Raw genomic sequence first — 115343 nt, forward strand, 5'->3', positions numbered from 1 at the left:
AAAATCATTCCTACTTATTTCAACATTAGTTGCATCTTCAACTTTTGCACAAGATTCTGGAAAGAAGCTAACTCTTGATCAGTTAAGAGCACGTGTTTTCAAAAAAGAATATCAAAGCACAACGACAAAAACTGATGTACTTCACTCACGTTTTTCAAGCTGGGGTGTAAAGAACTCTTTTGATAAAGGTTCTATTAATCTTCCAGGTGCACTGAAGAAGCTACAAGCAAAACAAGATGTTGTTGTTGCTGTTATCGATACAGGAATTGATCCAACTCACCCATTCCTTAAAGACAACTTATATGTACCAAAAGGACAAGCAGGTCTTTCAAACTTTGGATTAGATTTTTCTAAAGGTGCAAAGAATGTAAAGACTCCATATGATAAGAACCGTCACGGAACTCACGTTTCAGGTATTATCAAGTCTGTTTTTCCAAACGTTAAGATTCTTCCTCTTAAGTATTACAACAGAAATGCTTCTGGGAAAGACAACTTAAATTCAACGATCAAGGCCCTTCGTTATGCTGTTGATCTTGGTGTTGATATTATTAACTACTCAGGTGGTGGACCAGAGCCAGATTTAGAAGAATTAGAAATTCTTAAAAAGGCCGAAAGAAAAGGTATTATCGTAGTAGCTGCTGCTGGTAACGAGCAAGAGAATATTGATAATTCAAAGTCTGCTTACTACCCAGCAAGTTATAAGCTTTCAAATATTATTACTGTAACTGCACATAACCAATCAATGCAAATCCTTAACTCTTCTAACTGGGGTGTTGAGACTGTTGATGTATCGGCTCCAGGTTATAAGATCAACTCTGCTATTCCAACTCAGAGAAATGGTCTTCTAACAGGAACATCTCAAGCGACTGCATTTGTTTCAGGTGTTGCAGCAATGCTTAAAGCTGGCTACCCAGGACTTACTGCTAAGCAAATTAAGAAGATCATCTCAATCACTGCTAAGAAAGAGATTACTTTTAATGGAAAGGTTAAGTCTTCAGGACGTCTAGATGCGACAGCTGCAATTGATTTAGCAACAAAGCTTAATGATAAAACAAACGGTCAGCTTGCAAAAACAAGAGCAAGTAGAAGAGATGTTGCAAACACTCCAAAAGTAATTATCAGAAAATAATTTTCAAATACTAGATGGCCCTAAAATAGGACGTAAGCGCAAGGGTCATACTAATCAAAAATACCGCCACAAGCATTCCATAAAGCACATAAGAAACCTTAAAAACTCCCATCATTTTATAATTAAAGAAGTTCTCGTATTGCTCCTTAGTACTTTGGTCTTTAGACTCTCCTATTGCGGCCTTAATTCGCTCGTACAAAGAGAATTCTTCAATACCTCTTTGAGCGTATGGATGCCAAATCTCTTGCTCACTAACTCCAGAGTTCATCATCTCAATGACAATATCTGCGAGTTCTTGAAGATAAAGAGGGCGCAGTTCATCTGATTTTGATGCTTCACTGTAGAAATAGTCTAAGAGATTATTATAGCGACGACGTACTTTTACTAAAAACTTCTTGAACTTCACATCACCTTTAAAGATTTGTGGGTTCTCCATTTCTAGAGGACTAAGAGTTTGCCAGTACTTTTCACGAAAAGTGTAAAAGCTCTTCTCCCCTAAAGGTGAGCCAAGGGGATTAAAAGATAAATCATAATCACACATTTGGCAGCGATCATTTTTAATATTATCGCTATTGCACTTAGGGCAAGTTATAAGATGCACTTCCTGTGCAAGTACTTCGTCCTTGAAGAGATGTTGATGTTTTTGTACGTCGTTTAGAAATTCTGTATCCATAAGAATATTGTAATTTCATAAGGTTAGTATTGGCAAATGTTAAATCATATATAACAATAGAGTATGATTGGAATTCTTAAGCACAAATTTGCTCTGCCCGTACTGCATGTTCTTGCAGGAATTATTTATGCTTTAAACTTTCCCTTTATTGGTGAATTCACAATTTTTCCAACCATATTCATTAGTGCGGCCATCATCTTCTATGGCCTAGATAAAGAAAGACGCTTCAAATTCAATCTCCTCAATATCTTCTTATTTTGTTGGGGTTATAATTTAGCAGGCTACTATTGGTTAATGTTCACTTTAAATGAATTTGGTGGACTATTTTTTCCATTTAACTTTCTAGTATGGCAGCTCTTCTCTTTAGTGATTGCACCACAATTCTATCTCTTCTTAATCATCTTCTACTTTTTAAGAGATCGTATTAAGCTGGAAAGTTTAATCGGTGGCATCTTCTACTGCCTAGTATTTGTGATACTTGAGATATTTACACCACAGCAATTCCCTGCTCTCTTTGGCCATCCTTGGCTTAAGATTTCACCTTATTTAAAACCAGCAAAGTATTTAGGTCAGCCTTTTTATAGCTTTCTGACTCTTTATATCGGACACCTTATTTTTAGTTTTTCAAAAAAGAGGCGTCTTCCATCCTTTGCGGCCGTGGCCATCCTTGTTCTCTTATCGGCCAATTTTCTTATGGGGCCGATTAAAAATGAGCTCAACAATGAACTTAATATTCGTGTTGTTCAAGGAAATATAGGAAATGATCTAAAACTTAAGTCGGAGCAAGGAGTTCGTCTTGCCGCTTCAGAGGTCGTTAATATCTATAAGTCGATGAGTCTAAATGACGGCATTGATAAAATGGACTTAGTCATTTGGCCTGAGACTTCATATCCAAGATTTGTTTTTACAAAACTAAATAAGAAAGTGAATGCTGAACTAAGTGAGCTCTTTATAAATTCAAATTCAAAGTACTTTATTGGGACTTATGATCTAGCATCTACAAAGCCAGATGTTTTAGAAAATACATACAATGCTACAATCTTGGCATCAAAAGATGGCGATATTGAGCAAGCCTACCACAAACAGGTTCTTATTCCATTTGGTGAAGGTCTTCCATTTGGCCCATTAAATAAGTATGTGGCCCCATACCTCACTAATGTTTCACTTTTTGCTAAAGGTAAATCTTTTACAAATTTTAAAGTGAAAGATAAGGGATTCATTTCCCTAATCTGCTATGAAGTACTCTTTCCTCGTTATGTCTCAAAGTATTTAAACGCAGTAAAAGAGCGCGGAGAAAAAGTCGACTTCATTGTTAATGTAACCAATGATTCATGGTATGGGCCTTACTCAGAACAGGAACAACACCTATTTCTTGCAAAGTGGCGTGCGGTGGAATTTGGACTTCCAATCATTCGCGCAACGAATACTGGAATCTCATCAGTAATTCTCCAGGACGGAAGTGAGTTAATTCGCACTAAGAATTTCGAACAAACTAATATGGACTTTAAATTCTAAAAACCTTCTTTTAAAAGATCGTGCATGCGGATGAAGCCTTCAAATTTACCATCAGTAATAACTGGTAGAACGTAAATTTTATTTTGCTCCATAAGTTTTAAAGCATCCATCGCAAGCTCATTAGAAGTGATATACTTTGGCTCTTTTGTCATGATTTCAGAAAGTGGTTTTTCAAGAGCATTCTCTTCTTTTGCAATAGATCGGCGAATATCACCTTCAACAAGTATTCCACTGAATTTGTTATTATCCATTACTGCAAGAGCACCTAGAGGCTTATTAGTCATCTCTAGAACAGCATCTTTTAATAGCTTTTCTGAAGTTAGAATAGGACTTTCTTTCAATGGCCACATGAGATCGCGAACTTTCATCGTTAATGACTTACCTAGTTTTCCACCAGGGTGATTAATTGCAAAGCCTTCCTTTGAAAGCCCTACAAATTTCTCATAGGCAACTGCAATAGCATCTCCCATAGCAAGAGCAACTGTTGAAGAAGTGGTTGGAGCAAGGTCATTTATACAAGCTTCCCTTTCAACAGAGCAATCAAATGCAATTCCACATTCCTTTGCAATTGCTTTTGATAGGTCTCCAACAAGAGCAATTCTATGGTCTTTGTGAATGCGAAGAAAAGGCATAAGCTTCATGATCTCACTAGTTGTTCCCGACTTTGATAAGAAAATAATGGCATCATTCTCACTTGTTCTTCCAAGATCCCCGTGAAGGGCCTCAGTTGGGTGAAGGAAAATTGAACGCAGCCCCAGAGAGCTAAATGTTGAAGAAAGCTTTTCACCAATTAGGCCAGACTTCCCAACACCACAAAGAACCATTTGGCCCCCTTTAGCGTGAAGGAACTCAAAAACATTTGTTAACTTGTTGCACATTTGCTCATCTAATAAGCCGATAACTCGGTTTATTGAGTCTGCTTCAAGTTTCAATACTTCCTTCATTTGACTAAAATGGTCCATTATAACCTCATTGTGTACCAAATTTTCATTCTCGATCGAGTGTATGACTATGTTATTATAAATATATGAAAATGTTAAAATTAATCGTCATCTTTACCCTACTTTTTAGTTGTAGTTCATATGAACAATTTGAACAATTAGTTGAAGAATCAGAAATGCCAGCTAAGACCTATAAGGCCAATTTCAATCAGACTTGGCAGGCCGTCTTAGAAATTATGCAACAATATGATATTTCAGTAAAAAACCAAGAAGCTGGGACAATTAAGACACGTTGGATAAATAACACGAGTCAGGTTAATTTCTCGGATGCATTTGGATCAAAAGAGATGGTTAAGGCCGCTCAATTTAAACTCGTTATCAATGTCATTAAAGGATATCGAGGAAAGAGTGAGGTTTCTAAAGTCTCAATCTATCGTCGCCAAATGATTGAAAAAGACTTTCTTCAAGGTTGGAGGGTTGTAAGATCTGATGGAATCCTTGAAAAGACGATTCTCTACCGAATTGATCGTATTCTAAAAAGAGAGAAGATGATCAAAGGTATCGAAGAACAAAAGGCCCGCGAGGCGGAGAAAGAGTTATTCTAATGAATAACGCTTTCTTCCTCTAAATTTTGATTTACGAGAACAATATCCTCTTCAACTTCAATCGTATCATCCATATAAGAATCTCTTCTTCTTAGAATCTTACGGCTAAAGAAAACCATAAAGTCTCTCTGCACTAGAAGCATACACGGTAAAACGACAAGAGTTAGAACCGTCGCAAAGAGTAGACCCCATCCCATACTCATGGCCAGACTCTTAGTGAAGCCAGCATCTCCACCAATTGCATAGGCCATTGGGAAAACACCACCTAGAGTTGTAATACTAGTTAGAATAATAGGTCTTAGACGGCTTGCTGCCCCATCAATAATCTCAGGGCGGTGAAAGCTAAACCAGTCCTTACGATTCTCATTTATCGTTACCACAAGAAGAAGACTATCGTTTACAACAACACCGGCCATACCGATAATTCCAATAATGGCCATTAAGCTAATATCTAATCCCTGTAGGTAGAATGCCCAGATAACACCAATTACACCAAATGGAATTGCAGTACAGATTAGGATCGGTTGCATAATACTTCTAAGAACAATTGCTAAAATGAAGAAGATACCAAGTAGTGCAAAAGCAAACTTTTTGGCCATGGATGCCTTATTCTTACGAGACTGCTCATCAGCATCCTGAGCGTTAAATGTTAAATCAGGATATTTCTTTGAAAGCTCATCTGTAACAAGTTTTACTTTGTTAATTAAGACTTCTTTTTTAATCACTTCTTTGTCAAAAGGAAGATCAACAACAACTCTTCTCATAAGATTTGAGTGCTTAATCACTGACTGCCTCTTCTCCTTCTTCCAAGATCCAAGCTGAGAAGCTCTAATGATATTTCCATTAGAAAGAACAACCGGTAGTTTTCCAAGGTCTTCAAAATTCAATTCATCACCGTCTTTTACATATGTGTAGAATTTAATCTTACGATTACCTACTGCATATTCATAGACCTCATTCTTATTAATGAATTGCACTAGTTGATTTGAAACCTGAGCTAGAGTTAGGCCCCTTGATTGGATTTCATTCTTCTTTGGTGTAAATATCCATGCATCTTTAAATAGAGAGTCGTCTAGATCGACTGACTTTATCCCCTCAATTTTTAGATCTTCAATTGTCTTCTTTGTATCAGCAGTTACTTTCTCCACGTTAAATGGAGTTTGTGAACGAATTGTTACCTCAACTAGGTTTTCACGACTTTCATCATTTCCACCCTTAGCTATCTTCACTTCTAATCGGCTAAAGACACCTGTCTTTTGAAGCTTATCAAGCTTATCTTTTAAATAGGCTTCGACATCCTTCTTATTAGCTTCCACATTATCATCTAGCTGAGAAAAAGATAAACGGTAGCTAAAGTATTGCGGGCCAACTTGTTTTTTACCATTTGTATAATTCTGACCTACTGTAATTTGATAATTCTTATATTTATCCTTATCAATACCTTCCATGATCTTCTCGACTGGAGCTAGTTGCTTATAAGTATCCTTAAGCCCCTTCGTCTCTTTTAACTCTCCAATAAACTCAACAGACTCTGAAGAGATACTTAGGTTGAAGTTAAAGTTGATATTCTTACTAGCAAAAATCATCGAAGCGATCATGATAACCACAAATGAAGCCAGAACGATATAGCGCCACTTTAAAGAGAACTCTAGTAGCTTCACATATCCTCTTTTAAAGCGTTGAAAAACGCTAGACTCATGATGGATATTGGCCTTTGAAACAAAGTGATGTAAGTGATTTGGAAGAATAAAGAAACTTTCAAATAAACTTAAAAGAAGTGCTGCAAACACAACGACAGGAATGGCCAGTAAGATATTTGACATCGAATCTTTTCCTACAAGGATAGGAGTAAATGCGATGAGTGTCGTTGCAACTGTTCCACAAATAGGCTTCCAAGTAGAAAGTACTGCTCCAATAGCAGCATCTCGTGAAGAGGCGCCCTTTTCTAAGTTTTGCATATATTGTTCAGCAATAATAATTGCATCATCAACAATAATTCCGATAACAAGAAGTAGACCAACAACAGAAATTAGATCAATTGAAATTCCAAAAGTATCAAGAACTGTAAAAGTGAAGAAATACGCCAAAGGCATTCCTAAAGAAGTCATTAGAGACGTTTTTAATCCTAGGAATAAAAAGAGAGTGATAACAACGAGGATAATTCCTAAAAATGCATTTGATTGAAGAGCATTAATTTGTCTCTCAATAAATGCAGGGCCATCCTCTACACTAATGACATGTAGCCCTTCTGGAGCGTTTTCATTAATTTGAGCAACTTCTTTTTCTAATACATTCTTAAGTGTAATAGAGTCTGCTTCAGTATCTTTGAAGATATTAAAGCTGCTTGAACGCTTTCCATTTGTATAATACTCTCTCGTCTTCTTTGGTAGTCTGTACTCAAGAGAAGCAATATCTTTTAGCCTAAGGGTGTGGCTAGAATTATTTGATCGAATAATAATATTATTTAGGGCCTCTAGATCATATTCATTATTTTCGATCTCTACAGAATATGTGTCACTTCCCTTAGTAATTGAACCAAGTGGATAAATTCTAAAAGTATCATTGATCTTTCTATAGATATCAGCAGGAGAAAGACGATAACGAGCAAGCTTTTCTTCATTTAATTGGATATATAAATTCTTTTCAGCGTTGTAATTATCAACTCTTGAGACTCCATTTACTCTTTCAAGCTGCTCCTTAATTTTAAGCATCCATTTTTGGTGAGTATCATTTTGTTCATCAAAGTTTTCAATTGCATAATAATTAAACCAAGATTCAGTCTGTTTAAGGTGGCGTACAACAATATCTTCCGTCTCACTTGGAAGATCTCCACGTATATTTTCGATTGCATCTTTGATTCTTGATTCTAACTCTGAGATATCTTCGTAATCATCTTTTACATTAACGTTTATTCTCATGTAGCCTTGTTGTGAATTCGACCAAATCTTATCGATTCCAGCACTACCTTTAATGGCACGCTCAATTGGATAAGTGAGAAACTTTTCAACTTGTGATGGCCCTGCTCCAACAAGAGTTGCAGTAATTTGAATCCTCTTGGATGCCCAATTAGAAATAAGATCTCTTTTCATATGACTTAATGAAATAATTCCAAATAGAATCATCATGACACTTAAAAGATTTACTAAGAAGCTATTATCAACGAAGTATGATACGAGTTTTTTCACAAGCTACTGCCTTATTTAATAAAATAATAAACAGTAGCTTCTAACATTAAGTATGTGAATAAATTAGGTTTTTTGAATAAATGATCGAATTTACATGACCTAAGTACTTAAAAATACTTAGTAGGCCATGATATAAGTCACCCAAGACTCACAATTTTCTTCATCATTTGATTGGTAGAAGTTTCCGTCCCCTGTTCCGTCGTCGTCCTCACCTTCCCAGTAAGTTACAACGTTCTCGAAACCAGCATCCTTCATAATGTCTTTAATTTCACCAACTGACCAATGTCTCCAATTATAAGAGAAAGCTTCACGGTAAAGCTTATTATCGTGATGAGTTTTAAAATGAATATAATATTGTACTTCTTCTGTAAGAGGATTGTAGCTATCGCAATCCCAGAAGTAAGTATGGTCTTCGTGTTCAGTCTCTTCTTCTAGTTCTTGGCGACATTCTTCTCCACCGAAGATATCAACCATAAAGATACTCTCAGGACCCATATTCTTTTTTACTTGCTTAAAATAATTTAAAAGAACATTTCTTTCTTTAAAAATGAAATATGAGAAGTTAAATGCAACAGTAACATCTGCAGTAAAGTCATAATCATCAAGAACATTTCCACGAATATAGTGCATACGTGTTTTTTCTTCTTCAGTTAATCGAGAGTAATGATTTTCGATACCATAGGCCTGTGGTTCTTCATCAAGATCAATTCCCCAAGCTTGGCGATCCTTACCTTCTTTAACCCAGTCACAGGCCATTGCAGCTGTTCCACCAAAGTCTTCACGAAGTGTCTTTGGCTCACGACCAAAAACTTTCTTATATTCTTTGTTAATAAATTCAATATCAGCTTCATGATTTTGAACTGACTTTTCATACAATTCGTACTTTAAATTCGTTGGAATTTTACTCATTCTCTCTTCTCTTTTTTATTTTAAAAATTACTTGTAAGACTTTACTTCTTTAATGCCAGAATTGTAACTCATATTGATTGAATTTTTAACCTTAAATCTCAAATCATTTGTCACATAGACACTACGTGCCAGAGAAATAAAACCTTCACCAAAATCACCCTCTTTTTCTTTAATTCGGATATCATCTTCGATCACCCAAAGCTTTTCATTTATCTCTTTAAGCTCACTCATATACTTATCGAGACCTTCTAAGTTGAGCTCATTTAATCGTTTGGCCAATTGATCATATTCTTGTTGTGCTAGCTTCACACGCTCCGGATCTTCAATTCTTTCTGTTTTAATCTTTAGGATTGTCATCTTATCCACAAGCTCACCTAGCGATACTGGACATTCAATAATCATATTACACCTCGATATCAATATATTTAATTTCCACAATTGTGTATTCAAAATCTTCTTCAGGAGCCTGAACAATGACATCATCCCCTTCTTCTTTTCCAAGCATTGCTCTTGCAATTGGAGACTTCCAACTCACAAGTCCACGAGTTGTATCAACTTCATCGACTCCAACGATTGAATATTTTCGCTCACGACCCTGCTCATCCTCTAAGGTCACGCTCGCACCAAATTGTACTTTTTCAGCTTTTATTTCAGTTGGATCAACGACATTTGCCGCATTAATTCTCGTATTGAGAAAACGAAGTCTTCGATCAATCTCACGGAGTCTTTTTTTTCCATATTGATAATCTGCATTCTCAGATCGATCACCAAGTGAAGCGGCCCATTTTACAGTGGCCGTCACTTCAGGACGTTCTACCTTTGTTAAATGCTCATGCTCATCCTCAAGTTTCTTCAAACCTTTAGGTGTAATGTAATTATCTTTCTTAATTGCCATAGCGTCTAAGGATCTCCTCGACTCCATTTTCCACTAAGTTTAAAACTTCTTCGAAACCTCGTGCTCCACCATAGTACGGATCAGGAACCTCTTCATAAGAGGCATACTCTCCCGTGCAATAATCACAGAATAACTCAACTTTCTTCTTTTGCTCTTGATTTGGATTTAACTCTAAAATATTGCGATAATTTGACTTATCCATCGCAAGGATCAAATCAAATTTTTCAAAATCATCCTTATTAAATCCACGGGCAGTACTCGTAAGTAAATAACCGCGACGAAAAGCATGCTCTCGCATTCTTTTATCGGCTGCTTCTCCAGCGTGATAGGCACTTGTTCCTGCTGAATCCACTTCAATTACAGACTCAAGCCCCTGTTCTCGTACTTTATGAACAAGCACACCATCGGCAGCTGGTGATCGACAGATATTTCCAAGACAAACAAATAAGATTTTCATAATAGAATTATGATAGAATCATTGGTGAAAGTAAATCGAAGGATTTTTCATGACAGTACAAAAGATTAGAACAATGGGTGATCCAGTATTAAGAGAGATCACACAAGAATTCACAGAAGAAGAAATTTTAGCTCCTGAAACAAAAGAGCTCATTCAAGATATGCAAGATTCGATGAAAGCTGCTGGTGGAATTGGAATTGCGGCACCTCAAATTGGAGTTTCAAAAAGAGTTACAATTATTGATGTCCCGGAGGAGTCTCGCTATGAAGAGGCCCAAGCTAGTCAACGAATGATAATCTTTAATCCAAAAATTGAATTTTTAACTCAAGAAGAAGATGGATATTGGGAAGGTTGTCTATCTGTGCCAGGCCTAAGGGGTTTTGTAGAAAGACCAAATCATATTCGCGTATCTTTTCTTGATGAAAATGCCAAAGAAGTTGTGATTGAAGCACAAGGATTTTTGGCCACAGTATTTCAACATGAGATCGATCATTTATTTGGAAAACTCTACGTTGATCAAATCAAAGATATAAAACAATTAGTTTTTGAAGAAAATTTGTAAGTAAAAGGGCCCGAAACCGGGCCCTCTTTTTTTGATTGTTTAATTATTCAGAAACAATCGCTCTCATAACATCTAGTGTTTCTGGAGATACTGAATCTTCATAACGTGCCCAGATTGCTTTTGCTTCAGAAACTGAAGTTTCACGATCAATTTGAGTCACGACTTCTTCAAGAATTAGGTTCGCCTCTTCAACTTCAGAGTTGTAGATAGCGATTTGGTCAGCTGTCACACCTTTTAGTGTTCCATTAACTGGACCAAACTCTGCAAGTCCTTCATCATCAAGAACGATTAATCCAGCAAGTCCAATTTTAGCTGCCTTTACCCAATCTTTTGATTCACCTGAGAAGATTGCCTTAATTGAGTAACCTGCACTAACTTTCATTGCAACTAAACCAGTGTAAGCTAGGTAGCAGTTACCTGAAAGCATACCAACAGCAGCAGATGCATTAAAAGTTAGACCAGAAGCTAAAAGTAAACTTAGAATAATCTTTTTCATTTTTTCCTCCATGTTTTTTTGGTTGTAAATAACGATAGCTATTTCTGTAAAAAATCTAAACTTAATTAAAGGTAATTTGTTTTCTGCTGATTCAGTAAAATTCGTTGGCCATTTTTTAGAAGGTAAAAACTCGGTCTCTACTGCGCTTCTAAGACAAACAAGTATTTTTAAGTGTTTAGCATTGCTGGCTAAAGTTATTTTTCTTAATAACCGACAAGAAAGCAGGGTTATATAAAACTAAGAGAGATAAATATGAGTCAAAGTAAGAAGCAAAATATTATTGCACTAGTGGGTGTACTCAGTGTTAATGCATTTGTCGCCTATCAATTCTTATCAACGTCGCAATTTGATAGCGTCTATTCAAAAGAGAAAATTCATCAACCTCGAACACCAGCATCACAAAAGGCTCCCGGTGACTATAAAGAATATGAAGTACTCTATCCATTAGAAGACTATGTCATATACGATGACTTTAATGGAACCGTTGATTATAAGATGAGCGTAGACTTCTGGTCTGATAAAGGTGCTAAATACTTTACTGAAAATGGGAAAGAGGCCATTTCAGAAGGTTTAACAAAGGGCTTTGAGAGACTCATTAAAAAAGGAAATGATGAAGGAAAGACACTTAAAACAGAAGTTCTTCCTGAGCTGACAAAAGAGTTTTTAAATACATTTGTTTATACTATAAAAGTTGTAAAACTTATCGATTCAAACTTTGAATTTGATATTATGTTTACTCCTTATGAAAAAGACTCCGCTACTTATAAAGACGAATTACAAACAAACCAACTAGTAAATATTGACTCCACTGGAAGCCTTTATAAAGAATATAAGAAATATAATGCAAATTTTTCAAATGCTATTATTGAAACACCTATTCCAGTATCAAATGAAGATTATCAATACCTAGGCGGTGCAATTACCCTTGCAGCTGAAGTTATTGATACAGATTGGAAGATTTCACAACCAATCCCAAATCCTAAGAAGAATGGTGTAAAAGGATTTCTTCGTTTAAGAAAGTACTTTAGAGTTAATTCTCCAACAGATTTAAAAGTGGATTCATTCAAGTCGAAGTACCTAAATATTACGGAACAAGACTTCAACGCAAAAAATGATATGCCTCAAGTTGTCACAGTTGACACGATCTACGAATACAATTTGAAAAATATTATCCCAAAGAAAACGAAAACAATTATTCACTTTGGTGAGATTGTCTCTCTTGATAAGAAATACGATAGCTTCTTTAAGAGACTATTCACTTTCTTTAAAAAGAAGAACGATATTAAAACATCAGAATTTAATTTCAAAGGTGATTTCTCAAGTGGGCCTATTAAAACCAACTTCAAGGGACAGATCAAAAAGCTTGTTTACGATCATCAAGAGAAGAAATTCACAAGTAAGAGTCGTGTAACAGCAAACCCTCGTGATTTTGATCAACGAATGAAGCTACGTCATGCGATAAAAAAGACGTTCCTTGAAGATAATACAGAATTTATTATTAAGAATTTAAATTTAAGCAAATTTATCAATAACTAGGTTGTGAATATGAAAAAGATTCTAACGAGTACAATTCTTTCAGCTCTTGCGATGCAATCATTTGCTGGTCAATTCAATATTAAAGATCGCATTGAATCTCAAAAGCTAATGCTTGAAAGCTACGATTCTCTCTATGGACAAAGAGAATACTCTCATCCACCAAGCTTCTTTGATGCGCTCAAAGACCTCAAGGGGCTAAAAGAGAAATCCGCGGTAAAGTTCATGAAAAAAGCCGATGAGATTCTTCCAAATAAGATTGCGATGCCAGTTACTTACTGGGCAAAGGTTAATCCTAATGAGAAGAATCTAGCAGAAGTTATTCACTACTATATGGCCTACAAGCTCTTTATACTTAGAGATTATATTGATAATCCATTAACAAGTGAAAAAGATAAGGCCCAAGCAGCGAAGCTATTAGAGAAGATAACAAGAGATGGTATTACATCAAATTCTATTTCTAATTATTTTTCGACTTTAAAAATACACTCTTTAAAAATTGCCACATCAAAAGATGTCATTGAAGAACTTTCTAATAATGAAATTATCAATATTGACTTCAATGAATATTTTAAGGATATCAATACATACTCTCTTTCGGCCCTGGGATTTGTTCCTTCTAATAAAACTGAAATTGTTTCAGAAAATGATCGATCTCTAGAAAGAATTGACTGGCTAAATCAACGAGTTATCTTTGCTGGTGGAAAACTAGATTTTGATTCTGATTATATCAAGATGCCAACAGGAGAAGATCCAACAGGAAATATCATTTTTCAAGAAGATCCAATTTATATTAAGATTCGCGATATGATTGATAGTGCTGAGCATTCAGTATTTATCGATATTTTCTTATTTGGTGGAACGCTAGGTGCGACTCTTTCAGAGTATCTTCTTGACCAGACAAAAGAGAAGCTTAAGAAGAATCCTAATTTTAAAGTTGTTCTTCTCCACGACTATGCAACAAATTACAATATGCTCGATGAGATGATGCCTATATTTGAATATATAAAAAAGCGTATTGAAACAGAGGATGAGCTAAAAAATAATGTTTCACTTCTTCAGGCAAATATTCAACGTCACCCTCCAGGGATTCCTTTTGGGATTACGAAATTAATTCCAAAAACAAAGGAAGCGATTCAATACTTTGAGTCAGGTAGTACGTATTTTGAATCAAAAATTGACCACTCAAAAGTAATTGTGGTTGATGGAAATACTGAAAATGCACAAGCATACTTTGGTTCAAAGAACTGGACTGACCACAGTGGTGGTTATTACTACGATGATGCCATTTATGTCACAGGTGCAGCCGCCGGACTAGTTCAAGCATCATATTATCGAGATCTAGAAGCGGCCTTAACTGAAGACCCGAAGGAATTACTTGGCTTTTATTATAAAGAACAAGGCTTTGATAATCGCGCTTATCTTGCAAAAAAAGACCAGATTCTAAAGGATATGAGTATCACAAAAGACAAATACGAAGTGAAAGGAGACTCTGTTATTCGCCTAGCTGAAGCCGATGTCGATGGAACAATCAAAAATGTTCGAAATATCTTAATTGATATGATTTCAAAAGCAGAAAAGAATATCTTCATGGAGCAGCTATTTCTGTATGATTCATATGTTATCGATGCACTGATAAAGGCAAAAAGACAGAATCCACTACTTGATATCAAACTTGTAATTGACCACAATGGAAACTTTGGAATGAATGGGCTACCAAATACTCTCTTTGTTAAGAGGCTTGTTGATGCAGGTATTGAAGTTCGTGCTCGTAAAACTTATGGTATTACAGCAAATTTCCCAGATGGTACAACAAAAGAATATCACCAAGAAAACCATCGTAAGATCACTTCAGTCGACGGGATTACAGTTCTAGGTGGATCTTCAAATATTAATCCAGATACTCTTCAAGGATCTTTTAGAGAGTTTGGTGCTCAAATCTTTGATAAAGGTGAAGTACTAAGTTTTGAAAAGCGCTTTAAAAGAGATTGGAACGATTCAGAAAAGATGGAAATCTTTGATATAGAAAATTTTGAAGCTAATATCCAAGGTGTTGCTTTTGGTAAACGCTCTTCTGCGATTATCAATGCAGTTGGAAGTATGGTTTACAAATCAAAAGATGGAATTGAAAAGAGACACAAATAATCTTATCTAATCAAGTAGCTGCTTATCCACAACAGCTACTTGATTGTTTCTTATTAGCTTTATAAAGCTTATATCTTCTTGGTAATTCTACTAATAATAAAGATCTCAAAATCAACAAAGTAAAAACGACAGCAAGAGAAATCTCCCACCAACTTGATACTTCGTGGTCATGATGAGCAACTTTGAAGTCTAATGGCCAAGTGAAGGCTTGATATAGATAATCTGTTAGAAATGAAAATACTAATGCGACAACAGCAATTGCTACAACATTGATTACCACTCCTCTTTTTCCAATATACTTACCTATGACAAGAATATTTGAGATATTAGTTGCAGGTCCTACAAGTAGGAAAAGTAATGCCATTCCAGGACTCATTCCCTTCATCACAAGTGATGCGGCAATTGGAGTCGTTGCAGATGCACAAATATAAAGAGGAATACCAACTAATAGAATTGCACCTCTTCCGGCCCAACCGTGAAGTCCATCAAAGAAGTTTGCAGGAAGCGCGAAGTCGATAAAGGCTCCGGCCAAGATTCCAAATGCAAGCCAAACGGCCATATCATCAACAAGCTCAAAGTAACCAAATTTAAAAGAGTCCTTTAATTTCTTTGAAAAGCTCTCACTGGCCACTTCCTTCTTCTTACTTGCACAACAGCTCTTAACTTCAGGCTCTTCATTTTTAACGAATTTATCTGTTTTAAAGACAAGTTGAAGAACACCGGCCACCATTGCAGAAAAGAATGCGGCAACGGGCCTAATTATTGTCATTGGAAGATCCATCATTCCATAAGTCATGGCAATTGAATCGACACCTGATTCAGGAGTTGAAATAAGAAAGGCAGATGTCGCAGAATTTGATGCTCCCTGCTTCTTTAAAGTAGCAGCGGTAGGGATTACGGCACAACTACATAGAGGAAGCGGGATTCCTAGTACAGAGGCCTTAAAAGCTCCCCATATTCCTTTTCCACCCATGGCCTTCTTGATGCGATCAACAGAAATAAAGGCCTTAATGATTCCAGCGGCCAGAAGCCCAAACATAAGAAATGGCGCTGATACTAATATATAATTCCAAAGTGATGTTAAAAAACCCATAATTACCTTCTTTTATTGAGCATATCATAGCAGAGCAAACACTGTTCGTCCTGCGTAGTTGCGTAATTTTGGGCAGTTGATAGACAAATTTTATAGATGAGACGAAAAAAGATGAACAATTTTTTATTTTTTCTATTGACGAATGTGATCCAAATCCCTATATTAATTCTTACGAAATGCGGGGGCGTAGTTAAGTTGGTTATAACGTCTGCCTGTCACGCAGAAGGCCGAGGGTTCGAGTCCCTTCGCTCCCGCCATTTTCATTTCGTAACATTCAAGTTTTAAACTCTTCGGAGTCTAAGATATTAAAGCCGAGTTAACCCACTCGGCTTTTTTTTTGGAGGCGTCATTTGCCACGATGGCAAAATGACGACGAACAACGCATGACCGACCCGGAAGGGAGGTCAGGTGAACCAACCCTGCAATCTCACTTACATTTTTTGAATGACTATTTTCTTACAGGAAAAGCAGTATGCTAATTGAAGCCGTGCAACCCTGACGACCGAGCACGATGCGAGGGAGAGAGGGTTCCCCGCAAAATTTCCAATCTACATTTATAAGTACACATCACAACGGGAGCTTTCGGGTAACCAACTAAGCAACCCACGATACATTTTCAGAAAGCAACTAATAAACCTACATCGATAACATTTGATTCAAGTGAGGGACCTGCAATACTCCACTTTGAGAGTGAGCTAATTTTCCATTTTTAAAGAGAAGAGTTGTAGGTATTCCTCGAATACCAAACTTAACCGAAATCATTGGATTCTTTTCGGTATCAATTTTATAGAACTCCCCTGAGCGCCAATTGCTTTGAGCAAATTCAGAGAAAATTGGGCCATACATTTTACATGGGCCACACCAGTCAGCATAGGCATCCACAAAGACAGGTAGTTGTGCATGTTTGATAATCTTTTCTAGTTTTTCAAAGGAGATACTTGTAACCTTTGCACTGGTGTTTAAATCTTTTGAACACTTTCCACAAACGGCACCAGATGATTGAAGTTTATCATTATCAATTCGATTAATTGCACCACATGAATCACAAAGAATTATCTTTTTCATTTCATACTCCTTATTTTCATTATAACAAAGTCTGGATTAAAAATATTTGATTTAAGTCAAATATTTATTAAAAGAAGAATCGATAATACAAAGAACCGAAGGATCTAATTTGGGAATAAGTATTATAGTCGGACGTATTAGATAACCTTTTACTATTTATCATAATTCCAAAAAGAGATTGATCGAACTCATAACCAATATCACCACCAATTCCAATGGCCGTACCAATAGTGACATCATCTTTAAGATTGGAGTTTTTAAATTTCAGATCAGAGATATTTAAACCAATTGTCCCTTTCAATAGAAGATAGAAATTAGATAGTTGAAATTGTCTCGTATAACCATAAGAGAGTGCGTACTGAGTAGCGTCGACTCTTGTTACTTCCCCAAAACCACTAAATTTGGGTTGAAGCTCAGTAGGTATTAAACTTTCATTACTTTCAAATTTAACATCAGAGATATTAACTTCAATAATTGATGACTTTTGAGGAGAGCGGTTTTTCTCAGTATGGCCAAATAGAGTTGCTGGCCGAAAGGACTTATTAAAGAAATAAACTGCTGTCACACCATAATTTAAGCTCGAAATATTTGACCTTATACCGTCGTCTGAGCCTTCTATCTTATAGCCTTTGTAATCTTGATAGAATAGTTCATAGTAAACCCTTCCCCATGTCGAAGATAATTGGATATCTGTGGCATTTGATTCACCTTTTGACTTCGTTTTATCTTCTTCGCTAATTGGATTTTGTAAACTAACACCGATTGTGAAGTCTTTATGGGAAAGACGAATCGAAGAATACGAAAGACCTGTTGGTTGGTATTCGATAACTTCATCTGCAACTTCTAGAGTGTGATTAAGTGATGCAAAATCAAGTGAATACTCAACACTTTCAATGAGTTTTTTTGGAGGATGGATTTGATCCCCCCATATTGCCGTTATGATGGCCAAGGCAAAAACAATTCCAACCACTTCAATTCTTCCTTCTAATTATTGGCGTATTTTAAATAAGCAAAGAGATCAATCTTTTAATGTATCAAATTTTTCGTATTCAATTCTGTAAGTATTTGTCGTCACTTCTTTCATAATATCCACAAAGTACTTATCTTTTACGATATCCTCTCTACCATAGAGATGCTGATCATAAACAGTGGTTGAATATGTTCCGTCATGTCCTGTTACTGTTAGCATGAGTCCAACTAGCTTATGCTCTGAATTCTCGTAATCAAATAAAGGGCTTGTTTCACTAATGGGATGAATAATGAGCCAGCTTAATCGAAAGAAAGGACTATAATCACGCTTAAGATCTAAATTGTAGATACGCCTAACCTTCTCACCTTCAGATGTGACTTCATTAAAGAGAGCAGAAAGGTGAACCTTTGCTTCAACAATATCATTACCTCTTGTATTCCCAATTCTTAAACATACAGATCTAATTCCATCATGCTTTGTAATAAGAACATTCTTTGAGAAGCGAATTCGCGCTTTTGGGCGACTAAGTTTTGCAAAGACAATACCAGTCATAACTGCAACTGCAATTATTCCAATAAATGACTCTACTAAGACGAGGAAATTTGCAAGTGTACCAGTAGGACTTAAGGCCCCATAACCAATTGTGGACATGGTTTGAACACTGAAGTGAAAAGCCTTTTCAAAACTAGGTGTTTCTCCACCAATTGAGTTTGGGATAAGGGTAAAGAGCAGTCCAAAGAAAACGTTTCCGATAAAATAAAGAATAAAAACAATAAGAACCAGCTTCAACCAACTTGTGTTGAGAAGATGAAAATAAAAGTCTTTTCGCATACTTCCTAGCTTTAGTTTTCTTATTTTTATTTTTTACTCCTTTTTAAGCAGCGCTACCTTATTTAACTTAGACATGTGTCATTTAAGGATTATAACAGCTATATGCTCAATTTTAAAAAAACATAATATAAATATTCTCTATTAAGCAATGTCGCTTTGAGTAAATTGATTATTAATTACTCAGGTATTAAAGAATATGAAAAGCTTTGAGTTTGCACAATATTTATTTCAAATGATAGTATTTAGAGTACCACCAACGATGAGATCATTATGAAAATAATTGTTTTTAGTGCCCACAATTTTGAAAAAGAATACTTACTACATTATGCAAATGAGCACATTATTACTTTTATTAGTGGCCCACTAAATTCTGATACGGTCACTCTTGCAAAAGGTCATGACGTCGTTAGTGTATTTACAAATGATAAAGTGAATAAAGATGTAATCGATCAACTAAGTGATTTTGGAATTAAACTTATCGCTCTAAGATGTGCAGGTTTTAATAATGTTGATCTTAGTCACGCAAAATCAAAAGGAATTCCTGTAACGAGAGTTCCGGAATATTCACCACAGGCCATCGCCGAACATACAATGGCAATGATCTTAACTCTGAATAGAAAGACTCATAAAGCCTATAATCGAGTTAGGGAAAATAACTTTAATCTCGATGGCCTAGTTGGTTTTGACTTATATCAAAAAACTATTGGTGTTATTGGAACAGGAAAAATAGGAAAAGCATTTTCTAAGATTGCTCTAGGATTTGGCTGTAAGGTTTTAGCATTTGACTTGAGTAAAGACAGTGAATTAGAAGAACTGGGAGTTCGCTATGTTGAATTTGATGAACTTCTAGCTTCTTCAAAGATCATTTCACTTCATATTCCTCTAAACAATAATACATACCATCTTATCAATGACTCTAGTATCTCTAAGATGCAAAATGGTGTCGTATTCATTAATACAAGCCGAGGTGGATTGGTTGATACAAAAGCATTAATAAAGGCCTTAAAAGAAAAGAAGGTCTTGGCCGCAGGCCTAGATGTTTACGAAGAAGAAGAAAACCTATTCTTTGATGATCATTCAATGGATGTTTTACAAGATGATGATCTTGCAAGATTAATGACTTTTCCAAATACCCTTATTACGTCACATCAAGCTTTTCTAACTCACGAGGCCCTAACAAATATTGCTCAGACGACATTTGAAAGTATTAATTCAATTGAAAGTCAAAATTTTGAATACTCAATATAGGGCCTAAATTATTTCACTAAGAAGTATGCGCTCAAAATACTAATAAATATAGTGAGCCTAATAGCGACATCTCTCCAAACAGAGTAGCTTTTAAGTAAATCAGAAAACTCTTCTGGAATTGGCATCGGCTTAACCGCACTAATATTGGCGCCACCAGTATTGCCCTTTGGAACCCATCCAAGAAGATATCCAGGAAAACATGCAAATATTCTTAAAGCTTGACCAAATATTTCCTTATTATTACTCTGCTTAACCCCTATCTTAAACATCCACCAATGAGTTTCAAGGTGAGGAAGAAGTGATTGTTGTCCCAATATATGGGCCCTTTCTAAGTTTTTAAAAGATTGGTCGTAAAACCTCTTATTATAAAGATCTTTTGCTTTATTTATTTCAACAAAGTAGGCTTTTTTTAATGCTCTATTCATTATCTTCTCTTCTGTATTTGATTCACCAATATATTATTTACTATCAAAGGTATGGTCAAATGGCCTAAATCCACAGGCAACGTATGTTAAGTGTGTCACTTCCTCAAGAGCATCTCGCCCATAAAGTAACTCTTCTCTTTTTGATCTTTTTGCAAACTCGTGTGACACTTCATTGAAAGCATCAAGCATCTCTTTTAGAGTTTCTTTCTTTAGATAAAGTGTTCCTCGCCCGCCGTGAGAAGTTCTCTTCTTTGCTTTAAATTCACTTTGCGCATAATCAAAGAAAGCACGGTCGATACTAAAGGAAACCTTTTCTCCAAGTTGCGCCGAAATACTAATATCAGTTCCCTTAAATAAAGGCCTAACCCTATTACCTGATCCAAATTCAATTAAATCGACTTTATCAAGAGCTCTTAGAATTGAATGACAATCTTTTTCTGATAATTGAAATATCCTCATAAGCTTTTGCCACTCATAATTATTTGCCATTAACTCTGTAAAAAAATGATAATGTGTTGGATGCTTTAAGAATAAGTCTTCTTGCTTCTTATTTAAGACTAAATTTGAATCAGAAATATCTTTTGAAATAGCAACCAGATCAGAAAAACTCATCCCAAGTATATCGCAGATTTGATCTAATTTACTCATTGAACAATCTTTTGAAGCCATTAACTTCTTTAGTCCAGACTCAGACATATCAAGCTCAAGGGCAAGTTCTTTATAATTCATTCCACGACTTTTAATAACTTCTTTTAAAGCAATAAATATTTCATCTCTCATGGTTATCTCCTCTATCTGTTAAACCGATAAAAGTAAGATACACAATACCGAACCATTAAATAAGAAACAATACAAAAGTACCAATTTACGGTACCAAAACGATAAAAGCTTTACCAGACACAATATAAACCACTGGAATCACGTTGAGGCTATTTTGTAAATAAAGTCTTATTATTTTACGACGTGTTTTAGAATCTCAATCCCCTCATTTATCTTTTGCATAAATGAATCCCTACTCGATACAACATAGAAATTAGGATGAGCCGACCATACTTCTTTTAATTTACGGTCTAACTCGATAGCTTGATTATTCGTTTCATTGCGGTAAATATTATTTGAAGTAATATCACCACCAGAACATGCCCCTGTTTCAAAAAAGATAACAGCATCATATCGTTCTAATTCGTCATGAAAATTTGATTTAACTTTATCAAAGAACTCATCTCCGCCAGCAGGCCAATAAGCGAGCCCATCAAGAGTTCCCCGGTCACACAGAAGAATATGGTCTTTCTTTTGCTTTTCATAAATTGCCTCTAAGTTGACTTGATAATCGTAAATCATTTTTTGAATATCTTTAACAACTTCAGGACGTTTATCTCTTTCAACACCAGATTGAAAAATCGAAGAAGCAGCTTCTGGAACAATCGCAAGTTTTGCAGTGACTAACTCTCTTTTAAATAGATCTAGGGCCGTAGTTTTTCCACCACCTGGTCCGCCTGTAACGACAATTTTCAATTTAACTCTCCATGCTGAATTATTTAAACTCTACTAACCATTCTATCATAGCTTTATAGAGTATTTAGAAATTCCTCTAGTCGATCACATGCTTTTTTAAGTTGAGGACAATTCGCTTCAACAAAAGAATAATCTAGGCTATCTGAATCTTTAAGACTTGCTTCTTTATAAACATTCTCACCTTCATAATCTACGCTAGCGACTCTTACGGCCATCGCATCCTTAGGGAAGTAAAAATCACTACCAGGCAAAAGTGCAACATTATAGTTCTCAAAAATAAATTCTGATAATTCCACATCGTTGTGGATATTCTTACTTTTTAATTTCTCTTTAAAACTTCCAAAGTCTGGAAATAAGTAAAAAGCACCTTTTGGATGAGAACAAGATAGTCCCATATTTTTGAAACGATCATGAAGGTAGTTTCCACAAACTTCATGAACCCTAGTACAAGTTCTTATATAATTATCAATATCATTATCTATTGAATAAGCCTTTACAGCAGCATACTGAATTGGAGCTGATACGGCACTAAATGTTTCACTAATCATTGCACTTAAGCATTTAATTACACTTTCCATTCCCTCAGGTGCATATAAGAACCCTAGTCGATAGCCACCGGCAGCGTGAGATTTAGATAATCCGCTAGAGATTAGTGTTCCTTCAGGATATATTTGATGAAAGCTTGCAAACTTACTTCCTGAGAAATTAATTAATGAATAGATTTCATCAGCAATAACAATAACATTATGCTTACGACAAACTCTTGTTAACTCTTCAATCTCCTCTTTGTTATAAACGGCCCCAGTTGGATTACTAGGACTATTAAAGATCAGAATTTTTTGTTTTTCATCAATATGTCTCTGACATGCTTCTTCAAGTTCACTTGCCGTTAATTTATACGAATTATCGACACTCGTAATCACAGGGTCAATTTCTCGACCTTTGATATTTAATTGTGGACCATAGCTAACCCATGAAGGGGCAGGTACGATTACAGGACCTTCTAAAACATATAATGCTTGAAAGATTAGCTCCTTACTCCCTGGCCCTACTAAAATTCTATTTTCATCCAAGTTGTATTCAAATTTTTGGTTATAGTAATTTGCAATTGATTCACAAAGCTTAGGTAGACCTCTAGTTGGTAGATAATCTTTTTGATGTGAGTTATTAGCGAGTTCAGACTGTATTTTTTCATGGACGTGAAACGGTGATTGGCCAAATCCAAGATGACAAATATCAAGGCCATCTGCTTTGGCCTTTCTGGCACGCATATTAATTGCAAGAGTTGCGGATTCTTTTAATTTTAAGACATTTGGGTTTAGAATTGGCTGTGTTTTTCTTTTCATAATAAATTTTTAAATAAAATACAACGAGTGGCAATCAGAAACTTTTTCCGAAGATTATAAGAAAGGACATCCTTTTATTAATACCTTAGACGATGAAATATCAAAGAATATTTGATTTCTATCAAATTATTTCCGCATTATACGTAATATGATCTAAGTTAGAATTATATAAAGGTGGATTTCAATGAAAAGAATTATCATATTAACATTTGCTCTATTTCTCACAGCTTGCTCAAATTTTGACTCAGGCACAGCTCAGTTATCAAAAGAAGTTCGCGATAGCCAAGTCATTCAAAATACTGTCTATGTAGACAATCTTGCAATTGCAGCACAGCCAACAAAAGAAGACCTTAATAATGTAAAAAAAGAAGGATATGAAATAGTTGTAAACTTAAGAAACCCAAATGAGTTTAAAGACTACAATGAAGCAAAGTATGTTTCAGAATTAAACCTGAGATATTACAACGTTCCTTTCTTTAATAATAAGAAAGAAATCAATATGAGATCCTTAAAAATGGTTTCTAAGCTTATAAAGGATAATCCAAATAAGAAAATATATATTCACTGCTCAAGTGGAAATAGAGTTTCTGCATGGTACCTCACTCACCTACATTCAGAAGAAGGTCTAAGCCTTGATCAGGCAACAAAAATTGCACGAAGAACTGGATTAACAAAACCAGCACTTGAGAAAAGAATTCTAAAATCAATCAGTAAGAACTAATAAAATTCAGTATCATCAGTATTAAAGACTAATAAATATATTTAGAAGGGATGTTAGTTAAATAGCATTCCTTTATTTCTTGATAAAAATCATATCTTTTTTCTTAATGTAGTTCCTACAGTAGCCGAAAAGAGGTTTATGGGAATACTAAAATTTAGAAAGCAACACTCAAAGAAAGTTGAAAATGAGAAGGTTAAAACTCTTATTCAGGAACAAATTGTTCAAGAGAGAACCCTTCAAGAAAACCTTGAACGTGTAAACACATTAGAAGTTGAAAATGACTTTCTAAAGAGAAAGATAGCGCTTCTTGAAAATGAAAATTACAAATTAAAAGAAGGCCTAACTAATATTCAAGGGAATATGGGTGACTCTGTTGAAAATAGTTATCAAGCGCTAGAAAAGCTCAATGAGGTTGACTCTTCAATGGATGAAATCCGCCAAGACTCTAAAGAGATCTTAGATGATATTATGAGCCTAGAAAGTAATATGGAATATACTTCAAAGTCCTCAACTGATATTGAAGAAGGGGTAAATGCAATCCTAGAAGCGATTGAAGGAATTTCTACAATAGCTTTTCAATCAAAGATGCTCTCATTTAATGCTTCCGTTGAAGCGGCCAGAGCAGGAGAGGCAGGAAAAGGATTTGCTGTTGTTGCAGAGGAAGTCCAAAAACTTGCAACTTCTACGACAGACTTACTAAATCATATTAAAGAGAAAACTGATTACTTCACAACAATATCTAAAACACTTCAAGAGTCAGCACAAGAGTCCTTGAGAAAAACAAAAGATATTAATACTCGAATTGATAATTTCAATACTACTATTGCAGATACAACGGTGAAAAATAAAGATGCACTTAATGATATTAGTGCAACTAATGATGAGATCTTTATGAGCTTAGCAAAACTAGATCATGTCATTTGGAAAATTAATACTTATATTTCAATTATTGAAGAGAAGCCTACATTCGACTTTGTTGACCACCATAACTGTCGTCTTGGTAAGTGGTATTACCAAGGAGAAGGTCAAGAGAGCTTCTCACACTTGAATTGTTTTTCTCACATAGAAAGTGACCATGCCCACGTCCACAATGGCACAAAGCATATCTTCGACTATCTAAGTAATGTAAAAGAAAATATTGAGCATATTACAGATGGCATCAATGAGATGGAAAGAGCAAGTGAAGGTGTTTTTGATGGGCTTGATCGAATCTTAGATGAGAAGAAGCGAAGTGCTTAAACTCGACTATAATACAGTAGTATATTTAAGATGATTTCTATTTCTTAGCATGAGATAATCCAAAAAAGACGAAAAAGGATGCTTATGGATTATCGAATTGAGACAGATAGTAATGGTGAAATTAAAGTTCAAACTAATCACTACTGGGGTGCTCAAACCCAACGCTCACTTCAAAATTTCAAAATTGGCTCAGACCATTTCCCTCGAGAAATGATCCGTGCCTTAGGTATTCTTAAAAAAGGTGCGGCCCTGGCCAATCTAGAGCTTAAGAAGATATCTAAAGATAAGGTTGATCTAATCATTCAAGCCGCTGATGAAGTAATTGCTGGCAAATTAGATGAGCACTTCCCTCTTGTCGTTTGGCAAACAGGCTCTGGAACTCAAACAAATATGAACGCCAATGAAGTTATTTCAAACCGCGCAATTGAATTAGCAGGTGGAGAGATGGGAAGTAAATCACCTATCCATCCAAATGATGACGTTAATAAATCACAGTCTTCAAATGACACATTTCCAACAGCTATGCATATTGCAGCTGTTGAGCAAATTGAAGATAAGCTTATTCCTAGTCTCGAAAGACTTATTTCATCATTTGATGAGAAAACAAAAGACTTTCAAGATATTGTTAAGATTGGAAGAACTCACCTAATGGATGCAACTCCCCTAACTTTAGGTCAGGAGTTCTCTGGTTATACAGCACAACTTAAAAGTGCAAAGAAAGACATTTTATACACTCTAAATAACTTAAGAGAATTGGCCCTTGGTGGAACAGCTGTAGGAACAGGTCTAAACACTCACCCAGACTATGCAGACTTAGTCGCTAAAAAGATTTCAGAAATTTCTGGTAAGAAGTTTATTACGGCAGCTAATAAATTCGAATCACTAGCAGCACATGATGCAATTGTTGCAGGATCTGGTGCAATGAAAAGACTTGCGACAGCCCTGATGAAAATTGCTAATGATATACGTTGGCTTGCAAGTGGACCACGCTGTGGAATTGGAGAAATATCTATTCCTGCAAATGAGCCGGGCTCTTCAATTATGCCAGGTAAAGTGAACCCTACTCAATGCGAGGCCATAACGATGGTATGTGTCCAAGTACTAGGAAATGATGCGGCCATTGGCTTTGCTGGATCTCAAGGAAACTTTGAACTCAATGTCTATAAACCAGTCATGATTCATAATTTTCTTCATTCGCTAAATCTTCTTGCTGATTCAATGGAATCTTTTAACGATAACTGTGTTATTGGAATCGAGCCAAATAAAGAGAATATAGAAAAACATCTAAATAATTCTCTAATGCTCGTTACAGCACTCAATCAACATATTGGCTATGATAACGCAGCCAAAATAGCTAAGAATGCTCATCATAAAGGAATTACTTTAAAAGAGTCTGCAGTTGAGCTTGGTATTCTAACAGAAGAAGAGTTTCAGATGTATGTTGTGCCATCTAGGATGACACAACCTTAGAAAAGTTATTTTTTATTGTAGTAGTATATTGGTGATCCACCAGCTTCACGACATGTCTTATAATTTGTAAAAGTGTCTTTTACACTTAGAACAAGCTTTCCATCGTTGTACTCGTAATCAAAGATTGAGCCATTAGATTCTACACCAAAGTGTTGCTTTTTAAGTATTCCTTCCCATATTCCAAGGTTACAATCTACGTAAGACATTTCAAGTCCACCTTGGTACTGACCTGGCCCAACATATTTAAAATCTCCTGAATTGATTTGAGTACAGTTTAGAAGATATGGTGCCCACTTTGCACTCTTAGCAATTGCAGTCATTTCAGCTTTTTCTTCTTCAACTTTAAGAGTTACATTGTATCTCATGAATGCACCTCCAAGTTTTAGAGTCTCACCTGTCGTACATTCAATACGATCAAGAAGATAAGTCCCCTGTGGAATCATTGCAAAGCTAGATGCCGTAAGTAATAAGGCCAAAAGTGTTTTCATAAAAACTCCGAATTGTTAAAAATGTTTTATCTTATATTGAATACTTAATTTAAAATTTTGTCCTACTTCAGGAATATAAGAGCCATGTCTACGATATGACTTATCAGTTAAGTTATCAAGTCTTGTTGTTAGCGTCATCCCTTCAAGGGCACCTTTTCTAAATTCTTTCGAGGCAAAGATATTATGAAGTGTATAGCCTGCTGTCGCAGTTGTACGCTCAAGAGTATTTGGATTGACTCGATCTTGTCTCATTGCCATTACAGCATCGTATCCAACTTTAATTCCATATTGATCAAGATGATAATTAATACCAAATGAATATGTATTGGCCGGCATATTTGAAAGCCAAATCTCTCTGGACTCATCCCAACCGACATTTCTGGAGTAATTTGCACGAACCTCTAATTGGTCATATAGATAACCGATTTCCACTTCTTGCCCATACAATGAAACTCGATCACGATTTACAAATTGCGTTGTTCCGTTTTTACCGTCCACAATTGCGTAATCAGTGATCTCTTGATCAATATAATCTTTCGCAACAGATTTATAGCCACTCGCCTTAAAAGTGAGTAAATCATAATCTGAAAATAATTGTTTTTTAAATTCGACACCAAACTCTATTGTTTCAGATGTTTCAGGTTTTAGGTTTAAATTGGAAACAAAGTAATTATCAGAGATAAAGAAACCATCTCCTGGACGATGAAGCCCTGTAGCATAAACCTCTTGAACATCAGGACTATTAAAACCTTGAGAAAGACTACTAAAGAGATTCAATCCACCTACTTCATAATTAATTAAAACTTTTGATGATAGATTACTATCTTTAACATCACGATAATCAAATTTCTTAGACTCTAGCTCATAGTCACTGAAACGAATCCCAGGAGCAATTGTCACCCCACCAACTTTATAATTAACTTCTCCAAAGGCAGCTAGTTCTGTTATTTGTCCATCTGGATAATCTGAGACATTCTCATTTGAGCTCTTACCAGTCACATTATCAATCGTTGCATCAGAACCAATAAAGAAAGAAAGTTCATCATTGATTTTAAACTTCTTCTTTGCTCTTGCTCCAATCGTTTCGATATTTCTTTCTTCAGTGCGATTATCACTATCACGCTCTTGTTTATTGAATTGCTCAGAATAATAAACTAATCCATTTATATCAGTAGATATATAATTTAGAGTTGCAGCATGCCTTTTGATATTTGTCTTACCCTGTAGACTTGTAAGGGAGCTTGGTGGATCTAGAGTTGCATTTAGAGGCGAATCATCCTCTAGCTCATAGAGCTCACCAGATACTTTTAATCTCCTTGCCTTTCCTAAATCAAAAGAAAACTTAGACAAGAAATTTAAACTTTCAAACTCTGAATTTCTAAGCGTCGATCCATCACTTAATTTGATATCTTTTGCATCTTTTACATTGGCACTTAAGAGATAGTCTCCCTTATCAATAAGACCAAATGTCTTAATGGCCTGCCCATTTAAATTAGAGGCTTCTTCATAAGAGTACTTTAAAATACTTCCAGCTTTCTCCCCTCTGGCCAAATAGTCTCGCCCATCCTTTGTGACAAAAGACATTCCTCCACCAAGGCTAATCCCTTGAGAATAATCTGTATTCGACTTGAAGATATCTACTTTTTTAATACTGTCTGGATCAATAGCAAGATGTGAATAATTGTGGTTTGAAAAGAAGAAGGTTTGACTAACACCGTCCACATTAACAAATATCTTATTTGCTTCAAGCCCTCTAATTTGAGGAGTCTCACCTATTGAGCGCGGTCCACCTTTTGTTGTGGCACTTGCTGTTTTCTTTAAGACATCATCTAAACTTTGTGCAACCTCTTCTTCTAAATCATCTGAGCTTACTTCATCTTGTAAGCCTAGAGTTTTGGATTGAACTTCTTGGGCACTTTCAATTTCATCGGTAATATAAATCGACTCAAGACGATTTACGTCTTGTGCAAGAATAGGTGAATTTGTGAGAAGGCCTAATAAAACTATTGAAAACACAGGAGTGTATTGGCCGTCAAACTTTTTTATCATGGAAGCAAACTACCATAAATGAACCAATTTTTGGAATGGTTTTCAAGCACTTGCTAGATATTACAATATATTGATTTTACAATAATTCGTATTTAATTGGGATCGCAATTTTAAGAACTTCAGACTTCAAAAAGTCAGGCATCTCAGGCAGCTCGTTTAAGTCTTCTATGGTTTCAAGGGCCGACTTATCTAAGATGGCATGGCCGCTACCTTTTTTAATTCGAATATTTGAAAGATTCTTTGGGTATGAGACTTCAAAGTATATATCCACAACACCTTGTTTTTTAAGCATTTTTGCAATTTTAGGATAGCGCTTTCTTGCAAGAATTTCATCTCTGACTCTCTTTAGATATCTTGCCTTTTGCGTTTCTTGTCCACTGTTAACGACCTTTTTTGGATTAGGTGCATTTTCAAGACTATGCTCTTTTACAACCTTCCTTTTTTTAGAAACAACTTTCTTGGCCTTCTTTACAACTTTCTCTTCTACCTTTTGTTCAAGGCTATTCTTTATTTTAACTATACGCTTAACTTGAATTCTTTGAGATTGATTCTTTGAATAATGAAGATTTGCGCTATCTTCTTTACTTTGAGTAGAAGATGCAAAAAGCAGCAGGCCATGAAGACCTGCTGATATGATTGCTGTATATAAAAAAGTATTTTTGCGCATATGAACTATTATTATCACTAAAATAGTTAAGATTCTCAAATCCTTTATCTATAATGTAGATTTTTCATCACATTTTACGCTGATTTTTAACTTTGCATCTCTCTTAAAACCATTTGTAGGATTCCACCGTGTTCGTAGTAGTCTACTTCTGCTGCAGCATCAATTCTTAAAGTAACAGCAAACTCAACAACACTTCCATCTTCGCGTATCATCTCAACATTTAAGTCTTGTCCTGGCTTTACACCACCGTCGACACCGATGATATTAAAAGTTTCAAGACCTGTTATTTTATGGGACTCAATACTCTCTCCTTCTTTAAATTGAAGAGGAAGAACACCCATACAAACAAGGTTACTACGATGGATACGTTCATAACTCTCAGCTAAAACGGCCTTGATCCCTAGCAGATTAGTTCCTTTGGCCGCCCAGTCTCTTGAACTTCCAGAACCATATGCACTGCCGGCCACAACGATAAGAGGTACGTTTTCATTTTGATATTTAAGTGAAGCATCATAAATACTCATTTGCTTGCGACTAGGAAGATGAGTTGTCCAAGGCCCTTCTGTTCCAGGGGCCATTTGATTTTTAAGCCTAATATTTCCAAAAGTTCCGCGAACCATGACTTCATGATTTCCTCGACGAGAACCAAAACTATTAAAGTCCTTCTGCTTTACACCTTGTTCAATTAGGTATTGTCCTGCAGGTGAATCTTTTCCAATTGAGCCAGCTGGCGAAATATGATCCGTTGTAATCGAGTCTCCTAAAAGACACATGATCTTTGCTCCTTCAATATCTCTAAGAGGGGCAGGATCTTTTGGAAGGTCGACAAAGAAGCTAGGTTCACGCACATAAGTAGAATCTTTATCCCATTCAAAGAGATCACCTTTTGGAGAGGCCATACTCTTCCACTTATCATCCCCTGCAAAGATTCTGCCGTATTCATACTCATATTGCTCAGTTGATACAGAAGAAGAGATTAATTCATGTACTTCTTCAGGTGTTGGCCAAATATCTTTAAGAAAAATATCTTTTCCATTCTCATCTTGTCCAATTGCTTCTTTAGAAAGATCGCATAAGAAAGTACCAGATAAAGCGTATGCCACACAAAGAGGTGGAGAAGCTAAGTAGCTGGCCTTAATTTGACTATGGACTCGCCCTTCAAAATTTCGATTCCCTGATAAAACAGAAACAACGGCCAAATTATTCTCATTAATATCTTTAGATACCTCTTCTGGAAGAGGACCTGAGTTTCCAATACATGTCGTACAACCATAACCAACAAGATTAAAACCAAGTTGCTCTAAATATGGGAGAAGGCCTGACTTCTTCAAATAATTTGTCACAACTCGAGAACCTGGTGCAAGAGAAGTCTTAACCCAAGGCTTTGTCTTTAATCCTGCTTCAACTGCCTTTTTTGCGACAAGGCCTGCGGCCAACATGACAGACGGGTTAGAAGTATTTGTACAACTAGTGATTGCCGCAATTGCAACATCACCGTGCTTAATTGTCTTGCCTTCGTTTTTGTTAACTTTGAAATTATCATCAAATGATTTTCTAGCATCAGAAAGATTCACTCGCTGTTGAGGAAGCTTAGGGCCAGCAAGACTTGGAACAACTTTACTTAAATCGAGATCAAGGATTTCACTAAATTTTGGCTCCACATCACCATCTTCTCTAAATAGTCCCTGCTCTTTTGTGTATTTTTCAACAAGCTCAACCTTCTCTCCACGCCCAGTCATTCTAAGATATTCAAGTGTGACTTGATCCACTGGAAAAAGCGTTGCTGTAGCACCAAACTCTGGCGACATATTAGAAAGTGTAGCGCGATCGGCAATACTTAAACTAGATAGCCCATCACCAAAGAATTCAACAAACTTACCAACAACACCATGAGCTCTTAGTTTTTCAGTAAGAGTTAGAACAAGGTCTGTTGCTGTTGCTCCTGTTGGTAAGCTACCGATTGTTCTAACACCAATAACAATTGGCTTTGGTAAGAACATTGGCTGACCAAGCATTGCTGCTTCAGCTTCGATTCCACCAACACCCCAACCAAGAACACCAAGTCCATTAATCATTGGCGTGTGAGAGTCTGTACCAACAAGAGTGTCTGGTAGTGCCCATCCATTTTTCTTTTGAACAACATGACCAAGGTGCTCAAGGTTAACTTGGTGACAAATCCCCATTCCTGGAGGCACAACTCGAAAATCTTTGAAGGCCTGCTGGGCCCAATTTAAAAGGGCATAGCGTTCTGCATTTCTTTCATATTCTAATTCTAAGTTTTTTTCATATGAATCAGCATGGCCAAAGTTATCAACTTGTACTGAGTGATCAATTACAAGATCAACTCCAACATATGGATTCACGGCCTTTGGATCTCCTCCATTTCTAGCCATTGCACTTCTCATTGCAGCAAGGTCAACGACAGCTGGTACACCAGTGAAGTCTTGCATTAAAACTCTTGCAGGCATAAATGCTAACGAAGAATCCTTATCATTTGGCCATGTAGCAAGGGCCTCAACATCAGAGTCCTTAACATCTTTCCCATCAACTCTTCTTGCAATATTTTCTAAAAGAATTTTTACCGTATGCGGTAGTTTATTTAAATCAACATTGTGCTTCTCACATAGATCCTTAAGGCTAATATACTTAAGTTCTTCATCTGCAACTTTAAGTAACTTTGTTACTTCATTCATAAATCACTCCTAATCGTTTAGGTTAATAATTATTTTTCTAATTTCACATTCTCTTTCTTTTCGAATTATTTTAACATAGATAAAGATAATTTTTTTCTTAAGGAGACAAATATGAGCGATGAATTAGCACCACATAACGTAACTGTTGAGGAATTTAAGGGAAATAAGATTTTAAAGATCTACAAAGTTGATGAAGAAGGTAATGAACTTGAGAAATATGGTACTGTTGTTAGTTTTGGCCTAACAAAAGCTAAGTATATTCTTGAGAATATTGATCATATAAAGAAGTTTGTTGAAACCTATTCAAAAGATTAATTTTTCACTTGATTTAAGTTTTTAATCAATCGTTCTTTTCTCATGGCCACTTTCGTCTGATAAGTTTTAATAAAGTTTTTTGCTTGCTCGAAATTAGTGGCCTTCCCCACTTGAATAATTCCGGCCATCCCCATGACAAAATGAAATTTACAATTATAGATATGGATACCTTCTTTTTCAAACTTTACAGTAATTGACTTCCCTTTTTCAGCTTGCCACTTTCTTTCACCATCTGGAGAGAAAATAGATTGAGGCTGGTGAGCAAAACTCTCCATTGGCTTAAAAGTTACAGTATCGCCTTTGTTAATTTGTAAATAACTGGGTTCGAAGAACATTGTCTCCCTCCCCTTCACCTCGTATGCTTTAACGAGATAATTCTTCGAGTAAGTATTTAATTGGAAAAGTAATACTATTGTAAGAATGGATATTTTCATAAGAAGAGAAACCTGACCGAAAATATTCGGTCAGGATTTTTTTAGTTATTTATATTTTAGATCGAAACGGTCTGCTTGCATGACTTTTGTCCAAGCCTTTACGAAGTCTTTTACAAACTTTCGTTTACCATCGTTAGAAGCATAAACTTCTGCAACAGCTCTTAGCTCTGCATGAGAACCAAAGACTAAGTCAACAGGAGTTGCTGTGTATTTAAGTTCGTTTGTCTTACGATCACGACCTTCATAAATTCCAGGCATACTCGACTTAACCCACTTATTATCCATTGTTAGAAGATTTACAAAGAAATCATTTGATAATCTTCCTGGACGTTTCGTGAAAACTCCATGCTTTGAACCGTCAGCATTTGCATCGAGAACTCTCATCCCGCCGACTAGAACTGTCATCTCAGGAACAGTTAGACCAAGCATATTTGCTTTATCGATTAGCATATAGATTGGAGTTCTTCCTGACTCTTCAGTGTAGTAGTTACGGAAAGCATCTGCTTTTGGCTCAAGGAATTTAAAAGATGTAATATCAGTCTGTTCTTGAGTCGCATCCCCTCTTCCTGACTTGAAAGGAACTTTGACTTTTACACCAGCATCACGAGCTGCTTTTTCAATAGCTGCTGCACCACCAAGCACAATAGTGTCTGCCAGAGAAGCTCCATATCTTTTACTAATCTTTTCAAGCTTAGGAAGTGCTTTTTCAAGAAGTTTAGGATTATTTACTTCCCAACTTTTTTGAGGAGCAAGAGCAATTCGTGCACCATTTGCACCACCTCGCATATCTGTAGAGCGGAAAGTTGAAGCTGAGGCCCAAGCAACTTTTACAAGCTCAGATACACTTAATCCCGACTTTAGTGCAGCTTTCTTTATACTATTAGCTGTTGCACTTGAGATCTTCTTTCCTTTTGGAGTTGGATCTTGCCACTGAAATGACATCTTAGGAACTTCCTTACCAATATAGCGAGCCTTTGGCCCCATATCACGGTGAGTAAGTTTGAACCAAGCCTTTGCAAATGCAAACTCAAACTTCTTTGGATCATCTAAGAAGGCCTTTGAAATTTTTGCATAAGCTGGATCTTTCTTAAGTGCGATATCTGTAGTGAACATAATTGGAGCATGACGCTTACCTTTAATATGAGCATCAGGAACCATCTCCGCTGCGCCCTCATCTGTTGGAATCCACTGATGAGCACCTGCTGGTGATTTCGTCAGCTTCCACTCAAATGCCCATAAATTATCGAGATAACCTGTTGTCCACTGAGTTGGAGTTGCATTCCATGCACCTTCAAGACCCGAAGTAATTGTATCTTCAGAGTGTCCTTTTCCACATTTATTCTTCCAACCAATACCTTGGTTTTCAATTGGTGCTCCTGCTGGGTCTGGCCCTAAACAGTCTTGTGGTTTATGGGCACCGTGTGCCTTACCAAAAGTGTGTCCACCGGCGATAAGAGCAACTGTTTCTTCATCATCCATTCCCATTCTTCCAAATGTTTCACGGATATCCTTTGCCGCAAGTAGTGGATCAGGCTTACCATTTGGTCCTTCAGGGTTTACATAGATTAGACCCATTTGAACTGCTGCAAGTGGTTTTTCTAACTTGCGATCACCTTTATATCTCTTGTCTCCAGCAAGCCATTGAGTCTCTGGTCCCCAGTAAACAAGGTCAGCTTCCCAATCATCAGTACGTCCACCGGCGAATCCAATTGTTTTGAATCCCATATCTTCAAGTGAAACGTTACCTGCTAGAACCATTAAATCGGCCCATGAGATTTTATTTCCATATTTCTTTTTAATTGGCCAAAGCAGTCTTCTTGCCTTGTCTAGAGATACGTTATCTGGCCAGCTATTAAGTGGTTCAAAACGTTGTTGACCACCGCCGCCACCTCCGCGGCCATCGTGACTTCTGTATGTACCAACACTGTGCCATGCCATACGAATAAAGAAAGGCCCATAGTGACCGTAATCAGCTGGCCACCAATCTTGTGATGTCGTTAGTGTTTTTCTGATGTCTTTTTTTACTGCAGAAAGATCTAATTTCTTAAACTCTTTTGCATAGTTGAAGTTACTTCCTAAAGGACTAGACTCTGGTGAGTGTTGTCTCAGTGGAGAGAGATCGATTCGGTTTGGCCACCAAAATGAATTTGGTTTTGCTTCACCTTTTGCAAATTGCTGTTGCATCCCGTCCCCTGAGTTTGATGCACAACTCAGAAGTGCGAAAGTGGCAATCAGCAAAGGAAGTTTTCTTTTCATGCTTAAAGCTCCTTTGAAAAATAAAAAACCATAATTTCGTTGAAACTATTATTGCGAATGAGTCTTTTTAAATACATTCTATTTTGTCTATTTAATGATAGATTTTAACTATAAGAAAAGTTAAGTTATTCAATAGATATAAAGATCTTTAATAAATACAGTAACTTAGAACTAGTTCTAAATTACTGTATTTGATTTATTGAGGATTTATTTTCCGCTTTGGCTTTGTAATTTTGCAAGGTTTTTACTCACCTTGTCAGCATCTAGCATCGGATCGACATCGCGATCAAGTGCCACAATTTTTAAATTAGGATCAATAATAAAGGTCCATCTTTTTGACATATTAAAGACGGCCATCTTTGCACCAAACTTCTTCGTTACTTCCCCACTTTCATCAGAAAGTAAATCAAAAGTAAGGGCATGCTCTTCATGAAACTCTGCTTGATCCTTTACCGAATCAACGCTTATACCGTAGACTTCGGCTCCTAGCTTTCGAATAGATTTAATACTATCGCGAAAGGCACAAGCCTGTTTAGTACATCCAGGTGTTCCAGCTTTTGGATAAAAGTAAAGAACTGTCCACTTGCCTTTACGTGAGGCCATAGTAAAGTCTTTCCCTTTATGATTTTTAACTGTGAAGTCAGGAACTTTTTGACCTAGCTCAACATCCTTGGCCTGAGCGCTAAAGAACATAATTAAGGTTAGTAAAGGTATCTGAATAAATCTTTTCATTATAACTCCAGTGTATAAATAATAATTAAACTTTAACCTATAAAACTATATACGCAAAAATAATACAATTGGATCATATTTAAATTATTTCTAATATTCCTCTTCCTTCTTCACTCAAACTTGGCAAAACATAAGTTCTTCTTAAGATTTAAGAATGCTATAATCTTCTCTATGATAGGAAGCTTCACTGAAAGACAAATAGAATATCACTCGAAATTTGGAACAATCTATATTTGTGCTAATCCAAATGGAATTTCCTATATGGGCTGGGAAGACCAAGAACTCGACCCTCCACATCTAGATGATGATCAGCGAATTATCAAATATCTCCACGATGCAGAAGGCGAAATTGAAGAGTATCTTGCAGGTAGCCGCAAGAAATTCACGCTGCCAATAACTCTAACAAGAGGAACTTCTTTTCAAAAGAAAGTCTGGTCCGAGCTTCTAAATATTCCCTATGGTAAGACTACGACCTATTCAGATATTGCCCAAAAAGTCGGCTCACCTGATGCCGTCCAAGCTGTAGGAAGTGCTAACGGAAAAAATCCGCTATGCATCCTGATTCCTTGTCACCGCGTCATAAATAAGTCCGGTGAACTTTCAGGCTATGCTGGAGGAGCTCAAGTGAAAGAGGCCCTCCTCAATCTCGAGGGAGCTTTTGTATAGACGATGCTAGGCTCCAAATGTTAAATTATTTGTCATGACAAATGACAAGAATCAAAAGAAAAACATGCGTCCAAAACAGGACATTCCGACAATTTTATCTCGCGTTGAAAGACCTAAGAAGGCAGTCGTAACTGCAGGTATGCCATACGCAAACGGGCCAGTTCATATTGGTCACTTAGCAGGTGCACACGTTCCAGCTGATATTTATGCAAGGTGGACAAAACTTCTTATCGGTCAAGACAATGTTCTCTTTGTTTGCGGTACTGATGATCATGGATCAACAAGTGAAGTAGCAGCAAAGAAGCTAGGAAAAACAACACAAGAATTTATTGGTGAAGTTCATGCTAAGCAGTCCAAAACAATGGAGCGCTATTCTATTGGACTTGATACATATACAGGAACATCTCGTGAAGAAAATTACGAGGCCCATAAAGAACTATGCCAAGACTTTTTAAGAAAGATGCATGGTAATGGGATGCTTGATAAGAAGACAAGTGAGCAATGGTTTGATCCTGAATTAAATATGTTCCTTCCTGATCGCTATGTTCAAGGTGAATGTCCAAATAGTGAATGTTCAAATACAAAAGCATATAGTGACGAATGTGATGTTTGTGGGAAAAATTATGATCCACATGAATTAAAGAACCCTGTTTCAACAGTAAGTGATGCAACTCCTGTTCTTAAAGAAACTGATCACTGGTATTTAAATATGTGGAAAGTGACTGACCAACTTATAGAATGGTTAGATACAAAGCAAAAGACATGGAGAAAACCAGTTCTTCAAGAAGTATTTGGAACAGTTTATCCAAGTGTGATCTTTTCTAATAAATCAGAAGCAGATTACAAAGAAATTAAGGGAGATCTTCCAAAGCACAAGAGCCGTTACGCTCCAGGAAAGAAAGTTGTTGTTCAATTTGAAAACCTAGCTGACCTTGAAACAGGTAAGAAACAATTAACTGATAAAGGTATTGAGTGTGAACTTAATGATGCTTGGGCACATAGAGCGATTACTCGTGATGTTTCATGGGGAATCCCTGTTCCAACTGACCTTGATGAAGGGATGGAAGGAAAAACTCTCTACGTTTGGCCAGAGTCTTTAATTGCACCGATTTCTTTTACAAAAGTAGCTCTTAAGAAAAAAGGACTCGATCCGCAAACTTATAAGGATTTTTGGACAGACCCTGATGCCAATATTTATCAATTCCTTGGAACTGATAATGTTTTCTTCTACGTTCTCATGCAAGGTGCGATGTGGTTTGGTGCTCAAGAAGACCCAATGAGACAAGCGATTAAAGGGGAATTCCAACAAACAGATATCTTCTCTAATTTTCACCTACAAATTAATGGTGAAAAAATGAGTAAGTCGAAAGGAAACTTCTATACTGGTGATCAATTAATTGATGAGATGGGATACTCGGCAGACCAAGTTCGCTACTTCCTTTCAACTCTAAGTCTTTCAGAGAAAGCTTCTAACTTTGATTTTGAAGTTTTCAATGCCAAGAATGCATTCCTTGCAGGTCCAATGAATGCCTCTTTTGAAAAACCAATCTCAGCTTGTCACAAGCAATTTGGTGGCGTGGTTCCTAAGGGAGAGCTTATTGGTAAGACAGAAAAAGAGACTCTTAAGATCGTTCAACAATATACGAAGTTTATGGCAAAGGGAGAATATCCAAAGGCCCTTGGTGCACTAGAGAATTATGCTCGTATTATTAACGGATTATTTAATCAGTATAAACCTCACGATGATCGCTTTGATGAGAAAGAGCGTACTGATGCTCTTTATTCAAGCTTTTATATCCTAAGAAATATTCTTATTATGCTCTCACCATTTGCCCCTGAGACAATGGAGAAATTAAGAAAGTCCCTAAACCTTCCTGAAAGTGTTTATTCGATTGATGAGCTTAAAAATGCGTTCCCTGAAAATCATAAAATTGGGGAACAAGACGTATACTTTCCAGCAGTTGAAACTGAGTAAAGATAAAAGAAAAGGCCTCAAACGAGGCCTTTTTTTAATCAAGATCTTCTAGCTGACCTTTTATTTTATTCTTTAATTGATCAAAATTAATATCTTCAATTTCAACAATCATTCCTTCTTTTCTTCTTTGCGCTTCTACATCATCAAGATCATCTTCATCAGCAACTCCGATAACTTGTTCTAATGCAATAGACATATCTCTATGAACAAAAGGATCTAATTCATCAAGGCCTGCGGCCATTGCAGAACCAGCAGCTGTTCCAGTCGGCGCACCAAAGAAGAATCCTCCAGCAGCAGCGACACCTCCATCAAGACTAACACCTGTTCCAATATAGTAAGCAGCTGTTGCTTTTGCTCCGATAATTAACCCTAGATAAGCTGAAACAGCTAAAATAGCGACGTCAGCACCGGCAGCATAAAGAGCGTGGCGGCCATTCATATCGGCCATTTTCTTAATGTCACTTCTTGCAAAGGTACGATAATCAGAAAATAGATTTCGACATTTTAGCTCTTCCCTATTTCCATGACATTCTTCAAAGATATAGCGATCGTTTACGATTTCAGTGGCCTTGATATACTTGAAAGCAGTTTCTTCGGCCTTAATAAAAGTCGCAGCATAGTTGATTTGTGAAAGGAGTAGAACTCCTGTTAAAATAGTTTTCTTTAGTTTCGGGGATAGATTTTTCATGACCTAATATTATCAAGATTATGAATAATTATATCCAATCCTGTAACTTCTTTAGGCCATGAAAAATCTTTAAACACCCAATTATCTCATGAAATTCTAGCTACTTAGATAATTTAAAAGATAGTTTCTCACTTGGAATAACAACTTGATTATGCACCAGTATAAGTTTCTGAGACATGGCCATCAACTAGAAAGATTTCTCGTTCGGCCATTTTAGAAAAGCCGCGATCATGGGTTACCAAAGCAATAGTTGTTCCCTTTTGCTCATTAGTTTCTTTTAAAATATTCATTACCACTTCTGCATTAGTGGAATCGAGATTTCCAGTAGGCTCATCTGCAAAGATATAGCGAGGCTCCATGATTAATGCCCTTGCGATTGCAACCCTTTGTTGTTCCCCTCCAGACATTTGACTCGGCAATTTATTTGCGACATAGCCAATATTTAATTGCTCTAAAAGAAACCGAGCTCGTTTTTGGTACTCTTTTAATAAGCCTAAATTTCGGGGAGGTAGTAGGATATTTTCTAAAGCAGTCAACTCCGGCAATAGATAGTGAAATTGAAAAATAAAACCAATATGTCGACTTCTAAATTCATGAACAGAATCAACACTCATATGTGTTACATTCTTATTATCAATATAAATATGTCCTGAGGTTGGGTCATCTAGTGAGCTTATAATATATAATAATGTCGATTTTCCACTTCCAGAACGGCCTGCAATTGAAACAAACTCCCCGTCTTTAATCTCCATGCTAATATCATGGAGGATGCGTTGTGGAGGTTCACCAAACTCTTTAACAATATTGTCTGCTCGAATCATCACTCTCCCCTAATGATATCAATTGGAGTCATACGGCTTGCGGATAAGGCCGGTAAAAAACTTGCTATCAAAGAAGCGATAAGGGCCGCAAAGAATGAGATAGCATATGTCGATGGTGCATAATCAATTAATAAATGATTATTTCCACCAATATCAATATTAAGTTCAATACTTTCAACTAATCTACTGACAACATAACCTAAAATCATTCCCAAAATTCCACCACTTATTCCTAAGAAGATTCCTTGGTACATGATGAGCTCTAAAATTTTCTTAGGCGCATAGCCGATAGAACGTAATATTGCGATCTCTTTTCTCTTTTGGTTAATCATAATTGTTAGTACGTTATAAACACCAAAAGCAGCAACGATAAGTACTGCTATCGTAATAAAATAGCGAACCATATCCTGCATCATAATCATCTCCATAAACATGGGATTTGCCTCTCGCCAATCCTCAACTTTATCATGACTTAATAGAGACCATTGATCGGCCAATTCTCCAGACTTATCCATATTAAAGAGGGCCACTGCGACCTCAGAGATACGTCCAGGTGTTTTATTTAACTTTTGAACATCTTCTATATGAGCAAAAGCAATGGACTTATCAACATTTTCATCTCCAAATGAAAGAAGCCCTACAACCTTAAACGAACTTCTTTGATCCAGAGATCCTGTAACCACTTCAACAAATTGTCCGACACGTACACCTATTTCTTCAGCGGCCTTTACGCCAAGAATAATCTTATTCCCACCACTGGATAAAGAGGAGAAGTCTCCCTCTCTCATATAATCAGCTATTTTACTTACTCTAATTTGACGTTTTGCCTCAGTACCAACAAGGGCCAGATTATGAGTAAGGTCTCCTCTTTTAATCATGACCTGGATATTTAATCGCGGGCAATAGTCATAAACTTCAGGATGGTTTGAAAGACGATTTGCCCAACCTTGATAATTTTCTAATTTTGCTTCGCTTCGTTTTCCATAAGGAGGAGTAATCCAGCTCACCGTTTGATTAGCATAAAACCATTCATCCACAAGTTTACGATCGATAATATCCTCTCTTCCCGAGATGAGAATATGAGCCGTATTATTTAGTAGAGAATTAATAATATATTTGCGAAACCCTAGTTGTATTCCAGAGATTGAAACATAGAGCATGGTTCCAAAACTTATTCCTAATAGAATTAGAAACGTTTGCTTCTTCTTTGAAAAAAGTTGCTTCATCGCAAGAAAGAGCATCACTACCTCTTTATGAAAATAAGATCATCTAAATTGATATCACCTGAGACGACCTCAACCCACATGCCATCACTATTTCCAGTTGTGACATCCACTTTTTCTCGTTTCTTATTTCTCATGCGAAGAACTTTTCCATCGCTTATGGCCTTAACTGGAATGAGGAGTACATCCTTTTTCTTTCCTACTTCAATAACAACATCTGCTGTCATCCCAGGTAGAATACTCTTTTCAAGGCCTTCAACTTCAATACGTGTTATAAACTCTCCCTCTCTAGGATAGATTGTTTTCACATAGCCTTCATACTTAAGCTGAGACTGACTTTCAAAAACAAGTCTTGCTCTTTGTTTTGGTAAAACTCTTAAAGCAGCATCTTGCTCAAGTGATACTTCTACGTATTTTTGATTTAAATTTTTAAGTGTAAGAACTGTAAATTGAGGAAGTACAATTTCTCTTTCTTTATTTGCAACAAGAGTAACTGTTCCATCAAAAGGAGCTTTAAAAAGGACCCGACCTTCAAAGCTTATAAGACGATCTCCCTTCTTTACGCTTTGCCCCTCTTTAACGTAGAGCTTTTCAACTATTGATAACACTCCAATCTTTACGTTAAATTCCTGATCTGACTCCACTCTACCAAGTCCATATATCGCCTCAACCACATCACCCTTTTTAGGAGAAATTAATTCAAAGTTTTTTTTGAAATAAAAGACTCTAGCACCGATGGCCACTGCAATAAGAACGATTATAACTAATGCGATATAAACCTTTTTCAAGACATCCTCCGATTAATATCTAAAAATTTTCGCATATCTCATTATATAAGACCAAAGAAAAGCTAGTGATAAATATCAGTTTAATAAGTCAATAACATATAGCCTAAGATAAAGTTATAGTTTGTTATATTAATTAATTTGTCTTACCTAAAACAATAATTATAAAATGAAGAAAAGCTTACTATTAGGACTCAAGATGGCCGATAATATAAAAACTGCGACTTCTAGTATTAAAGAAGTCCTTCGAATTATGGACCTATGCCTAGGTTCATTTACGGCCATTTTATCATTTTCAATTTTTATCTATAATCTTACTAATGGTCTCGATCTAATCGGTCCGCTATTCATCTTATTCTTTCTCATTTACAACCTTGTTCTATCTCAAATCAGTATAAGAACGAGTAAATCCCAATTAGTAGAAGTCTTTAGGCACTTTACGACGCTAACCTTTCTATGTCCTTTAAGTCTAGTCTTGGTAAAAGAGCCCTTTTCACCATTTTGGTTTCTATATTTAATCATGATTGTTTCAAGTAGCTCGATCTTCTTTGAAGTATCACGTGGCCATCTATACAGTATCTACGCGACTATTTATGGCATCCTAAGTTATGTGATTGCTTCACTTATTTTGATTCCTGATAAGCCAGTAACTGAAATAGCTCTTCATGTTTGGGTCATGGGAATGCTAAGTTTTCTTCTTCATCAAATATTAAAACTTGTTGATCGAAGTTATCGCCGAGAACAACATAAGTCCCAGGAACTATTTGAAACCCTGAAAGATCTTGAAGAAGCACAACAAAGCTTAATCTACAGCTCAAGACTTAATGCAATTGGTGAAATGGCCGGTGGGATTGCCCATGAAATTAACAATCCTCTTACGATTATTTCCGGAAGTGTCTTTAAGCTAAAAAAAGAAATGCAAAGTAATTCTTTAAGTGATGAGGAATTAAAAAAGAATCTTGATCGAATCTCAGATACAGTGAAAAGAATTACTCAAATTGTCACAAGTTTGAGGATTGTCTCAAGAGACTCTTCTAATGGAGAAAAATTAATAGAAGTGCCAATTCGAGATATTCTTCAAGATGCTCTTTCAATTTGTAGTGAAAGGTTTAAGGCCCATGGCATTGATTTAAAGCTTAGTCTTGATGATGAAGAATTTGATACTCTCGTAAAGGTTGATCGAGTTCAGCTATCACAAGTATTTCTAAACTTACTAAGTAATTCCTATGATGCCATTGAAGGACAGGAAGATTCATGGATTCGAATTGAGGCTTTTGAAGAAGGAAAAATGCTAGTTATTAAATTAACAGATTCTGGAAAAGGTATCTCACAAGAACATCACGAGAAGATATTTGATCCCTTTTATACAACTAAGGAAGTTGGTAAAGGAACAGGATTGGGACTATCAATATCAAAGAGTATTCTAGAAAAAAACCAAGGAGAATTAACCCTCGATACACACGCTAAAAATACAACCCTAATAGTGAAAGTCCCAAAAGCTTAAAGCCTTGGAAGCGTAACTGCTAGAAACATGAGATAAAAGAGTCTCCGATACTTCCAAGAACAATTTCTCCACTTTCGTCGAGAATATTTCCATATGAATTCCCACCATCGCAATGGTCTTCCATAGAGATAACTATTGTATAGATATTTCCTGTTTGAGTTGCCTCTAATTGCTTAAGAACTAGTGCATCTGCACAATATTCATAATCAAATTCTTTAAATGCTGGATACTTTGAGAACTCTTCTTTTGTTAATTTTGGTAAACTCTCAGAATGAACTTCTATATACTCATCACGATCATAGCTTGAGGCCAGATCCACGTTATTTAACTCAGGACATGCCACAACCTGACCAGCAGCGACACTTGAAACAATCATTAATAATAGAACAACAACACTTTTCGCTTTCAACATTTTCAACCTCGTAATTTTTAATTCGAGGCATTTTTATCCAAGACTAAACAAAATCACAATTATATTAAAAATATGAAAGACATATAATAATTAGATATCACACTCATACATCAATGGCCCTTCTTGGCCCAAGGTTGTCGAAGCTGGCCCACGGGAGGTTGTAACCTCATCGGCATCATCATATTGCATGAATGATCCAATAAAGGCAGTGAACAATATTAACAAGAATAATGGTGTCGCAAATTTCATATTAAGCATAATTACTTTATCGACACAATTGGTTGAGTTCTTTAGTCCAGATTCACTAAGTGCCCGTCTTTACTAGGAGATTGGGTAATTTCCCAGCGATTTTTGTCCGGATCAATGAGTAGGAAACTCTTTTCTCCCCAAGGATGATCCTTTGGCTCTCCACTCACTTCAAAGCTAAACTCAGACTTTAAGTTCATAAGCTGCTCATAGAATTGGTCCACATTTTCAACCGTAACTCCGTAAGAGACTTGAGCAGGATTATCAATGAGTTCAAAATAGTCTTTGGCCTTGCCCACTGGCCTAAAAAAGGCCACGCGACTCTTGTCTGGTAGAACAAAGTCAGCGAAGTCTTCATTTGCAAAATGGGCCTCAACTTCGAAGACGGCCGTAAAAAACCTTGAAATATTAATAACATCTGATGATGTTATCACTAAGTGAGAAAGTGCTTTTATCATAATCGATCCTATTTTATTTAATGCTATTACATTTTTATTGACTTAGATAGGTTTCCAGCATAAATCTTCTTATCAGTTTTCTGATCCAGTTTTAGTGGCCATCCTTCCTGCCACTTTTTTCGGTGCCTTTTTTGATAAAGCGCCTTGTGAGAACATTTAAAATGAAAGAGCTTGATAGGCTTGTCGATTCTCTAGCAAAGAATCGATACTATGTGAGTGATACACTCATTAATAACGAACTAGTGCGTGCTTTAAAAGATGAAGCACTTAGTCGTTTTGAAGTTGGTGAATTTGATCAAGCAAGAGTTGGCAGACAACTCACAAAACGACTCGATCAGCATATCCGAAGAGATAAAATCTCATGGATCTCTTCTGATACAAATGAGCAGACTAATGCCTTGAAAGAATATTTTAGCTTTCTTAACCAATTAAAAGATTATTTAAACCCTCTCTTCTATCTCGGGATTAGAAATTATGAGGGCCACTTTGCCTTCTACGATACTGGTGCCTTCTATAAGAAGCATGTTGATCAGCATCGAGGAAGAGGTTTGAGGCGTCTAAGTGTTATTCTCTATCTAAATGATATGAATGATGGAGATGGTGGAGAGGTTGTTCTCTATGATTTTAATCATCACGAAAATGTTCTTGATACAATTCGGCCAAAAGAAGGTCGACTTTTAATTTTTATCTCTGAAGACTTACCCCATGAAGTTCTGACTGCTCATATGCCAAGACTTTCTCTAACGGGGTGGATGAGAGCATAGAAAGATCAAGAAATTTTAAACCTTATTAATATTAATATGAAATAAAGATTTCATAATAAGAATTATTTCAAAGGAGCCTAAAATGAAAACTAATGAAGGAAATGCAGATCGCATTCTTCGCATCGTAGCTGGTGTAGTCCTATTATCGCTAGTTTTTGTGGGTCCTAAGAGTAACTGGGGCTATATTGGTCTAATACCTCTCGTAACAGGGCTCTTAGGAGTATGCCCAGCTTATAAACTCCTAGGTCTCTCTACTAGAAAGGCCCATCCTACTAAGTAGATATGTGTTATACTCTATTATAGAGTGAGGACATATCTGTGAACGAAAGAGAATTAATCAAATCAGAGCTAGGCTTTGATCAAGTATCCTTATACATTGATGATCGTAGTTATTACTTCTTTTTTATGAAGCATAAGAAAGAGAACTACATGGTTCTTTTAAAAAATGAAATTGAAAAAAAATCACATGAAATGCTTAGAAATTTTTCCAGTGATTTTCCTGAACTGCCAACCTTTCTAAAAGAAACGCAATCTCTAATGCTCTTTGATATTCCAAACGGAAAATTAACAAGACTTGTTGAAGAAAAAATCGATAAGGAAATTTCGGGCCAGGCAAAAAAACTACAACAACGTCTTAATGAATTTGTTCTTCAATATGGCTACTACTGGAACTGGGAATTAAATTACTTTTTTGTAACGAATAATCAACTTATGTATATTGACTTAGAAACTTTAGAGATTGGCACAAAAAGTCGAATACTTGATATGCCAATCTATAGTGAACTAAGTCTTGAACAAAGAGTTAGACTCAAAATTAAAAGAGAGAATAAACAACTAAGTAATCACGCCCGCTTTACCAAGTGGCTTAAATAACAGCTTCTCAGTCCTAATTCCTATCCCTTAATTCCACAGCGTGAAAATGCTTCTGGTAGAGAAAGTAAATTTAAGCCTATCTCTTCATCCATTTTTCTTTCAATTCTTTGTGTTATTGGAAAGAAATAAATTTCAGTAGTAACTGCAACCTTTGCTCTAAATAAATGGCCACCTTTACAAGAGAAGTCTTCATCACCTAATACTGTGTGAATATGAAAGAATGGCCTTCCATCAAGATATGATAAGTTTCCATCCAAACTTAATAATTCGAAGTCTCCATTGAATTCTTTTCTGTCGTACGTTTTTGTTTCAAGGTGATAAAAACCTAACTCAACTTCTTTTAATGCCCCAATACCTTTGAGCATTCCCGCTGACAGCTCTTCGGCCACTGCAAACTCTTCGAGAGCAGAAAATAAATCTTCGTCTTTATATAAACGAATTAAATAACATTCCTCTTGCTTGATATATTTCATGTTAAACTCCTGAATTTACACAAATTATACAATGAGAAGGGCCTCCAGTCCCCCCGCACTGCACCCTGAAAATCTTCTAGCCTTGATGGACGCTAGCATTAAGCAATGCTAAACATAATACATGTATAAGATGCGTAAAATTCTCTTATTTTTCACAATTATTTCAGGACAAATAATTTTTGCATCAGAATGTTTTAGTGAGCACTTAAAAGAAGCTATTGAACAAAATCGCCAGCGTAGAGGCTTCTATGCATCAATATCAAATAATAAAAGTAAGTCCATCTCAAATAAATTAATATTTGCTGAAAAAATCGCCCACTTTTATTCAAAAGGCCTAAATAAGAAACTTAGGTCCTATCGTGAAGCAGGTATTCCAATTCTCTGTCTTGATTTCATTGAAATGAGTAAGTCACCGACCTATCTAGGTAAACAAGCTCCTCCAACTCTTATGTACAATGAAATAGATAGCATAGGAGCTAAAGACCTTAAAAAGAATCTAAAAGAGATGCTAAGTGAAGACAGATTTCACCATATTACTGACTTTATCGAAGAAGAACTATCAAATGAGATCAAATATGGGCCATACAATTGCCTCTTTAAACACGTCCTTGAATCTCTTGGGCGCACATCATATCTAACTCCTTACTATATAGAACATGCCAAGAGCATTGGCCTGAAGTCACCTCAAAAGCTTCTAAAGAATTATCTTAAGATGAATATCTCAGCATTAAGCTTTGCAAGATATCTCGACAAAAAAGCTAGCTCTCTTCAAGAAAAAGGAATTGGTATTTTATGTAGAGATGTTCCTCATATTCCGTTAAGATTAGACTATGAGATGGAACTTTCTAAATACTAAAATTGGTGTGGCCTTTGGCGGTGGAGCTGCTAAAGGAATTGCCCACATCGGTGTACTTAAAGCTTTTGAAGAAAAAAATATCAAGATATCGTACGTATCTGGTACAAGTGTTGGCGCAATTGTCGCTTCCTACTATGCGTTTGGAAAGAATTATGAAGACTTCCAAGAGCTTGCAAAGAAACTAAATTATAAAGACTCAATAAGCTGGACTATTCCAAAGAAAGGCTTCTTTAGTACAAAATCAATTAGGGAAATGATCATCAAGGACCTGGGAGATGTAAATATTGAAGATGCACAGATCCCTCTTGCAATTTGTACAACTGATATTTCAACAGGAGAGCAAGTAATCTTTCACAGAGGAAACTTAGCAGATGCAATTTGTGCTTCAGTATGTGTGCCAGGGGCCTTTATTCCTCAAGTAATAGAAGGGAGAACCCTCGTCGATGGAGGAATCACGGAGAATGTTCCCGTCTCACCTCTTTATAAAATGGGTGCTGGAATTATCGTTGCGGTTGATTTAAATGGTGTACAAAAATACCAAGAACCAGATGATACATTTGCCATAATTAGCAATGCTATGGATATTGCAATTGACTTAAGAACAAGAGAACAAATTCAAGATGCAGATATCATCCTATCCCTGGATCTTAGTAAGTATAATCGTCTTAATAACTCAAAGTGTATTGAAGAGCTCATTAACGAAGGCTATAGGCCAATGATCGACTCACTTTCAAGTCTTTCATGGTATCGCAATGCTAATTATATCGAGTTTCTCAAAAAGCTGATCATTGAGTTTCTACCGTTTAGGATACCACGCGTTATTTCTAATATTTATAAAAAGAAACTTTCTCAAATTTTTATTAAATAATTAAATTATGAGAATGATTTTTTATTTTTCATAATTTTATCGTTATCATTAAGATATAAATTAAAATGGAGTTTAATTTGTTTAATCACGAAAAAATGATTTCACTTCTAACAGAGAAGCTTTCTCTTTGGTATGAAGCCGTTATCAAAAACATTCCCAATCTTGTTGTTGCCTTTGTCGTTCTTATTTTCTTCTTCTATCTAGGGGGAGTGATTCGAAAGGGAGTTAATAAAGTACTTCCAAAAATTTCTTATAAGAGATCTGTAAATAACTTGGTAAGTTCAATTGTAAATATCGTTGTCATTTTAATTGGTGTCTTTACAGCTCTTGAAATAATGGGGCTTGAAAAGACTGTTACTTCAATTCTTGCCGGTGCTGGGGTTATTGGTATTGCTCTTGGTTTTGCCTTTCAAGAGATTGCTGCAAACTTCGTAGCAGGTCTTCTTATCGCTTACCGCGAACCTTATCAATTAGGAGATATCATTGAAATCGATACTATTATCGGACAAGTTACAAATATAGAATTTAGAATTACATGTGTAACAACTTTCCAAGGCCTTGAGGTCTTTATTCCTAATAAAGATATGTTCACTAAGCCTTTTATCAATTACACAAGTACACCAAGAAGACGAGTTGATCTAGCTGTTGGTGTTTCATATCGCGATGATCTCGATAAGGTCGAGCAAGTTACAAAAGATGCCCTATCTTCAATCAATGGCCGTATTGATGATATTCCGGTTGAAGTCTTCTTTGAAGAATTTGGCGATAGTTCAATTAATTTAAGTGCTAGAGTTTGGGTTCACTACAATAATGGAAATGCATATTTTCAGGCACGTCATGAAGCTGTAAAAACTATTAAGAAGTTTTATGATGAAAATGGAATTACTATCCCATTTCCTATTAGAACACTTGAGTTTGGAAATTCTTTGGACGTTAATAAAGGCTAATTACACATCTGTTGCCAGCCTTCAACTTCGGCCAGAACTTTCTTATGATCTTCTCGGCATCCCTCTATTGGTACGTATGAGTAATAGAGGGAGCCATTACTAATTTTCTCCATTACATCACGACCTTCACCTGGAACAAAGGCAGGACATCCAAAGCTTCGCCCCATAACCTTTCCTCGATTATAATAAGCTTCATGCATAACAACACCTTGTGACATGGCCTTATCATTAACTCCATCAACGAGCCCTTCCATTCTCATGCCATTATAGTTTCGCCCATTCACACTAAAAGTTGGCCAACCTCTTTGACCCTTAACCCTTTCGTCATGAGAAGCAGACATATAGAAGTTTGCAGTTTTAAAAAAGCCAGGACGTGTCATTGCCCATTGGTCATGCTTTTGTCTTGTTCGTGAGTTTTGAGGGATACGACAACGTCTCATCATCCCATTATGATTAGAAGACTTTATTACTTTTCCATCTTTGATTGTAGCGTCACTATACTTCACGCCACCAAGTGAGCCACTACCATGAGAAACTTTCTTATATTCCACTTCTCCTGTTTTCATATTCAACAGAAAGAAGCGCTTTTGAGTAGAGCTTTGTGAATAGTCTGCAATTGAAATATAATTCTTATTTTTAAAAGTATTTTTATGATCTCGATAATAAAGTAGAGCTTGCTTTAGTGCATCTTCAGGAACACCTTGGTCTCTAAAGTCCTCAAAGAAATTACATTCTTCTCCACGATAAATATTATCTGTGACTTCAAAAACATCATCAATTGCATCAAGAATAATTTGAATCTCTGGTAAGACATCTTTTGGGGCACATTCAATGCTAATTTCTGGATCTGACTCGTAAGAAGTTGGAATAACCTCTTCTGCAAGTATCGATAATTGCATGAATAACATTGAAAATAAGAATAACCTCACATCTCCCCCTAGATTCCTTATCGGAGGAAATGATCGAAACTTAATAAAGAATGTTGACGTTTAAAGGACTACTCATAGCCTATATCGTCTTTAATAACCTCTTCCATCACCTTATTTTCTTGAGGTGTAAAGACATCAGTTAGGTTCTTTATCCATCTATTCTTCTTGATAATTGTAATTGCCATTGCCGCACCTAGAATATTTCCAACGACAAATGAGAAATAAATTCCAACTTGAGCTAATTGAGTATGTTTTGAAAGAAGATAAGCAACAGGAAATCTGATTACCCATAATGAAATGATGGCCACCATCATCGAGATCATTGGACTTCCCCCACCTCTCATGGCACCGGAACATACTTGTTGAACACCTATGAGTCCAAAAGTTAGAGCTATAACGCGAATAAATACTGCGCCTTCTTTAATGACGGCAAATTCTCCAGGGACAAAGATTTGCAATGTTTGCTCTGCAAAGATAAAGAATCCAATTCCAGCAATGGTTAGAACAATAAAGATGACCCATAATGCTTTACTGGTAACTTCTTTTGTTCTCTCTATCTTTCCTGCTCCAATATTTTGTCCTACTAAAGTTGATGTTGCCATGGCAAAGCCAAGACTAGGAATAATCATTAAAGTTAATACACGAATTCCAATTCCATATGCAGCGAGAACGACATCTCCAAAAGTAGCGATAAGGAAAGTCATAATTGTCATGGCCAGTGCACGTGAAGATTGTTCAGCAGAAGCAGGGAAACCTAGATTAATAATTTTCTTAGCAAGAGTGAAATCAAAATCAATCTTTTTAAAATTAATTTTTATTCCACCTTTTCCTTTTGCTAAAAGATATAAGGCGATAATAGCAGAAAGCCCCTGCGTGCAAATAGTTGCAAAAGCAGCTCCATCAACACCATATGCAGGAACGGGGCCCCATCCCATAATTAAAATCGGATCAATTATAAAGTTTAAGATGACAGAGAAGAGAACAATATAAAAAGGAGTCTTCACATCTCCAACACCACGATAAAGAGACTGGAACATCATATAAAGATAACTAAATATAAGACCTATGAATGATATTCTAAGATATGATGTTGTAATCTTTTGAATCTCTACCGTTGGTGTCATCGCCTCAATAACATAAGGAATAACTGCATAAGCAATCCCAGCAAGTAGAGCTGATGTAGCGAGTATAATAATTAAGGTATGAAGACATACCTTAGAAACCATCGGTGTATTTCTTTGGCCTGTGTACTGAGCAACTAAAATCGTTCCACTAACAGCAAAGCCTGCTCCCATAGAAATTAATAGAAATAAAATTGGAAATGAAAGTGAAAGTGAGGCTATAGCATTTGTCCCTAAGCGACCCACCCAAAATGTATCAGTCAACTGATAGGCCGTTTGTAAAAAATTTGCCATAACAATTGGAACTGACAACTTAAATAAAGATTTGATGACAGATCCTTGTGTAAGATCTCTTCCTTCCACAAATATCCTTTAGTTCGTGACTTAACTAAGTTTAGGCCACTTTTAATTCCTCCGTATCATCAACTTCTTCAATCAAATCTTCAATCTTTTTTTTTATAAAACACTCTTGAGCTTTTTCTAATTCTTCTTTTAGTTTAGTTACTAAAAGAATTTTATCCCCTTTTTCAAATACAGTGGCACCATCTGGAATAATAAAAGCGCCATGCCTCTTAATGAAGAGTACAACTGAGCCAGTTGGTAGACCAAGATCAACAACACGATTATCAACAGCAAAGTCAGTCTCTCTAATTTCAAGTTGAACGATACCGTGCTTTGTTTGCTCAAGTAGCTCTAAGTCCACAGGGAAATTCGCTTCATCTTCTTGCTCAACGATAAGCCCAAGCTTTCTTGCCATTATCTTCAACGTTGAGCCTTGAATTAAGGCAGAAATAATAACAACGAAGAAAACAATATCAAAAATAGTGTGAGCACGCTCCCCCATGTGAGTTGCCGCAAAGCTTGCAAAAACAATTGGCGTTGCACCCTTAAGTCCTGCCCATGAAACAAAGATCTTTTCATTTAAGTTAAAACGACTTTTTACAAGACAAAGAAATACACTAATTGGCCTGGCCGCAAAAGTTAGGAAGACAGCAATTAACAAACCAGTTGGAGCAATACTTGGTAGTCGGCTTGGAAATACGAGAAGTCCAAGCATAACAAATAGTCCGATTTGTGATAGCCAAGTCATTCCATCAAAGAAGAGTGTTAGTAAGTTTTTATGTAGGATCTTCTTGTTTCCAATAATCATCCCAAATACATAGACGGCCAAGAAACCATTTCCACCTAGCTTTGTAGTTACAGAATAACCTAAGAAGAGAGCAGCTATTGTTAATGGAGGGTATAGGCCATTGTAGTCTAGTTTTATTACATTATTAATTAGGATAAATGCACGAGCAATAACCCATCCACCAGCAAGTCCAATGGCCGGATTTGAAAAAAGAAGAAAGGCGGTATCCTTTACATCTCCAATCCCCTGCTCAATAAAGCCCAGAAGAACGGAAACAAGAAAGTAGGCCATCGGGTCGTTACTTCCTGATTCAAATCTTAAAATATTTTTAACATCACCTACTTGGGTATTTGGATCTTTAAAAGCTGAAAAGACTGCAGCTGCATCGGTTGCTGATAGAATGGCACCGATAAGAAGCGACTCTAATATTCCAATATCAGTGATAAGATGAGTGAAGCCACCAACTAAGAGTGTTGTAAAGACAACCCCAAGAGAGGACAAGGCCACACCGCGACCAAAGTCGCGCTTTATTTTATTAAATGGAGTTTCAAATCCACCAGTGAAAATTATTAAACAAAGAGCAACAAGACTTAATGAATGAGTTAGTTCAAAATTGCTAAAATTGATGCCTCCGATTCCATCTGAACCAGCAAGCATTCCAATAATAAGAAAGAGGATTAGAACAGGTAGACCAAATCGACTTGAGGACTTACTCAAAACCACGCTTAGTAGTAAAAGAATTGAAGACCCCAAAAGGAAATTATTTAAAAACTGCTCCATCAAAGCATCTTATCGGTTTATTGGCACAAAACTTTAGTAAAAACATCGGGTTATTTTGTTAATTATTAATATTTTCATACTCACTATACCGATTGATATTTAAAATTCTCTAATTTTTCTAATAAACAACCAAATAAGAAAAAGTAAACAAAGAGAGATTAGGATCTAAGCTGTGAATTTTATGTAACTTAGTATATTAAATTCCCCTAGACAAAAAGGGCAAAAGCAACTTAAGTTTGAAAAGTCTTATATGACACAAATACCTAAGTGTTTGGAGCTCAAAGAGAGTCTTGATCGCTACCTTTCACCTGGATTTAAATATATCATTAAATACAATGCCTATATCTCAATGTTATTTCTCTCAAAAGAATTAACAAGCGTGTGCGATGAGATCAGTGGTAATAAATTAATCGAGTTTCAATGGAAAATTTAGAATTAGTTGAAGAATATTGCTTAAAGAAATCAAATACTCCAAGTGAGCTATGTGTTCAACTTGGAGATTATACAAAGGATAAGCATCCTCTTGGCCACATGATCTCTGGTGAATTGGTTGCTTCACTTTTGGGCTTCTTCATTAACCTTAATGAATATAAGAACATTCTTGATATTGGTACTTTTACTGGTTACTCAGCTCTTTCGATGGCCGAGTTCTTACCAGAAGACGGTAAAGTGATAACTATTGATAAGAATAAAAAAATAAATACTTTTGCAAAATCTTATTGGGATAAAAGTCCACATGGTAAAAAAATTGAAGCTTTATTTGGTGATGCAAACCAGGTGCTAGAAAGTTTAACTGATCAAAGCTTTGATTTAGTTTTTATCGATGCAGATAAAGGAAGCTATAAGAATTATCTTGAATTTGCTCTTAAGCTACTTTCTACAAAGGGCGTTATCGTGGTTGATAATGTTTTACGAGCAGGACGTGTTGCAACTGATGATATGCCAAGTGAGGATAAGTCAGTAAATGCAATCGCTGAGTTCAATGACTACGTTGAATCTCGAGATGATCTTTTTAAAACAATGCTTCCAATAAGAGATGGACTTTATTTAATTCAAAGAAAGTAATTATTCATCAATGGTAAGACTCATATAGAATTTCTTCTCATTCATTTCGCCAGGTAATTGAAATGGAATCGTCACTGTACGAGGCCCTGTAATTCGACTTTCATCAACCTTCTCACCACATATGACTTCAGGAGTTGCTCTTTCAACTGTTAAGCCTGTGATCTTATTGATATCGGCCTTAGCTTGTCCTAATACCATATTTACGAACTCACCAGCAGAATCACAGATATCATCTGAAATCTCGCTTCTTTGTTCAGAGAACATATGGTTATAAATTGCTAGGTAGCTGTTTTTAGGAAAGCAGATTGCTAATTCCCCTGTTATCCTTTCGCTCTTTATCGTTATAAGACCTACAATTTCCAATGCCTCAGAAAACTCAATATTTGGATTTACCTCTCCAGCTAGTAGAGGAATATTTAACTGCTTCTTAAATACTTCTAGCAACGCATTCAAAAATGGCTCGATCAACTCCATTAAAACTATCTCCGTCTTATCAACTAATTTGATTTTAATTGGTTAAAGCATTTACTACAAATGAAGACCCATTTTGCCCTCATGTTTGATTCATTTAATAGACTTTTTTAGTTAACTACTTAACTATCTGATATTTCATCAAGGCAATCATCACTGACAAATAATGGTTATCTAAACACAGAGATACTTGGCAGTTTTCATCGTATTTTGGAAGTTAAAAACAAAGTTAACTCATTAACTACCCTGCATCACATTGTATAGGGTTAGGTCAAAGTAAATTTGAGTTAATTATATTAGACAGTTTTAAGACCAATGATTATAAAAATAAATATAGAATACTTACATAAATAAAGGATTTTACATGTTTAAAATAGTTTACGCTTTTCTAATTTCTACAATCTTATCTTCGAGCGCATTTGCGCAATTCACTTCGGAAGATGAGCTGACATTTATCACTTCAGGTGGAAATACAAATAATAAGACTTATGAATTTGCCACTCGAAATTCTTATAAATGGCCAAAGAATAAGTTCACACTTAATGGATCATACTCACGTGGAGAATCCGATGGTGTTTTAGATGATGATAATTGGACCGCTCTTTTAAGATTTGATCACGACCTAAATTCTCGCCTTGATATCTTTGTTGCAGACTTTTTTGAGTCTGATCAATTCAAAGGTTTTTGGGCCAGAAATAACATCGATATTGGTCTTCAATATAAATTAGTCGATGAAGAGAAACTAAAGGTCTTAATTGAAGCAGGTTATCGTTATACTCGCGAAAACTTTGTTCAAGACGAACCAGATAATCATGAGCATAAACTGCGTTTATATTCTGAAGTTAGCTATATCTACACTAAAGGAATTGAAGCAAAGTACTGGGTAGAATATATTCCAAGTTTAGAAAATAGTGAAAACTATATTGTAAAAATGGAACCATCACTACTAACACTAATCAATAAAACATTTACATTAAAATCAGCTGTACTATGGGAATATGAGAATGAGCCAGTAGAAGGTCGCGATCAGCATGACTATAAGACAACACTTAGTCTGATTGCAAAGTTCTAGGAGAGATGATGAACGAATTATTAAATGAAGCAAATATTGAAAAGGTAACAAAGCTAATGGCCGAATATGGGTTTATCCTTGTTAAGGTCATCATTGTACTTGTCGTTGGTTTAAAACTTATAAGCTATATTGAGAAGTTTTTCCAAAAGGTTTTAACTAAAAAGAAAGTTGATGTTTCAATTAGAAAGTTTATCGTAACAATCATTAGCATTACCTTAAAGGTAGGTCTTTTAATCTCAGTCGTAGGTATGGTTGGTATTAAGACGACAAGCTTTGTTGCTCTACTCGGTGCCGCTGGTCTTGCTGTCGGTATGTCTCTTAAAGATGCTCTAGGAAATCTTGCTGGTGGCGTTCTCATCCTTTTCTTTAAGCCCTTTAGAGTTGGTGACTTTATCGAAGGCCAAGGTTATTCGGGGAAAGTTAGAGAGATTGGATTATTTTGTACGAGTCTAAACACACCAGATAATAAGCGAGTAATCCTTCCAAATGGTGGCCTATCATCAGGAAGTATTGTTAACTACTCTGCTGAAGATGTGCGAAGAGTGGATCTTGTTTTTGGGATTGGCTATGATGACGACATTAAGAAGGCCAAGGAAATACTTAATAAATTAGTTAATGATCACCCTCTAACTCTAGATGATCCTGCACCAGTAGTTGCTGTCCTAGCACTTGCAGATAGCTCTATTAACTTTGCGGTTAGACCTTGGGTTAAATCAGCTGATTATTGGACTGTTCACTTTGAGCTACACGAACAAGTTAAATTAACTTTTGATAGCGAAGGAATTTCAATACCATTTCCTCAAAGAGATGTTCACTTATATCAAGAAAGTAAGTAAAAATATAAGCAAGGTTTTAGGGAGAGATCCCTAGAACCTTTGTTCAAAGCCGATTCCCAAGTAATGCTGAAGGTCTAAACGATCGTCGACAAAAGATTGTCCATAAAGTTCATATAAACGATTATAATAATCATCTTCAACACCCATTCCAACTTTAAAAAACACTCTCGACTTATCTCTTTCATAGAGGTTTGCTCTCGCCTCGACTCCATAGTTTTCATTAACTTCATTCAATTGAGTTATTTGAGCATCGTAATAAAAGCGCGTCTCAACAATTGGAAACTTCGACTTGTCATCATTGTTGATTTTAATTTTTAAATCTCCACCGATTGAAATAAAGTTCTCATTTCCACCGATATAAGAGACTTGCCCTCCGGTATAAACCTCAGAAGAAAGGGAGACTTTGTTATCAGGGTCTGTTAGATCAATGATTTTACCTATTCTTATATTTGCTTTAGGAGACATCACTCGTTCCATATGCTCAACATTCTCATACTGAACAGTCCCATTTTCTTGAGTTAACTCATGCCATCCTCTTTGAGTCGATGCTGCAAGACCTTTATCATCAAATGTTGTAATACCAACACCAACTTCAACAAAAGTAGATTTATCATCACCAATGCGACGATAAACCTTGATATCTAAATCATCTCGATTCAAAGCTTCTTGATTCCAAGTACCGTCCTCATTCTGATAACAATGTCTTTGATACATCAGTCCACCAATTTCAACTATTCCACAAGGCTTAGAAACTAGCTTTGTATAGACTTTAGAACTGTAACTAATAGATAACTCTCCATTTTCATATTTGAACCTGGCCGAAGGTTTTGCTCCAAAGGTTAAGCCTCGGTCATCTCCTTCAAACGTATCCCTCTTTTCATACTCAGTTACACCAACAAACATTAGTGCACCATGCAGAGGATTATCATTACTAGTGTTTAACTCAAATTCTGCAGATTGAAGTTCTCCAAGACCTAGAAAACTATCCTTCTTTAATTCAATCTTTGGAATTTCCATATCAACAACAAAGTCTGGACTCTCTTCATTGATTGAGATTCTTGAATCTCCACAATCGTAATCTTTAGCATTATTAATGGTTTCAAAATCCGAAAGAGCTGAAGAGAGAACTTCTTCAGGAGCAGCATCCCCCATTCGATATGTATTCTTAATCAGCTTAAGTCGCTCCTCAAGCTTCTGGCGATCCTCACTTGGGACTTGAATGAATTTTTCCAAAATCATATCGCGATAGCGAAAACGTGGGTATTCCTTTAAAAAATTTCCATTTTTAAAGATGAACTTATCTTCATTTCGATCATATTCAATTTGTATCTTTTCATGGCGATAAATAACACCAGACTCATTTGCAAATGAAGACAGGCCAAAAAGTAATAAGAATGACGTTAGAGACACAATTTTCATAACTTACTTATCGGTCACATCTTGGCCAAAACCTTATATTTCTTATAATATCCTTTTAAATCCGTATACTTAGCTAGTTAAAGTCTGGTATAAACATTTGGTGAAAAAGAAAATCCAAGTTCTATTTGAAGATGAGCACTATATTGCGGCCACGAAACCAAGTGATCTGCTAGTACATCCTTTTAAGGCGAGAAGCCAGGATCGTCGCAGCCTTCTTAGATCACTCAAGAAGCAGACCGATCTCTACCTCTTTCCAATTCACAGACTCGACAAGCCAGTATCTGGAGTCGTTCTCTTTGCAAAGAGTAAGGAAGCGACTCGGCTGATGAAAGAACAATGGAATAGTGAGAATGTTTCAAAACACTATATTGCAATGGTAAAGGGAGTTACTGAGACTGAAGGTGTCTATGACTTCCCCATTAAAACAGACAAGGGACTACAAGAGGCCAAGACTTCATTTAAAACTCTTACATCAAATGATGAGTATAGCTTAGTTGATATTGAGATATTCACAGGTCGCCAGCATCAGATTCGAAAACACTTTTCAAGAAGAATGCACAATCTTGTAGGTGATACGAAATACGGACATTCTTCGATTAATAATATCTTTAGAAAGGATTATAAATTCTATCGAATCTTTCTCCATTCTTATCAGCTTAGATTTATCCATCCCTTCACAAAAGAAGAAGTCATAATCTCATCTCCAGTAACTGAGGATTGTATACATATTGCTAATGATTTATTTCAATTCGATCTTACTAATATAGGAAATGAAGCCAAAGAAAATTGACCATATCGCTGGATCACTTAACTTCTCTTCTTCAATACCTTCAACTGCCTCTAATATTGTTTGAGACTTTTCAAGGTTTCTAAGTAATAAGTAAAGTCCTTCTGATAAAATTTGAATTTGGACACGCTCATGATTCTTATAGAGAAGAGTGTATTCTTTATTTTGAATTTCATTGAATGATTTATCAACGTCACCTTTTCGCATTTGCCAAAGCTGTGAAAGTTCAACATCACTTTCAAATAAGAAATATGAATTAGGAACTAGCTTTAACCTTTGTTCAAAGATGGCCTCTCCATATTTTTGAGGATCAAAACTTAGTAAGCAATCTTTTTGATGAAAGAGATGCCAAAAGGCACGTTCAAATTCAGCGAGATCCTTTATAAAACTAACATCATTGGCCTTCTCTGCGAGAAATTCAGGAAAGTCATCCCCATAATGAAGGAGATTGGTAAAACTTGAAGGATTTGCCTCCACGTATTCATATGAATAACTTAGAAAGTCTTCGTCACCTAAAACAAACCAACAAGCTTCGTAATTATCACCTAGGACTTCCTGTAAGCGAGCACGATAATCATTTTGATAGACTTCCATCACTTGAGAACTCGATAACTCTCCTATTGGTATCATCTCTTCGAGAATATCTTTTGAAATATCCTTTGTAATAACACCTTTTAAAAAGTCATTTTGAAATTTACTGTTGTTCATAAATCTCCTTTGACTTTAAAAGCTCTTTTTCAAGAGTTGGAAAATCAGGGATATCTTCATCCCACTCTAAAAGGATTGGTACATTAAATTTATGACAATACTTTTTAAATAATTTCCATACATCTTGATGTACTGGATGAGAGTGAGTATCAAAGAGATGAGTGCCTAAATCAGAAAAGCCGGCCAGATGAATTTGGGAAACATTCTTCGAATCAATCGTTTCGAAAAAATCTTGCGCTTCAAACTTTTGGTTAATGGCATTCACGTAAACGTTATTGAAGTCTAAGAGTATTTTACAACCTGTCTTATTAGCAAGATTATTTAAAAACTCGGCTTCACTCATCGTTGAATTTTTAAGAGTAAAATACGCCGAGAGATTCTCAAAAGTCATCTCTCTTCCATAGAAGTCCTGGGCCTTCATCACCTTATCAGCAATGCGATCGAGATTATCTTGTGTATATGAAAATGGTAGTAAGTTATGAAGATTTGAATGAGCATGCCCCGTCCAACACATATGATCACTTGTGACAAAGGGCTCAAATTGGTCATAGAGCTCCTTGGCCTTTTTCATATAATCAAGGTTTAGGTCTTCATCTGCGGCAATTGAAAGAGAGACCCCATGAAATGCAATGGGATAATCCGCTCTCACTTTTTCAAGCATCTTATATGGGCGACCTTTTGTTTCCATATAATTTTCCAATAAGGCCTCGAACCACTCGACTTCGGAGTGGTTCAAGTTCTCTTCTTTTTCTAAGAATGGAAAATGAGTATGTCTAAGACCGACACCATATTTATGCATAATATAACCTTAGTTTATCTTTGAGCTACTTTTCCACCTTTAGCTTCACACTCTTCTTTAGTCAGTTTAATTAAACCTTTACCTTTACAAGAGTTTTGACCACCACACTTAGTCTCAGCTTGGCATCCATTCTTCCCATTACATGCATCAACTTTTCCGTGACAAGCCCCTTGACCCTTACAAGAGTTAACCCCGTAACACATTACTTCGTTAGCAGATACCTCAGGCATCTTCTTTTCTGTTCCAGTACAAGAAATCATAAGACCAGCAACAGCAGCACCCATTAGTAGTGATTTTTTTGAATTCATTTTTTTTCTCCTTATTAGAATATAAAATTATATTCTCTATTCCTTGTTCGAAATTATTTATTGTTTTGTTACATTTTTTTATTCTTAAATTTTAAAAATAAAACTCCAACTCCTGTTATCACTGCAACCGGTAGATAATGTGATACTAAGAGGTGTTCAGTTGAAAATGAGCATGCAAAATAAAGTATGATAATTGGAATCATAGCACTTGTTAGAAAGCTCAGTGTTAGCATTGAGCGCTCAAAAGCAATAAAGCCTTTCTTAAGCATATAATAATTCTGCGCAAAGCCTATTACCATTAAAATACTAAGCTCCAGTAAACAATGTGGACGATGATGTTCCTCTACTGGAAAGTTTGTTGGAAAGAAGTAATTTATCCCCAGTAATAAAAATAAAAGTAAGAACGGGATAAATGAAATAAGGTTCTTTTTTTCACTTAATAGCCCAGGTATCGAATTAGCAAAAACGAGATAGCCCCCTACAAGCAGAGCAATATTGGCAACGATGACCTGCAAAAGAAATTGTATATTTGAAATGTACTTTAGCTGAATTGGAGAACTTAGATAAATCGCTACGACACTAATAATAATTTGTGATCCCATCCAAACAAGAGTGCGAATCCATGGAGCCGGTAGTGGTTTAATTGGCTTCAAGTCATCAACTAATGAATTTATTAATTTATTATCATTCATAATATTCCCACTTCTACTTTACGACTTTCTTAAGTTTTGCCATAGCGCGAGATATTCTCGTTCTAGCAGCTGACTCAGTGATCCCTAAAGTTTCGGCCACCTCTTTTGTTTGATGGCCCTCAATTTTTGCCATGAGCAATGGCCGCTTCAACTCCTCAGTTAAATACTTGTTTATGAGTACTGATAATTGTTCGTTAATAATCAATTTTTCAATACTATCTATTCCTGTATTCGTAAGATCTTGAGGATTTGTGACATCTTCCTGAAACTCTTCTTCTCTTTCTTTTAATTTTGAGTACTTACGGATATAGTCAATAATTCTTCGTTCAATGATACAATTTACCCATGGCGTCACCGGTCGTTCGGGTGAGTACGTCGGTAGTGAATGATGAATACTCATTAGTATTTCTTGGCATATATCATCTCGATGAGACTCGTTAAAAACTTTCACTGAGACGATCTTTTTCACAATATGTGAAATGGCCTCAAGAAAGATGCGGTAAGCCTCCTGATCACCATTTTGTGACAATATAATGAGTTTTTTTAAATCATTCACAAGGCAATTCTAACATAGTATATTTAAGGGCGTACATCTACTTTGCATCAAAACACTAGAGGAGAAAAGTTGAAGATATATCATATTGTTTGGTCAATGATCGCCATTTTGGCCTTCTTATTCATACTTACACCTTACTATCGTAAGAAAGAAGAAAGAAAGAATCAGAATGAGCGCGAATATTTTACTTTAATTAAGAAGGAACTCGACCAAGAAGATATTTCAGATGAGTTAATCGATGCTGCTAAGAAAGTGCATACTTCTAATTATATTGATACTGAAGAAAAGTTACTAGCAATAATAAAAGAAGATAAGGATTCAATGAGATCATTATGAGCGATGAGAATAATCAAAACTTATTAGAAAGACTGACAAGTGAAATTGATGACGCAAGATGGGACATCTTAAAACCTCACCATGAAAGAGAGGCCCTCTTTATGATTAATGATGAACTTGAACTACCAGCTGTCGGATACACAATGGCATCTGATCAAGTTGAGTATATTAAAAAGTGGTTGGCTGATGGCCAAATGTATCGCCCAACTGACGAGCAAATTGAACTTTGGGAAAAGAATAATACAGAGTTTAAATATTTAATTGTTCAACCATATGTTCTAGTTAAGATAAAAAAAGAAGGACTGGTCTAATGAAATACTTGATGACTTTATTGCTATTAGTTTCATGTGCAAAAGAATTCATTATTCAAGAGTCATCAAGTATCGACAACTTCACTTGTCCGGCCATTGAAAATTGCCTCTCTTCTTTAGAAAAAGACTCGTCTCCAAATTATATTATGCCGTTCAAAATGATAGGGGCCAGCGCTAAAGAAAATATGGATATTATTGAAAAAGTTATCCGCAAGATCGGTGATTTTAAAATTGAAAGAAATAGTGAATACCTAAAAGTTACTAATGATAATGTTCATCTTGAATTTATCGCCAATGGAGCAAAGAAGCGCATTGAAGTTCGCTCTCAAGTGAAAAAACAGAGCTTCTTCTCTTACGACCAAGGCCGTAAACAAGTAGAAAATATCCGTTTTAACTTCTATCAAGGCAATTACTAACACAATCCTTCCCAGTTAAAGCAATCCTTAAGATATGTTAAAATTTCTTCAATGAAGAGATTTATTCTACCTATATTCTTACTAATTTCATCAAGTACTTTCGCCGCAATTGATATTGGTGATGGTTCTGATGGAGCTTGCTCCCTTGGTGGTGCAATTAGTGTTACATCAACTGTATCGGGAACAGCATTCAATTGTACCTCTCTAGTAACAACTGGAGCTATTACAGTCTCTGATGGAAACCCACTAATTATTAAGGTTCAAGGTGATGCGACCATTGATCATACAATAACTCTCTTAGGTACAGCTGGTGGTGCAGCCGCTGGTGGCGGAGTTGTTGCTGGAGCTGAAGGTGGCGATGCTACAAATGCGGTATGTGGTGGTTTTAGTTTTGCTGATATCGGAGGAAGTGGTGGTGCCGGAGGCTCACACGTTAACCTCGGTGGAAATGGTGGCGTAGGTCAGGCATCAGGGCCAACAGATGGGCTTGATACAATGAGTGCCCCTGGATCAACAACCACAACTTATGACTCGGCCCTTTCACTTGAGACACAGATTCGAGGTGGCTCCGGTGGAGGAAACGGTGGAGATGGTTGTGAAAGTAGTGGTACTTTTACTGAACCAGGTGGAACACCAGGTGGTGCAGGAGGTGGTGCACTTCATCTTGCCGCCGGCGGTGATATTTATATCAATGCACAAATTGATGTAAGAGGTGGAAATGGTCAACCAGGAACAAGTTCAGCAAACGGCCAATCTGGTGGCTCAGGTGCAGGAGCAGGTGGAGTCATCTTCTTACAATCATCTTTAAATATTGAACTAAACTCTGCCCTACTTGCAAATGGTGGAACAGGTGGTGCCGCAGGAGGTGCCCTTGCTGGAGCAGGTGGAGATGGTGGAGATGGAATTATTCGACTCGATGATCTCGATGGAACAATAACGGGAGTCGGTGGCTCATATTCACCAAGTCCTACAATCATTACTCACGGAGCAACAAGTTTAGAAACACTTTCTTCAGGAATTGAACCAGGGTGTGCCGTAAGAGAAGACATGACACCGAAGAATCAAACGATCCTCGGTGCCTTATTACTTTTAATCTTAATGATTGGATTAAATATCAAAGAGACTAAGAAAGCTAATTGAAGCTGGAGACTCATTATCCCCAATATCATCAGTATTAGCATTACCTAGCTGACCATGGGCCCCATAACCAATACATTTCACAAGACCTTCATCTGTTGATAAGAAACAGTGATGATGGAAACCACCAGATACTTGAGAAACACTTAGTCCTAGATCAATGGCCGGCAATTGGGCAAGTCCATCTACAATATTAGAAGTGTCTTGTTGTCCAAGTTTCCCCATTGCACCACTACCCCAACACTTAGCTTCTCCAGCTTTAGAGATAGCACATGTTGATGTATTTGAAGCAACAACTGAGGCGGCTTCAAAACCTAAATCAAGAGCTGAATGAGACTCTGTTGTCTCATCGTCACCAATTGACTCACCAGGGTTTGAACCAAGTTGCCCAAAGTTATTATTACCAAAACAAAATACTGTTGAATCAGACTGTAGAGCACAAGAGTGAATCCCTCCCGTTGTTACAGCGATAACTCCTTTTGGAGTATATGTTGGCTCCACTGGCGTTAAGACATTATTTAAATGGCCAAGACCAAGTTGTCCGTGAGAATTACGTCCCCAACATTTTAATGTTCCACCAGATAGAATTGCACATGCATGGAAACTCATCGATGAAATATCCATTTGAATGGCCTTACCACCTAAGTCGACTAGACTACCAGTAGATACAGGTTCATCATCTCCGATCGCTTCAGTGTCACCTGTGCCAAGTTGGCCAAATGTATTCATTCCCCAACAACGAACATCACCAGTCGTTAGAAGAGCACAATTATGATAAGTTCCACCATATAGCTTTCTAACAATTCCACCAATATCAGTATATCCATAAGAAGACAGAGGCTCATCATCGCCTAACTTTTCAGTAGAGCTCATCCCTAGCTGCCCATAGGCACTATCTCCAAAACACTTAACTTTATTTGACTCTGTTAAGACACAAGTGTGAAGATTACCAGCAATGACCTGAAGAGCTTTTTCTCCACTTAAATCAATTGGAGCAATCGAATCAATTGATTCATCATCACCAATTCTTTCTGTATTACCTTGCCCTAATTGGCCATAAGTATTATCTCCCCAGCATTTAACTTCACCAGAAGCTAATAATGCACAAGAGTGGTTACCACCAGCAACGATTTGAATTACTTGTTTTGTTACAAGAGGCTTTTCACAATATTGTACTGCCGCTGTAGAAAAAGGTCCTCTCTCATCATTTAAAGAGACAATATTAGTTTCTGCATCATATGAATACTGAACCTCTCCACCATCAACAAATGTACGAATTGTATTAGTATCAATATTTGATACTTTTAAATTAAAGTCATTAATAGGATCAATACGAGTCATGGCAAGTGTACCTAACTTTGATAGTCCATCACCATAATCACCTGTTGCCATATCAACAGTGAAGCCACCACCGAATTCAACAAACTCTTTATAACCATAACCAATTTCGTTTTCTCCACCAAATGGCATTGTTGAAGCGTTATTATAAATTACTCCACCAGTAACAAGTGGGCGGTCATTATAAAGAGCACTTAATTTATCATAAACACTCTTTGGCGTTACAACTTGAGTTTCACCATCAAAACATTCAACTAAACGTGAACGATCCTCTCCCCCTTGTGGGTCAGCGACAGGAGTTACACCATCTGGATAAATTGCACAAATATCTTGTTCATCAGCAACAAAGGCAATAACAAGTGCGGCATCTGGCCTAAAGAATCCTTGTTCCTGAATTGCTGCAAAATAGTCGGCATCAAGAGCACGATTAAGAGAAGCTAAACCAGCTTCACCACCATCGGTTGCATAATCTCCAGCTGGATTTTGCATCTTTGTTTTTAAATGAGTCTTGATCTCTTCAATTGTTAAAGAACGATTAGATAGAATCGTTGGCTCAGTACCTTTTGTATAAAGTTTTCCAAAATGAGATGAGGTTGAACCGTGTCCTAGCATAACTGCAATATTAATATCCGCAGCAGCAGGTATAACATCTAAGAAGGCATCGAATCCCTCAGCAATGTCGGCCCTTTCTTCGATAATAGAACCAGATGTATCTGGAATGATAAGAATATCAATATTTCTCGTTATATCCTCTTCTTTAGGTGCATAAATATCCTGATAGCAGGCAACATCTAGGTTTGGTAATGTTGGTAGATCTGCCCCTGGTACATCAACTAAGTCATCAAGACTTTCTGGTACACAAGAAGATGTGATAAATGAAATCCCAAGTATAAAGACCAACGTCTTCAACAAATATAAATGTGAATGTGGCCTTTTCTTATTACCCCTCAAAATAGCCCTCACTAGTTAAGTTTAACTTGGTCTTATTATAAGTGGCTGTTCGGTGAGGTTCTGAAATGGCCTAAGAATTTCTAGATTTCAGTTACTTAGGTGTAAATATGAAGATTTATGCCCTTATAAACTGACCAGTATTATGGCCATTCAATAAATTACATTTCCTAGAAGTTGTATTGAAGATTAAAGGCCATACTTTGCTGATTGGATTCGATGTCGCTATTGCTAAAGTCTTCATAGCTAAAAGATGCCTGATACATATCACTTATTTGGTAAGAAACTTCAAAGTTTAGGCCAGAATAATTTAGAATAAAGTAATTTAGCTCAGCTGAAACCTTACCTATTTTGTAATTAAGAGATGGAGCGAGGTTAAGGTAAAACTCTGCATTTGATTCAATAGAATTGTCGCTTAGAACACTTAGTTCATTTCGATATTCAACTTGAGTGACGACTCCATACTTAAGCCCAGCGACAGAGTTTAAAGGGCTTAATACTTGTGCCCCTAGACGTGTACGATTAAAAGCTAGATCTTCAAAAACAACTCCACTTGAATGCTTGAGAGAAAACTTAGCATCATAGTCCTTAATCTTTGTTTTATAACCACCAATGATAGAAATTAGATTCATGTCATCGACTTCTAGTTTCTTTGAATTACTAATAATATCGTAAGTTAATAATTCGGGACTAAACCCTACAAACCAATGGGTATCTCTTTCACTCTTTTCTAGCTTAGGCTTTGATTTAGAGATTCTATTTTCTTTAATCTCTTTTTTAATATCGATTCGACGTTTCTTTGAGTAAATGACATCACCTTTTTCTATTGCTTTAACTCTCCAGTAAAAGCTTTCTTCAAGCTGATTTTTAAATCGATAAGACGTCGCCTTCCCCAAACTAACTTCTTTAATATTTCTAAAAAAGCGATCTTTAGAGAATTCGATATAGAACCTATCACCTCTTACTTGTTCAAATTGAAGTTCAATGACATCGTCTTTCTTAAATCTCTTACCATGTCTAGGTGATAATAAATTAATGCCTTGAGCACCACCAAACTTCTTTGTAACAATTAAGTCTTCTTTAGACGAGAATTCACTCTCTTGGTTCCAATAATCAATAGCAGATACACGCCATTGAAAATGTCCAACTGAATAATCCTTCCATTCATAGCGATTTATTTTCACCTTCTCATCGACGACAATGTCATCTCCATCAAGGATTTGTACACGATATTCTTTTACATCATTAACAGCTTCCCACTTAAGTACAATATCGTCTTTTGCATGAGCAACAGGAATAAGCCAATTCAAAACTCTTCCAACAAATGGCCCTAACTGATTCATCTCAACACGCTTTTCTATCTTTTTAATCTTCGGTGCTGGCGGTGGCGGTGGAGGAACAATTATAATCTTTACTGGAGGAACAAATTTTCCAGACTCATTTTTCACTCGCCAATAATGAACACCAAGCTCTTTAATAAGTAATTTTGTATTGGCCTCAGTTGTTTCAATCTCTTGAACAATATTTTTAAAGCTACGATCTTTTGAAATCTCTACCTGAAAAGAGCGCTCTCCTGGAGCAGCTTTATTTGCCCAAGTTAGGTCAATCATATCTCCTGGCTTTTTAACGACTACCTTTCGTCCATTTTCAAGAGCGGAGTTATCATTATCAAATGTTACACTAAACTCATTCTCATCAGATGCTGATACTTTTTCGCCATTAAAGTAATACTCTAGGGACCATTCATAATCGCCACTTTCTTCAATAGGAATCTTATAAGACTGACCGGCCACTAGGTGTCTCTTTCCATTTAAAACGAGATAAGTCTCAAGTCCCTCAGGAAGATCTGCTGTTTCCCAATTAAACTCAACGAGATCTTTCTGGTAGAAATAATATTCTTCACCATTAAACGGTCTTTTAAGAACAATCTTCTCAGGTGCCTTAATAACTTCAATTAAATGACTTTTTGATTTTAAAGCAAATGGGTGTTCAATGGACTTATTACGATAGCTTAATTTATAAGAGCCAACTTCATCGAAATTAATTTTTAAAACGCCATCATCATAATCGACATCTTCAATAATTTCATCATTAATGAAAAAATCGATTGAATCAAAAGACTGTGTATAAATTGTCTTTTCTTGCCCAACAAGTAATCTTGATTCATTTTCTAAATTCTCAAATATTGGAATCTCTTCAAATATTATTTCAAATGACTTCTCAGTCGAAACCTCTTTATCATTGGAAACCTGCCAGTAATAAATCCCCTGCCCTAAGTCCTTTATTACGATTTGATTATTTGTTACGTCAAAGACTTCCCCATTTTCAAATGCAGACTTAGTTTTTGAAAGATGTAGTTTTTCTACATCTTCATTGAAATTGAATTTCACTTGATTATTTTCAACAAGGTAGAAAAGCTTACCATCAGTAGGAGTAAACTCGCTTGGCCAACTTTTCTTTACCGTATAAGAGTCATTCGTTAAAAGTACACGAACACCTTTTTCAATTGTTTCCTCACGATTTCCAAGGCGAACCTTGGCCTGTCCTTCTAATACTGAAAGTTCTTTATTCTTACCATCTGTTGAAATCTTAATCTTTGAACTATCTGACTTGATTTCATAAATCTGATCACCTACTTTTACAACAAATGCTTCACTAGAATTACTTAATGTAGCAAAGACTACACCTTGCTCAATATTAAGATTAATTCCATCAGTATCTTGCGTAATTTTAAAAAGACTTTCTTCAGAAACTTTCAGTCGATTTCCAGAACTAAATTCAAGCTCAGCTGTGGAGTCCTTGTCCGTAAAGATTCGGTCATTATGATATAAGGCTTCATTACTTCCAAGATCATGCCATGAGAAATTATCGAAACTTCTGCGACGGACATCATTTCGAAGTTCAAAGACTTGGCCTAAAGTAATGCGCTCTCCACCAATTATCGGTGGATAATATGAAGTATTAAAAACTTGATTGCCAGCAAAGGCGGCAACACAAATACATACTAAGATAACGAATGTATCTAATAGTGAATTAACTCGTCCCACTATCCTCTTTCCATACTGGTACTCTTTTCTCATTCTTGCGCATGACGCAAATCGTTAATATCATTGTATCTAAATATTTAAGAGACTTCTACGTAGGTAAATAATGGGCAAGAAACCGATCTTTCCGATCAAGTTTAAACTGATTACTTTAAATACTGCATTGCTGATTGTTGTTATTGCTTTTCTGACAAAGTATGCGACGCACTTATTTGAAAAAGATAAGAAAGCATATCTCTACGAGAACTCGCTCTTTAACGTTACGAGTGTAGCAAAAGAATTCAATTATACTCTTAATCGAATTACTTCTGATCTTCAAAACTTATCACTTATTAAAAACAAAAAGCTTAAATCAAAAGCAATTAGTGAAACAAAGTATATTCTAGCCTACCTTGAAAAAGGCGAATTCATCATTAATCGCGACTTTGATAAAGATGAGAACCAATTCAAATTGGCCATACCAAAGAATCAAAGGAATGATTCAATTGCATCATTTACTTTTGAAGATGAAAAATTTGTTATTCTCACTAAAAAGTTTAAAGACAATCTTGCTTCCATAGTTATTAAGGCCAATATTTTAAATAACCTACTCTCACAAAACCGCACCTATAATACTCTCGTCTTTCAAAATGGAAAACTAGTCCTAGGAAATGATCTTATTGGGCTAAGTGAGTATGATAAGAATGAATTCAAAGGAAATAATATTGTTAAAAAGGTTCGATTCAACAATGATGACTACCTTATATCAACAGCACAAACAAAGGCCTTTGAGCTTTCTGTTGTTTCCACTATCTCTGAATCAGATGCTCTTTCAGTAACAAAGTTTTTAACTCAAAGAGCTTTATATTTTGCCATTTTCATTATCGCACTTTCTACAATTATTATCGTCTTATTATCGAGAACAATTTCAAAGCCTATTGAAAAACTTTACAGACGTGCACTAAGTATTGGACAAGGAGACTTTGAGTCAACAGTAGAAATTAAAACAAAAGATGAACTAGGAACTCTCGGTGATTCATTCAACCAGATGTCTCGCGATATTTTAGACTATATTGAAAAGATGAAGGAGAAGGCCCGTTTAGACGAGGAAGTAAAAGTTGCAAAACTTGTCCAAGAAGAGTTCTTTCCACCTAAGGACATTGAAACCAACGCTGTCCGTATAAGCTCTTATGCAGCACCAGCAAGTGAATGTGGTGGTGACTGGTGGGGACATCATGAATTTGGTGACTTTATCATAACAATTATTGCAGATGCTACAGGACATGGCCTACCAGCAGCGCTTCTAACATCGGCCATTAATTCGGCTTTTAATAGTATTAAAATAAGACTAGAAGAAGAGACATCTCTTATTTCTCCAGCTGAAATCACCCAGTACTTAAATAAGGTCATCGATCTTTCAAATAATAAAATTCTTCTCACAGCATTTGTTTCGGTCTACAACACCAAGACAAGAGAGTATTCATATACAAACGCCAGTCACTTGGAAGTATTAAAAGTTCCAAAAAGGAATGAGATCACTAAAGCAGATATTATTCCACTAATTGATGCTAAAGGACCTCGACTTGGTGAAAGTAACGAATCTTCATACTCTTATGAAACAATTAAACTAGAGGCCGGTGAGCTTCTTGTTTATATGACGGATGGAATTACTGAAGCTGAAAATAGTGAGGGTAAACAATGGGGACTTAGAAAACTTCTTAAGATCCTTATGACCTATGGACAAAACACAAGTAAAGAAATTCGTGATACAATAGTTTCTGTTGTATACGACCACAGAGGGTCTGACTCATTTGATGATGATCTAACGTTAATTTGTCTTGAAGTAAAGTGATGTAATTATGGGAATAAAGTTAAATATCCAACATTCAGAATTTGAAGAAATTGAAAATCTCAATCTCCACTCTCCAAATCAAAATATTGCAATTGGAGATGAACTTCAAAAGGCCAGTGATATTTTTATCAGCCGCTATGACACTCTTATTAACTTAAAATATCTAGTTGATAATGGTGCAAATCATATTATTGCAAACTCCCCTAGCCTCAAAGATGAAATTAAATCTGTCGTGGACTTTATAAATGATGAACAAAAAAATAATCTCGAAAGTCGTATCGCTCCTAAGGTGCAAAATAAAGTAACTATTGAAAGTGAAGATGGATTTGATAAAAGCCTTCAACAGCTTCTTCAAGATATTGACTTCGAAGGTTATCACGAGAGCATCTCAAGTAAACTAAATCTAGTTACCAACGAGTTCTACACAAATGATATATTTCATAGGACAAGTACCCAAAAAAAGGGAGAAATACGCCTTTCTCAAGATGATTGCAAGATTATTATCCACTACAAGAGTTATACTAAAGTGAAGAAATCCTCAATTGTTTCATCCCTTTACCGAGCAGCTAAAGAGAAGAAACCAAGGCAAGAGGGCCGTGGAGCAGGACTAGGACTATACTTCATCTTGCAAAATTGTGATCGCTTGCAAGTTGTTCAAAACCCTGAATCAACAGACTTCTATGTCTATATTGAGAAGAACAAAAGATACAAAGATATTAGTAAAAGAATACCTTCAATAAACTTATATAATTTAAAGGAATAAAACTATGAGTAACTTAAGTGTTGAAGTCAAAACAGAAAATGACACAACCATTGTTAATCTAACAGGAAGAATTGACGAGGATGCTGATCTAAAGCCTATTCTCGATTTGAAAGATAAGAAGTTACATATCAACTTTAATAATGTTGAAATGATAAACTCATGTGGAATTAGAGAATGGATCAATATGCTAGGTGAATTATCTGGCAAGATCACCTACTCTCATTGTCCACAAAGTGTCATCGAACAAATTAATATGGTCCACGGCTTTATCAAGCCTGGTATTGATGTTGAGAGCTTCTATGCTCCATATTACGAAGAATCAACTGACGAAGTAAAAATGATTCTAATTAATACTAGTGACGTTGTTGATAATAAAGCACCTGTTATGAAAAATGATGCAGGAGAAGAACTTGAGTTTGATGCTATCGAAGCGCAATACTTTCAATTCATTAAACAGATGAGCTAATATGAGCAACTACAATCTCTACGATTCAATTTTTGAACCTATCTGTGTTGTAAACAAGAGCAATGAAATTGTTTATTATAATCACTACTTTGCTTCATTCTTTAAGAAGTCACCACGAATTTTAAAGAAAGGACCAAAACTTAGAAGCTTATTTACAGGGTTTGAAATTGAAAGTTTTCTCTATGATATTCAAGGTGTAAAAGTCGGTCCAGAAGTAGAGATCTATCTTGACGATCAAACTTTTTACCACGTTATTATTAAAGCGATTGAGGCAAATGATGAAAAGATTGTCTGCTTTAATGATATAAGTATTGAAAAGAATCTTTATACAAAATATCGATATCAAATTGAAGAACTCAAAGAGATACATAACCAAATTATTCAAGCCGATAAACTAAGTACTATCGGAGAGATTACTGCTACGATCTCACATGAGATCTCAAATCCTCTTACGATCGCATCAGGAAACCTTGAATTAGTGGATGCTTTAATTAGTAATGAGAATATTGAATCAAAGGATCTAATCACTGGAAGTATTCACGATACTAAAGACTCTATCGATCGTATTACAAAAATTATAAAAGGCCTAAAGAGCTTCCTACACAATAAAGATAGTAATAAGAAATTCATTTCTGTTGAAAAAGTAGTTGAAAGATCTCTTAGTCTTTTGAAAGTTCCACTCGAACAAGATGGAATTAAAGTTGAATTTGACTGCAAATCGTCTTCAATTATTTTGGCCAACCCAATTGAAATGGAGCAAGTTATTATTAACTTAGTAACTAATGCAATCCACGCCCTTGTAGACGCTAAAGTAGCCTCTCCTACTATTACAATAACAATTACAAAAGATGATGTTTGCCACATTATCAATGTTATTGATAATGGGCCGGGAATTAATGCAGAAAATAAAGATCAAATATTTGAGTCTTTCTTTACTACAAAAGAAGTTGGAGAAGGTACAGGGCTTGGCCTTGCTATTTCTTCTAAAATTATCGATTCATATTCAGGTAGTTTAAAGCTTGTGGATTCTGATAGCGGATGTAATTTTGAAATCACTCTTCCAAAAATGGAGACGACTTCATTTACAGATAGTGAACTTAGTATCAATTTAGATTTCAAAAGAGTTCTAGTAATTGATAATGAACCACAAATATTAAACTTATTTGCAAAGTATTTTAAAGATGGGCCAGTAAATCTTATCTTTGCTTCCGATGCAATTGAAGCTCAAAGACTTCTATTGGGTACAAATGTAGATGCCATCATCACAGACTATGATATGCCTGAGAAGAATGGTGTTGAGTTTGCAAAAGAGCTAGCTAGTCAAGGAGATGAGACACCTGTGTTTATAATGTCAGGTGTAGCTCAAAAGAACTTGATAGCAGGTTATCAGGAAATAAAAGGGTTCCTTGAGAAGCCTTTTGAAAAAGAAGATATTCTAGATTTACTTGGAATTAAGAGTGAGGAGAATAACTAATGGCAATGTCTCCGGCAAGTCCACCATTAGCAAAAAAACCTTCTGTTCTCATTGTTGATGATGAGGAAAAGATCTGCTTTCTTATCAAAACATTTTTAGAACAAACTGGTGCATTTAAAAATATTGTTACTGCTGATACGGTAAGTGTGGCACTTTTAAAACTTAGAAATGAAGACTTTGATCTTGTTATTATTGATTATAAATTACCTGATAAGGATGGAACTTATTTTATCGATGTTGCAAGTAAATCAATGAAGTATCAGAAAATGAAGTATCTTCTTATTTCAGGATTTTTAGATAATCGCTCAATGGTTAGTGTTATTAATTCTGGTGTAACAAATGTTTTAGTAAAGCCATTTTCAAGAGATGATCTCATCGATAAGGTCTACTCTCTCCTAAAGATTAAATAGGCTCGACTTCATTTAAAAACTCATCTTTTGTTAAAAGATAAGACTTATAATGATTACTATATGTATTCACCTCTTCTGGTGTGAGCTTTCTTTTGGCAACAGCAGGAGTACCTATAATAAAGCTCTCAGGGGGATAAACTTTTCCAGGAGGAACAACACTTCCCCCTGCTACAATAGAGTTTTTTCCAATGACAGCACCATCAAGAACAGTGGCCCCCATTCCAATAAGACAGCCTTCTTCAATTGTACACGCGTGCAGAGTTACACTATGGCCCACACTAACATTCTCTTTGATAATTAACGGAATATCTTCAACAACATGAAGCATTGTCAGATCTTGAATATTACAATTATCACCTATGTGTATTTCGTTCACATCACCACGAGCAACAACTTGAAACCATAGAGAAACATTCTTTCCAAGAAAGACCTTTCCTATGACATCTGCTGAGTCGGCGACAAAACATCCCTCACCAAGACTTGGTTCAATTCCTTTATAACGATATAGCGTCATCTATCTCCACCCAATTACTTCATAACCTTTTTCTGCAAGACAGCGATTAACAAAGCGCTGTTTTACTTCATCTTCACTTAGACCTGCTGATGCGGCACCACTCGCTCCGCCAATAGCTGCGCCCTGAGCGGCTCCTCGTCCAGCATTTCCACCAAAGACAGCACTTGCTACAGCACCAACGATAGCACCCCATGCAGCACCTTTTCCACCTTCACGAATCATCTGCCTTCCACGCTCACTTTCTAAAAACTCATCGGCCTTATCCATGCAAAGAGAGATATCTCGATCAGCTTGTTCCTTTCCATATTTTTGATAGGCCTTATTTGGGTAGAGTTTAGGTTTAGAAGCGCAGGCAACTAAGACAATTAAAAGCGATAGTGAAAATATCTTCATGATTGCTCCCAAAAAAAAAGCCGCTTAAAGCGGCCTTATTTAGATTTGAATTTTATTCTTCTTTAACTCCACCCCATGGAATCTTTGAAAGATAGGCTGCTAAATCAGCAATATCCTCTGGGGAAAGTTTTTTAACAATAGTTAACATTTGCTGGTTAACACGTACTCCGTTTTTCATATCAAGAAGTTGCTTCTCAATATACCATTCCATTTGTCCACCAATACGAGGTGCCTTATTAGCGGCTTTCCCTGAACCATCTTTAGCGTGACATGCAATACATTGCTTATAAAGCTTATCTGCTCTTTCAAGTTGTGGAGTATCTAAAGGGATAATTGTCTTTTCTTCGATTACTTCATCAGTGATAACTGGTGGAGCTGTAACTTCAGCGTGTATTTTTGCAAGTTCTTCAACTTCTTTTAAGTGAGCAATATGAGCTTTTTCAGCTGCTTCAAAATTATATTTCTCATTGTTGACTTCAACGCTCTGGTAACTTGATAAGTTCATAACAAGAACTAGCCCTACTAAAGTGAGGGAAAATAGCACTAAACGATACATCGTTTCTCCATTCCAAAAATTAATCTACTTTTAATGGCTTAAGTATAATTGTCCTGACTGATTTTGGCAATCGTAAAGGTATCAAGCTCAAATCTTACTACCTTGCGCGTCATCAATAACGCACGGCTAATACATGGACGTTCTACATTATAGGGTTTATAATTCGGCCACAAAAACTTAAGTAAATTCAGGAGCTTTTAATGCAGTACAACTTTGGTGAGATTGAACCAAAATGGCAAAAGTTTTGGGAAGACAACAAAACTTTTAGAACCGACTCAACAGACAAAACGAAACCTAAATACTATGTATTGGATATGTTTCCTTATCCATCAGGTGCAGGACTTCACGTTGGTCACGTTGAAGGATACACAGCAACAGATATCTTAGCTCGTTTTAAAAGAATGAATGGGCACAATGTTCTTCACCCAATGGGTTGGGATTCATTTGGACTTCCTGCTGAGAACTACGCCATCAAAACGGGAACTCACCCAAATGTAATAACAAAAGAAAATATTGGAAACTTCACAAGACAACTAAAGGCTTGTGGATTCTCATATGATTGGGATCGTGAGATCGCAACTTCAAGTATTGATTACTATAAGTGGACTCAATGGATCTTTACTCAACTTTATAATAAAGGCCTAGCTTTTGAAGATGAGATTTCTGTTAACTGGTGTCCTGAACTTAAGACAGTTCTAGCTAACGAAGAAGTAATCGATGGAAAATCTGAAGTTGGTGGCCACCCAGTTGTTAGAAAACCAATGAAGCAGTGGATGTTAAAGATTACTGAATACGCAGACCGTCTTCTCGAAGATCTTGATGATCTTGATTGGCCAGAGTCTCTAAAAGAGTTACAAAGAAATTGGATTGGTCGCTCTGAAGGTGCACAGGTTTCTTTTGAAGTAAAAGGTGCAGATTCGAAAATTGATGTTTTCACAACTCGTCCAGATACTCTTTTTGGTGCAACGTACATGGTCCTAGCTCCTGAACACGACCTAGTTGCAAAAATTACCACTGAAGATCAAAAAGCAGATATTGAAGCCTATATCAAAGAAGCGGCCCTTAAGTCTGATCTTGATCGAACGGATCTAAATAAGAATAAGTCCGGTGTTTTCACTGGCGCTTATGCAATCAACCCTCTTAATGGAAAAGAGATTCCAATTTGGATTGCTGATTATGTCCTAATCTCGTACGGAACAGGAGCGATCATGGCCGTTCCAGCTCATGACGAAAGAGACTGGGAATTTGCTAAGAAATACGACCTTGAAATCCTTCCAGTCCTTGAAGGTGGAGACGTTAATGAAGCGGCCTTCACTGGAGATGGTACCCATATTAATTCAGACTTCCTAGATGGGCTAAATAAAGAAGATGCGATTTCAAAAGTTATCGCTCACCTTGAAGAAAAAAATATCGGAAAGAAAGAAATTAACTACAAGCTTCGCGACTGGTTATTTTCTCGTCAAAGATACTGGGGAGAACCATTCCCAATTTTAAAATTTGAAGATGGAACTGTAAGATGTCTTGATGAAGATGAGCTTCCAGTTGGTCTTCCTGAAGTTGAAAAGTATGAACCATCGGGAACTGGTGAGTCACCACTAGCTCGCATTGATGATTGGTTATACTTAACTGATCCAAAGACAGGCAAGAAAGCAAGACGTGAAACAAATACAATGCCTCAGTGGGCAGGATCTTGTTGGTACTACCTTCGCTTCATTGATCCAAAGAACTCTGAAGTTGCATGGGATAAGCAATTAGAAGAATACTGGATGCCAGTCGATCTGTATGTTGGTGGAGTTGAGCACGCTGTTCTTCACCTACTCTACGCTCGCTTCTGGCACAAGGTTCTATTTGATCTTGGACTTGTTTCCACAAAAGAGCCATTCCAGAAACTTTTCAACCAAGGTCTTATCCTAGATGAGCATGGTGAGAAGATGAGTAAGTCAAAAGGAAATACTGTAAACCCAGATGATATCATCAAAGAATACGGTGCAGATGCTCTTAGACTTTATGAAATGTTCATGGGGCCACTTGAAAAAGTTAAGCCGTGGCAAACAAAAGGTGTAAAAGGAGTATTTAACTTCCTTAGAAAATCATTCACTTTCTATGGAAACCCAGAAAATACTTACGAAGGTGAAGAGAAGAATCAAGATGTTCTAAAACACCTACACAAGACAATTAAAAAAGTTACTGAAGATGTTGAAAACCTTCGTTTTAACACAGCGATCTCAGCAATGATGGTAATGAATAACGAAGTTATTAAACTTGGACAGGTTTCAGTTGAGACGGCCAAAGCATTTACAAGACTTCTTTCTCCATTTGCTCCACACGCTGCTGAAGAGATGTGGGCAAATTTAGGTGAAACAACTTCTTGTTCACTTGCTCCGTGGCCGGCCTTTGATCCTGAGCTTGCTAAAGATGACCTAATCACAATGGCCATCCAAGTAAATGGTAAAACGAGATCTACAATTGATGTACCTGCTGATATCTCAAAAGAAGACTTTCTTGCACAGGCCAAGGCCGATGAGAAAGTAGCAAAGTTTATCACGGGAACAATTGTTAAAGAGATCTACGTTCCGGGAAGAATTTGTAACATTGTAGTTAAAGGATAAACTATGAAAAATACATTCTATGCAACAACAGCTATCGACTACCCAAATGGGCGTCCTCATATCGGACATGCTTATGAGAAGATTGTAACTGACTCATACGCACGTTGGAATAGACTCCTTGGAAAAGATGTTTACTTCCTAACTGGAACAGATGAAAACGGACAAAAGCTTATTGAGTCGGCCAAGGATGCAGGTCTTGATACACTTGAATTCGTTAATAAGAATGTCGAAGTTTTTAAAGACCTTTGTACAAGAGCAAATATTAGTCATGACGACTTCATCAGAACAACTGAGAAGCGTCATGAAGATTCATGTGTTGAACTTTGGAAGAAACTTGAAGAGAAGGGATTAATTTACCACGGGCACTACTCTGGTAATTACTGTCTTTCTTGTGAGTCTTTTTACACTGAAGCACAAGCACCTGATGGAAACTGCCCTGAGCACCACAAGCCACTTGAACTCAAAGAAGAAGAAGGCTTCTTCTTTAAACTGAGTGAATACCAAAAATGGATTATCGATCACCTAAAAGCGAACCCTGATTTTATTGTTCCAGGTGCACGCTATAAAGAAATTCTTTCTCGCCTTGAAAATGACGACCTAAGAGACCTTGCTATTTCACGTCCAAGCCAAGGATGGGGTGTAAAGGTTCCGGGTAATGATAACTTTGTTATGTATACTTGGTTTGATGCTCTTATCAATTACTACTCTGCTCTTGATTCAGATCAAAAAGAAAAGTTCTGGCCAGCAGATATGCACGTTATTGGTAAAGATATCCTTTGGTTCCATTCAGTAATTTGGCCATGTATGCTAAAGGCCGCAGACCTTCCTCTTCCAAAACAAGTATATGTTCACGGAATGGTACTTGCTGAAGATGGAAAGAAAATGAGTAAGTCTCTTGGTAATGTTGTTGATCCATTTGAGATGCTTGAAAAATATCCAACGGATACTTTCCGCTACTATATGCTAAAAAATATTTCATCATCTGGTGATGGAAAATTCTCTGAACAAGAATTAGTTGATAAGCACAATACTGAGCTTGCAAATGACTATGGAAATCTTTTAATGAGAGTTATCAAACTAGGTCTAAAGAGCTTTCCTGATAAAGTCTACACGCCAGAAGGTGTGGCCCAAGAAATCGATGCTCTTCCATATTTTGAGCGTGCTAAGGAGTTCATGGATAAGCGTGAGCACAACAAGGCCATTGATGCGATTTGGGACCTTATCGTTAGCCTTAATCAATACGTAAATGATAAAGAGCCTTGGAAGCATAAGAAAAATGAAGCAGCATTTGCTCCAATCGCTTATAACTGTTTCTACGGTATGGCAGCAGCATCATATATGCTTCAGGCCTTCCTTCCAGAGTGTACGAAAACAGCTCTTGAATATATTGGTTCAAGTGCTCTTGGAACTGAACTTATGGAATTTGGGGCCGCAACTTATACGCCTCAGCCACCGGAAGCTTTATTTCCAAAAGTAGAACTTAAATAACAGCGGCATCTTAGCGAAGCTAAGATTTGACGCTGTTATAGCTCCCCTACACTTTAGCTAGAAAACAATTTCAACAAGCCTGCGTTTATGCAGGCTTAGTTGCCTCAGGAGCAATGGGAAAGTCAAAGTATATGAAAAAAGAAAATCAGCAAATAAAATATAAATAAAGTTACGGAGTGCACTCGTTCACAACATCATCATCAGAGTAGAAGAGCACGCGCCCAATTTTAGAATCTGTCTCAATAATATTCCTGATATCGTCAGTGATATTTATATGCGGAGAAATTTTATCATTTTCAACTGTTGCTCTAATTGTTCCAAAGTTATTTAAGATAAGCTCATTATCCACAACGTCATAGGTCTGAGTAAAAGAAGTTGAATATATACTTTGATCAATATTTGAAGGAAAAGGATATTCGCTATAACTTAAGTCATAGGTTTTAGTTTGGCGATATAATGTAATAAGAACTTGGGCAACAAAACGATCTCCAGCAACATCCTCTGTAATTAAACCTGTGAAGGACATGGCCTTATGCTTACGAGTATTAGCTGAGCATTTGCCAACAGACTCCATATGAAAAGCTTCTTCAACAGAAAGATTCTCTAGTGGATTTAACTTTGTTCCTACAACATAGTCATTTTCACCGCATGAAAATAGAATTAGTATCAGTAGACTTAAAGAAATAACACTCTTCAAAAAAACGCTCCATAATTTAGTTTACTAAATTGTAGAACGTTTAAATCGTTAATAAAAGATGTTTATTAAGAACGTCTTAAGAAAGCATTAACTCTCTAAAATGCCTAATCTAATAACAAGGAACTTCAATATTAAAGTCACCCCATTTCTTTATTCGATATCTCTTCATGTCAAATCGGCCAGAGCCTGGAACATTTCTCGTATGTTCACCATCAATAATCACATTTCTATTTCTATCCCGTGCATGTAAGTAGAGCACTCCATTCTTCGTTTGAAAAAACCTTATGGTTTCACCTGGTTTAAGCGTATAAAAACCTTTCGCTTCCCAGCTATCGGTTTTGTGATTCTTATAATCAAATGCTATTAAAGCCTCTTTTGATGAACAATTATTTTTAATCAAAACATTAATGATACTTTCATGCTTCATTTCTTTTGAAACCCATTTTTCGATAAAGTCATTATCTTCACTAAATGTTCCGGAGAAAATGGCCTGTGCAATTTTCCCTCTTTCATCTGTTAGAAATGATCCGTAATTTACGCTCTTATATCTATCTTCTCCAGTTATCACACCATGTATATATGAGTTGCCATACTTTTCAGAGTAGACAAGAATTGGTGAACCACTTTGGCCACTTATTACATCACAATAAATATCAAGACGTTTGTCACTTGCTTGATCAATTTCACAATTTTCTTGGAAGTATTGTTGACCATCAGGCTTATCACCTGGATAACCTATCGTTAGAGTTTTTCCATCTGGTAAACTAGACCTACCCCAATAACCGGCAGTACCAACTCTTTTTCCGGCACTTCTTCCCTGAGAATCTAGACCTAGCTTCATAATAGCAATATCTTCATCTGGATAATGTGAAATATTTGAGTAATCTTTTGGATAATAAACTCTCTCAATTGGAAATCGACCGTACTTTGGTTTATTTTTATTTGTTAGACCAGGGTAGAAAAATGAGTTTTGTAAAAGATCTTCTGTCTCTGCTTTAAAGGCACAATGAGCGGCAGTTATAATATAGCTATCATTAATTAGAGTCCCTGAACACGTATTTACTGTCGCAACACCTGTACTTGGATTAACAATCTCAGTCCTAATCTGCCCAACTTTTTTAACAATTTCTTTATTTAAGCGACCAGTTGTTTCAGCGCGATCATCACTACCAATAATTTGATTAGAGCTTTCTACATTCACTTCTTTACTAGAAGCGACCTCGCTATTTTGGCATGAGATGAAATTAAATAAGATCAATGACGTATAAATTAACTGCTTTCCAGTAAACATTCGCTCCTCTCTATTCTAATAAATCAATATATTTATTTTAATAAAAAAGAGTGTTTCTATCCTTTTAATTGGAAGTTTTATAGAGGATGTTTATTTCATGTACAGCCTGAAAAGACAGTGTTTTCAGTAATTTAGAAGAAAAAGGCTTCCTATGGAAGCCTTCTCATATTAATCATTATCGTATTGATTTGAGCAATTCATATAGATTGGTAAATGGTCGCTAATAACTTCTTTTAAGTAATTATAATAAGTCTTATCAAAAAGCTGTGAATCGATAACTCGATCGTAAAACTCTTTTTGACTTTCTTCCATGTCAAATCTTGGAACGAGCTTATTATTTTTTACCGTTAGCTTATTTTGAATTGAACGAGTGTAATTATCTACAAGATTTTCAACCTTCTCGCGGCCACCTGCTTTAAGGCGATACATTTCTACATCTCTTGTTTGAGATTGGTATTTTGCATTTGAGCGTACAAGGTAGCGTCGATTAATTAACTTTGAGAAGTCACCTTCAATGAAGTTAAAAATCTTTGCAGTATTGCTACCTTTACAATTTCTTGTTTCATTAGGATCAAAAAGAAAGTGATCATAATTACTTTTTGTTCCATGAGTGATTGTTCCATCAGATAATGACTTACCTAAGGCCATTGAAGTTGCACCTTCAATTTTTAGCTCCAACCCTCTAAAGTCATTAAAGAAAGTTTCCCAGTAATCATTTGTACTCTCAAGATTAAAGTCACCAAGAATAATATAATCTTGCTCATAGTAACTCTTCTTTAAGTACTCAACTAGTTCGGCCATAAGTCTAACTTCAGCAAAGCGTGCAAATTTTAACTGAGTTACCCCTGGACCAATATCTTTATAATCTTCTACACCATAAACATTTCGTAGAATTTTCTTTTGAAGATCTTCATCTGAAGGCGTGTTGTGAATAACGTGAGTTGATAAAAGAGTGAAGTCAAATTCACCTGATTCAAACGTTGCAAGAAATGGCCTTCTTGAGAAAAGTCCATCGACATCACGGCCAAAAGTCTTTTCATCTAAGACTGGTAGACAGCCGTACTTTCCGTTTCTTCCATACTTATCACGACAATATTGTGTAGCCTTTAAATCAACAACACTACTACGATAGTAGAACCCTGTTAATTCTTTAACAGTCGAGTTCTCGCTTCCTTCCTGCTTTCCAGAAAGTACAAGAGACCAAGACGCATCAAGCTTTTGTAGCTCTTTTAAAACTTCAATATATCCAGGAAAATCAAATTGTTCACGAATAAGAGCAAGTTCATTTCTCGTTACACTTGCAGAAAGATCAGCTCCTTGCTCAGTCATCTGAGCAAGACGAGAAGTATAGTACTCAACGATACCTTCATTATGCCTCTTACTTAGGCCATTATTAGAAGTTAATTCAACTGCTGCAACAACATCCCAGTGATCAATAATTTGAGCAACAAGTTGGTGGTCTTTGTATTCAGTTTGAGTAGCACCTGGCTTGAAAAGGTTAAAGGCTGCAATTCTTACTTGATTATATTTAGATTTAACTTTTGAGCGGCTGTATTTACCAACAAATTTAGAGTAGATCTGGTATTCAGATTGACACTCTACTTCACCAACATTTCCATCAAGAAAGACCTTTAATTGGCGACAAGTTTCAATTTCCGATTCAGTTGCACCATCAAGCTCTGCATGAACAAGATTTGGCAATAAAAAAGTAGATAAAACTAATACCCTAAATAAGTTTACCATAATACTCTCCCCCGAGTGAGCTAGCATTGTACCCAAGTCATTTTCTTAATTCAAGCCTTGTGAAGACTTGTAAGGTACCGAAACTAAAGTGTTTTTTATCATTTTTTTCGCCTTAGCATATGCGTCAAGCTAAATATCTGAGTAAAAATAGCCGATAAAGATCTTAGATATATCTTGATGGGGGAATTGATGAAAGTATCAACGAGAATTTACACGCTTATTATGGCCCTAATGCTTACGAGCACTTCGGCTTACGCTTCTGTTTTTAGTCTAATTGAAGCGACTGGCGAAGGACTAAATCAACTACTTTTAAAAAGCGGTGTTTTAGACTCTGAAGTTAGAAGTGTCGTAACTAAAAATCTCGATCTTGCAATGAAAGACCTGTCTCATACAGGAAAAAAAGAGGACTTTAGCTTTAATACTTTAAAGATGATGGTTAAAGGCTCTCAAGATAAGGCCAGGCTACAAAAAGTTAGTGAAGTCTTTGCCAAAGAAAACCCAGAAGCAAAAGAGCTAAAAGAAGCTATTAATAGCTTTGTCTATCTGTCTCAAAGATATGGATACAAAAAAAGCGCTATTCTATCATGTGCACCATGTGTGAATAAGAATCTATCTGATAATGGCTTCGACTTTGTTCTTTCTGAAATGAAAGATGAAAGTTCGGCGAGAATCTTTAAAGTTATGTCTCGATATAACTCACCTGCAAAGGTTCAAAGACAGTTATATTCTCAAGTAAAAAATGAAGGATGGTCTGCCCGTGTGCCAATGCTTAACCCTACAGATGAAGAGGCCCTATTATATTTCTTAACGGCCCAAAAGTATGGTTCGTCTGCACAAAAAGAGCTGATCTCAGCAATCAAAGAAGTATCAGTTAGTAATGGGAAGGTAGATCTTTTTAGTAATTTTAACGGACATAAGTTCTATTCATTTCTATCAAGTGGTTTTAGTGACAACGAAATGACAGAACTAGCTCGTATTCTAAAAGCGACAGCAGAAGAGATGAAAGAGTCTAAAAAAGGTACTATGGATGCTTTCTATGACGTTCTTCAAAAAGAAGCTGATGAAGCAAGAACGCCAGCAGCTCGTCAAAAGAAGCTAGCGTTACTTGAATATTTACGCGATGATGCAAAATGTTTTAAAAAATAGTTTCTAAAATAACTCGACGCTACCTAAAGCTCCATTATCTTTAATTTGTAGGATTTTGAGGGCATTAAGGTAGCGTTGTAAACTTCCAATATTACTCTCTTCAATCGTATCTCTCATAACTTTATATGCTAATCCTGTGAACTCTGGTGACTTGAATAATCCTTCAACATCAGCACTCGCCCATAGGTAGCGAGATAATGCATTCTCAACTTCTCCACTTGGAGAATATAGAATTCTATTAAGTTCAGAAAAGATTTGCTCAGGACTAAGTCCGTCAAAGCTAACACCATGCTTATTCATAAATTGAATAATAGCGCGATCACTTTCGAGGTTATTATAGATTCCAGAGATTGCCTTTTCTTTAACTTTAGCAATCATCTTTTCCACTTCAGCTACTTCCTTCTTACTCATCTTAGGAAGAGCCTCTAGTACTGAAACTTCAAGTCCACGATATAAATCACCTACTGTCTCGGCCATTAGAACTCTTTTAAGACCAAGTGTTTCTCTTGCAGTTCTTCTTGCCACTTCAGAAGTAAGCCTAGCTCTAGCTGTAAAGATCTTTCTCATTAAAACACCTTCACCGATTGCAGAGATTACTGGAACTCTTCTTCCAAAGAACCCACCAGTGTGAGGTGCCCCTTGAACTAAGAGATATGGAAAGTCTCTCTTTCTAAGAGGTATTTTAATAAAGATATCAGTAAGAGTGTCTGCATTCTTAGAGATATATTCTACTAGCTCACCTTCTGGTAATCTTTGTAACTCATCATAGATTCTTAAAAACTCTCGACGGCTTTTTGCAAGGTTAGCTGTATTTTCATTCCATGCATGCACAATCCAGTTAGTCCCTTTTAGATACTTACCTTCTGCTGCTTTTCTTAAGCGAAGTCTTGCTCTAGCTGCTTTTGAAGAATTTCTAAACATCGACTTATTCAGCCTTTTTACATAGCTACTCATGTAATGTCTCAATTCAAGAGGACTTCCGTTAAATAGTTTTGCAACAGTTTGTCCAAGAGCTCTATCCACATCAGCATAGCCTAGATCGACAACAACATCACTTGTGTAACGATAGATTCCACCATTAGATTTTGTAATGGCCTCTTCAACACTATTTACGATATTGCGAATACCTTTATTATAAGTAGACTTTGATAATCTTCCTGCTTTATAGCTTTCTTCAATTTTATTCATCTTCTTAAGTGTTGCTTCAACAAATTCTTCATCTAGATCTAAGTTCTTTAAGTTGTATGCAACTTCATCCATTGTCTTTGCAGAAAGCATATTCTTAAATACATCACGATATTTTTTAAGACCTAAAACAAGCTTAGCAAACTCAACTTCTGATTCATTTACGATAACTGAAGCATCTTTACCTGATTGCTTTAGTGATTCTTTAATTCCTAACTTTGAACGGTTTCTAACGATTGATTTTAAAGACTCTTTAAAAATCTTCGATCCTACAGATATACTTCTCGTTAGAATTGAGATCATTGAAATTGTACCAATTACTTCAAATGCAACGGCCATCCATCCTTTTGCTACATTTTCAGCAGCATTTGAATCAGTGAATCCAAGGTCGGCCATCTCACCAACATAGTCCTCACTACGATCTGCTCTACGCTTTGCTTTTGTTTCTAGTCTGATTGCATTTGCCTGCATTCCAAAACCAACAGTTCCAACTCCTGCAATAGCAATTCCACATAGTCCACCAGTTAAAACAGTACATGATCCAGCTGCTAGAACGGCTCCCATTCCAAGAAGGAATCCAAAAACACCATTAAACATTGCCCATTTTTCATCACTATTCCAGTCTCCCATACGATCCATTAGTTCTTTAGGAACTGCTGGGATTCCAAGAAGCTGATTAAGCTGATCTTGAACTTTAACTGTCGCATAAAAGTTTTCTTTTAAACTATCAACATCATCTTCTTCGATTTGACAGAAACGATTAAGCTTACGATATGTCTCTTGTTGACGCTCAAGTGCCGATCTTTTCAAAATATCTTTATAAACTGGAGTCTTTAGATCCATATTTAGTTTTAAAAAACTATGTACTAATTCGTAGTCATCAAAGATATCGATAGTATGTGGACGAGATTCAAATATAGCTTTTCTTTCCTCGTGAGACTTTGCTGCAAGAATTTCTTTAAAGAATGCGACTTTTTCAACATCTTCTTCTAAAAGACGATTATCGATATCTTCTTGTGTTTGATATAGTAAGCGACCCTCAACTGCCTTATGTGCAGCATCTTCAATTTGAGAACGCTCTATTGTAACTTTGTTTGATAGTCCTTCAATTGCTTCATATGCTTTCTTACCTGAGTGTAATTCAGCAGTCATAATCTGAGTTGTATCTTTATTATATTCATCAAAGATATCATTCCATAATTTCTTATACTCATCTTTGTCTAGATTTCTCGTTAAGAAGTTTGGTGTTATCACCTTATCGGCCATAAGTACTTTAGCTGCCTCATCTAGGTTTTCGATATACTTCTTCATGTTATTGTTAAAACATCTATAATCATAATCAACACGCATCCCACGTGATGTTTTTCTCATTGTCTTAACTCGACCATTCTTAATACTCTCAAGTTCCTCTCTTGCAATTAAGTAACCTAAACGTACTTTTGCAAGTGGATTAAGGGCCTGCATTTGAGCAATAAGATAATCGTATTCATTAGTTATAAGTTCTGGAAATACTCTGGCAGTCGATCTTAGATAGTTAAAGATCTTGGCTAAAACCTGATAGCTTTCTTTTGTCTTTGACTGATCTAGACGTGAAACTGGAATATACTTACCATCAATCTTAAGAGTCTCAATATATTCAGCAACTCTTTTTAAAATATTAGTCTGTCTTGAAACACCTTTACATAGATTTCCTGGTTTTCTGTAGCAGTAACCAACCATCATCATATTATGGCGTGATCCTATTTCGAAGTTTTTATCATCTAAGAGCTCTACTGCTTTATCATGAAGAGTATTTAATCCCCAGTTTCTATATCCCTCATTTGCGTAAAGTGATGGGAAGTCTACAATGATTGTATTAGACTTTAGCTGAGACTTTACATTCTCACTTATGATGTCTTCAATTTTCTCAGTTCTAGCCTGGGCCATTTTCGAAGCGATATATGGAGATGCATTAATTGCTGATGGATAAATCTGCTCAACATACTTTTGATCTCCTTCAAAAATATCAACCTCAATTGTCTTATTTTCTGGAACAGATCCCGTAATATCCTTAAATAAAGCGATATCTTTAGTTGTAACATCTTTTGAAGTACGTGCTCTTCCCTTATGAGAATAAACCTTTTTCATATATACAGAAGATACTTCAGGCATCTTCATTTTCATAAATTTCTCATATGCTAAAGCTTCATCAAAACCAGCTTTTAAGCTTCTACGATAGAAGTCCTTAGCTTCCTTACCTTTAGCTGCTCTTAAAAAGTTCTCAATAGATGTAGATGAAACCATTGTTTCGGCCATTGGATTTAGCTGCTGAGCTTCTTTGACACTCATTAGTTCAAGATTCATCTCATCATAAGCAAGTCCAGAATTCTTAATTAGATTATCAAGGTATGTCTTAGCTACAGATTCATCTACTTTTAGCTCTAGTAGATGAGGCCAATCACCGTTAACCTTATTACGACAACTCTTTGGAATAACAACATGATTCTCTTTTGACTCAATCATGATGTCATAATTTCTAATTTGTGTTGCCATCATTTGAATTGTTAAAATACGAAGTGCTCTAAGATAGTTCTTACCACTTGGAGATTCATTAATAATTACGATATCTCTTTTAAAGTTTTGAAAAGTATCAAGTTCTAAAGTTACATCACTTCCTTCAAAGTTTACTTTAAAAAAGATCTTATCTTTCATTTCTCCATTAACAAGAAAACTATATAGTTCTGTCTCTTCTTCAATGAAGTCTGTCGTCAACTTTGGTAGGATAGTATTGATATCAATACTACTCATATTGATAAAAGGAGTTAATGAAACCTTTACATCATGTAGACCTTTTACAAATGAATCGTTGTAAGCAAGAAGTAATTCTTCTTTATCAGCATAAGCTTCATTCGTTTCATTAATAAAGTCTTCTACCTTTGCTTTAAAAGACTTTGCTCTTTCAAAATATTGAATTGCTTTTCTTGCATATCCTTGAATATAACGTTTTTGGCTACGATTTGGAGAATCACCAACTTCGATTTCAGAAATTACTTTTGAGATATCAGTAAAAAGGCTCTTACCTCTTCCCTCATCTTCTTTTTTCTCTTCAGGTCTTTCTTCTTGAATATAATCCCTTACTCCACAAGAATTCTTCTTTAAAGAACCAAGAAACGTAATGAAGTCATTCTCTTCACCAGTCTCACCTTGTGACTCATTATCATTTTGCATTCTAAAGGCTTGCTCATAGGCCGATAGCTCTTCTTCAGAAAGTTCAGACGAGATATTCCCTCTAAGTTCTTTCTTTACCTGGGCAAGCTGCGCTTTAAGATCTTCTAAATCGATATAGCTAGCAATTTGTCTCGTATTTTCAATAGTTTGAGCAAATGCCATCTGAAATGAACAAAGAGAAATAATAAGGAATGTCACAAGTCTTTTAAATACCATGGGTATATAAGAGCAATATGAGTGCCAAAATCTCTTTAGGGAATGGACATAATTTCAAGTAGATACGATTGAAGAAGTGTTCAAACTCTGAACACTGTGTAGCTATATTGCTTCATTGAGTGCAAAGTACATCGTGAAGACATCTTCACGCCCGTAGGCCATGTCAATTCGCATATTTAGGTTTTGTTTTGGTAGAACCTTATAGCGAATCCCCCCACCAATATGAGCAAGAGGATCAGAATCAAATAGGTCTGAAGAAATATCATTTCCAACACGAGAGCGGCCTCCAAAAACAAAGCCAACTCCAGCAAATCCCGCTAATCCAAAGCGAGAGGATAGAATACTTTTAAAATAATACTTATACTCTCCTTCAAAACGTAGCATATTTGCACCTTCAAACACCTTACCTGTGTATCCTCTTGGGCCACGGGAACCAAAATTATAATTGTAGTTAGGATTCGTATCACCAAGGTTGAAACTTGAGTCATATATCCATGAGAATAAATGCCCATTGTCTGAGAGAGAGAAGTATTGAGAAAATGAAGCGTCGATCGTTGTTATATTATCATCTCCTCCTAGATCCTTGCGATAAAAACTAGTTCTTGTATTTAAGAAGAAACCATCTGTAGGAGAGAAAGTATTATCTCTAGTGTCATAGAATAAGTTAAACTTAAAACCAGTATTTGAAGTACCTAGAGGAACACTTCCTTCAGATGTAAAAATGACCTCATTCCAAACTGCTCCAAAGCCTATAAATAATTTCTTCCAAACCCTTCTATTTACGTTTACAAGAACGGCCCGAATTTCATTTGAAGTATCAATAAAACGATCTAATTGTACTTTAAACATCTCGCTTAGAATATCACCCTCAAAGTATCCCCCCGATATTCTCCATAAATCAGGGCCTAGAAATAATTGTGTACCAACGGCACCCATGGCCGAATCATTTGTTGTTACTTTTGCGAATGCACCAAGTATAGAGGGAGGTACGTTCACATCTTGATTTTTATATTTTCCACTATTGGCATCAAAGAGATACATTCCGATTAAGCTGAGTCCTAGCTTGGTGCTAGGCATATATGAAGGGCCAGGAACAAGTACAAAACTTCCCTTTTGTGAATCATTGCTCACTTTTTCAATGACCTTTTGTGCACGTTGCGATTCTTGAGCAAAAGTCATAGAATTGAGAATAAGTAAAAAGAAAATACAATACTGTAATTTCATGTGAGTAGACCTATGTTGAAAATAATATCTTTAATTCTTATGACGAGCACTTCTATCTATGGAAATGATATCAGTTTTTACAAAAGCATCTTTCCTAAGATTTCTAAAGTTAAGAAAATTAAAGTTGAAGATAAAATCAGTGAGAACCCTATTAATACGACTATTCAGGTCGCTTTTAATAAAGAGGGTAAAAAACTTGGTTTCATAAGAGAAGTAAATACAACAACAGGATGTAATAGCGCATGCCTTCCTGTTATTTTCACACTATTTTACAATACTAAGTATGAGTTTTTAAAATTAAAATCTAAAGCTGGTTTAACAAAGAAACTCCATAGGCCAATGACAGAAGATGATATTAATCGCCTTCACCTATTACTTGGAATCAATCCACCAATTTTCAAGACCGTTAAGCATCCAACAGATATGACAGATGCTCTAACAGGAGCAACAAAGCCACAATATGTTGATGCCGTCGTAAAAGAGGCCGCTTATTCCACTTTAAGAATTAACACTTACAATCAGGATACAATTTCTCAACTAAAAAAGCTGGCGTTATGAATTTAACTTAGCATTAAATAAAAAGGGAGCTGGAAGCTCCCTTTCTTTACTATTGACCTCTTAGGTCTTTTCTTAAAATTTTTCCAACATTTGATTTTGGAAGTTCATCTCTAAACTCAATGAACTTTGGTCTCTTGTAACCCGTTAAGTTCTCTTTACAGAATGCCATTAACTCTTCCTCAGTAAGAGACTGATCGTTTTTAACAACAAAGAGTTTAACAACCTCACCCGACTTTTCATTTGGTACACCAACAGCTGCACATTCAAATACTTTAGGATGAGTAACGATAATTTCTTCTACTTCATTTGGATAAACATTGAATCCTGAAACAAGAATCATATCTTTTTTACGATCAACAATTTTGAAGAAACCTTCTTCATTCATAACACCAATGTCACCAGTCTTAAAGTATCCATCAGTAGTCATAACTTTAGCTGTCTCTTCTGGACGTCCCCAGTAACCCTTCATAACTTGTGGACCTTTAATACAGATCTCACCAACTTCACCTGCATTTAAAGTATTTCCATCGTCATCTTTAATACATGCATCAGTTGATGAAACAGGAAGACCAATCATTCCATTGTAATCTTTAAGGTCCATCGGATTAATACATGCTGCTGGAGAAGTTTCAGTTAGTCCATAAGCTTCGATTAGAGGAGTCTTAGTAACTTCCTTCCATCTTTCAGCAACTGCACGTTGAACGGCCATACCACCACCAAGAGTTAACTTTAGGTGAGAGAAGTCGACTGTTTTAAAGTCTTCATTATTTAAAAGTCCGTTAAAAAGAGTATTTACTCCAGTAAGTGCAGTGAAGTTCCACTTCTTTAATTCTTTTACGAAACCAGGAATATCTCTTGGGTTAGTAATTAAAACATTTAATGCTCCAATCTTTGAGAATGTGAAGCAGTTAGCTGTTAATGAGAAGATATGATAAAGCGGAAGAGGTGTAATAATAATCTCTTTTCCTTCTTCAACTACTGGAGAAATCCACTCACCTGCTTGGCAAAGGTTTGCCACAATATTTCTGTGAGTTAGTTCTGCACCTTTTGATACACCAGTCGTTCCACCTGTATATTGTAGAAAAGCTAGGTCAGAATTAATGATCTCAGGTCTTTTGTACTTAGACTCGTCACCTTTATCAAGGGCCTCAAGAAATGACTTAGCACCTGGAAGATCCCAAGATGGAACCATTTTCTTAACATGCTTAATAACAAAATTAACTAGAAGTGATTTTGGAAATTTAAGCATATCACCAATTTGAGTTACAAGTACGTGCTCAATTGGAGTATTCTTAACAACTTCTGCAAGTACAGATGCTGAGTTTTCAAATATAATAATCACTTTTGATTGTGAATCAGTTAACTGATGCTCAAGCTCTCTTGCTGTATAAAGTGGGTTTACATTTACACAAACCATACCTGCGCGAAGAATACCAAATAGAGCAACTGGATATTGAAGAATATTTGGCATCATGATGGCAACGCGATCACCCTTTTGAAGACCAAGATCATTTTGTAGGTATGAAGCAAACTTCTTCGATAAGTGATCAATTTCACCATACGTAAGAGTTTTACCCATACAATGAAATGATGGCTTCGAAGCAAACTTCTTAAAACTCTCTTCTAATAAAGAAGGAATTGAAGCGTACGATTCAGGATTAATTTCTTCAGCTACACCATCTTGATAGTGTTTTAACCAAGGCTTTGTCACAGCAAAACTCCATTTGTTAATAATTAATAATTTTAAAGTACATTTTATTGTATTTTAATTTTTAGCTACTTACAATAAGCATTCTGTGCGCGCGTTGCATTATCTCATACATATTCACAAAAGTTCTTGAAGTAATAAATTTTATTCGATATAAGAATGACCGTTTTGCAAAACACCACACACACATTAGGCCCCCTGAATTAGGGGCCTTATCTTTAAACCAAGCCTATGAATGACGGAAAGAAAGATTTCTATATAAATAAAGACGGAAACACTGTCTTTACTGAAGAGTTTCACTTACGTCGTGGCTACTGCTGTGAAAGTGGCTGCCTTCACTGCCCTTATGGCTTTAATGACAAGCATGATAGCGCTAAAAGTGACGTCCCTCACGAGCTTCGTCGCCAGACAGAGATCACAGAAGTCTCAGATGAAGAGATGGCCGAATACTACCTAAATAGCATCGAAAAAATTGAAGAAGCTGAATAAACTTTAGACAGATGTCTGAAAAAATCACAAAACCACCTAGCTAATCACCTGAAATTATAGACATTCATCTTGGCATCCTCTGTGCATTATAAATAGTGTTTAAAACTTGGAGGAAAAATGAAATTACTAAGCATTCTCGCACTTACACTAATTCTAGGTCAGTCTACAATGGCAGCAAAGCCAGAGATTAACTTTAAGTGTTCTTCAAAACGCAAGAATATTGAATTTCAAATTAAGAACAACCTTATTAAGACTGAAGGTCGTATGCCGGCCCAATCAATTACTGGTCGCACTAGCAAGGTTGGAAACTCTGTTACGAATCACTACTCTATGGGTGGTCAGAAGTTTCAAATTCACTTTGATGACATCACTGATTCAAACGAAATGAATACTTATATTTCAATTAGAACTGATAAAGGTCACGAGGTAACTTATCCACTAAATTGTGAGGCTTTATAAAAGATTAAACCTGCTTAACAACTAGTACTTGTGAGTCTGTCGTTGCCTTCAAGATGGCAGACTCAATATCTTTTAATACGGCCGTCTGATATTTTGACAATGAGGTTCCATCAATCTCACACTCTCCATCTAAAACTACAACAGAACTAATTCCATTTAATGAAAGAACACTTTCATCATTGGCCTTTAAGATTTTTAAACGGGCATTAAAATATTTATTACTTGTAAGTAGTCCACTTTCCTCTAGGTTTTTATATTGGAAGTGCTCTGGGATATTCTTTTCAAGTTCAAAATTAATAACATCCATGGCCTTTTTCACATGAAGCTCTCTTGGATTTCCATCAAGTCCTACTCGATTCCAATCCCACACTCGATAAGTGACTCCAGAGTTTTGTTGAACCTCAACAAGAGTTACACCACTTCCAATAGCATGGATTGATCCAGCAGGGATATTAAAGAAGTCACCTTTTCTAACGTTATGAAAATTTAAAAGTTCATTAACGTCTTCATTATTTTCAATGGCCGTTTGTAATCTTTCTTTAGTGACACCGTCTTTTAAGCCGAGATAAATCCCAGCATCATCTTGTGCCTCTAAGATATACCAACACTCATCTTTTCCTAGAGCATCTTCATGGATGTGAGCATATTCATTATCAGGATGTACTTGAATAGATAAATTCTGAGCAGTGTCGATAAATTTAATAAGATAAGTTAATTCTTTGCCTTCCAGATCATCTTTTAAACTACGACCTGATTCACAATGAGAAAGTCCATTTTCGAGAGTAGAGACTTCCCAAGTCTCACCTAATGGGCCATCAAAGGACTCGCCTTCTTGAAGCTTAAACTTTTTTAACTTTTCACCACCCCAAACAGTGGTCACTAAATGTGGAAGCTGCTTTAAAATCATATAGATATCCTACCAACACTACCTTAACTATGCTAGCTTTACCTTTATTAATAAGGTTTAAATATACGCGTCAGACTTTTTGTCGATATGATAAATCATGGCAAAAAAGCTCTCAAACCGTATGGAAATTCCAATTATAACTCTTCCCAATATTGTGTTTTTTCCGGGGACATCCCTTCCTCTATATGTTGTAGATGAAATTTTTCAGGATATATTTGAAGAGGCAACTTGTGCTGGAAATCCTATTGGAATCTCCCTTGCAATGGAGAAGGATTTTGAAACATACTTCTCTTATCCTTGTGAAATTCTAGGTTACGGAAAACCTCTTATGATTGAGAGAGTCGATGGTAATACCTTAAAAGTATTAATGCGATGTACGGGAAAGTGCCAAGTTAATTATCCCACCCAATCTAGTCCCTACCCTGTCTACAATGTAACGGTATTAGAGGATGAGCATTCTATTATGGGAAATATTGACGACTTTTATCGCCTTGAAAATATTCTCTTTAGCTGGCTTGATGTTAATATCACTGATGATCGAGACCGCGACCACTTTATTGAGACTCTTAAAACCCCACACCAAATCATTAACTATGTTTCAACGTTTATAATAAAAAGTCGTATTCTCAGGCAGATGTTACTTGAACAAAAAAGCATTAATGATCAGATCAAAATCCTAAATTCATTAATCACTGATGAGCACAGCTTTCAAGAAGACCCTATCGTGGCCCAAGCATATAAAGAATTTATTAGTGAAAAACTTCAACTCAAACAGGCAAATTAAATTATCTTTCTTAAACTAGAACTAAAAGAATATTTAATAAGGCCATTGCACTAGCTGTAAAGAATGAGAGAGTAAAATTATCATCGATCTTAGTTGAAAGTAATTCAATAATAGCGGTAGCTACTCCCGTAAAGAAAGCAAAGATGACAATTTTTAGACTGAGAGGAAAATAGAGCATCCCATATGTTGCCACAACTAAGAACGTCATAATAAAACACGCATACGATCCCTCAAATGTACGATCTTCTAAAACCTTCCTCTTTCCATAACGTATTCCTACAAATGAAGAGGCTGGATCAGCTAGAGAAAGAATAATCGTTGCCAATAAAGCAATCTGTTCATCAAAAGCAAGAAATGAAAGACCTATTCCCAACAGAAATAGTGGTGTTCCAGTAAAGCCGTTAACTTCAGAATCTCTTAAAACACTGCGACATGCATTCACAAATACCTGATTAAGACCGTCAAATTTCAGACGCAATATTTCGATCAAAGTGAAAAGAGCACTTGCTCCCAAAACAATATAAGAAAATAAAAGAGAATCAATATTTGTCAGAAGATAAATAAGGACTATTCCTAGTCCTGAAATGATGTGGACTAATTTTCTTAATATATGTGGTTCAAACTTACTTGGGAACCGATAAATACTTTCCATTCATTAAATATATAATTTTAGAAAAATAAAATAAAGACCTTTTCGAGGCTTTTTAATTTTGGCTATAATGAAGAAAACTTAAGTAGCGATACAAGGATGTATTTTGAACAACTTAAATAATACACATAATAATTCTAATTCTCACCTAGCAGATGCTGGTAAGTACTTAGGTGCATCAAATAACGGAAAGAAGATTTGGGCCATTGGTGGTGGTAAAGGTGGCGTAGGTAAAAGTCTTGTGACGTCAAACCTTTCAATTTGCCTTGCACTAATGGGGATGAAAGTCATTGCCATTGATATGGATCTCGGTGGAGCAAACCTCCACACTTGCCTTGGTGTCAGTGTTCCATCCAAGACTCTTAGTGACTATTTCACAAAACCAAATACAAAATTATCTGATTTAATCACACCGACTCCATTAGAAAACTTAAGCCTAATCAGTGGTGCACAAGATAATCTTGGTATGGCAAATCTAAAAGCCGCTCATAAGTCAAAGGTTCTTAACGACCTGCGTGAACTTGATGCAGACTATATTCTACTAGATCTTGGAGCTGGAACGACAAATAATACTCTCGACTTCTTCTTGGGAGCCGATGAAGGAATTCTTGTGACTCTGCCAGAGCCAACTTCAATTGAGAATACTTATCGTTTTATAAAATCTATTTACCATAGAAAACTTCAATCAGTTGATGACTTCTTAGAGCTTGGTCCATTGATTGATAAGGTAATGAACGGAAAAGTTGGCGAAAATCGCAAGCCATCAGAGATTATAGAAAAGGCCATGCAAATCAATGAGCAACAAGGCCTAAAGCTAAAAAGAGAGATAGAAAGTATCACTCCAAAGCTCATAATTAACCAAGCTAGAACCCAAGCAGACATTGATATTGGGTTTGCCATGAGAATTATCTCAAAAAAATATTTTGGTATTAATTTAGATTACGTTGGCTTCCTTGAATACGATGCGACTGTATGGCAAAGTGTTAAGAAGAAAAAGCCACTTATACTTGAGTTCCCGAACTCATCACTTGTTAAGAATTTTGAGCATGTAATCAATCGTATTCTTAACCTGACAAAGAAGATGGTATAAAAATGACAACTGAAAAGAATTACTATGAAGTATTAGAAGTAGCACCAAATGCTTCAGCAGATGAGATTTTCAAAGCCTACACAACTGCTAAAACCGCTTATAGTGGAGATAGTATTGCACTCTATTCACTTCTATCTGAAGAAGAGGCCCATAAGGTTCTTGAGCTTATCGAAGAGGCTTATAATATTTTAAGTAATCCAACAAAGAGAAAGAAATATAATCAAGCTCGAGGAATTGTTGTGGAAGATGAAACAAACTTCATGGCCACATCAAAGCCAAAAGAAGAAAAAGAGACTGAAAGTCAGGTCATGAGTCAGATGAATAAGCTTGTGGCAAAGAAGCGTTACGGTCTTGAATACGAGCAAGATACAGAATTTGAAAAAGAAATTGAGCAATGTTCTGAATATACCGGCGAATTCTTAAAAAGAGTTAGAGAATACAAGAAAGTTGATATTGCTCGTCTTGCAGATATGACTAAGATTTCTAAAACTTACCTTCAATATATTGAAAATGAAGATGTTGAGAAAATGCCAGCGATAGTCTATGTCAGAGGATTTGTTTATCAATACGCTAAGGTTTTAAAATTAAACCCAGACCTTGTTGCCAACTCTTATCTGCAAAGAATTAAGGCCCTCAAAGAAGCAAAGTAATCTATGAGTGATCAGGCCAATTCTTTTGTTATAACAGTTACACAAGAAGACCATGATGAGTTTAGTCGTCTCGATCAAGTTCTCGCATCAAAATTAGAGCAATCAAGAAGCTTTCTTAAAGAACTATATAAGAAAGGCGCTATTACATCTGAAACAAAGATTGAGTTAAAGAAGATGCCTCCTGTTGGAACGCAAGTTTACGTAGACGTTCCACCTCCTCGAGAATCAACTGCAAAAGCAGAAGATATTCCATTAAAGATTCTCTTTGAAGATGAGCATCTGGCAATCGTTGTAAAACCTGTTGGAATGGTTACCCATCCTGCCCCAGGAAATTATACAGGAACTCTTGTTAATGCGATCCTCCACCATTGCAAAGATATTCAAGGTGTCGGCGATGAAAAACGCCCAGGGATCGTTCATCGTCTCGATAAGGGAACAAGTGGTGTAATGGTTGTGGCAAAGACACAAAAGTGTCATGAAGGATTGGTTAATTTATTTCAGGCCCATGATATCGATCGCTACTATGAGGCAATCAGTATAAGTACGAAGCTTCCGCCAGAAGGAAGGCTTGAATCAACAATCGGTCGCCATCCTAATAATCGCCTTAAGATGGCCGTTGATGTTCGCAATGGAAAAAAGGCCGTAACAAATTTTAAAGTACTAAAATATTACCAAAATCTAAGTCATGTGGAATTAAAGCTTGAAACTGGACGCACACATCAAATCCGCGTTCACTTAAGTCAGCTATTAAACGGTCATATTCTAATGGACCCTCTTTATGGGGTACCAAAGAGCGACTTAAAGAAAGTTGATACTCGTCTTAGAGCAATTATTAAGGATTACGAGCATCCATTCCTCCACGCAAAGATCTTAGGCTTTGTACATCCAATCACAAAAGAGAAGCTCTACTTTGAAGAGCCACCACCTCCAGTCTTCCAAGAAGTGCTGGATTTTTTGGAGTCTGAATTATAATGACCAATCGACTTTATCAAAAACAAATCGGTGAATATCTCTTTGAAACCTATGACGATAGACCTGAATTTGAATTTGATGAAGTAAAGCAGATTCACTCTTCGGTCATCGCAAAATCACCAACAAATGAAGAAATCGAAGCAGATGGCCTCATTAGTTCACTCACCTTAGTAACTCCTTTGGCCATTAAAACTGCCGACTGTCTTCCTATTGTCGTTATTGGTGAGTTGGGAGTAGCAAATCTTCATGCCGGATGGCGTGGGCTGGCCCAAGGTATCGTTATCAGTGATGAAATCAAGGCACTTAGGCCACATACTTTTCTCATTGGCCCTCATATAAGTGCTAAGAATTACGAAGTTAGTGAAGAATTTAAACAAAACTTTCCTAATTCAAATGCCTTTAAGGTGATAGAAGGCAGGCTGTGCTTTGATATGCAGCAAGAAGTCGAGGATCAAATTAGAAAAAACTTTATGAGTGCTCAAGTCATTTGTGCCAATATATGCACATTTGCAAATCTCAACTATAATAGTTTTAGAAGAAATCAAACAACTAAGAGAAATTACAATATTTTAAAAAGGAATTAAAATATGAATGACAGTTTTTTAAACAAATTAAGCTTTAATAAAAAGATCCTATTCTTTGTAACGGGTCTTGTTATGTTTGTCTTATCAATCTATCTGACAAACCACTTCTACCAAGTAAAATTCCCAACAGGTTTTGGGGCCGCATCAGCTTGTAATATCAATTCATTCTTAACTTGTGATGCTGCGACTCTTTCTCCTCTTTCAAATATTGCAGGAGTTCCAATTTCAATATTCGGTATCATTATCGGTGCCATGATTATGTTCTTTTACATGGTTAATAAGAAGCAAGCAGAAGGTGGACTCTTCATTCTTCTTCTACTTAATGGAATTGGTTGTCTGGTTCTCTTCATCTACTCTCTTGTAATGCTTGGAACTTTATGTCCATTCTGTACACTCTACTATATCGCCTCATGGACAGCTCTCTATATGATGTATAAGAACGATGCTTCTCGTGACTTTGATGTGAAATTCTTTGGAATAGCTATTCTATGTATGGTTATTAGTGGAGCTATTGCTTATAGCTTTACTAGCTCAAAAACAAAGAAGTCTTCAGCAAGAAGTGCTCAAATTGTAACAATGTTTAAAGCGCTAAAGAGTATGGGAAATCCAACGAACCCTTCTCCATATCGCCTAGCTTCAGCAACTGAAAAATTTGAAGATGCACCTATTCAATTATCTGTATTTTCAGACTTTCAATGTCCAGCATGTAACGCTCTAAACCTAGTACTGCCTAAGATTGAAGAGAAGTATCACGGTAAGATCAATATTCAATACTTCTTCTACCCACTTGACCACAACTGTAACGATGGAATGCAAGGACCACTTCACCAATTAGCATGTCAGGCCGCTTACCTAGCAAGTTGTTCAGGAGAAGAGAAGTTTAAGTCAGTTCATGATGAGATTTTTGAAAATCAACAAAACCTTTCTCAAACATGGATTGATGAAAGAGCAAAAGAGCTTGGTGTTACTGAATGTATGGCAAAGCCTGAAACTAAGCAGCTTGTTGTTGATATGATCAATCAGGCCAATACTTTCAATGTACAATCAACTCCAACTCAGTTAATTAATGGTGTAAAGATTGAAGGTGTTAGACCTTTAAGTGACTACACTGCGATCATGGATCACCTTTTAGAGAAAGCTAAAAACTAAGTATGAGTAAAAAGAAAAAAGAAAAAATTATTCCTAAATATACAGTGGGTCCAATTGAGACCCACTGTCATCTCGACTACCTTAAAGGCCAAGAGTTAATTGATACATTAGAAAAGTGCCAAGAATATGGTGTTGACCAAATTGTGACGATTGCTGTTTCTCCTAACAACTTAAGTAAGGTCAGAGAATTAACAAAGAATAATATTGTCTTTGGAACTCAAGGGATCCACCCACACGAGGCTAAAGAGATTACACCTGATACATACGAAGAAATAAAAGCAAATATCTCCCATGAGAAAATCGTTGCAGTTGGTGAAATTGGACTTGATTACTACTACGAATTCTCAGATCCCAAAATTCAAAAAGAAGCATTTGAAAAACAATTACAAATTGCTGTTGATAGTGACATGCCAGTTGTTATTCATACTCGTGAAGCAGATGAAGACACCAAGGCCATTTTAAAAAACTTTTCAAAAACATTGAAAAGAAAGGGCGTGATTCACTCCTTTACGTCGAGTAAAGAATTAGCTGAGTTTTGTCTCTCAGAAGGTTTTAACATTGGATTTAATGGTATTGTAACTTTTAAGAACGCTCAAAATGTTAGAGATGTTTTAGATATTGTTCCACTAGAGAAACTTCTTCTTGAAACAGACTCTCCTTATTTAACTCCTGTCCCATTTAGAGGACGAGAGAATGCTCCATTCTACTTACCTTGTGTTGCTGACTACATTGCAAAACACAAAGACATAGATGCTCAAGAATTAATTGAAATTGCAAATAAGAATGCCAAAGAATTATTCTATAAATTGACTTAAGAAATCATTTGAAATTCCATTTGCACAACGAAGAATTTCATCCTCATCTTTTAAATGGAAGCACTTACTTTCGATACGATACTCTCTGTCACATAAAGAATCAGTAAACTCATCCTCAACACCGGCTACATCATTTATCCAACATGCGGCATGATAAGTTAATGCATATAAGGTGGCATACTTTCCTTCAGCACAAAAGCCGAGAGAAGCCGATACGATGGCAGCAATCTTTCTTTTACCGTTTACATCAACAAAGATTGGTCCCCCACTATCAACATAGCAAGTATCCGTTTCTTTATTTCTCATATCTAAATAATTAAATGAAGTTCCGTATACTGGAATTTGCGCCTTTCTCTTTTGTCCGTAGCTAACATCATCATGTATTTCTTCATAAGGAAGAAATCCCAACTCTCCTGTGTATCCATAACCAACAGCTGTTGTTAAATTTCCAGGACGAAGATAATTATAAACATCCACAGGGTTTGTAAGCAACGAGTAGTAGCGAGGAATTCTAAGTGGGTTCCAAAGTTCTAAGATAGCAAGGTCTACAGTTCGCACATCTGCTAGGTTTTCAATTGGGCCACCTGGAAATTGAAATTTTACAGAAGGATGGATAAACGCTTTTTTAACTGAGTATTGTGCATTTAATTTATAATCTCTTGTATTAGATAAATCTTTACCGGCCCCTGTATACACCTTAATCGTATGGGCCTTTTTGCTCTCTAAACAATGAGCTGCTGTAAGGATATGATTTTGAGAAAGTGCTACTCCAGTACAGAATGCTTTTCCTCTTCTAACGAGGGCCACTACACTTTCATAATCTTTTGCACCAACTAGCTCTCCACCAACAATGGCAAAGCTAGATGCAGTAAAAATAAGATATGTTAAAACGACGCGAATAAGCATGACACTTCATAGCATATGACCGAGTGAAAAGCTATGATATTAAGAGAGTTATGTTGTGACTTTTGTCACATCTGGAGAACGAAATACTTGAAATAATGAGATAAGTTCCCGTTTTCTCTTATTCATGAAATTTTGATCTAGAATCGATGTGATTTCCTGATAGATCTCACGGTGCACATCACTGGCCTCATCAATTTCTGTATGGCCTTCTGACCTAAGAATGTTAACAACATCAGTTTTTTGGTGATCACGCGCGACATTTGGGCCATCGTTAAAAATAAATGAGCGATCAAGGATATAGTTTAAATTCTTATCAACATTATTTGGAATGATATCATTATCAAAGCCTATAGAATCGAGAGTCACGAGTAGATCAACTTTTCGAAATCCACCTTCAATACTATTTAGGCGATTTGCTAAATTAACAACAGCATCTCCACCAAGTGAGTGACCAACTAAGACAATAGGCTCATTATCACCTCGTCTCATAATCTCCTCAAAGACTTGATCTTCATCTTGCCAACTAACAAATTCAGAATCAGAAAAGGACTTAGCGATATCCTCAAGTCCACCTTTTGAATTCAAGGTTGAAAGGTGTAGCCCTTCTAGGAAATAGATAGCAGGCTTATTTATTGGTAATTTTGCATCTAAAGCATCTTTAAGTTCTTGGGCCTCACTAGGTCCATTACTCACTGGAGCACCAGCTGCTGACTTTGCAATCGTCGCCACAGCATCCACGGCCAGCTTCTTTCCGGCCGAGGCCAACGCAACAGCATCCTCAGATATCGATGCCTTAGCAGCTGTTTCAGCAATATCACCTACTTTCTTTGCCACTTCCTTAGCGGCCTCTTTTAACTCAGGAGCCTTTTCTTTGACGACGTTCTTAACACCCTTGTCGTAATCCGCTTTGGATTTATAGTGAATAAGTTTTGATGTGCTTTGATTATTGGTCTGCATTAGTAAAATTATACAGCGCTCACCACTTTATTGGGCAGTGAGCAAAAACGTCGCATATCCTTAGAAATATGTGCTTTCAGTAGGCAATCCCTCCTGATTGTGGCATATTACAGGGGAATTTTATTTTAATAATTAAGTACAGGAGTCAGGTATGTCTGGAAAAATCAGAATTGGTATCAATGGTATGGGCCGTATTGGTCGTACAGTTCTAAGAGAAATTTTTAATCGCAACATTGAAAACTTAGAAATCGTTGCTGTAAATTCTCCAGGAGATATCAACGACTACGTTCACTTAATTAAGTACGACTCAGTTTTTGGTCGTTTTGATGGTGAAGTAAGTGTCGATGAAGCACATAAAATGCATGTTAATGGAAAAGAAATTTCTTTTCACAAATATAGAGACCCAAGTGAGATTCCTTGGACTCAAGACAAAGTTGATATCGTAATTGATGCTACAGGTGTTTTTAAGGATCAAAAGTCTCTAATGAAACATGTTACTGGATCTGTAAAAAAAGTAATCCTATGTTGTCCAGGTAAGGATGTTGATAACACAATCGTAATGGGTATCAATGAGAATACATACGATCCAGAAAAGCACACAGTTGTTTCAAATGCTTCTTGTACAACGAATTGCTTATCGCCAGTAGCAAAAGTTCTTAACGATAAATTTAGTGTTATCAATGGTCACATGACTACTGTTCACTCATATACTGGGGATCAAAATATTCTTGATGCTTCTCACTCTGACCTTCGTCGTGCACGTGCAGCAGCTGTTTCAATGATTCCAACAACAACAGGTGCAGCAAAAGCTGTTGGTCTTGTTATTCCAGAACTAAAAGGAAAATTAGACGGTTTCGCAATCCGCGTTCCAACTCCAAATGTTTCTCTTGTTGATTTAACAGTAAATCTAGAATCAGAAGTGACAGAAGAAGAAGTAAACGCTGCTCTAAAAGAAGCGAGTGAAACTTCAATGAAAGGTATCCTAGGTTTTGAAACAGACCCACTTGTATCAGTAGACTATATGGGGATGAGAGAGTCTTCATGTGTTGATGCTTCACTAACGAAAGTTATTGATGGAAAGAGCGTTAAGGTTGTTACTTGGTATGACAACGAAGCTGGTTTCTCTAATCGTGTTATCGACCTTGCAAATTTCATCGGAAGCCAACTTTAAGAATTAGGAAAAACTATGGCATTACAATTTATTGACAGCATTGATGAGTCACAAATAAAAGACAAAAGAGTTCTAGTCCGTTTTGACTTCAATGTTCCATTGAATAAAGAAACGAAAGAGATTACTGATTCAACTCGAATTGATTATGCTCTTGAAACAATTAAGGTCATCCTAGAAAAAGGTGCTTCAAAATTAATTATGATGTCTCACCTAGGCCGTCCAAAAGGTGAAAGAAATGAAGAGTTCTCTCTTGAGCCTGTTGCAACTTACCTTGCTGATAAGCTCGGAGAAGAAGTAACTCTTACTGAGTCTTGCCTAGATCGCGGTATTAAAACTCTACTTAGTCTTAACTCAAATAAGATTATTCTTCTTGAGAACCTACGTTTCCATAAAGAAGAAACTGAAAATGACCGTGAGTTTGCACGTAAACTTTCTGAATATGCAGACGTCTATGTAAATGATGCCTTTGGTGCTGCTCACAGAAAACACGCTTCAACTTATGGAATAAATGCTTTCTTTAAGAATCGTGCATATGCAGGACTTCTTATGAAAAAAGAAATCGAGGCTCTAACAAAGATCACAGAAAGACCAGAGACTCCTTTTGTAGCAGTCGTTGGTGGTGCAAAAGTTAGTGACAAGATTAAAATTATTGAAAGACTACTTTCTAACGTATCAAATCTTCTTATTGGTGGGGCCATGGCCTACCCTTTCCTAAAAGCAAAAGGAAATGAAGTAGGTATATCTCTTTGTTCAGATGAGGACGTAAGACTAGCAAAGAAGATTCTGTCACAAAAAACAGCACATAAAATCGTTCTACCAATTGACCATTTAGGATCAACTGAATTTGGTGGAAAGCCACAATTAATCGATAAAGTTGGTATTCCAAACGATCTTATGGGACTTGATATCGGCGAGCAAACTTCAGCTAAATATTCACAAATACTTTCAGGTGCAAAGACAATTCTTTGGAATGGCCCAATGGGTATTTTCGAAAATGAAGACTATGCAGGTGGAACACTTTCCATTGCAAAAGCTTTAAGTGAATCAGATGCCTACACACTAGTTGGTGGTGGTGATTCTGTAAGCGCAGTTAATAAGTCAGGACTTGCTGATAAGATGAGCCACGTTTCAACTGGTGGTGGAGCTTCTCTTGAGTTTATTGAGAAAGGTAGCCTTCCAGGAATTAGTGCTCTAAAATTTGGTGTTGAATAACTAAGAAATAATAAGGGATGAAATATGACTGAGAGAACGAAGTATATCGTAGGAAACTGGAAGATGAATCAAAATACGCAAGACGTTATCGCCTTCTTTGATGCCATCGACAGCACTAAACTTCGTCACGAAGCATGGATTGCTCCACAAGCAATCCACATCCCTATTTGCCTACAGAATACAGATGACTTCAAAATTGGTGCTCAAAATTGTGCCACTGAAAATAGTGGAGCTTTTACAGGTGAGATCTCACCTGCTTCACTAAAAGATATCGGTGCAGAGTTTGTCATTATTGGCCACAGTGAAAGACGCTCAATTTTTAAAGAAGATGATCAAACACTTAATAAGAAAACAAAGCTAGCTCTTGAAAATGACCTATTTGTTATCTTCTGCATTGGTGAAACACTAGAAGAAAGAGAAGCTGGAAAAGTTGAAGAAGTTCTTGCAACACAACTTGCCCAAGGTCTAGCTGGAGTTTCAAGCGAAAAAATAATTATTGCATATGAGCCAGTTTGGGCAATTGGAACGGGTGTAACTGCTAGTCCAGAGCAGGCACAAGAGGCCCATGCATTTATTCGCCAATATATTAATGAAAACCTCTCTCTTGATGGAGAGAAAACATCGATTCTCTATGGTGGATCTGTTAAGCCAGCAAATGTAGAAGACCTCCTATCTTGTAAAGATATTGATGGAGGCCTTGTAGGTGGTGCTGCCTTAAAAGCAGACAGCTACTTAGGATTACACGTTTAGTAAGATAAAAGCTTAGTAAACTCTCACTTTCATTTCTTCTGAATCATTGCAACTTAGCTCATCATAAGTTACTAAGTCTTCATGCCCTGGAACTGTTCCCCTTGGTAAGTATAGATTCTTTGTTATACCTAAGATTTCTCCATCAGGTTTTGCAAAGACTCGCCAATCAGTTCCCCATTCAGAATTAAAATCAAATTCTCCTAAATATTGCTTATCATCTGAATAATGAATCATGCTATCAACATGTAGTTTTAAATCACGACGTGAAATATCTGGGTGATATGGAAGATAGAAATTAAACTCCTGACGATCACCAGCTTTTCCCCCTGGAAGAATTTTTAAAATTCTTTCATTGTTTCTAATAGCAACTGGAGCCGAGTCCTTCTCTAAGATTCTCACTCCGCTTACATAGAAGCCATCTTCTTTACCGCATCGAAAGTACTTATTAACCGTCAGGTATTCTCCTGAAGCATAGAAGTCACTACGAAATAGAATCGAGTTTATCAAACGATCAGCTTTCTTCTTTTTTAAGAAGAATAAGCGCTTCTTAGCATAGCCAAGAGAGCCAACAGAAGCTTTTAGAGATTCCCTTAATCCCTTTCGAGCATCAATCTTTTCTTTAAATGAATGAGTCATTAGGTTTGGATTGTAGCGGTAATGTCCCTGGCGATAAATTTCTCTAAGGATTCCATCTGCATCGCAACCAACAAGTCCAAGAAACCTTAAATTTGGATGTACTGATTTAAATAACTCCTTAACATCCTTTCCGTTAATACTTAAAACTGCTCCCGTATTATTTGAGCCCGTCGTGTACTGATTTGTACCAGCAGCATGAGATGCCCAAAAGACAGCAATATTATTTGGATTGTGAAGTTCTCTTCGCAATTGATGAAAGTCAACAGCGTGTTTTACGACGATATTGTAACCAGATCTTCTAAAGTGCTTTTTGAAAATCTTTTCTAGTTTACCATCGATTTTCCAATCTTTTGGACGATACCAAATTCTTGGGGTTTCAAGTGAAGTTAATAAAACGACGTTTGGTACTGCTTCCTGAGCATATGTGAACTGGACAGAAAGAAACGTCAAAACTGAGAGTGACAAAATTAATATAGTTTTCATGGCCAAGAAATTATCACAAAAATATGAACGCACAGGCCTAAGAAAACTTAATTTCAATTGTTAATATTTTTTAACCTTTAAACTTCTACTCTATTTCAGGTCTAATCGAAAACTTACAGGACAGTGATCTGAAATAAATCTCTTATACCATGAGAGGTTCTCTAGCCTCTTTGCATTTGGGATACTCTTTCCACAAGTGCGCCAGACTTCAACATAGCGAGAGTTAAAACGATTTGAAACAAAGGCGTGATCAAATGAATGACCTGAGGTATTTGAACGATAAGTCCAATCGTAGTCACTAGTTCTTCTTGAAAGTCCAATTGAGTCGAGCTGCTTTCCAATTAACTCAAGGTCTGATTTTTCAAGCTCTGTCGAATAAGTTGGATACGAGTTTAAGTCACCTGCTATAACAAGTGGAATACTTTCATTTTTAAACTCTTTTATTCTTTTAATAAGTGTTTCAACTTGATGCATACGAACATTTGTACTGTATGGGCCAGCTTTTAAATGAAGGCCAACTAAGTGAAGTAGCGGCTTCTTAGAATAGCGATCAATTACCTTCCCATAAATCGCAGGCCTTAAGAAGGGACGGTTCTCAATAAGAGGAAAAATATAGTCATCATCACCCTTTACCGGAACAATATCGAGAGTCTTCTTTAAACAAATCATTAAATGTTGATGATTAAATTGCTCGTGATTATATGTCACACAATGATGTCCAAGCCCATCCATTAGATCTGCTAAGCGGGCCGTATCAATAATTTCTTGAAAAACAAAAATGTCAGTATTGATATATTTAGTTGTGAGAAACTCTTTAATAAAGGGGTCGCGATATTCATCACCACGGTGACCACTAATCTCCCCTCCAAGACCATACCAACGAATATTGAAGGTCGTGATTTTTAAACTGCTTGCGGCTATATTTAAACCAACAAGCGCACAGGCCAACCATGGCCATACTCTCTTAAGTTTTCCCATATAAAAATGGTAGATAAGAGATTACCGATGGTCAAAATAATTTTAATAGTAAGTAGCTGATTTTACGTCTATGTAATTTTATTTATTGAAAAATATTCTCGAGTCCTTCTCAACTTATATTAGCTAGGATACACAAAGCTGAAACCAATTAGGGAGAATACATGAAAAAGCTAATTATCCTTGCACTTTTCGCCTCGAATATCTTTGCAGGTACAAGCTTCTGGGCCCTTTTCTCACCTCATCAAGGTGAAGAAGCCTTTAATCAAATTTATCAGGCCATTGAAAACTCTAAGAGTAAGGTTTGGCTAACAGTCTATAGTTGGTCTGACTCAACTGTTGCAAAAAACCTAGAAGTTGCTTGTCTTTCTGGTGTTGATGTAAAAGTCGTTCTCCATCCGGCCCTTAGACGAAAGTCGAGAGTAATTGATTACGCAACGGCAATTGAAGATGCTGGTTGTGGTGTAAAAGTTTCAGTTAAAAATATGCATGAAAAGTTTTCTATTGTTGATGATGTATGGGCCTTCAACTCAAGTGCCAATCTTTCAGGTGGAGCCAAGTCACGTTATTCTGAAAACTTTATTTTCAATAATGACACAAGTCCAGAAGGACGCCTTGTTATCAAAACATTAAATCGTGAATTCAAATTCCTTTGGAACTCTTCAAAAGATCTTTATACAAATAAAGATGCAAAGGAAGATAATCAACCAGCTCTTGATTTAGTTGATCTAACAAATAATCCTGATGCACAGGAGAATCCTAGCTTTGTTTCAAGTTCTATGAACTTTAAATATAGCGAATATAGCAAGACAACAAAGAGCTACAAAAGTGGACGCTATTACCGTGTCTCTTCAAGAAAGGTTAATAAAAAGAGAACGTGGTTTGTTCGCGATGCTATGCTGAAGCTTATTAATGAAGCTCAAGAAAATATTCTTGTAAACGTAAACCACCTTGTCATTGAAGAAGTTTCAGATGCTTTAATTGAAGCAGTAAAGCGTGGAGTTGATGTAAGGATTGTCGCTGATAACCAGGAATATAAAAGTGGAACAAGCTCAAAAGAGATGGTTCCAAATTTTGTCAATGATTGGTTAGAGCTTGAAGGTAACGAAGGTAAGGTTCCACCAGTAAGAATTAAGTACTATTCTCACGCTCCTTCTCCAAGGCATTGGGCCTTAAACCACCACAAGTATATGATCTTTGATTATAACGAAGATGACTTCTCTAAGACAAAATTAATGAGTGGATCATATAATATATCTGAAACTGCTGAGCATTCTCAGTATGACAATATGTTCACTTACTCTGGAGAAACTTTCTCAAATCTCTTTGAAGACTTTAAAGGTGAATTTGATAATCTTTGGGGACTTAACCGCGACGAAAACGATAGGCCAACAAAAGAAGCTTGGGACCGTGTAGCAAAACCATATAATGGGCGTATCTATCTTCATACAAAAATGCCAGTGTCACTGACTTGGCCAGAAATTGAAGAAGTTCGTAGCGCTGTCTACCAAGCAGCACCTACGTTCTTCCGTGATGCTTACCGTAAAAGAGATTGTTACTTCTTTGATATCGAGAAACAAGTCTTCTCTGGTTGCCCTCGCTAGTCGAAATTCATTCATTTTAATAAATTATCATTTCATAACTCACTTGGTCATAGACAGTACTTGTCATGGCCAAGTTGAGTTGATATAAATTGTTGTTAATTTGTCTAAAATATTTAAAGGAATATAGATTATGGTTACTGGATTAATGATTTTTCACGGTGTTATTTCAATCCTTCTTATCGTTACTGTTTTACTTCAGTTTGGTAAAGGTGCTGAGGCAGGACTTCTAGGTGGTGCATCAGAAGCCGTTTTCACAGGTAGCCAGCAAGGAAATATCTTAAGCAAGGTTACTGTTGTTCTTACGATCCTATTCCTAGGTAATTGTATTCTACTAGCAAAGATTCAATCAGGTGGAGAAACAAAATCACTTCTTGATTCAGCAGCGCCAGTTGCAGCTCCTCTTAACTCTGATGCTCAAGCACCAGCGACAGCTCCAGAAGAAACTAAGACTGAGCAAGCTCCAGCTACAAAATAATTTCAAAAAGAAATTCATATAAAAGAAAAGCTCCCGATGGGAGCTTTTTTTATCTGCGATTGATTAATTTTAAAATTGAGTTTAATTCCATCTCTTGCGCATATTGAGCAACGCTCTTACCTGAAGCATCTGGAATATTTGGATCTGCCTTTAGTCGAAGAAGTGCTCTTACATTTTCAAAGCGATTATTCTTTAAAGCAATGTGAAGAGGTGTATCCCCTTGACCATTTTTCTTATTAACATCAAGACCTTTCTTCTTCACAATATAGCGAATCGACTCTGGTGTTGATTTTTTGGCCATGGCAAATAGACTTGCTGGCCTTCTCTTCTTATGAACTTCGCTTACTTCTGGAATCGAAGCGATGCCGCGAGACTTTCTCGCTTCAGATGCCTTAGCTTCCTCAACAAGCTGACGCTCATGCTTAAACTTATCTTCCACAAAAGTAACTTCATAATCATTGATTACAAATGAAGTATTTTCAATTTCATTTAGATTAACTTGCTCAAGGTCCCAATCTTTTTCGGTTTGAACAACTCTCTTTGGCTTATCATCTTTAATTCTGAGCTCTTCTTCGGAAAGCCCATAAAGGTCTGCAAGATAGCGATATTCTGCTTCTTCAGTTTCTGATAAAAGCATCTCATTGCTTTCGACCTTGTTTAAAGGCAGTAGGTCTCCATACTGCTCAAGACTTCCGCAAGACACTAAAATAGTAAGTAATGTTAAAATTCTTAACTGACTCATCAACTCACTTATCGCCAATAATTAAGAATTTCTTTAGAAAATAGTAAGGCCTCCGATTGGAGGCCTTAAGTATTGAAAATGTTTAGTATTTTCTAAAATGGGATGTCATCAGCAGTGAATGAAGCATTTGATGAGATATCATAACCTTGGTTCATATCATCTTGCTGCTTTGGCTCTTGGTTAAAAGAGTTGTTATTATTTTGCTGACCCATTGAAGCGCCTTGACCTGCACTTGCGTTTCCACCTAGGAATTGTACAGTTCTAGCGTTGATCTCAGTTGTGTATCTCTTGTTACCATCTTTGTCTTCCCAAGATCTTGTTTGAAGTTGACCTTCAAGATAAGCTTGGCGACCTTTTGCTAGGTATTGACCACATAATTCAGCTAGTTTTCCCCAAACAACAACTCTGTGCCATTCAGTTCTTTCTTGTTTTTGTCCATTCTTGTCTGTCCAAGACTCACCTGTTGCAAGTGAGAAATTACAAACAGCCATTCCAGATGGCGTGTACTTAAGCTCAGGATCTTGTCCTAAACGTCCTACTAAGATAACCTTGTTTACACTCATTTCGTTCCTCCAATTTCTTCGCGTATAACCGAAACAATCCTTTAGAATTCAGCTATAACCGCAAGGTTGTGTATTAGTTAAAATACATTACTAGAATAATACGACTTTCACCTATCTGAGAAGTCATAAATGCTAATGCAAATAAAAAATTACTTACGGCTGCGTCAAGAGCCCGAAATGAGATATCGAATAAATTGGAGATTCTAAATATTATTGAGTCATGTCTTCAAAAGCTTGGTCAACATTGTCAGGAGAGATTTCTCCATGGCCACCTTTTGTCTGCCAAAACTCTTTTACCTTTGCCTTTGCAATGCGAACATCTTTCTTATACCAAGAAGCGTCAAATCCACAATGAGGGCATGGAATTTCTTTTTTAAAAGTTAAGCGAAGAGTTGCTTCAAATCCTGCCCAATAAAGAAAGAAAGAGAAGACTCCAGCAAAACTCATGAATGGATAAAGAATTGCAGTTGTCACAACTGTCAGCATGAACATCTGTAGATAGTTCTTTGCATCTAGATGTGGATTGGTAACGACCGCTCTTTGAGTGCGACAAAGAGGACAGAAGAATTCAATATGAGCTTTCTTAAACTTATAAGTTCTCGACTCTAATGGATTAAAAGAATTCAATGTCTTCAATGGTCGCCCTCCTAAGCAGTGACAAAGTTAAAAACTTCGACTCCCCCATTTTACCAATATAAACGAGCATTTATAAGCAGGTAAAAAAGGTACCAGGCCTTGTCCTTATTCATCCATGAGCGAACAAAGCCTAGGCCTGGTAGTGATAAGCCCCTGAAATAAGGACTTAAAGAATGACCGAAAGGCCAAAGTAAGGTGGTTAGCCTTGCCTGTACCAACGTTCTACATCCAGGGATCAGGCACCATATCCTTGGTACCCTTAATAGATACAAGTTCAATGCCAAGATAACTCAGTGCAACTAACTGAAAATAGAAAGTGTTCATATGAATTGACGCATAAACGACACTTTCGGTAGCATTAAGTTACCAGCAAAATTAAGGCATTATGACACAAGCAAAAAATAAGCATCATTCACAAGTAATTAAAAATAGGAAGGGACAGATTAGTGTCTTCTTTGGTGTTACCCTTGTAGCAATTTTCTCATTTATAGCCTTTGTAGTTAATGTTGGATTATTCGTAAAAGCAAAGATCAATATGCAAAATGCAGTTGACTCTGCTGCATGGTCAGGAGCGGCCGCTCAAGCAAGACAGCTCAGCAATATCGCCTACCTCAATTGGGAAATGAGAAATACTTATAAGGAATGGATGTTTAAGTATTATGTTCTCGGTCAACTGGCCAATGAGAACACTCATGAAACTACTGGTGGAAACCAGATGAATTTTGCCCTTAAACGATTTGACGAGACGGGAGCGGGATTCAGTAGTGGTATTCAAGGCGACCATTATAATATTCCATCAATATGTCTTCACTTCGGTTCTGAAAATAATGAAAACCTTTGTACTATTTATCAGATCCCAGGACTTCCACGATTTCATGTTGCAGGTATTCCTGACGTTAGTGAAGAATTTGAAGCGACGATGAGTGCCTTTGTTGATTTAAAAGCAAAGAACTGTATGGTTCGTTCAACTTATAATTTCTCGGCAGCAAAGAATTATGCTTTTGCTGCGGGTGTTTCACAAAACGATATTCCTATAGCAGCAGCAGATCGTACGGGATCATGGATTCAATCGATGGAACTGGCCCTTCGCATGAGAAATCTTGAAATGATTGTTAACCGTCCTCCTGTAACAGAAGGTATTTGTGGTGGTGGCGGAGCCCCCGGCTGTCTTAACCCGGAAGTACTTAATAATGAAAATCAATCAATGGGGATTCCAATGAATGATCGGCCACTAAAAGCATATATGGCCGCCATGAAAAATATCTCCGGTGGAGTTTTTAAAAATAATACCGCTTTTGCCAATACATTTGTTCTCTACGAGTTAGCACCAGATACTTATAACCCTTCTCCACAATCCCTATCGAATTTCTTAATTCCAAACGATGCATCGTATACGAATGGAGAAACGGTTGTTTCGGCCAAGAGATATCTTGACCTCATCCCAATGGTGATGAATTTCTCAACATTCTTTACAACTTTTGCACCAACGACAGAAGCACTTTCGACTCTAGGTGTATCTGATAGTAGTGGAACGGCCGCTGAAGCCTCATGTGCTTCAACTAAGACGGCCTTTCCTGTTCCTGGCTATATTCTAGGATTTTACAAGAACCCTCGTGTTGTCACTTACTATGCAGTAAAAGCAAAAGCTCAATACACAGGTCTTTTAAACCCATTTGGAAAACCAATTGAGATGGCCGCTTATGCTGCTGCTAAGCCTTTTGGTGGAAGAATAGGGCCAGCACTAGTTGCACCAGGCTCTGAATATTCTGAGTCCAGCTACAATATTCCAAGAAGTGACAATAGCGGAGGCTCACGTAGTACCGATTATATTATGGGCTTTAGT

General features: G+C 36.4%; 113 protein-coding genes and 1 tRNA gene (2 of these 114 running past the window's edge). 54 read left to right on the forward strand and 60 right to left on the reverse strand.

Annotated features, from left to right (window positions below):
- Positions 1-1129, forward strand: partial view of a S8 family serine peptidase gene (locus DAY19_RS08910; RefSeq protein ID WP_115361534.1) — the 3' portion only. The gene continues 20 nt to the left of window position 1, outside the view; 1129 of the gene's 1149 nt are visible here — the last part of the coding sequence; the start codon falls outside the window, past its left edge; it ends in the stop codon at positions 1127-1129.
- Between the two features lie 10 nt (positions 1130-1139).
- On the opposite strand, the gene DAY19_RS08915 is transcribed toward DAY19_RS08910, so the two are convergent.
- A complete protein-coding gene (locus DAY19_RS08915) occupies positions 1140-1802 on the reverse strand; it encodes a hypothetical protein (protein WP_115361536.1) in 663 nt (220 codons plus the stop codon).
- A 63-nt stretch (positions 1803-1865) separates the two neighbouring features.
- Here DAY19_RS08915 and lnt point away from each other — a divergent pair, with 63 nt between their 5' ends.
- Positions 1866-3317, forward strand: a complete 1452-nt coding sequence (gene lnt, locus DAY19_RS08920; protein WP_115361538.1) for an apolipoprotein N-acyltransferase — start codon at positions 1866-1868, stop codon at positions 3315-3317.
- On the opposite strand, the gene DAY19_RS08925 is transcribed toward lnt, so the two are convergent.
- Positions 3314-4279, reverse strand: a complete 966-nt coding sequence (locus DAY19_RS08925) for a KpsF/GutQ family sugar-phosphate isomerase (RefSeq protein ID WP_115361540.1) — start codon at positions 4277-4279, stop codon at positions 3314-3316. The two genes, lnt and DAY19_RS08925, sit on opposite strands and share 4 nt — an antisense overlap.
- Before the next feature lie 65 nt (positions 4280-4344).
- On the opposite strand from DAY19_RS08925, the gene DAY19_RS08930 reads away from it, so the two are divergent.
- On the forward strand, positions 4345-4863 hold the full coding sequence (locus DAY19_RS08930) for a hypothetical protein (RefSeq protein ID WP_133296929.1): 519 nt from the start codon (positions 4345-4347) through the stop codon (positions 4861-4863).
- Here the strand turns inward: DAY19_RS08930 and DAY19_RS08935 are convergent.
- The 5 genes from DAY19_RS08935 to DAY19_RS08955 form a co-directional block, all read right to left on the reverse strand.
- Entirely contained in the window at positions 4860-8048 is a 3189-nt protein-coding gene (locus DAY19_RS08935; protein WP_115361544.1) for an efflux RND transporter permease subunit, read from the reverse strand. The two genes, DAY19_RS08930 and DAY19_RS08935, sit on opposite strands and share 4 nt — an antisense overlap.
- A 117-nt stretch (positions 8049-8165) precedes the next feature.
- Positions 8166-8957, reverse strand: coding sequence for a class I SAM-dependent methyltransferase (locus DAY19_RS08940; protein WP_115361547.1), 792 nt, complete (start codon positions 8955-8957; stop codon positions 8166-8168).
- A gap of 27 nt (positions 8958-8984) precedes the next feature.
- The gene (locus DAY19_RS08945) at positions 8985-9359 is read right to left on the reverse strand and encodes a DUF6165 family protein (protein WP_115361549.1); all 375 of its coding nucleotides are present in this window, start codon (positions 9357-9359) and stop codon (positions 8985-8987) included.
- Between the two features lies 1 nt (position 9360).
- The gene (gene greB, locus DAY19_RS08950; RefSeq protein WP_162929509.1) at positions 9361-9852 is read right to left on the reverse strand and encodes a transcription elongation factor GreB; all 492 of its coding nucleotides are present in this window, start codon (positions 9850-9852) and stop codon (positions 9361-9363) included.
- Positions 9842-10309: a low molecular weight protein-tyrosine-phosphatase gene (locus DAY19_RS08955; protein WP_115361553.1), complete on the reverse strand. Its 468-nt coding sequence runs from the start codon at positions 10307-10309 to the stop codon at positions 9842-9844. Before DAY19_RS08955 ends, greB begins: the two co-directional genes overlap by 11 nt.
- A gap of 49 nt (positions 10310-10358) precedes the next feature.
- Here DAY19_RS08955 and def point away from each other — a divergent pair, with 49 nt between their 5' ends.
- On the forward strand, positions 10359-10871 hold the full coding sequence (gene def / locus DAY19_RS08960) for a peptide deformylase (RefSeq protein ID WP_115361555.1): 513 nt from the start codon (positions 10359-10361) through the stop codon (positions 10869-10871).
- Positions 10872-10914: 43 nt separating this feature from the next.
- On the opposite strand, the gene DAY19_RS08965 is transcribed toward def, so the two are convergent.
- Positions 10915-11367, reverse strand: a complete 453-nt coding sequence (locus DAY19_RS08965; RefSeq protein WP_115361557.1) for a hypothetical protein — start codon at positions 11365-11367, stop codon at positions 10915-10917.
- A gap of 252 nt (positions 11368-11619) precedes the next feature.
- Between DAY19_RS08965 and DAY19_RS08970 the strand changes: the two genes are divergently transcribed.
- Together DAY19_RS08970 and DAY19_RS08975 are read left to right on the forward strand one after the other, a co-directional pair.
- Entirely contained in the window at positions 11620-12903 is a 1284-nt protein-coding gene (locus tag DAY19_RS08970) for a hypothetical protein (protein ID WP_115361559.1), read from the forward strand.
- A gap of 9 nt (positions 12904-12912) precedes the next feature.
- On the forward strand, positions 12913-15045 hold the full coding sequence (locus tag DAY19_RS08975; protein ID WP_115361562.1) for a phospholipase D-like domain-containing protein: 2133 nt from the start codon (positions 12913-12915) through the stop codon (positions 15043-15045).
- A 22-nt stretch (positions 15046-15067) separates the two neighbouring features.
- Here DAY19_RS08975 and DAY19_RS08980 read toward each other — a convergent pair whose 3' ends face one another.
- Positions 15068-16138: an SO_0444 family Cu/Zn efflux transporter gene (locus DAY19_RS08980; protein ID WP_115361564.1), complete on the reverse strand. Its 1071-nt coding sequence runs from the start codon at positions 16136-16138 to the stop codon at positions 15068-15070.
- Between the two features lie 180 nt (positions 16139-16318).
- Between DAY19_RS08980 and DAY19_RS08985 the strand changes: the two genes are divergently transcribed.
- Positions 16319-16395, forward strand: a tRNA-Asp gene (locus tag DAY19_RS08985).
- A gap of 379 nt (positions 16396-16774) precedes the next feature.
- On the opposite strand, the gene DAY19_RS08990 is transcribed toward DAY19_RS08985, so the two are convergent.
- From DAY19_RS08990 to DAY19_RS09000, 3 genes are all read right to left on the reverse strand, one after another.
- On the reverse strand, positions 16775-17203 hold the full coding sequence (locus DAY19_RS08990; RefSeq protein WP_115361566.1) for a thioredoxin family protein: 429 nt from the start codon (positions 17201-17203) through the stop codon (positions 16775-16777).
- 67 nt (positions 17204-17270) lie between these two features.
- The gene (locus DAY19_RS08995; RefSeq protein ID WP_158536859.1) at positions 17271-18173 is read right to left on the reverse strand and encodes a DUF4421 family protein; all 903 of its coding nucleotides are present in this window, start codon (positions 18171-18173) and stop codon (positions 17271-17273) included.
- 48 nt (positions 18174-18221) lie between these two features.
- Positions 18222-19004 carry an ion channel gene (locus DAY19_RS09000; protein ID WP_115361570.1) on the reverse strand — a complete coding sequence of 261 codons (783 nt, stop codon included), beginning with the start codon at positions 19002-19004 and terminating at the stop codon, positions 18222-18224.
- A 270-nt stretch (positions 19005-19274) separates the two neighbouring features.
- On the opposite strand from DAY19_RS09000, the gene DAY19_RS09005 reads away from it, so the two are divergent.
- Positions 19275-20252: a 2-hydroxyacid dehydrogenase gene (locus DAY19_RS09005; RefSeq protein WP_115361572.1), complete on the forward strand. Its 978-nt coding sequence runs from the start codon at positions 19275-19277 to the stop codon at positions 20250-20252.
- An 8-nt stretch (positions 20253-20260) separates the two neighbouring features.
- Here the strand turns inward: DAY19_RS09005 and DAY19_RS09010 are convergent, their stop codons facing one another.
- The 4 genes from DAY19_RS09010 to DAY19_RS09025 form a co-directional block, all read right to left on the reverse strand.
- Positions 20261-20677, reverse strand: a complete 417-nt coding sequence (locus tag DAY19_RS09010) for a DUF3703 domain-containing protein (RefSeq protein WP_115361574.1) — start codon at positions 20675-20677, stop codon at positions 20261-20263.
- 33 nt (positions 20678-20710) lie between these two features.
- A complete protein-coding gene (locus DAY19_RS09015) occupies positions 20711-21457 on the reverse strand; it encodes a helix-turn-helix domain-containing protein (RefSeq protein ID WP_115361576.1) in 747 nt (248 codons plus the stop codon).
- A 171-nt stretch (positions 21458-21628) separates the two neighbouring features.
- Positions 21629-22192 (reverse strand): AAA family ATPase, encoded by a 564-nt coding sequence (locus DAY19_RS09020; RefSeq protein ID WP_115361578.1) that lies wholly within the window; start codon positions 22190-22192, stop codon positions 21629-21631.
- Positions 22193-22245: 53 nt separating this feature from the next.
- A complete protein-coding gene (locus DAY19_RS09025) occupies positions 22246-23538 on the reverse strand; it encodes a pyridoxal phosphate-dependent aminotransferase (protein ID WP_115361580.1) in 1293 nt (430 codons plus the stop codon).
- 184 nt (positions 23539-23722) lie between these two features.
- Between DAY19_RS09025 and DAY19_RS09030 the strand changes: the two genes are divergently transcribed.
- From DAY19_RS09030 to fumC, 3 genes are all read left to right on the forward strand, one after another.
- Positions 23723-24259: a hypothetical protein gene (locus DAY19_RS09030; protein WP_115361582.1), complete on the forward strand. Its 537-nt coding sequence runs from the start codon at positions 23723-23725 to the stop codon at positions 24257-24259.
- A 138-nt stretch (positions 24260-24397) separates the two neighbouring features.
- On the forward strand, positions 24398-25498 hold the full coding sequence (locus DAY19_RS09035; protein ID WP_115361584.1) for a methyl-accepting chemotaxis protein: 1101 nt from the start codon (positions 24398-24400) through the stop codon (positions 25496-25498).
- A gap of 84 nt (positions 25499-25582) precedes the next feature.
- On the forward strand, positions 25583-26968 hold the full coding sequence (gene fumC, locus DAY19_RS09040; protein ID WP_115362295.1) for a class II fumarate hydratase: 1386 nt from the start codon (positions 25583-25585) through the stop codon (positions 26966-26968).
- A gap of 5 nt (positions 26969-26973) precedes the next feature.
- Here fumC and DAY19_RS09045 read toward each other — a convergent pair whose 3' ends face one another.
- The 4 genes from DAY19_RS09045 to acnA all read right to left on the reverse strand — a co-directional run bounded on the left by DAY19_RS09045 (position 26974) and on the right by acnA (position 32865).
- A complete protein-coding gene (locus tag DAY19_RS09045; protein WP_115361586.1) occupies positions 26974-27456 on the reverse strand; it encodes a hypothetical protein in 483 nt (160 codons plus the stop codon).
- A 15-nt stretch (positions 27457-27471) separates the two neighbouring features.
- Positions 27472-29505 carry a TonB-dependent receptor domain-containing protein gene (locus tag DAY19_RS09050; RefSeq protein ID WP_115361588.1) on the reverse strand — a complete coding sequence of 678 codons (2034 nt, stop codon included), beginning with the start codon at positions 29503-29505 and terminating at the stop codon, positions 27472-27474.
- A 76-nt stretch (positions 29506-29581) separates the two neighbouring features.
- Positions 29582-30172, reverse strand: coding sequence for an energy transducer TonB (locus tag DAY19_RS09055; RefSeq protein WP_115361590.1), 591 nt, complete (start codon positions 30170-30172; stop codon positions 29582-29584).
- An 86-nt stretch (positions 30173-30258) separates the two neighbouring features.
- Positions 30259-32865: an aconitate hydratase AcnA gene (gene acnA / locus DAY19_RS09060; RefSeq protein WP_115361592.1), complete on the reverse strand. Its 2607-nt coding sequence runs from the start codon at positions 32863-32865 to the stop codon at positions 30259-30261.
- Positions 32866-32976: 111 nt separating this feature from the next.
- Between acnA and DAY19_RS09065 the strand changes: the two genes are divergently transcribed.
- Positions 32977-33180 (forward strand): hypothetical protein, encoded by a 204-nt coding sequence (locus DAY19_RS09065; RefSeq protein WP_115361594.1) that lies wholly within the window; start codon positions 32977-32979, stop codon positions 33178-33180.
- Here the strand turns inward: DAY19_RS09065 and DAY19_RS09070 are convergent.
- From DAY19_RS09070 to DAY19_RS09080, 3 genes are all read right to left on the reverse strand, one after another.
- Positions 33177-33515, reverse strand: coding sequence for a plastocyanin/azurin family copper-binding protein (locus DAY19_RS09070; protein ID WP_158536860.1), 339 nt, complete (start codon positions 33513-33515; stop codon positions 33177-33179). The genes DAY19_RS09065 and DAY19_RS09070 overlap by 4 nt on opposite strands.
- Positions 33516-33659: 144 nt before the next feature.
- Positions 33660-35798 (reverse strand): catalase/peroxidase HPI, encoded by a 2139-nt coding sequence (gene katG / locus DAY19_RS09075; protein WP_199506648.1) that lies wholly within the window; start codon positions 35796-35798, stop codon positions 33660-33662.
- Positions 35799-36077: 279 nt separating this feature from the next.
- Entirely contained in the window at positions 36078-36602 is a 525-nt protein-coding gene (locus tag DAY19_RS09080) for a peroxiredoxin (protein ID WP_115361600.1), read from the reverse strand.
- 171 nt (positions 36603-36773) lie between these two features.
- On the opposite strand from DAY19_RS09080, the gene DAY19_RS09085 reads away from it, so the two are divergent.
- Together DAY19_RS09085 and DAY19_RS09090 are read left to right on the forward strand one after the other, a co-directional pair.
- Positions 36774-37268, forward strand: a complete 495-nt coding sequence (locus DAY19_RS09085; protein WP_115361602.1) for a methylated-DNA--[protein]-cysteine S-methyltransferase — start codon at positions 36774-36776, stop codon at positions 37266-37268.
- A gap of 34 nt (positions 37269-37302) precedes the next feature.
- The gene (locus DAY19_RS09090; RefSeq protein ID WP_199506638.1) at positions 37303-39243 is read left to right on the forward strand and encodes a methionine--tRNA ligase; all 1941 of its coding nucleotides are present in this window, start codon (positions 37303-37305) and stop codon (positions 39241-39243) included.
- A 34-nt stretch (positions 39244-39277) separates the two neighbouring features.
- Here the strand turns inward: DAY19_RS09090 and DAY19_RS09095 are convergent, their stop codons facing one another.
- The 4 genes from DAY19_RS09095 to DAY19_RS09110 form a co-directional block, all read right to left on the reverse strand.
- On the reverse strand, positions 39278-39931 hold the full coding sequence (locus DAY19_RS09095) for a hypothetical protein (protein WP_115361606.1): 654 nt from the start codon (positions 39929-39931) through the stop codon (positions 39278-39280).
- Positions 39932-40080: 149 nt separating this feature from the next.
- Positions 40081-40752, reverse strand: a complete 672-nt coding sequence (locus tag DAY19_RS09100) for an ABC transporter ATP-binding protein (RefSeq protein WP_115361608.1) — start codon at positions 40750-40752, stop codon at positions 40081-40083.
- On the reverse strand, positions 40752-41993 hold the full coding sequence (locus tag DAY19_RS09105; RefSeq protein ID WP_115361610.1) for an ABC transporter permease: 1242 nt from the start codon (positions 41991-41993) through the stop codon (positions 40752-40754). The genes DAY19_RS09100 and DAY19_RS09105 overlap by 1 nt, the downstream gene beginning before the upstream one ends.
- A 2-nt stretch (positions 41994-41995) precedes the next feature.
- Positions 41996-42763, reverse strand: coding sequence for an efflux RND transporter periplasmic adaptor subunit (locus DAY19_RS09110; protein ID WP_115361612.1), 768 nt, complete (start codon positions 42761-42763; stop codon positions 41996-41998).
- A gap of 166 nt (positions 42764-42929) precedes the next feature.
- On the opposite strand from DAY19_RS09110, the gene DAY19_RS09115 reads away from it, so the two are divergent.
- Positions 42930-44264, forward strand: coding sequence for a sensor histidine kinase (locus DAY19_RS09115; RefSeq protein WP_115361615.1), 1335 nt, complete (start codon positions 42930-42932; stop codon positions 44262-44264).
- 19 nt (positions 44265-44283) lie between these two features.
- On the opposite strand, the gene DAY19_RS09120 is transcribed toward DAY19_RS09115, so the two are convergent.
- On the reverse strand, positions 44284-44676 hold the full coding sequence (locus tag DAY19_RS09120) for a hypothetical protein (protein WP_115361617.1): 393 nt from the start codon (positions 44674-44676) through the stop codon (positions 44284-44286).
- A gap of 290 nt (positions 44677-44966) precedes the next feature.
- The gene (locus tag DAY19_RS09125) at positions 44967-45380 is read right to left on the reverse strand and encodes a VOC family protein (protein ID WP_115361619.1); all 414 of its coding nucleotides are present in this window, start codon (positions 45378-45380) and stop codon (positions 44967-44969) included.
- Positions 45381-45526: 146 nt separating this feature from the next.
- Between DAY19_RS09125 and DAY19_RS09130 the strand changes: the two genes are divergently transcribed.
- The 3 genes from DAY19_RS09130 to DAY19_RS09140 all read left to right on the forward strand — a co-directional run bounded on the left by DAY19_RS09130 (position 45527) and on the right by DAY19_RS09140 (position 47017).
- Positions 45527-46144, forward strand: a complete 618-nt coding sequence (locus DAY19_RS09130; RefSeq protein WP_115361621.1) for a 2OG-Fe(II) oxygenase — start codon at positions 45527-45529, stop codon at positions 46142-46144.
- An 82-nt stretch (positions 46145-46226) separates the two neighbouring features.
- The gene (locus tag DAY19_RS09135) at positions 46227-46424 is read left to right on the forward strand and encodes a YgaP family membrane protein (protein ID WP_115361623.1); all 198 of its coding nucleotides are present in this window, start codon (positions 46227-46229) and stop codon (positions 46422-46424) included.
- Between the two features lie 38 nt (positions 46425-46462).
- Positions 46463-47017: a hypothetical protein gene (locus DAY19_RS09140; protein WP_115361625.1), complete on the forward strand. Its 555-nt coding sequence runs from the start codon at positions 46463-46465 to the stop codon at positions 47015-47017.
- A gap of 20 nt (positions 47018-47037) precedes the next feature.
- Here DAY19_RS09140 and DAY19_RS09145 read toward each other — a convergent pair whose 3' ends face one another.
- Complete coding sequence (locus DAY19_RS09145) at positions 47038-47490, reverse strand: PPC domain-containing DNA-binding protein (protein ID WP_115361627.1); 453 nt, start codon at positions 47488-47490, stop codon at positions 47038-47040.
- A 121-nt stretch (positions 47491-47611) separates the two neighbouring features.
- Here DAY19_RS09145 and DAY19_RS09150 point away from each other — a divergent pair, with 121 nt between their 5' ends.
- The 3 genes from DAY19_RS09150 to DAY19_RS09160 all read left to right on the forward strand — a co-directional run bounded on the left by DAY19_RS09150 (position 47612) and on the right by DAY19_RS09160 (position 50161).
- Positions 47612-48346, forward strand: coding sequence for a hypothetical protein (locus tag DAY19_RS09150; RefSeq protein WP_115361629.1), 735 nt, complete (start codon positions 47612-47614; stop codon positions 48344-48346).
- A complete protein-coding gene (locus DAY19_RS09155) occupies positions 48321-49214 on the forward strand; it encodes a patatin-like phospholipase family protein (RefSeq protein WP_115361631.1) in 894 nt (297 codons plus the stop codon). The genes DAY19_RS09150 and DAY19_RS09155 overlap by 26 nt, the downstream gene beginning before the upstream one ends.
- Positions 49215-49291: 77 nt before the next feature.
- Positions 49292-50161, forward strand: a complete 870-nt coding sequence (locus DAY19_RS09160) for a mechanosensitive ion channel family protein (protein ID WP_158536861.1) — start codon at positions 49292-49294, stop codon at positions 50159-50161.
- Here DAY19_RS09160 and DAY19_RS09165 read toward each other — a convergent pair.
- The 3 genes from DAY19_RS09165 to DAY19_RS09175 all read right to left on the reverse strand — a co-directional run bounded on the left by DAY19_RS09165 (position 50158) and on the right by DAY19_RS09175 (position 54120).
- Entirely contained in the window at positions 50158-51090 is a 933-nt protein-coding gene (locus DAY19_RS09165) for a murein L,D-transpeptidase catalytic domain-containing protein (RefSeq protein WP_133296930.1), read from the reverse strand. The genes DAY19_RS09160 and DAY19_RS09165 overlap by 4 nt on opposite strands.
- A 68-nt stretch (positions 51091-51158) precedes the next feature.
- On the reverse strand, positions 51159-52574 hold the full coding sequence (locus DAY19_RS09170) for an MATE family efflux transporter (RefSeq protein WP_115361637.1): 1416 nt from the start codon (positions 52572-52574) through the stop codon (positions 51159-51161).
- A gap of 31 nt (positions 52575-52605) precedes the next feature.
- Positions 52606-54120, reverse strand: a complete 1515-nt coding sequence (locus DAY19_RS09175) for a potassium/proton antiporter (protein ID WP_115361639.1) — start codon at positions 54118-54120, stop codon at positions 52606-52608.
- A 250-nt stretch (positions 54121-54370) separates the two neighbouring features.
- Here DAY19_RS09175 and DAY19_RS09180 point away from each other — a divergent pair, with 250 nt between their 5' ends.
- Together DAY19_RS09180 and DAY19_RS09185 are read left to right on the forward strand one after the other, a co-directional pair.
- Positions 54371-54553, forward strand: a complete 183-nt coding sequence (locus tag DAY19_RS09180) for a hypothetical protein (protein WP_115361641.1) — start codon at positions 54371-54373, stop codon at positions 54551-54553.
- Positions 54541-55185 carry an O-methyltransferase gene (locus DAY19_RS09185; RefSeq protein WP_115361643.1) on the forward strand — a complete coding sequence of 215 codons (645 nt, stop codon included), beginning with the start codon at positions 54541-54543 and terminating at the stop codon, positions 55183-55185. The genes DAY19_RS09180 and DAY19_RS09185 overlap by 13 nt, the downstream gene beginning before the upstream one ends.
- Here DAY19_RS09185 and DAY19_RS09190 read toward each other — a convergent pair whose 3' ends face one another.
- Positions 55186-55659, reverse strand: coding sequence for a chemotaxis protein CheX (locus DAY19_RS09190; protein ID WP_115361645.1), 474 nt, complete (start codon positions 55657-55659; stop codon positions 55186-55188). It abuts the gene before it with no gap.
- Between the two features lie 361 nt (positions 55660-56020).
- Here DAY19_RS09190 and DAY19_RS09195 point away from each other — a divergent pair, with 361 nt between their 5' ends.
- Together DAY19_RS09195 and DAY19_RS09200 are read left to right on the forward strand one after the other, a co-directional pair.
- Complete coding sequence (locus DAY19_RS09195; protein ID WP_115361647.1) at positions 56021-56728, forward strand: DUF481 domain-containing protein; 708 nt, start codon at positions 56021-56023, stop codon at positions 56726-56728.
- 8 nt (positions 56729-56736) lie between these two features.
- Complete coding sequence (locus tag DAY19_RS09200; protein ID WP_115361649.1) at positions 56737-57564, forward strand: mechanosensitive ion channel family protein; 828 nt, start codon at positions 56737-56739, stop codon at positions 57562-57564.
- Between the two features lie 30 nt (positions 57565-57594).
- Here DAY19_RS09200 and DAY19_RS09205 read toward each other — a convergent pair whose 3' ends face one another.
- Positions 57595-58983 (reverse strand): hypothetical protein, encoded by a 1389-nt coding sequence (locus DAY19_RS09205; protein ID WP_115361651.1) that lies wholly within the window; start codon positions 58981-58983, stop codon positions 57595-57597.
- Between the two features lie 100 nt (positions 58984-59083).
- Between DAY19_RS09205 and DAY19_RS09210 the strand changes: the two genes are divergently transcribed.
- Entirely contained in the window at positions 59084-59773 is a 690-nt protein-coding gene (locus tag DAY19_RS09210; RefSeq protein WP_158536862.1) for an RluA family pseudouridine synthase, read from the forward strand.
- Here the strand turns inward: DAY19_RS09210 and DAY19_RS09215 are convergent.
- The 5 genes from DAY19_RS09215 to DAY19_RS09235 form a co-directional block, all read right to left on the reverse strand.
- Entirely contained in the window at positions 59723-60478 is a 756-nt protein-coding gene (locus tag DAY19_RS09215) for an HvfC/BufC N-terminal domain-containing protein (protein ID WP_115361655.1), read from the reverse strand. The two genes, DAY19_RS09210 and DAY19_RS09215, sit on opposite strands and share 51 nt — an antisense overlap.
- A complete protein-coding gene (locus DAY19_RS09220; protein WP_115361657.1) occupies positions 60465-61277 on the reverse strand; it encodes a DUF692 domain-containing protein in 813 nt (270 codons plus the stop codon). Before DAY19_RS09220 ends, DAY19_RS09215 begins: the two co-directional genes overlap by 14 nt.
- A 14-nt stretch (positions 61278-61291) precedes the next feature.
- Positions 61292-61585 (reverse strand): hypothetical protein, encoded by a 294-nt coding sequence (locus DAY19_RS09225; RefSeq protein WP_115361659.1) that lies wholly within the window; start codon positions 61583-61585, stop codon positions 61292-61294.
- 68 nt (positions 61586-61653) lie between these two features.
- Complete coding sequence (locus DAY19_RS09230; protein ID WP_115361661.1) at positions 61654-62277, reverse strand: NrsF family protein; 624 nt, start codon at positions 62275-62277, stop codon at positions 61654-61656.
- A 13-nt stretch (positions 62278-62290) separates the two neighbouring features.
- Positions 62291-62833, reverse strand: a complete 543-nt coding sequence (locus DAY19_RS09235) for an RNA polymerase sigma factor (RefSeq protein WP_115361664.1) — start codon at positions 62831-62833, stop codon at positions 62291-62293.
- Between the two features lie 69 nt (positions 62834-62902).
- Between DAY19_RS09235 and DAY19_RS09240 the strand changes: the two genes are divergently transcribed.
- The 4 genes from DAY19_RS09240 to DAY19_RS09255 are packed head-to-tail and all read left to right on the forward strand — an operon-like array spanning position 62903 to position 65036.
- A complete protein-coding gene (locus DAY19_RS09240; RefSeq protein WP_115361666.1) occupies positions 62903-63169 on the forward strand; it encodes a hypothetical protein in 267 nt (88 codons plus the stop codon).
- Positions 63166-63480, forward strand: coding sequence for a DUF2288 domain-containing protein (locus tag DAY19_RS09245; RefSeq protein WP_115361668.1), 315 nt, complete (start codon positions 63166-63168; stop codon positions 63478-63480). The genes DAY19_RS09240 and DAY19_RS09245 overlap by 4 nt, the downstream gene beginning before the upstream one ends.
- Positions 63480-63896 carry a DUF1499 domain-containing protein gene (locus DAY19_RS09250; RefSeq protein ID WP_115361670.1) on the forward strand — a complete coding sequence of 139 codons (417 nt, stop codon included), beginning with the start codon at positions 63480-63482 and terminating at the stop codon, positions 63894-63896. Before DAY19_RS09245 ends, DAY19_RS09250 begins: the two co-directional genes overlap by 1 nt.
- A gap of 51 nt (positions 63897-63947) precedes the next feature.
- Positions 63948-65036, forward strand: coding sequence for a hypothetical protein (locus DAY19_RS09255; RefSeq protein WP_115361673.1), 1089 nt, complete (start codon positions 63948-63950; stop codon positions 65034-65036).
- Here DAY19_RS09255 and DAY19_RS09260 read toward each other — a convergent pair.
- Both DAY19_RS09260 and DAY19_RS09265 read right to left on the reverse strand, forming a co-directional pair.
- The gene (locus DAY19_RS09260; protein WP_115361674.1) at positions 65004-67280 is read right to left on the reverse strand and encodes an RCC1 domain-containing protein; all 2277 of its coding nucleotides are present in this window, start codon (positions 67278-67280) and stop codon (positions 65004-65006) included. The two genes, DAY19_RS09255 and DAY19_RS09260, sit on opposite strands and share 33 nt — an antisense overlap.
- Before the next feature lie 209 nt (positions 67281-67489).
- Positions 67490-70399, reverse strand: coding sequence for a FecR domain-containing protein (locus tag DAY19_RS09265; RefSeq protein WP_115361676.1), 2910 nt, complete (start codon positions 70397-70399; stop codon positions 67490-67492).
- 70 nt (positions 70400-70469) lie between these two features.
- Between DAY19_RS09265 and DAY19_RS09270 the strand changes: the two genes are divergently transcribed.
- From DAY19_RS09270 to DAY19_RS09290, 5 genes are read left to right on the forward strand one after another with little or no spacing between them, the layout of a single operon-like run.
- Complete coding sequence (locus tag DAY19_RS09270) at positions 70470-72194, forward strand: SpoIIE family protein phosphatase (protein ID WP_115361679.1); 1725 nt, start codon at positions 70470-70472, stop codon at positions 72192-72194.
- Between the two features lie 7 nt (positions 72195-72201).
- On the forward strand, positions 72202-72957 hold the full coding sequence (locus tag DAY19_RS09275) for a hypothetical protein (RefSeq protein ID WP_115361681.1): 756 nt from the start codon (positions 72202-72204) through the stop codon (positions 72955-72957).
- Positions 72958-72961: 4 nt separating this feature from the next.
- Complete coding sequence (locus DAY19_RS09280; protein WP_115361683.1) at positions 72962-73423, forward strand: STAS domain-containing protein; 462 nt, start codon at positions 72962-72964, stop codon at positions 73421-73423.
- Position 73424: 1 nt separating this feature from the next.
- Positions 73425-74897, forward strand: a complete 1473-nt coding sequence (locus DAY19_RS09285) for a hybrid sensor histidine kinase/response regulator (protein WP_115361686.1) — start codon at positions 73425-73427, stop codon at positions 74895-74897.
- Positions 74897-75307 carry a response regulator gene (locus DAY19_RS09290; protein WP_115361688.1) on the forward strand — a complete coding sequence of 137 codons (411 nt, stop codon included), beginning with the start codon at positions 74897-74899 and terminating at the stop codon, positions 75305-75307. Before DAY19_RS09285 ends, DAY19_RS09290 begins: the two co-directional genes overlap by 1 nt.
- Here DAY19_RS09290 and DAY19_RS09295 read toward each other — a convergent pair.
- The 3 genes from DAY19_RS09295 to DAY19_RS09305 are packed head-to-tail and all read right to left on the reverse strand — an operon-like array spanning position 75300 to position 76770.
- Positions 75300-75821: a gamma carbonic anhydrase family protein gene (locus tag DAY19_RS09295; protein WP_115361689.1), complete on the reverse strand. Its 522-nt coding sequence runs from the start codon at positions 75819-75821 to the stop codon at positions 75300-75302. The genes DAY19_RS09290 and DAY19_RS09295 overlap by 8 nt on opposite strands.
- The gene (locus DAY19_RS09300) at positions 75822-76214 is read right to left on the reverse strand and encodes a cell envelope biogenesis protein OmpA (RefSeq protein WP_115361691.1); all 393 of its coding nucleotides are present in this window, start codon (positions 76212-76214) and stop codon (positions 75822-75824) included.
- Positions 76215-76266: 52 nt separating this feature from the next.
- Entirely contained in the window at positions 76267-76770 is a 504-nt protein-coding gene (locus DAY19_RS09305; RefSeq protein WP_115361693.1) for a c-type cytochrome, read from the reverse strand.
- Positions 76771-76970: 200 nt separating this feature from the next.
- On the opposite strand from DAY19_RS09305, the gene leuS reads away from it, so the two are divergent.
- Both leuS and metG read left to right on the forward strand, forming a co-directional pair.
- Positions 76971-79379 carry a leucine--tRNA ligase gene (gene leuS, locus DAY19_RS09310; RefSeq protein ID WP_115361695.1) on the forward strand — a complete coding sequence of 803 codons (2409 nt, stop codon included), beginning with the start codon at positions 76971-76973 and terminating at the stop codon, positions 79377-79379.
- Between the two features lie 3 nt (positions 79380-79382).
- Positions 79383-80867, forward strand: coding sequence for a methionine--tRNA ligase (gene metG / locus DAY19_RS09315; protein ID WP_115361698.1), 1485 nt, complete (start codon positions 79383-79385; stop codon positions 80865-80867).
- A gap of 169 nt (positions 80868-81036) precedes the next feature.
- Here the strand turns inward: metG and DAY19_RS09320 are convergent, their stop codons facing one another.
- From DAY19_RS09320 to DAY19_RS09330, 3 genes are all read right to left on the reverse strand, one after another.
- Positions 81037-81564, reverse strand: a complete 528-nt coding sequence (locus DAY19_RS09320; protein WP_115361700.1) for a hypothetical protein — start codon at positions 81562-81564, stop codon at positions 81037-81039.
- Between the two features lie 109 nt (positions 81565-81673).
- A complete protein-coding gene (locus tag DAY19_RS09325) occupies positions 81674-82855 on the reverse strand; it encodes a trypsin-like serine peptidase (RefSeq protein ID WP_115361702.1) in 1182 nt (393 codons plus the stop codon).
- Between the two features lie 168 nt (positions 82856-83023).
- Positions 83024-84598, reverse strand: a complete 1575-nt coding sequence (locus DAY19_RS09330) for an exonuclease/endonuclease/phosphatase family protein (RefSeq protein WP_115361704.1) — start codon at positions 84596-84598, stop codon at positions 83024-83026.
- A gap of 189 nt (positions 84599-84787) precedes the next feature.
- Here DAY19_RS09330 and DAY19_RS09335 point away from each other — a divergent pair, with 189 nt between their 5' ends.
- On the forward strand, positions 84788-85744 hold the full coding sequence (locus DAY19_RS09335; protein WP_115361706.1) for a hypothetical protein: 957 nt from the start codon (positions 84788-84790) through the stop codon (positions 85742-85744).
- Between the two features lie 3 nt (positions 85745-85747).
- On the opposite strand, the gene DAY19_RS09340 is transcribed toward DAY19_RS09335, so the two are convergent.
- Together DAY19_RS09340 and DAY19_RS09345 are read right to left on the reverse strand one after the other, a co-directional pair.
- Positions 85748-90352: a hypothetical protein gene (locus DAY19_RS09340; RefSeq protein WP_115361708.1), complete on the reverse strand. Its 4605-nt coding sequence runs from the start codon at positions 90350-90352 to the stop codon at positions 85748-85750.
- A 102-nt stretch (positions 90353-90454) separates the two neighbouring features.
- On the reverse strand, positions 90455-91576 hold the full coding sequence (locus tag DAY19_RS09345) for a BamA/TamA family outer membrane protein (RefSeq protein ID WP_115361710.1): 1122 nt from the start codon (positions 91574-91576) through the stop codon (positions 90455-90457).
- A 39-nt stretch (positions 91577-91615) separates the two neighbouring features.
- Here DAY19_RS09345 and DAY19_RS09350 point away from each other — a divergent pair, with 39 nt between their 5' ends.
- The gene (locus tag DAY19_RS09350; RefSeq protein ID WP_115361712.1) at positions 91616-92134 is read left to right on the forward strand and encodes a hypothetical protein; all 519 of its coding nucleotides are present in this window, start codon (positions 91616-91618) and stop codon (positions 92132-92134) included.
- 49 nt (positions 92135-92183) lie between these two features.
- Here the strand turns inward: DAY19_RS09350 and DAY19_RS09355 are convergent, their stop codons facing one another.
- The gene (locus DAY19_RS09355; RefSeq protein WP_115361714.1) at positions 92184-93845 is read right to left on the reverse strand and encodes a long-chain-fatty-acid--CoA ligase; all 1662 of its coding nucleotides are present in this window, start codon (positions 93843-93845) and stop codon (positions 92184-92186) included.
- A gap of 228 nt (positions 93846-94073) precedes the next feature.
- Here DAY19_RS09355 and DAY19_RS09360 point away from each other — a divergent pair, with 228 nt between their 5' ends.
- On the forward strand, positions 94074-94331 hold the full coding sequence (locus DAY19_RS09360; RefSeq protein ID WP_115361716.1) for a DUF5522 domain-containing protein: 258 nt from the start codon (positions 94074-94076) through the stop codon (positions 94329-94331).
- Between the two features lie 117 nt (positions 94332-94448).
- Complete coding sequence (locus DAY19_RS09365; RefSeq protein WP_115361719.1) at positions 94449-94790, forward strand: hypothetical protein; 342 nt, start codon at positions 94449-94451, stop codon at positions 94788-94790.
- 4 nt (positions 94791-94794) lie between these two features.
- On the opposite strand, the gene DAY19_RS09370 is transcribed toward DAY19_RS09365, so the two are convergent.
- A complete protein-coding gene (locus DAY19_RS09370) occupies positions 94795-95697 on the reverse strand; it encodes a type I phosphomannose isomerase catalytic subunit (protein WP_115361721.1) in 903 nt (300 codons plus the stop codon).
- Positions 95698-95794: 97 nt separating this feature from the next.
- Between DAY19_RS09370 and DAY19_RS09375 the strand changes: the two genes are divergently transcribed.
- Positions 95795-96481 (forward strand): LON peptidase substrate-binding domain-containing protein, encoded by a 687-nt coding sequence (locus DAY19_RS09375; RefSeq protein ID WP_115361723.1) that lies wholly within the window; start codon positions 95795-95797, stop codon positions 96479-96481.
- Positions 96482-96491: 10 nt separating this feature from the next.
- Here the strand turns inward: DAY19_RS09375 and DAY19_RS09380 are convergent, their stop codons facing one another.
- Complete coding sequence (locus DAY19_RS09380) at positions 96492-97133, reverse strand: diacylglycerol/polyprenol kinase family protein (protein ID WP_115361725.1); 642 nt, start codon at positions 97131-97133, stop codon at positions 96492-96494.
- A 103-nt stretch (positions 97134-97236) separates the two neighbouring features.
- Here DAY19_RS09380 and DAY19_RS09385 point away from each other — a divergent pair, with 103 nt between their 5' ends.
- From DAY19_RS09385 to DAY19_RS09410, 6 genes are read left to right on the forward strand one after another with little or no spacing between them, the layout of a single operon-like run.
- On the forward strand, positions 97237-98220 hold the full coding sequence (locus DAY19_RS09385; RefSeq protein WP_158536863.1) for a P-loop NTPase: 984 nt from the start codon (positions 97237-97239) through the stop codon (positions 98218-98220).
- Between the two features lie 2 nt (positions 98221-98222).
- Complete coding sequence (locus DAY19_RS09390; RefSeq protein WP_115361729.1) at positions 98223-98870, forward strand: helix-turn-helix domain-containing protein; 648 nt, start codon at positions 98223-98225, stop codon at positions 98868-98870.
- Between the two features lie 3 nt (positions 98871-98873).
- Complete coding sequence (locus tag DAY19_RS09395; protein WP_115361731.1) at positions 98874-99842, forward strand: RluA family pseudouridine synthase; 969 nt, start codon at positions 98874-98876, stop codon at positions 99840-99842.
- Complete coding sequence (locus DAY19_RS09400) at positions 99842-100426, forward strand: polyphenol oxidase family protein (protein ID WP_115361733.1); 585 nt, start codon at positions 99842-99844, stop codon at positions 100424-100426. Before DAY19_RS09395 ends, DAY19_RS09400 begins: the two co-directional genes overlap by 1 nt.
- A gap of 3 nt (positions 100427-100429) precedes the next feature.
- Complete coding sequence (locus DAY19_RS09405) at positions 100430-101575, forward strand: vitamin K epoxide reductase/DsbA family protein (RefSeq protein WP_115361735.1); 1146 nt, start codon at positions 100430-100432, stop codon at positions 101573-101575.
- A 2-nt stretch (positions 101576-101577) separates the two neighbouring features.
- The gene (locus DAY19_RS09410; RefSeq protein WP_115361737.1) at positions 101578-102390 is read left to right on the forward strand and encodes a TatD family hydrolase; all 813 of its coding nucleotides are present in this window, start codon (positions 101578-101580) and stop codon (positions 102388-102390) included.
- On the opposite strand, the gene DAY19_RS09415 is transcribed toward DAY19_RS09410, so the two are convergent.
- Together DAY19_RS09415 and DAY19_RS09420 are read right to left on the reverse strand one after the other, a co-directional pair.
- The gene (locus tag DAY19_RS09415; RefSeq protein ID WP_115361739.1) at positions 102370-103296 is read right to left on the reverse strand and encodes a S1 family peptidase; all 927 of its coding nucleotides are present in this window, start codon (positions 103294-103296) and stop codon (positions 102370-102372) included. The genes DAY19_RS09410 and DAY19_RS09415 overlap by 21 nt on opposite strands.
- A gap of 48 nt (positions 103297-103344) precedes the next feature.
- A complete protein-coding gene (locus DAY19_RS09420) occupies positions 103345-104253 on the reverse strand; it encodes a lipase family protein (protein WP_115361741.1) in 909 nt (302 codons plus the stop codon).
- Positions 104254-104404: 151 nt separating this feature from the next.
- Between DAY19_RS09420 and gap the strand changes: the two genes are divergently transcribed.
- Genes gap through tpiA form a run of 3 tightly spaced genes read left to right on the forward strand, consistent with a single transcriptional unit; the run spans position 104405 to position 107386 of the window.
- Positions 104405-105424 (forward strand): type I glyceraldehyde-3-phosphate dehydrogenase, encoded by a 1020-nt coding sequence (gene gap, locus DAY19_RS09425; protein ID WP_115361743.1) that lies wholly within the window; start codon positions 104405-104407, stop codon positions 105422-105424.
- Between the two features lie 15 nt (positions 105425-105439).
- The gene (locus tag DAY19_RS09430) at positions 105440-106636 is read left to right on the forward strand and encodes a phosphoglycerate kinase (protein WP_115361745.1); all 1197 of its coding nucleotides are present in this window, start codon (positions 105440-105442) and stop codon (positions 106634-106636) included.
- Between the two features lie 24 nt (positions 106637-106660).
- Positions 106661-107386, forward strand: a complete 726-nt coding sequence (gene tpiA, locus DAY19_RS09435) for a triose-phosphate isomerase (protein WP_115361748.1) — start codon at positions 106661-106663, stop codon at positions 107384-107386.
- Between the two features lie 12 nt (positions 107387-107398).
- On the opposite strand, the gene DAY19_RS09440 is transcribed toward tpiA, so the two are convergent.
- Complete coding sequence (locus DAY19_RS09440) at positions 107399-108505, reverse strand: hypothetical protein (protein WP_133296931.1); 1107 nt, start codon at positions 108503-108505, stop codon at positions 107399-107401.
- A gap of 90 nt (positions 108506-108595) precedes the next feature.
- Positions 108596-109483, reverse strand: a complete 888-nt coding sequence (locus tag DAY19_RS09445; RefSeq protein ID WP_115361752.1) for an endonuclease/exonuclease/phosphatase family protein — start codon at positions 109481-109483, stop codon at positions 108596-108598.
- Between the two features lie 161 nt (positions 109484-109644).
- On the opposite strand from DAY19_RS09445, the gene DAY19_RS09450 reads away from it, so the two are divergent.
- Together DAY19_RS09450 and secG are read left to right on the forward strand one after the other, a co-directional pair.
- A complete protein-coding gene (locus tag DAY19_RS09450; protein ID WP_115361754.1) occupies positions 109645-111084 on the forward strand; it encodes a phospholipase D-like domain-containing protein in 1440 nt (479 codons plus the stop codon).
- A 130-nt stretch (positions 111085-111214) separates the two neighbouring features.
- A complete protein-coding gene (secG, locus tag DAY19_RS09455; RefSeq protein WP_115361756.1) occupies positions 111215-111559 on the forward strand; it encodes a preprotein translocase subunit SecG in 345 nt (114 codons plus the stop codon).
- A gap of 49 nt (positions 111560-111608) precedes the next feature.
- On the opposite strand, the gene DAY19_RS09460 is transcribed toward secG, so the two are convergent.
- From DAY19_RS09460 to DAY19_RS09470, 3 genes are all read right to left on the reverse strand, one after another.
- Positions 111609-112301, reverse strand: a complete 693-nt coding sequence (locus tag DAY19_RS09460) for an ankyrin repeat domain-containing protein (RefSeq protein ID WP_115361758.1) — start codon at positions 112299-112301, stop codon at positions 111609-111611.
- Positions 112302-112393: 92 nt separating this feature from the next.
- On the reverse strand, positions 112394-112864 hold the full coding sequence (locus DAY19_RS09465) for a single-stranded DNA-binding protein (RefSeq protein ID WP_115361760.1): 471 nt from the start codon (positions 112862-112864) through the stop codon (positions 112394-112396).
- 210 nt (positions 112865-113074) lie between these two features.
- Positions 113075-113500, reverse strand: a complete 426-nt coding sequence (locus DAY19_RS09470; RefSeq protein WP_115361762.1) for a hypothetical protein — start codon at positions 113498-113500, stop codon at positions 113075-113077.
- Between the two features lie 385 nt (positions 113501-113885).
- Here DAY19_RS09470 and DAY19_RS09475 point away from each other — a divergent pair, with 385 nt between their 5' ends.
- Positions 113886-115343: the 5' portion of a Tad domain-containing protein gene (locus DAY19_RS09475; protein WP_115361764.1), read on the forward strand. Its footprint extends 1275 nt past the window's final position; the window shows 1458 of its 2733 coding nt (coding positions 1-1458); it begins with the start codon at positions 113886-113888; its stop codon lies beyond the right edge, outside the window.

This window comes from Halobacteriovorax vibrionivorans, assembly GCF_003346865.1.
Classification (GTDB): Bacteria; Bdellovibrionota; Bacteriovoracia; order Bacteriovoracales; family Bacteriovoracaceae; genus Halobacteriovorax_A; species Halobacteriovorax_A vibrionivorans.

Excerpts from the sequence above, each read along its gene's own strand:
- DAY19_RS08915 (WP_115361536.1), bottom strand. The coding sequence starts at position 1,802 with ATGGATACAGAATTTCTAAACGACGTACAAAAACATCAACATCTCTTC.
- lnt (WP_115361538.1), top strand. The coding sequence starts at position 1,866 with ATGATTGGAATTCTTAAGCACAAATTTGCTCTGCCCGTACTGCATGTT.
- DAY19_RS08925 (WP_115361540.1), bottom strand. The coding sequence starts at position 4,279 with ATGGACCATTTTAGTCAAATGAAGGAAGTATTGAAACTTGAAGCAGAC.
- DAY19_RS08930 (WP_133296929.1), top strand. The coding sequence starts at position 4,345 with ATGAAAATGTTAAAATTAATCGTCATCTTTACCCTACTTTTTAGTTGT.
- DAY19_RS08940 (WP_115361547.1), bottom strand. The coding sequence starts at position 8,957 with ATGAGTAAAATTCCAACGAATTTAAAGTACGAATTGTATGAAAAGTCA.
- DAY19_RS08945 (WP_115361549.1), bottom strand. The coding sequence starts at position 9,359 with ATGATTATTGAATGTCCAGTATCGCTAGGTGAGCTTGTGGATAAGATG.
- greB (WP_162929509.1), bottom strand. The coding sequence starts at position 9,852 with ATGGCAATTAAGAAAGATAATTACATTACACCTAAAGGTTTGAAGAAA.
- DAY19_RS08955 (WP_115361553.1), bottom strand. The coding sequence starts at position 10,309 with ATGAAAATCTTATTTGTTTGTCTTGGAAATATCTGTCGATCACCAGCT.
- def (WP_115361555.1), top strand. The coding sequence starts at position 10,359 with ATGACAGTACAAAAGATTAGAACAATGGGTGATCCAGTATTAAGAGAG.
- DAY19_RS08965 (WP_115361557.1), bottom strand. The coding sequence starts at position 11,367 with ATGAAAAAGATTATTCTAAGTTTACTTTTAGCTTCTGGTCTAACTTTT.
- DAY19_RS08970 (WP_115361559.1), top strand. The coding sequence starts at position 11,620 with ATGAGTCAAAGTAAGAAGCAAAATATTATTGCACTAGTGGGTGTACTC.
- DAY19_RS08975 (WP_115361562.1), top strand. The coding sequence starts at position 12,913 with ATGAAAAAGATTCTAACGAGTACAATTCTTTCAGCTCTTGCGATGCAA.
- DAY19_RS08980 (WP_115361564.1), bottom strand. The coding sequence starts at position 16,138 with ATGGGTTTTTTAACATCACTTTGGAATTATATATTAGTATCAGCGCCA.
- DAY19_RS08990 (WP_115361566.1), bottom strand. The coding sequence starts at position 17,203 with ATGAAAAAGATAATTCTTTGTGATTCATGTGGTGCAATTAATCGAATT.
- DAY19_RS09000 (WP_115361570.1), bottom strand. The coding sequence starts at position 19,004 with ATGCGAAAAGACTTTTATTTTCATCTTCTCAACACAAGTTGGTTGAAG.
- DAY19_RS09005 (WP_115361572.1), top strand. The coding sequence starts at position 19,275 with ATGAAAATAATTGTTTTTAGTGCCCACAATTTTGAAAAAGAATACTTA.
- DAY19_RS09010 (WP_115361574.1), bottom strand. The coding sequence starts at position 20,677 with ATGAATAGAGCATTAAAAAAAGCCTACTTTGTTGAAATAAATAAAGCA.
- DAY19_RS09015 (WP_115361576.1), bottom strand. The coding sequence starts at position 21,457 with ATGAGAGATGAAATATTTATTGCTTTAAAAGAAGTTATTAAAAGTCGT.
- DAY19_RS09025 (WP_115361580.1), bottom strand. The coding sequence starts at position 23,538 with ATGAAAAGAAAAACACAGCCAATTCTAAACCCAAATGTCTTAAAATTA.
- DAY19_RS09030 (WP_115361582.1), top strand. The coding sequence starts at position 23,723 with ATGAAAAGAATTATCATATTAACATTTGCTCTATTTCTCACAGCTTGC.
- DAY19_RS09035 (WP_115361584.1), top strand. The coding sequence starts at position 24,398 with ATGGGAATACTAAAATTTAGAAAGCAACACTCAAAGAAAGTTGAAAAT.
- fumC (WP_115362295.1), top strand. The coding sequence starts at position 25,583 with ATGGATTATCGAATTGAGACAGATAGTAATGGTGAAATTAAAGTTCAA.
- DAY19_RS09045 (WP_115361586.1), bottom strand. The coding sequence starts at position 27,456 with ATGAAAACACTTTTGGCCTTATTACTTACGGCATCTAGCTTTGCAATG.
- DAY19_RS09050 (WP_115361588.1), bottom strand. The coding sequence starts at position 29,505 with ATGATAAAAAAGTTTGACGGCCAATACACTCCTGTGTTTTCAATAGTT.
- DAY19_RS09055 (WP_115361590.1), bottom strand. The coding sequence starts at position 30,172 with ATGCGCAAAAATACTTTTTTATATACAGCAATCATATCAGCAGGTCTT.
- acnA (WP_115361592.1), bottom strand. The coding sequence starts at position 32,865 with ATGAATGAAGTAACAAAGTTACTTAAAGTTGCAGATGAAGAACTTAAG.
- DAY19_RS09065 (WP_115361594.1), top strand. The coding sequence starts at position 32,977 with ATGAGCGATGAATTAGCACCACATAACGTAACTGTTGAGGAATTTAAG.
- DAY19_RS09070 (WP_158536860.1), bottom strand. The coding sequence starts at position 33,515 with ATGTTCTTCGAACCCAGTTATTTACAAATTAACAAAGGCGATACTGTA.
- katG (WP_199506648.1), bottom strand. The coding sequence starts at position 35,798 with ATGCAACAGCAATTTGCAAAAGGTGAAGCAAAACCAAATTCATTTTGG.
- DAY19_RS09080 (WP_115361600.1), bottom strand. The coding sequence starts at position 36,602 with ATGAAAAGATTTATTCAGATACCTTTACTAACCTTAATTATGTTCTTT.
- DAY19_RS09085 (WP_115361602.1), top strand. The coding sequence starts at position 36,774 with ATGATAGGAAGCTTCACTGAAAGACAAATAGAATATCACTCGAAATTT.
- DAY19_RS09090 (WP_199506638.1), top strand. The coding sequence starts at position 37,303 with ATGACAAATGACAAGAATCAAAAGAAAAACATGCGTCCAAAACAGGAC.
- DAY19_RS09095 (WP_115361606.1), bottom strand. The coding sequence starts at position 39,931 with ATGAAAAATCTATCCCCGAAACTAAAGAAAACTATTTTAACAGGAGTT.
- DAY19_RS09100 (WP_115361608.1), bottom strand. The coding sequence starts at position 40,752 with ATGATTCGAGCAGACAATATTGTTAAAGAGTTTGGTGAACCTCCACAA.
- DAY19_RS09105 (WP_115361610.1), bottom strand. The coding sequence starts at position 41,993 with ATGCTCTTTCTTGCGATGAAGCAACTTTTTTCAAAGAAGAAGCAAACG.
- DAY19_RS09115 (WP_115361615.1), top strand. The coding sequence starts at position 42,930 with ATGAAGAAAAGCTTACTATTAGGACTCAAGATGGCCGATAATATAAAA.
- DAY19_RS09120 (WP_115361617.1), bottom strand. The coding sequence starts at position 44,676 with ATGTTGAAAGCGAAAAGTGTTGTTGTTCTATTATTAATGATTGTTTCA.
- DAY19_RS09125 (WP_115361619.1), bottom strand. The coding sequence starts at position 45,380 with ATGATAAAAGCACTTTCTCACTTAGTGATAACATCATCAGATGTTATT.
- DAY19_RS09135 (WP_115361623.1), top strand. The coding sequence starts at position 46,227 with ATGAAAACTAATGAAGGAAATGCAGATCGCATTCTTCGCATCGTAGCT.
- DAY19_RS09145 (WP_115361627.1), bottom strand. The coding sequence starts at position 47,490 with ATGAAATATATCAAGCAAGAGGAATGTTATTTAATTCGTTTATATAAA.
- DAY19_RS09150 (WP_115361629.1), top strand. The coding sequence starts at position 47,612 with ATGTATAAGATGCGTAAAATTCTCTTATTTTTCACAATTATTTCAGGA.
- DAY19_RS09155 (WP_115361631.1), top strand. The coding sequence starts at position 48,321 with ATGAGATGGAACTTTCTAAATACTAAAATTGGTGTGGCCTTTGGCGGT.
- DAY19_RS09175 (WP_115361639.1), bottom strand. The coding sequence starts at position 54,120 with ATGGAGCAGTTTTTAAATAATTTCCTTTTGGGGTCTTCAATTCTTTTA.
- DAY19_RS09180 (WP_115361641.1), top strand. The coding sequence starts at position 54,371 with ATGACACAAATACCTAAGTGTTTGGAGCTCAAAGAGAGTCTTGATCGC.
- DAY19_RS09185 (WP_115361643.1), top strand. The coding sequence starts at position 54,541 with ATGGAAAATTTAGAATTAGTTGAAGAATATTGCTTAAAGAAATCAAAT.
- DAY19_RS09190 (WP_115361645.1), bottom strand. The coding sequence starts at position 55,659 with ATGGAGTTGATCGAGCCATTTTTGAATGCGTTGCTAGAAGTATTTAAG.
- DAY19_RS09195 (WP_115361647.1), top strand. The coding sequence starts at position 56,021 with ATGTTTAAAATAGTTTACGCTTTTCTAATTTCTACAATCTTATCTTCG.
- DAY19_RS09200 (WP_115361649.1), top strand. The coding sequence starts at position 56,737 with ATGAACGAATTATTAAATGAAGCAAATATTGAAAAGGTAACAAAGCTA.
- DAY19_RS09205 (WP_115361651.1), bottom strand. The coding sequence starts at position 58,983 with ATGAAAATTGTGTCTCTAACGTCATTCTTATTACTTTTTGGCCTGTCT.
- DAY19_RS09215 (WP_115361655.1), bottom strand. The coding sequence starts at position 60,478 with ATGAACAACAGTAAATTTCAAAATGACTTTTTAAAAGGTGTTATTACA.
- DAY19_RS09220 (WP_115361657.1), bottom strand. The coding sequence starts at position 61,277 with ATGCATAAATATGGTGTCGGTCTTAGACATACTCATTTTCCATTCTTA.
- DAY19_RS09225 (WP_115361659.1), bottom strand. The coding sequence starts at position 61,585 with ATGAATTCAAAAAAATCACTACTAATGGGTGCTGCTGTTGCTGGTCTT.
- DAY19_RS09230 (WP_115361661.1), bottom strand. The coding sequence starts at position 62,277 with ATGAATGATAATAAATTAATAAATTCATTAGTTGATGACTTGAAGCCA.
- DAY19_RS09245 (WP_115361668.1), top strand. The coding sequence starts at position 63,166 with ATGAGCGATGAGAATAATCAAAACTTATTAGAAAGACTGACAAGTGAA.
- DAY19_RS09250 (WP_115361670.1), top strand. The coding sequence starts at position 63,480 with ATGAAATACTTGATGACTTTATTGCTATTAGTTTCATGTGCAAAAGAA.
- DAY19_RS09255 (WP_115361673.1), top strand. The coding sequence starts at position 63,948 with ATGAAGAGATTTATTCTACCTATATTCTTACTAATTTCATCAAGTACT.
- DAY19_RS09265 (WP_115361676.1), bottom strand. The coding sequence starts at position 70,399 with ATGAGAAAAGAGTACCAGTATGGAAAGAGGATAGTGGGACGAGTTAAT.
- DAY19_RS09270 (WP_115361679.1), top strand. The coding sequence starts at position 70,470 with ATGGGCAAGAAACCGATCTTTCCGATCAAGTTTAAACTGATTACTTTA.
- DAY19_RS09275 (WP_115361681.1), top strand. The coding sequence starts at position 72,202 with ATGGGAATAAAGTTAAATATCCAACATTCAGAATTTGAAGAAATTGAA.
- DAY19_RS09280 (WP_115361683.1), top strand. The coding sequence starts at position 72,962 with ATGAGTAACTTAAGTGTTGAAGTCAAAACAGAAAATGACACAACCATT.
- DAY19_RS09285 (WP_115361686.1), top strand. The coding sequence starts at position 73,425 with ATGAGCAACTACAATCTCTACGATTCAATTTTTGAACCTATCTGTGTT.
- DAY19_RS09290 (WP_115361688.1), top strand. The coding sequence starts at position 74,897 with ATGGCAATGTCTCCGGCAAGTCCACCATTAGCAAAAAAACCTTCTGTT.
- DAY19_RS09295 (WP_115361689.1), bottom strand. The coding sequence starts at position 75,821 with ATGACGCTATATCGTTATAAAGGAATTGAACCAAGTCTTGGTGAGGGA.
- DAY19_RS09300 (WP_115361691.1), bottom strand. The coding sequence starts at position 76,214 with ATGAAGATATTTTCACTATCGCTTTTAATTGTCTTAGTTGCCTGCGCT.
- DAY19_RS09305 (WP_115361693.1), bottom strand. The coding sequence starts at position 76,770 with ATGTATCGTTTAGTGCTATTTTCCCTCACTTTAGTAGGGCTAGTTCTT.
- leuS (WP_115361695.1), top strand. The coding sequence starts at position 76,971 with ATGCAGTACAACTTTGGTGAGATTGAACCAAAATGGCAAAAGTTTTGG.
- metG (WP_115361698.1), top strand. The coding sequence starts at position 79,383 with ATGAAAAATACATTCTATGCAACAACAGCTATCGACTACCCAAATGGG.
- DAY19_RS09325 (WP_115361702.1), bottom strand. The coding sequence starts at position 82,855 with ATGTTTACTGGAAAGCAGTTAATTTATACGTCATTGATCTTATTTAAT.
- DAY19_RS09330 (WP_115361704.1), bottom strand. The coding sequence starts at position 84,598 with ATGGTAAACTTATTTAGGGTATTAGTTTTATCTACTTTTTTATTGCCA.
- DAY19_RS09335 (WP_115361706.1), top strand. The coding sequence starts at position 84,788 with ATGAAAGTATCAACGAGAATTTACACGCTTATTATGGCCCTAATGCTT.
- DAY19_RS09340 (WP_115361708.1), bottom strand. The coding sequence starts at position 90,352 with ATGGTATTTAAAAGACTTGTGACATTCCTTATTATTTCTCTTTGTTCA.
- DAY19_RS09345 (WP_115361710.1), bottom strand. The coding sequence starts at position 91,576 with ATGAAATTACAGTATTGTATTTTCTTTTTACTTATTCTCAATTCTATG.
- DAY19_RS09350 (WP_115361712.1), top strand. The coding sequence starts at position 91,616 with ATGACGAGCACTTCTATCTATGGAAATGATATCAGTTTTTACAAAAGC.
- DAY19_RS09360 (WP_115361716.1), top strand. The coding sequence starts at position 94,074 with ATGAATGACGGAAAGAAAGATTTCTATATAAATAAAGACGGAAACACT.
- DAY19_RS09365 (WP_115361719.1), top strand. The coding sequence starts at position 94,449 with ATGAAATTACTAAGCATTCTCGCACTTACACTAATTCTAGGTCAGTCT.
- DAY19_RS09370 (WP_115361721.1), bottom strand. The coding sequence starts at position 95,697 with ATGATTTTAAAGCAGCTTCCACATTTAGTGACCACTGTTTGGGGTGGT.
- DAY19_RS09375 (WP_115361723.1), top strand. The coding sequence starts at position 95,795 with ATGGCAAAAAAGCTCTCAAACCGTATGGAAATTCCAATTATAACTCTT.
- DAY19_RS09380 (WP_115361725.1), bottom strand. The coding sequence starts at position 97,133 with ATGGAAAGTATTTATCGGTTCCCAAGTAAGTTTGAACCACATATATTA.
- DAY19_RS09390 (WP_115361729.1), top strand. The coding sequence starts at position 98,223 with ATGACAACTGAAAAGAATTACTATGAAGTATTAGAAGTAGCACCAAAT.
- DAY19_RS09395 (WP_115361731.1), top strand. The coding sequence starts at position 98,874 with ATGAGTGATCAGGCCAATTCTTTTGTTATAACAGTTACACAAGAAGAC.
- DAY19_RS09400 (WP_115361733.1), top strand. The coding sequence starts at position 99,842 with ATGACCAATCGACTTTATCAAAAACAAATCGGTGAATATCTCTTTGAA.
- DAY19_RS09405 (WP_115361735.1), top strand. The coding sequence starts at position 100,430 with ATGAATGACAGTTTTTTAAACAAATTAAGCTTTAATAAAAAGATCCTA.
- DAY19_RS09410 (WP_115361737.1), top strand. The coding sequence starts at position 101,578 with ATGAGTAAAAAGAAAAAAGAAAAAATTATTCCTAAATATACAGTGGGT.
- DAY19_RS09415 (WP_115361739.1), bottom strand. The coding sequence starts at position 103,296 with ATGCTTATTCGCGTCGTTTTAACATATCTTATTTTTACTGCATCTAGC.
- DAY19_RS09420 (WP_115361741.1), bottom strand. The coding sequence starts at position 104,253 with ATGCAGACCAATAATCAAAGCACATCAAAACTTATTCACTATAAATCC.
- gap (WP_115361743.1), top strand. The coding sequence starts at position 104,405 with ATGTCTGGAAAAATCAGAATTGGTATCAATGGTATGGGCCGTATTGGT.
- DAY19_RS09430 (WP_115361745.1), top strand. The coding sequence starts at position 105,440 with ATGGCATTACAATTTATTGACAGCATTGATGAGTCACAAATAAAAGAC.
- tpiA (WP_115361748.1), top strand. The coding sequence starts at position 106,661 with ATGACTGAGAGAACGAAGTATATCGTAGGAAACTGGAAGATGAATCAA.
- DAY19_RS09440 (WP_133296931.1), bottom strand. The coding sequence starts at position 108,505 with ATGAAAACTATATTAATTTTGTCACTCTCAGTTTTGACGTTTCTTTCT.
- DAY19_RS09445 (WP_115361752.1), bottom strand. The coding sequence starts at position 109,483 with ATGGGAAAACTTAAGAGAGTATGGCCATGGTTGGCCTGTGCGCTTGTT.
- DAY19_RS09450 (WP_115361754.1), top strand. The coding sequence starts at position 109,645 with ATGAAAAAGCTAATTATCCTTGCACTTTTCGCCTCGAATATCTTTGCA.
- secG (WP_115361756.1), top strand. The coding sequence starts at position 111,215 with ATGGTTACTGGATTAATGATTTTTCACGGTGTTATTTCAATCCTTCTT.
- DAY19_RS09460 (WP_115361758.1), bottom strand. The coding sequence starts at position 112,301 with ATGAGTCAGTTAAGAATTTTAACATTACTTACTATTTTAGTGTCTTGC.
- DAY19_RS09465 (WP_115361760.1), bottom strand. The coding sequence starts at position 112,864 with ATGAGTGTAAACAAGGTTATCTTAGTAGGACGTTTAGGACAAGATCCT.